Source organism: Bacillus cereus group sp. MYBKT14-1 (assembly GCF_051915185.1).
Taxonomy (GTDB): Bacteria; Bacillota; Bacilli; order Bacillales; family Bacillaceae_G; genus Bacillus_A; species Bacillus_A cereus.
The window spans coordinates 629,342-744,684 of record NZ_JBQAEF010000001.1 but is presented as its reverse complement, the minus strand read 5'-3'; the positions used below and the strand labels follow the sequence as shown (position 1 = coordinate 744,684).

Genomic DNA, 115,343 nt, shown 5'->3' with positions numbered 1-115,343 from the left:
ATCCTTGCTCTGCTAATTTTTTAAAGTTTTCTACTGTTTTCGGTGCTTCTTCTGGGAAAAATTCCAAGTCGATTTTTTCACCGTTTTCCATTAATATGTATCCTAAAGTTTTCATACGTATATGTCTCCTTTCAACTATCTCAGCACTATATTACCACATTCATGACTAGAAACAAAAAGAATCCGACAATCTAGATACTTCTTTTTTGAAATGTGGAAAAAGCTAGGTGACAAATAAGAAATATATACTATAATAACTTTGTTGCCCGAAAATTTTAGAAAGAGAAAGGGAGCGATTTTTCGTGAAAACGAAATTACTAGCTCTGCTATTAGCTGTAACGGTATTTATGATGCCAACAGCTTCGTTTGCAGACATCATCGAGGGAGAATCAATTGTTACATTAGGAGAGAACTTATCTGAACAACAAAAACAAGATCTGTTAAAAGAAATGAAAGCACCGAAAGATGCTACAATTATTACTGTATCTAATGCGGAAGAACATAAATTTCTAGAAGGCATTGTTCCAAAAGCACAAATTGGTACGAGAGCAATTTCTTCTTCTATGATTACATACACAAAACCAGGATCTGGTCTTATTGTACGATCAAAGAACATTAACTGGGTAACAGATGCAATGTACACTAACGCTTTAATTACAGCAGGTGTAAAAGATGCAGAAATTCAAATTACTGCACCTTTTAAAGTTTCAGGAACTGCAGCTTTAACTGGATTAATGAAAGCATACGAAACTGCGTCCAATAAACAAATTCCTGAAGAAGTTAAAAAAGTAGCGAATGAAGAAATGGTACAAACAGCCCAGCTTGGTGATAAAATTGGTGAAGAAAAAGCAGTTCAACTTGTTGCAAAAATTAAAGAAGAAATTGCAAAAGAACAGCCAAAAACAACAGAAGATTTACGTTCATTAATTAAAAAAATTGCTGATCAACTCGGCATTACATTGACAGATGAACAGTTAGATAACTTAGTATCGTTATTTGATAAAATGAAAAATCTTAATATCGATTGGAATCAAGTTGGTAGTCAATTAAACAAAGCAAAAGAACACGTTTCTGCCTTCTTAGGTTCTGAAGAAGGACAAAGTTTTCTAGATAAAGTGAAAGATTTCTTCTCAAGTATCATTGATTTTGTTAAATCTTTATTCAAGTAAAAAAGAAGCCCGCCAGTGACGGGCTTCTTTTTTATACAAGTAATGGTAATTTCATAACAGCCTCTTCAACCGAACGCACTATATGATTTGCTTTCTCCTTTACATATGGATGGGCATGATGAAGAGTAAATGAATGCGGGGTTACTTCAAACATAGAAATATCATTGAAAGAATCTCCAATACAAGCAACTTCATTTGCTTCAATTTGCAAATGGTCCATTAGTCGCTTTAGAGCACTCCCCTTACTCACGCCTCTTGGCATAATATCAACATAGCGTTTACCTGATATAAAAACTTCCGCTTCGCCTTGAAACGTATCTCGTAGCTCTTGATCTAACGTCACAATTTTCTCTTCTTCTCCAAAAACAAACAATTTTGCAGGGTGTACAGTCTTACCAAACTCTTCTTCTAACGCTTCAATTTCAGCGATATGCACGCCCATATACGCTTCAAAATTATGGTGATGTTCATTCTTCCTTTTTGTATATCGCTGCTCATTTGCACAAACAATATCCGCTAGTCCTTTTTTATGTATATATCGATATATTTCCTGGGCAACCACATTTTCAAAACTCGATTCATGAAATAAATTTCCATCCGGAAGCAACATTGTCGCTCCATTTAAGCCAGTTGTATAATATGGGAATGAAAACCTTTTTACAACTTCATCAATTCTGTGTGTAAAGCGGCCAGAGGCAAAACAAATATTTGTCCCTTTCTCAGCTAACCAACACAGCGCACGTTCATCTTCTTTTTGCATATGATTCACATCGTAAACGAGCGTGTCATCTAAATCACTTACAAATAATTTAATCATGTCCTCTTCCCCTTCCATACACAATATCTACTCTAAGTGTACACAAAAAATGTTTGATTTTTGTTAAAAAATAATAAATTTTCGCTAAAAAAAATAAACGGGTGTATAATCCCGTTTATTTTTGTCTTTTTACATTTTGAGGTCTTACAATACTTGGTCGTACTTTTAAACTAGACATCGTTGGACGGAGTAAAATTTTTGTTAATGCGCCCCAATCAAATGGTAAAAACGGCCATAAATAAGGTGTTTGTAAACTTTTTATAGACGTTAAAAATAAAATTAATATCGTCATACCAATTACAAATCCCATCTCATGGAAGAGGCCTGTTAAAATAATAACAAACAATTTCCCAACCTTATTCCCTAATCCTAATTCATAACTCGGTGTTGCATATGCACCAATCATCGAAACTGCTACATATAAAATTACTTCTGGCACAAACAAACCTACATCAATTGCAATTTGACCAATTAATATAGCGGAAATCAACCCTGCTGCAGACGATAACGGCGTTGGAGTATGAATGGCTGCCATCCTTAAAAACTCAAGTCCGACCTCTGCCATTAACACCTGTAATAAAATTGGTAAATGCGTCATCTTAGTCGGTCCAATAAAAGCAAGATTTGCTGGCAAAAGAGTTGGATCAAATACAAACACTAACCAAAATGGTAATAAAAATAACGAGAATATAACACCTAAAAAGCGCACCCAGCGTAAAAATGTACCGACAGCTGGATTTTGTCTAAACTCTTCCGCGTGCTGTAAATGATGAAAATATGTTGTCGGTGTAATCATAGCACTTGGCGATGTGTCAACAAGTACTAACACATGTCCTTCTAGTAGATGATTTGCTGCTACATCTGGCCTTTCTGTATATCGAATAAGTGGAAATGGGTTATAGCTTTGCTTTACAACAAATTCTTCTACTGTTTTATCCGCCATCGTAATTCCATCTACATCGATGTTATTTAATTCTTGTTTTATAATCTTTACTAAATCTGGATTTGCAACATCTTGAACGTATGTAATGCAAATATCCGTTTGTGATCTATCTCCTACTCGAACCATTTCATTTCGAAGACGTGGATCTCGAATTCTTCTACGGATTAATGCTGTATTTACAACGATATTTTCAACAAATCCATCCCTTGCACCGCGTACTACCTTTTCGGTATCTGGTTCTGTCGGCGTTCGCCCTGGATAACTACGAACATCGATTGCAAACGCTTCCGTTTCACCTTCCACAAATATCACGATGAGTCCTGATAATACTTGGAGCATTACCTCATCCATCGTTTTCACTTTACTTACTTGTTGATGGATTAAGCGATTCTCTAAAAGCTTCACTGTATCTTCTTCTACATCCCTTATCTCATTTGTATCCACCGCTTCTTCTAAAATAGGGATAATATAATTTGTATCACAAAGTCCGTTTACAAATAACACACCAATTTCTTTATTCAAAATTTGAAATTTACGAATGCCAACATCGTATGTAACGCCTAGCCCAACTGTCTGCTTTAAATAATTTTCATTGTCACTTATGAAAGTTGATATAGGGATATCCACTTTTTTAGGCTTCGTCATAAAAACCACTCCTTTCCAAAATTAATTGAATTGCTTTCTTCGTAATAGGTGATCCCCTCTCCCATTCATCATTTCCACACATCTTACCAATGTCACCGACTCCAACGATGACAGGAACATTCAAGTCATCTAAACAATAAATTGTATCTCCGCTAATTCTGCCAATTTCGCCATCTGGAAGTCCAAATTTATCAACACCGTATTCGGTTAAATTCCCGTTCCGATCTACACTTACATCTACACGTGCCCATTCCCAATGATGCGTATTAGACGCTACTGCTAAAATACCGAGCACATCAATTTGTTTATGGGCAGCCACATATTTTAAAGCCTTTTCACCAGATCCTTCTCCAATAAATCCACTGTCATCAAACATGACAAATACAGGGTCATATGGCGTTTGCATAATAAGCTCAACAACTTTTTTCCCTGTCAATTTGGTTGGATTACTTTGTGATGCTGAAATACACCTTCCCCCAAATTCCTTCGTTAAAAGCTCAATTGTCCGCTTTGCATATTCATCTCCATCTGTGACCAAAACAACCCTTCGTCTCATTTGATTTATCCTTTCGGTTTACATATAAGTGCTATAAAAAACGAAAACAATATCGCTGCGGAAATGCCCGCAGACGTTAAACTAAACATGCCAATACCAATTCCTAAATATCCATGTTTTTCTGCTGCATGCATTGCTCCGTGCAATAGTGAATGTCCAAAACTTGTAATAGGGACTGTTGCTCCAGCACCTGCAAACTTTATTAGTTTATCGTACAATCCAAATCCATCTAAAATTGCTCCGATGACTACAAAAGTTGCCATTAAATGAGCTGGTGTTAACTTTACGAAATCTAACAATAGTTGCCCAATTAAACAAATAACTCCACCTACAAGAAATGCATATATAAAATCCACAATTCACTCTCCTTTAACTCTCTCAAATACGACACCATGTGCAATTGTTGGAATCGTTTCCTTCTGTTGCATCATCATCGGGCTTAATAATGCACCAGTCGCAACGACAAAAATTCGTTGTAAATTCCCTTTTTGCATCTCGTGTAATAAATGACCATATGTGACAACTGCTGAACAAGCGCAACCACTACCACCTGCAAACACTTCTTCTTGACTTGATTCATAAATCATCAATCCACAATCATTGTATATATGCCCAAGATCATAACCTTCCTCAAGTAAAAGTTGTTTCGCAATCGGCGTCCCAACAGCTGATAAATCACCCGTAACAATCAAATCATAATCATCGGCACTTCTTCTTAAATCTTCAAAATGTTGTTGAATTGTATGAGCTGCTGCTGGAGCCATCGCTGCCCCCATATCCAAAGGATTTGTAATTCCTAAATCTTGCACTTTTCCAATTGTAGCCGACGTAATTTTAATTGCACTTTTTTCATTGCTAATTAATATAGATCCTGCACCAGTCACAGTTGAATTTGCTGTCCCTGGCTTTTGTCCACCGTACTCTGTTGGATAGCGAAATTGTCTTTCAGCCGTTGCATTATGACTACTTACTGTAGCTAAGACACGATTTGCAAATCCACCGTCTATAAAAGCTGAGCCAACTGCTAAAGTCTCCATAGACGTCGCACAAGCGCTAAACATTCCTAAAAAAGGAATGCCCCACTTACGCGCAACATAATTTGCTGTCACTGTTTGATTTAATAAATCTCCCGCTAAAAAGAAATCAATTTGCGATGTTTTTATATTCCCTTTTTGCACTGCTTGTTGAATTGAGTCTGACATTAATCTTCGTTCGGCAAGCTCCCAATTTTCTTCTCCACAATGCAAGTCACCATATGAAATATCAAATTTTTTCCCAAGAGGGCCCTCAGCTTCTTTCGGACCGACAGCAGTACCCGTTGCATTCACATATATATCATTTTGAAATACCCACGTTTGTTTTCCGGTCAACCTCATACTAGCCCTCCTTTAAGACATAAAAATTTTAAAGGTATACCTTATTAACCCAATGATATATGCACCAACAACCCCAAATACAATCACACTTCCTGCCAGTTTAAACATATTTGTAGCAATCCCTAGAACAACTCCTTCGCTCTTATGTTCTAAGGCAGCGCTCGCCATAGAATTTGCAAATCCTGTTACCGGTACCGCTGATCCTGCTCCAGCAAATTGACCGATTTTATCATATACACCACACCCTGTTAAAATCGCGGATAATAAAACAAGGGTTGCAACAGTTGGGTTTCCTGCCTCTTGTTCACTGAAGTGAAAATAATGTATATAAAATTTCATCAATACTTCTCCAACTGTGCAAATGAGTCCACCTACAAGAAATGCTTTGATACAATTTAGTAAATAGTTTGGCTTTGGATGATACTCCTTCACTTTATTTACGTAATCATCCTTCAATTTCTGACTTGTCATTTATATACTGCCTCCTACTTTACGAAATAAATCCAGTGAAACAACGAGCCTATTACTTTCCCAAGTACAAGAGCAACGAGTAAAACAATAATCTTCCCCTCTACCCCTACTCGTTTCGCTAAAATAGGTAGAACATTTAACACCTCTGTTAATGCCGCAGCAAGCATTCCAATGAACGTGCCACAAAATATCCCTAATATAACGAGCCAATATTGCGACGTTTGAAATGTAATGTTTTTCAAACTGCACCAAGCCCCTGTTAAAGTACCTGCAATGACTGCCCACTCAAAATATTGAATATGCTTTCCACTTCTCGTTAATTGGGCTAAACGGGGGATTATACCAAGTACAGCTAAAAATGCGACATATCCGCTACCTACCGCAATCCCTCCAGCTAAACCAATTAAAATAACAAATCCAGACTCAATCATCGGCAAGTTGTTTCATATTATCCTTGTTTTCATTAACGATTACATATTGATCAAGTGACTGTTGGTATTGAAACATCTCAACTTCTAACGGACTCGGCTCTTCATTAATTCGCTTTTGAAATACATGATTAAAAAATAAAACCATCCCTAAGCCAAGACCTAAAGAATAAGGAATTTGAAATAAAAGTGGTTGTGCATTAAATTCTCCAGTAATCATGTAATATAACCGTTGATGTACTTGTTGCATACTTACATCTTCATGGAAATAAATGATCGCAAGGGCCGCTCCAATGAACAGTAACAGCCATACAAGCCCGAAAAAAATTGGGTGTGTCTTCTTTTTTTCGTATATAATTTCAACAAGAGTTTGTCCAGAACCGAGTAAATTAATTTGTACATGAGATGCTTTCTGTTGAATAATCTCAATTACTTTCATAACATCAATTACAACATGCGTCTTATCATGCGCTGTTATTTTGTAAACTATCTCATTTTGTAACAACTCAACTACGGAAGAATCTCCGGCAAGTTGAGCAACATCGCCCAGCTTTACTTCATAAGTAGGAGAAACTTTTAAACGATTGCGCATTTTAATATAAATCGTTTGTTCCAACTTTCATTCACCCCTTCACTCTTCCTCGTAGTTGTAGTATGGTTATTGAATTTTTTTCTAATACAATTTTTTCATAAAAAAACATCTGCACCATTTCGGTACAGATGTTTTTTACTTATGCCTTTTTCTTAAATAAGTTTGCAATACTTAATGCAAGCCCTCCCCAAATGACTACTATTCCAATAACCATCATCATAATCGCTGATCCACTCATTATGAAACACCTCGATCTTTCCATTCTTTTTCAAGCTTGGCAGAATCCGAATGTATTTGTGCATTCCATTTCTTTAGACTAATAATTAGCGCAACGATAAGGAAGGCTGCTGCTATCGACCAACCATACGTTACAACAAACTCAGTCGGATAATCTCCATAATTCTTTTTAATATTTTGGATTGTACCATCAATTAGCATATACCCTAACATAAGCGGAGTAATAACGAGTAAACTCACTCTCCAAAACGTTCCTAATTTAATATCAGATACAAAGTTTGCATGATTTTGATAAACTGGTAAACGGCGTAAAATGAGCCCTATCGTAACTACTTCCGCAAGTGCAATTGTAATTAATCCGAAATTATTAGCGAAATAGTCGACAACATCTAAGAACATAAGTCCACCACGTGTTGCAAAAACAAGAGAAACTAACACGAGAAGGGTTCCCATAATTCCAATAGTTTTTTCCCGACTTAAACTGAATTTTTCAGATACAGCGGCAAAGCATACTTCCGCGAGTGAAATAAGTGATGTAATTCCAGCAACCGTTAACGATAAGAAAAATAAAACACCAAACAACGGTGACATCGGCAATTCATTAATAATTTGGGGAAATACTACGAACGCAAGCCCAACGCCAGCACTTGCTACTTTATCAACCGGTACTCCCATATTATTTGCCATAAATCCAAGAGCTGCAAAGACCCCAATACCTGCTAATAATTCAAATCCTGAGTTTGCAAATCCAGTAATAAAGGCATTATTTGTTGTATCCGAGTTTTTCGGTAAATAACTAGAATACGTAATCATAATTCCAAATGCTAAAGATAAACTAAAGAATATTTGACCGTAAGCAGCAAGCCATACTTTCCCATCAAAAATACGACTCCAATCTGGTTTAAAGAATGCATCTAGTCCTTGCATAGCACCTTCCATCGTCACTGCACGAACAACGATAATAAGGAACATAACAACTAATAAAGGAATAAATATACGGTTAACAACTTCGATTCCTTTTTTAACTCCTTTAAATGCAACGCCAAGCACAATAATCCAAACGAGAGCTAACGGAATTAATACTTCTGGTACAAGTCCTCCAAATTGTCCTGGCTTATCTGCAACATGTAAGTACTCTTTAAATAAAAATGATTGCGTGTCTTTTCCCCATGCTCCAGTAATTGCAAAGTATGTATACGATATAGACCAAGCAATAATCACTGCATAATATGTTGAAACAATAAATGTTACGCACATTTGCCACCATCCAATAAATTCTGCACGCGGGCTAATACGGAAAAATGTAAGTGGTGCTGAGCCACGATGACGATGACCAAGGGCAAACTCAAACGCTAACAATGAAATACCAGTCGTTAATAATGCAAATAAATACGGTAAAAAGAATGCTCCTCCTCCATTTTCATACGCTGTATAAGGAAAACGCCATATGTTTCCTAATCCAACGGCAGATCCGACCGCTGCGAAAATAAATCCAGCTCTCGTTCCCCATTGTTGCCTCGTTTCCATGTTTCCTTCCCCCTTTATGACAAGTTCATACTTGGATTATATTTTAAATTGACTAAATTATCAATAAATTCTGTTAATTTTTTCGAAAATTAACATCTCTCTCCTATTAACGGCATAAAAAAATCGAATAGACAATTATTCGTCTATTCGATCTTTCATCTGTTTTAATATTTTCTTTTCAAGTCTTGAAACTTGTACTTGCGAAATGCCTATGCGCTCGGCTACTTCTGACTGTGTTTGATCTTTATAGTAACGCAAGTATACAATTAAGCGCTCTCGTTCATCTAGTTCTCTAATCGCTTCTTTTAAAGCAATTTTATCGAACCATTTCGTTTCAGATTGATCTGCAATTTGATCTAAAATAGTGATTGGATCTCCATCGTTTTCATATACAGTTTCATGTATAGATGAAGGGGCCCGGCTCGCTTCTTGTGCTAGAACAACTTCCTCTGGCGTTAGTTCTAGTGCCTCTGCCACTTCATTAATCGTTGGAGCCCTTCCGAATTCTTTCGAAAGCTCATCTCTCATCTTTCGAATTTTGTTTCCTGTTTCTTTTAAAGACCTACTAACTTTCACTGATCCATCATCGCGTAAGAAACGTTGTATTTCACCAATAATCATTGGAACTGCATATGTTGAAAATTTCACGTCGAAAGATAAATCAAATTTATCTACCGATTTCAAGAGCCCAATACATCCAATTTGAAATAGGTCGTCTGGTTCGTATCCTCGATTAAGAAACCGCTGTACAACCGACCAAACGAGGCGCATATTACTTTGAACGATTGTATCTCTCGCTTGTTGATCTCCATCTTGACTTTTTTGAATTAACGCTTTTAGCTCGTGGTCCTTTAACTGAGGTTTCTTCTTCTCATTTTTGACCTCTATGTCCATAGGCTATTCTCCTTAATTGCATAGAGCGTTACTATTTGATAAGTATTTTGTCAAATGGATTGTTGTCCCGAAAGATTCGTTTGAAATAACTTCTACTTCATCCATAAAATTTTCCATGATAGTAAATCCCATTCCGGAACGCTCTAATTCAGGTTTAGTTGTAAAAAGGGGTTGTCTCGCTTCATCTAAGTTAAAGATTCCAATCCCTTCATCTCGAATCGTGAGTTTCACCATTGCTTCTTCCAAAATTACAGAAATATAAACAATACCTTCTGCATTTCCTTCGTATCCATGAATAATTGCATTTGTAACCGCTTCTGACACAACTGTTTTAATCTCCGTTAATTCTTCCATCGTTGGATCTAGTTGTGCAATGAAAGCCGCCACTGTAACGCGAGCGAATGATTCATTTTGACTTAATGCTGAAAATTGAAGGTTCATTTCATTTCTCATCTATGCCACCCCCAACGTCGCGAGCGCGTGCGCTTCACTTTCTTCTAAGCGAACGATTTTGAATAAGCCCGACATTTCAAATAAACGCTTAACAGGCGGTGAAATTGCACAAACAACCATTTCTCCACCTAATCCCTTTACGTGTTTATATCGGCCTAATATAACACCTAGACCAGAACTATCCATAAACGATAAGTTCTCTAGGCTCAAAACAATATGATGAACACCATGTGTCTCAATCATATCTGTTACTTTCGTTCGCAACTCTTCAGCCGTATGATGATCTAATTCACCCTCTAGTCTCACACATAGGACGTCACGTTTTACTTCTAATTGCATGGAAAGACTCACACGATTTCCTCCTTATGCTCAAACTTTACTTATTCACATACATAAAGATTTTCGTGATACAAAATAAGAATCCTTCCTGCTGACAAAAGAAGAACTATTTCGTCATAAAGTGAAACCTTTCAGCATTATTCACTTACATACGAATAGAAAAGCGGCAAAATATTTGCCGCTATTTTGATGTTGAAAACATCCCAAAACTTCTTTTAAATAACTCCCACCAGCTCGCTGCAGCAACATCTTCTTTTGCTACAATTGTTTGTTTTAATAAAACATCTTTATCTTTTTTAATAACAAGTGTACCAAGCGCGTCACCTTTTTTAATCGGTGCTTTTACTTTCTTTTCAGCAATTACTTCTTGTTTTACCTTGTCCATATTCTCGCCCTTCTTCATAAGAAGAGAAACATTATCTGACGCAACTAAATCTACTTTTTCTTTTTTCCCTTTTCCTACTTGAACTGTCTTAATTTTTTCGCCGCGCGTATACAATTTCTTTGTCATATATTGTCCAAATGCATAGTCAAGAAGCTTCGTCACTTGGTTGTTCCGTTCTTTTGATGTTGGTGCTCCCATGACAACTGAAATGACACGCATGCCATTTTTTTCAGCCGATGCTGTTAAACAATATTTCGCTTCTGTCGTAAAACCTGTTTTTACTCCATCTACGCCAGGATAAAAACGTACTAGTTTATTCGTATTAACGAGCCAAAACTTTTTATCCGTATCTTCACGTAAATAATCTTCGTACTTACCTGTGTATTTACGAATAAGTGGATACTTCATCAATTCTCTCGCCATTATAGCCATATCATTTGCTGTCGAATAATGGTCTTTGGCCGGAAGACCTGTTGGGTTTTGAAAATGTGTATTTTTCAGCCCTAAATCTTTCGCCTTTTTGTTCATCATATTTACAAATCCTTCTTCTGAACCTGCGATGTGCTCGGCTACTGCAACAGATGCGTCATTTCCAGATGCAATTGCAATACCCTTTAACATCTCATTTACAGTCATCTCTTCCCCAGGTTCTAAAAAGATTTGCGATCCACCCATTGAAGCTGCATGTTCACTCGCTCTAACTTTATCGGTCAGTTTTAGTTTTCCTTTTTCAACTTGTTCCATAATTAAAAGCATTGTCATAATCTTTGTCATACTAGCAGGTGGTAATTTTTCATTTGGGTTTTTATCAAATAAAACTTTACCTGTATCTTGCTCAATTACGATTGCTGACGACGCTTGTTCCGCTAACTTCGGCGTTGTTTCTTCTGTTTTCTCCTGCTTCGTTTTTTCAGATTGCGCAAAACTCACTGAAGTTCCAGAAAGCAATAACATGAAACAAACAAGTATTCCAAAAACTCGCTTCATGACTAACCCTCCATTCTATATCAGACCTATTTTTTCCAATTCCCCTTTTTTTAATACCAATTTTTTCTATTATTTTCAGTTGACAAATACATTCGTCCCCTATATTGTATTAAGTGTATTACACATAGTAGTACACTTAATACATATGAGGAAGGAGACATTGCTCTTGCATATTCAACTTGACCCAAGAAGCAACACTCCGATATGGGAACAAATTGTTCAAAATATAAAAGAACTCGTATTGAAAAACATGTTGGCTCCAAGTGATAAACTTCCTTCTGTACGCGAACTCGCTTCTTTACTCGTTATAAATCCAAATACAGTGAGTAAAGCGTATCAAGAGTTAGAGCGACAAGGAATTATTGAAACGTTACGAGGAAAAGGAACATTTGTATCCCAATCGATTACCCCAACATTAGACGAAAGGAAAATCGCTATGGTTGAAAAGCAATTTCATCAATTACTATTAGAAGCCTCTTATCTTGGTGTTACAAAAGATAAAATTCATGATTGGATAGATTCATACTATAAAGAGATTGGAGGAAATACAGATGCTGAAAGTGACAAGCCTGAAGAAAACAATTGATAATCAAACGATTTTAGACGATGTTTCTTTCACATTGCAAAGAGGGAGTATCATCGGATTACTTGGAAGAAACGGCGCGGGAAAAACAACTTTATTACGAACGATGGTCGGCATTTTAGACCCAGACGAGGGAACTGTTACATATGAGGATATCGACATCCATAAAAATCCTGAAACGAAACAAAAAATCGTATATGTTCCGGATTCTACTAACATACTGAACGGTTATACAGTAAAAGAAATCGTAAAGTTTTATAAAGAAGTTTATACCGCATTTGATGAAACACATTTCTATGAACTATTAGAACGTTTTAACTTACCAAACAAACGAATTCGTAGCTATTCAAAAGGCATGAAAGCACTGCTCGCCATCATTTTAGCTGTTTCTACAAAAGCAGAATATATTATTTTAGATGAACCGACAAATGGACTTGATCCTATCGTAAAAAGGAAAATTTTACAGTTTCTCGTTGGAGAAGTTGCAGAAAAAGAGATTACCATTTTCATATCTACCCATCATTTAGATGAAGTGGAACAAATTGCAGATACAATCATTATATTAAAAGGCCATACTATCTCGTCTATTACATCACTAGACGATGCAAAATCACGATTTGCAAAAATACAAGTAGCTTACGAGCGTTCATTACCTCAAAAACTAGAAAACTTAAGCAATATTAAAATATTAAATCAAACGGGAAAAGTATATACAATCTTAATTGAGGGAAATGTGGCTACAACACTCGAGAAGTTTTATAAAGAACAACCACTGCTCATTGAAGAATTAACAATGTCACTTGAAGATGTCTTCGTTACGACACTGGAGGAGGATGGGTATGTTTCATAAGGCGTTGTGGATGTGGAATTGGAAGCGTGGGAAATATGCTGCGTTACTATTCTTCTTTAGTTCGCTTTATCTTCTATCTCTCGGATACTATAGAAGTGCTCAGATGGAACTCGATAAATATTACGAATTACAAGAAAAAGGGGAACAGTATTATTATTTTTATACCTTTTCTGCACGAGATGGTAATAATTTTTGGTTAACTGTTCTTATCATTGCTTTAGCCTGCTTATTGATAGGATGGGAACGTAGCAACCAATCTAATACACTACTTATGACGATGCCATTTAAAAGAAAACATGTTTTCTTATCTAAATGGGCTTTCGGTTCCTTCTGTATTGTGAGCTCGTTACTTATAAATTGGATTATTATGTATGTTATTTATAGAACAACTATCCATTTTGATTATCAATCATTTAGTCCACTTCACCGATACTTTCTTTATGCGATAGTTTCTTATGCTGCAGTCTATACAGCTGCTCTATGTATCGGTACTTTTACTGGAAGTATTGTTTCACAGGTCATTTTTTGCATTCCATGGCTACTAATGGGCCTTACATTTATTCCACTAGTGTACACTTTTACACTAAACCATTTAGAGGCTACCGATACTAAAAATAATAAATTAGATCAACAACTATATGAAATCAATCAAAAAACAAATATAGTTGTACCAATATATCGCTTTTCTATTGATTATAACTATCAGCCAGATTCTCGGAAGAGGGACAACGATCCAACTACTTTAAGAAATCCAGCATCTCACGTATATTATTCAGCCAAATCAATGTTAGTCCCTATTTTCTATACAATATTTTATTTACTACTTGGGACATATTTATATGTGCGTTCACCAAATGAAAATAGTCAAAGGATATTTATTTTCCAAAAACATTTAAAAATATGTATATGGGGGACAACCATTTACTTTTCATTACTAGGTGGCTATAAAATCAATCAATTTTATTTCTTACCTAACTACTATATCAGTTTGTTTCTCGCTGGAATCATTACTTATGTTGTATTATCACGCCTAACAAATTATAAAGTTTTTTAAAGGAGAGATCCTATGTTTCAAAAAGCACTATGGCTAAGAACGTATCAACAAAGTAAATATGTTGTATGGTTATTTTGGCTCGTCAGCTTCTATAGTTTGTCATATAAATACTATATGACTTCTATTCAACAGCAACACTTTCTAAATGACAATAAAAAATGGAACTATGTATATCATTATCACTTTGATTTAACACTTTTAGATCCTATCATGCTGTTAGGTAGCATACTGACCATTCTAGCTTGTACGTTAATTGGATGGGAAAGACAAAATAACGCTAGCGACTTGTTATGGTCTATGCCCTTTAAACGTTCACACCTTTATATAACAAAGTGGTTGTTTGGAATCTGTAATATCGCCGCTGTTGTCATTTTAAACTGGGGGCTATTTGCTATTATGAAAAGGTTGACTTTTCATAATAAATATCAAGTATTTTCACCGTTTCATAGTTACTTTATATATATGTTAATTGTATTAATCGCTATTTATACACTTGCCTTATGTATAGGAACAATCGCTGGAAATGTGATATCGCAAGGATTTCTTACTGCAGCTATATTAATCTTCCCAGCGTTACTTCCATCTCTAATATCAGGAGTCATTGCTGTTCACTCGAGTGCCGACTTTCATGAGAACAATGGCATTATACATGATGTTATGGAAAACATACGTATTTCTAGTCCAGCAGAAGATTTTACTATTAACTTTAATTATGATCCACAAAGCGCTTATACTGATCAAAATGGAGTACGTCATAACGAACCAAACTTTACAAAGATTCCGCCGGCAAAAACATTGATTGCACCTATTGCACATATACTTATTTTATTACCACTCGGTATTTATTTATATGCCCGTTCAATCAATGAGCGAAATGGTAACTATCTATTATATCCAAAGTTACAAAAGTTAGTAATGGCATGCGCTATTTTCTTTGGTGGGATCGTTGGAGGTTTAATACTAAGTCGCGCGCACTCATTGTCCAGCTTTTACATCGGATTTTTAATAACTAGTTTCATTACGTATTTCTTCCTACCTAAAATATTAAAATGGAAAGTCTCTTGGAATTTCAAATAAAATAACCTCCTCTCGATGAGGAGGTTATTTCACATTCTCTCTCCTATCCCCATACACCATCTCTTCTTTCATCCCAAATCCATCACCATTTTGCACAATTTGCTCTGTCGGGGCAACTACACTTTCGGCAATTTTCCATTCCCCACGCTCTTTTACGAATACTTGTAGAAAATAGTTCATGCCATCTAATTGATATGCATTTTCTTTTTTCACATTATAGTGAATCGCAATGTAGTACACTTGAATGTTTTCTTTCCCTATTTTTGATACGTATTGCGATAGTCTCGGTATATAAAGTGCTCCTTTCTGAAAAGATAGTTGCTTCGCTTTAACAAGCGATGAACTTGTTACATTACGTAATGTGTCCCGATTACGAATATTATCGCTATGGTGGAATAATACTGCGTTTTGCATAGAACGAACCCATAATTTCGAATATAAGACTGTATTATCATTTTCAATGTACTTCACTTCTTTTCGCACTACTTGGATAGGCGTATCTGCGTACGTGAATGTTTGAAAACAGAAAAAACCACCAAATAAAATGGTAAGTGCAGCAATATATTTCATAATCTTTCCTCCGATCTTTTAATTAAAGTATCGGAGTTTCAAAATATTTTTATTCAAAAGAAAAAGGATAGGAATGCTTTCGCTTCCTATCCTCATTTATTATAATACGCGGCCAAATAGTTCTAAGACCATTTCTATTTCTTGGTCGCTCCAACCTTTAAATCTCTCTTTATAATATTCTTTACGCACAGCTTCAAGTTTTTCAGTTACTTCTCTTCCGTGCTCTGTAATTTCTAAGTACACGATTCGACGATCTGAATTAGAACGTTTTCTTTCTACTAATCCTTTTCGTACGAGACGATCTGTAACAGCTGTAATATGACTGGAGGTTACGTTTACTTCACTCGCAATTTGCGAAGCCATCTGTGGACTGTTTAAAAATAACGCACGTAATACAGAAAATTCATTATATGGCATATGTTCTGCAAAACGTGTATTAATATCATTTTGTAATAAACGTATCATTTTTCGAAATGATGCAGATAAATCTAAAATCAGCGTTTCTCTTTTTTCGTTCAATAGCCTCGTCCCTTTTTTATCATATTTACACATATTATAATCTATAAATACCTATGTTGTATATGCTTTCTTTCCTCAACATTCTCATTTATGTAACTTTTTTCATATAAATTTCTTTTTTGTTCACACATATACATATAAAAAGGATGGTGATGGAAAATGCAGGGTGGAATGAATCCTTATTTACACAACGTACGCACTGCTAATACTGGTAAAGAAGCTACTATTACTGTACAAGGAGAAGGTGTTGTAAAAGCAAAACCGAATGTTGTTATATTAACACTCGGCATTCGAACAGATGATAAAAATGTAAAACAGGCTCAAGAAGAAAATGCAGTGCAATCCAAACAATTGCTGGATGCACTTAAACAGCTTGGTATTGCCGATAAAGATATAGAGACGATTTCTTATACAATTACTCCTCAATACGAATATGTAAATGATAAAGCATTGCTGCAAGGATACCGCGTGGAGCATTTGTATGAAATTACCGTTTTAAATGTACAAAAAGCTGGGGAAGTATATGATATAGCCGTTTCAAATGGTGCAAATGTAGCAAAAGGTTTACGTTTCCGAGTATCTCATCCAAATAAATATTATGAGCAAGCTCTCATTCAAGCTCTGCACCAAGCAGTAGAAAAAGCTCGTGCTATTGCGAGTACATATAATTTAAATATTAATCCTGTTCCCCTCTCATTCGTTGAAGAATCTGCCCAATTACCAAGGGAGGTTACGTCTTATGCTACTTTACATGCGCAAGCAGCTCCACCCATTCAATCGGGAGAGTTAGAAATTATTTCAACAATACGGGCAATTTTTACGTATTTATAAATAATTTCATTTATAAGTAAACGTTATCATTTTCCTTGTTGTAAAAACATGATGTTCTGATATAATAAAGGACGGTGAGCTCTTACGAAAGAGATATCACGGGTGGGAGAGGGATATGAAAAAGAAGGTTTAACATGAAAGGAATACTTGAAAGAACATTTAAATTAGGTTTACACGAAACATCACCAAAACAAGAAGTTTTAGCTGGAGTTACGTCATTTTTCACGATCGTATATATTATGATTGTAAATGCATCAATTTTATCCGATGCTGGCATTCCTCTTGAAGCTGGAATTTTAGCAACTGTTTTCAGTTCATTTGTCGGATGTCTACTCATGGCATTTTGGGCAAATGCACCTGCTATTCTTGTCCCTGGTATGGGTGTAAATGCATTCTTCACGTACACAGCTGTGCATACGCTTGGACTAACTTGGCAAGAAGCATTGGCTGCTGTCTTTATCTCTGGTATTATTTTTGCAATTGCCGCTTTTACACCAATCGCTCGCGTGCTATCAGTATCAATTCCAAAGTCATTAAAGGAAGCAATTACTGTCGGCATCGGATTATTTTTAGCGTTTATCGGATTGCAAAAAGGTGGCTTAGTCGTTTCGAACCCAAATACTGCTGTTGCAATGGGTAAATTAAGTAACCCTGTCGTTCTTGCGACCGTGCTTACTCTTATCGTTGCACTTGTACTATTTATTCGTAACGTACGTGGAAACTTTTTATGGACGATTGCAATAGGAACTGGTATTGCATGGCTATTTGGCCTTGTTGATACAAGTCAAATCGGAAATAGTTCATTCTCATTCGCTAATTACGGCGATGTGTTTGGAGCTATGTCATTTGGCAAACTTTCTTCCTTACCGTTTTGGATTGCAACATTCTCCTTAAGCATGGTGCTTATTTTTGAGAACATGGGACTTCTGCACGGTTTATTAGAAGATGACCGTAAATTCCCACGTGCTTACCAAGCCAATGCAATTTCAGCAATGACATGTGGTCTATTTGGCACAAGCCCTACCGTATCAACAGTAGAGAGTGCCGCAGGTATTACTGCAGGCGGAAAGACAGGTCTGACGTCTATCGTTACGGGGTTGTTATTCTTTGCATCATTGTTTGCACTTCCGTTTGTCAAACTAATTCCTGATAGTGCCATTGCACCAATCTTAATTATTATTGGCGGCCTGATGATTACAAGCATTCAGCAAATTCCTCTGAACGATTTTTCAGAAGGATTTCCAGCGTTCTTAATTATCGTCATGATCCCGCTCACATATAGTATCGCTGATGGCATTGCGTTCGGATTTATTGCTTACCCTATCTTAAAAGTTGCTCTTGGAAAGCGTAAAGAAGTCGCACCATCTATGTATATCATTACATGCTTATTCTTAGCTATGTTTGTATTACATGCTATTGGTTGAAAAAAAACACCGAGGAAATCCTCGGTGTTTTTTTACTTAAACCATCCTTTTTTATAAAACCAGGCCATCATTCCGCCGCCAATTAATGCCATTAGAAGAAGACAAATAAAATAACTATATTGTCCACCAAGCTCTGGCATATGCGTAAAGTTCATTCCATATACTCCCGCAATAAATGTTAATGGCATGAAAATAGTCGAGAATACAGTTAATGTTTTCATAATGTTATTCATATGATGTGAGTTTAATGAAAAATAACTATCCCGAATATCCGCCGTTAACTCTCGACTTGCCTCAATCATTTCCGTAAGTTTAAGTAAATGATCATGTATATCTTTAAAATAAATCTCATGATCACTTATACCGTAAAAACGAGTGGAATTCAAAATACGATACAATAAATCACGCATTGGAATAATTGTACGTCTTAACTTAGATAAATCTGCCCTAATATCAAATACTTCTTCTAGTACGGCTCCTGCTGTCTCACCTGTTAAATTATCATCAATCGCATTTAAATGATCTTCAATGTAATATACAGGTGCGAAATAATCATCTACAATTTGATCAGTGATCGTATGTGCTACATGTAAAGGTCCTTTCTTAATCCGCCTCTTCTCACCAAGTGTTTTCCATACTCTTTCAATTGCATTATTATGAGAAAAATGGAAAGAAACAATATAGCGATCACTAACAAACAAATCAATTTCATGTGGTTCTAGCCCATCTTCTCCAAACGCGTGAAGAACTAAAAAGTTATATCCATCATAAAAATCAACTTTTGGCCTCTGTACGTATTCTAGACAGTCTTCAATTGCAAGGGGATGGAACTTAAAATGGTCTTGCAGAATATATGTATACTCTTCTTTCGTTGGCTTATATAAATCTAGCCAATACCATACAATATGGTCTTTCTTTGTTTCTTCTAGAGAAACATCATATAATACTTCATCTGTTTTTGTTACTGCACAAATTCTAATCATAATTTCACCCATTATTATTATAAACAAAAAATAGTAAAAAAAGCCAAGGAGAAATCTCCTCAGCTTTTTTTATTACTTCGTTACGATACCGTGTACTAAAGTTGGTGCATCTACGTGTTCTTTAGAGATCTTCATGTTCTCATAAATTTTCGCTTTTACATCTTCAACATTTTCGCGGTTTGCGTAAATTGTAACGAGAGATTCACCTTGCTTCACGCTATCGCCTACTTTTTTGCGCAGCATTAGACCAACTGCTAAATCAATTTCAGACTCTTTCGTTGCACGTCCTGCTCCTAAAAGCATTGCTGCTGTTCCGATTTCGTCTGCAACGATTTCTGATACATATCCGTCTTCTTTCGCTTCCACTTCAATTTTAAATTGTGCTTGTGGCAATTTAGAAGGGTCATCAACAACAGATGCGTCACCGCCTTGCGCTGATAAGAACGTTTTAAATGATTCTAGCGCTTTTCCGTTGTTCATTACTTCAATTAGCTTTTCACGTGCATCTTCTAAAGATGAAGCTTGTCCAGCAAGGTACACCATTTGACTTCCAAGTGTTAAACATAGCTCTTCTAAATCTTTCGGCCCTTTACCTTGTAATGTATCAATTGCTTCTTGAACTTCTAATGCGTTACCGATAGCTTCACCGAGTGGTTGACTCATATCAGAAATAACTGCCATCGTATTACGACCAACGTTATTACCGATACGTACCATTGCTTCTGCTAAACGTTTTGCATCTTCATCCGTTTTCATAAATGCACCTGCTCCAGTTTTTACATCAAGAACAATTGCATCTGCACCAGCAGCAATTTTTTTACTCATAATCGAACTTGCAATAAGCGGAATTGAGTTTACTGTTGCTGTTACATCACGAAGTGCATATAGCTTTTTATCAGCAGGTGTTAAGTTACCACTTTGGCCGATAACAGCGATTTTGTTTTCATTTACAAGACGCATGAATTCATCGTTTTCAATTTCCACATGGAATCCTGGAACTGCTTCTAATTTATCAATTGTACCACCAGTATGTCCTAAACCGCGTCCAGACATTTTCGCTACTGGTACATCTAAAGCAGCTACTAATGGACCTAATACAAGTGTCGTTGTATCACCAACACCACCTGTTGAATGCTTATCTACTTTTACACCTTCAATAGCCGATAAGTCGATTGTATCACCGCTATTTACCATTGCCATCGTTAAATCAGCACGCTCTTGATCGTTCATATCTTGGAAGAAAATTGCCATTGCAAGTGAACTTACTTGATAATCAGGAATATCACCATTCGTATATCCTTCAACAATAAAGTTAATTTCTTCTGTCGTTAATGCATGTCCGTCACGTTTTTTTGCAATTAGGTCCACCATTCTCATTGTGAAGTCACCCCTTCATTTGTTTTACGATTGCTTTTACTAATGCTAAGAAGTTAGCTTTAACACGTTCTGTCGTTTCAATTACTTCATCGTGGTGAAGTGGTTGATCTAAAATACCAGCTGCCATATTTGAAATACAAGAAATACCCAATACTTTCATACCAGCGTGACGCGCTACAATTACTTCAGGTACTGTTGACATACCAACTGCATCTCCGCCAAGTGTACGAAGCATACGAATTTCAGCAGGTGTTTCATATACAGGACCTGTCATTCCTACGTATACACCTTCTTGTACTTTAATATTTAAGTCTGCTGCAACTTGTTTCGCCATTTCGCGAAGTTCTACTGTATATGATGTAGACATATCAGGGAAACGTACGCCCATTTCAGAATCATTCGGTCCGATTAATGGATTCGTACCCATGAAGTTAATGTGGTCTGAAATTAACATAAGATCGCCTGGCTCAAATGATGTATTTACACCACCAGCTGCGTTTGTTACAACTACTGTTTCTACACCTAGTTCTTTCATAACACGAACTGGGAATGTTACTTTTTGCATGTCGTATCCTTCATAGAAGTGGAAACGTCCTTGCATTGCTACTACTGTTACACCTTGAAGTGTACCAAATACTAGTTGACCTGCATGGCCTTCTACAGTTGATACTGGGAATTCAGGGATTTCACTGTAAGGTACTGTTACTGCATTCTCAATTTCGTCTGCTAATACACCTAGTCCTGATCCAAGGATTAGTCCTACTTGTGGTGTCTCTTGAAATTTCTCTTTTAAGTATGAAGCTGATTTTGTAATAAGTTCACGATTCATTTGTTTATCCCCCTATTTCTTTAGCTCGTTTAAGAAGCTTGTTCCGTATTCTGGCATTTTCACACCGAAGTTTTCTGCTACTGTTGCACCAATATCAGCAAATGTTTGACGAAGTGGTAACTCTTGTCCGCCTTCTTTCATGCTTGGGCTATATGCTAATAATGGTACATATTCACGTGTATGGTCAGTACCAGGGTGAATTGGATCATTACCGTGGTCTGCTGTAATTAATAATAGATCATCTTCTTTTAGTTTTGCGAATACTTCTGGAAGACGTGCATCATATTCTTGCAGAGCTTCTCCGTATCCTTGTGGATCACGGCGGTGGCCGAATAATGCATCAAAGTCAACTAAGTTTAAGAAGCTAAGACCTGTAAAGTCCATATTTAATGTATCTACAAGCTTATCCATTCCATCCATGTTAGACTTCGTACGAAGTGATTCAGTTACCCCTTCACCATCATAAATATCAGAGATTTTACCAATAGCAATTACATCGTAGTCACTATCTTTTAATTCGTTCATTACTGTACGGCCGAATGGTTTTAATGCATAGTCATGACGATTTGGTGTACGTGTAAAGTTTCCAGGTTCACCAACGAATGGACGAGCAATAACACGACCTACCATGTATTTCTCATCTAATGTTAATTCACGTGCAATTTTACAGATTTTATATAACTCATCAAGTGGCACTACTTCTTCGTGTGCTGCAATTTGCAATACGCTATCAGCAGAAGTATAAACGATTAAAGAGCCTGTTTCCATTTGCTCTTGACCAAGTTCATCAAGAATCTCAGTTCCAGAAGCTGGCTTATTACCGATAATTTTACGGCCTGTTTTTTCTTCTAATTCATCAAGTAATTCTTTCGGGAATCCTTCTGGGAACACTTGGAATGGTGTATCAATGTAAAGGCCCATGATTTCCCAGTGACCTGTCATTGTATCTTTACCAGTAGATTTCTCTTGCATTTTTGTGTAATATCCAAGTGGTTTCTCTACTTTAGAGATACCTTTCATTTCTCGAATGTTACCAAGACCTAATTTCACCATGTTAGGCATTTGTAACCCATTCATATGTTCAGCAATGTGACCAATTGTGTCAGATCCTAGATCACCAAATTGCTCAGCATCTGGTGCTTCACCGATTCCCACAGAGTCCATTACGACTAGGAATATACGTTTATATTTATTCATAACTGCGACCTCCTATAAGTTCAGTTCTACTTCTTGTAGTATGTTCAAAACGCTATAAAGTGAAACTGTTATCCAAAAGAATTCTCATTGTCAAACAGTACTTCTTTAAATCATTTTCTAACCTATTTCGTTTACTTGAAACGATTCAAAAACATTTCTAGTTTTTTCTAAGTCAGATGTCAGACATCTGATACTGATATCATAACATGTTTACGCTTTCTTTTTAATACATTTTCGTAGAATTTCTCATTTTCTTCACACTTCTATTGTAATCCATTCTGCAACGAAGTGCTAATTTTTTTATGATTTATTTCTTCATATTAAAAATAAAAAGTAGCTCTAAAGAGCTACTTTTTATTTTACTTCTATTGTTTCTTCTTTATGTTCATGCAATTCGCCTTTTCTTACATGTACTTTCACTTTGTAAGCACCGTTCTCTTTGAAAGTATGTTTCGTTTCATACTCTCCTTTATTCCCTTCTTTCGCTGGAATAAATTCGTGTTTTTCAACACCATCTTTCCAAATCTCTAGTCGTACTTCAGCACCAGTTAATGCTTCTTCTTTTTGCTTTAAATGAACTTTCATTGTAGATTCAGCATTTGCCTTTATGTCTCCAGCCATAAGATGGATCATTGTGTCACTTTTATGATCTCCATGTCCTGCACTGTGATCACTATTTTCTTTTTTCGCATCTTCTACTTTCGCATTTCCTACAGCAACTTTCACTTCTGGCATAACGTGCATTTCACGTGCATTTGTGTGAGCAATAATATGGTATACTCCATCCGTTTCGAATGTTTTCTCTACTGCATAAACACCTTTTCCTTTATGCTTACCATCTAACATCTCGTGCTTTTCGTCGCCATCTTTCCAAATTTCAAACTTTACATCATCGGCATCCGTTACTTTTTCTTTCCCTTGTGTAACAAGTGCTTGTACTTCTGTTTTTTCACCTGGTTTAATTTCTTTCGGATTTGTTTGGACTGCTACTTTTACAGCTTCAAGTTTCTGTTCTTTTTTCGGTTCTTCTTTGTTTGTATTACAGCCAGCCAACGCTAGCATCGCGATAAATAAAGTTATAATCAGTTTTTTCATCATCATTTCCTCCTTTATACTTTATTTAGTATAGAGGAAATACATTGTAATATTCCAGTCTTCTGCTGAAAACAATATACGAAATGTTTGTGAAGTTTCTGTGAAACGGTCTTCCCCTCTTAATCTATGAAAAAAAGAGCATAGTAACTATGCTCTCGGATGAAACTGTTTATATACATCTTTTAATCTAGTTTTTGAAACGTGCGTATAGATTTGCGTAGTTGAAATATCTGCATGTCCAAGCATTTCTTGTACAGCACGTAAATCTGCTCCATTTTCTAATAAGTGCGTAGCAAACGAGTGACGCAACGTATGAGGTGTAAGTTCTTTTTCAATATTTGCCTCTTTCGCTAATCGTTTTAATATTTTCCAAAATCCTTGTCTTGATAATCGATTACCATGATGGTTTAAAAAGAGTGCATCTACTACTTTTTTCCCCATTAATTCTCTTCTTCCTTTTTCAATATACTTTTGAATCGCTTCCGTTGCTAAACTTCCTAGTGGAATAATTCTTTCTTTATTCCCTTTCCCTATGCAACGAACAAATCCCATCGTTAAATGTACATCTTCTAAATTGAGTGCAATCAATTCTGAAACACGAAGTCCTGTCGCATACAGTAACTCTAGCATCGCCTTATCACGAATACCAAAAGCACTTGTCATTTTTGGTGTTTGAAGTAACGCCTCTACTTCATCAACTGATAATACCTTTGGTAATTTCCGTTCCCCTTGTGGCGTTTCAATATGTACGGATGGATCGTGTTCTACCGCTCGTTCACGAAGTAAAAATTGGTGGAACGAACGAATTGATGCGATATGACGCGCCAATGTTTTCGAAGATTTTCCGTTCTCTTTTAAATACTGCAAAAAGTTAACAATGTGTAAACGGGTCACTTCATGAAAAGTTTTCGTCTGTTCCACATTTTGCAAATACTTTACGTAGCTTTTTAAATCCCGTTCATAAGATACTACTGTATTCTTTGCTAATCCTTTTTCGACAACCATATAATGAATAAAATCTTTTAATTGATCTTCCACTCTACACTACTCCCCATTTTCATAGAAAAACATCATTCTATTTACGAAAGCATCCTTTGCCGGTTCTTCATTCCCTGATACTTTTTCTACAGTCTCTTCTTTAGGTTTTTCATAACGATGATAGCTTTCATATTCTTCATTTATCCATAGTATAGCGAAATAAAACAAAATCGTACAACTTGTAAATAATAAAAATACTTTTATTCCATCAAAAGTTAATTTTAAAGCTCGGCGCATTGTAAATTCCTCCAAAATATAAGTTATTACAACATATGCCAAGCTTTCACCAATTTATACCTTATTCAAATAAAAAACCTCTTCCTAGATAAATAGGAAAAGGTTATTTTTCATCCGTTTCATTTTCTTGACAATTTTTACAAATCCCATGGAATGTTAAACGATGATCTTTCACCTTAAAGCTCCAGTCTCGTTCTACTTTCCTTTCCACTTCACCAAGTAAATCTTCTTGTATTTCTTGTACAGCACCACATTGTGTACAAATCAAATGATGGTGGAAACGCTGCGCACCTTCTTGGCGTAAGTCATAGCGTGAAACACCGTCTCCGAAGTTAATCTTATCGACAACTTTTAACTCAGATAATAGTTCTAAAGTTCGATAGACGGTTGCTAATCCGATCTCTGGCGACTTTTCTTTTACAAGGAGGTAAACATCTTCTGCGCTTAAATGATCTTCTTCATTTTCTAGCAGCACACGAACTGTTGCTTCACGTTGCGGTGTTAATTTGTAGCTCGCTGCATGTAATTGCTTCTTAATTCGTTCAATTCTTTCTTCCATTCGGTACTACTCCCTCCTCGCCACTCTTACACCATTATATCAGAAGAAGGGCTTCTGTCAAAAGAAAAAACAATAAAAACAAATTGATAATTATTCTCAAAAAGTATTTATTTTTTATTAATAGCCTCAACGACTTCTTTCATTAAAACTGGTGATGCGTAAGCCTCCACACTAGAAGCAAGTGCTAACACCACTCCAATTACGAGAAAGAAGCATGTATAACGGATTAATAATGGTAATAGTGGCTCGGTTATTTTTCTAATAAATTGATGCCTAATCATCCGTAAAGAAAAACTTGCAGCAATGGTTGTCATAACGAGAAAGACTGGAATGATAATTAAATTTTGTGGCAAAACAGATACAAATGCTAATAATAGTCCATTCCATCCATGCTGACTTACTAAAAAACCAACTGTAAATCCAACGACAACTCCTTTTACAAATAATAAAATAAAAATAAGTGGTAATCCAATAATTGAAATTCCTAAAATCCAAATAAATCCGATGTATTTTAATTGCGAAAAGTAACTTTCTCGAAACATTTCGCCCGCAATGGCAAATTCTCCTTTAGAGACTTGTCCAAAAAAACGTTGTAAATAAAATGATAAATCTTGTTTTTGATTGATTTGTAAACTATTCACGAGAATGGCTCCGAATATTACTCCCATCAATAATAAAACAGCGTTAAATATATATAATGAAGAGTTTTCCTGTATGTGAGACATTACACGGTCTTGCCAATTTTTTCGCCACATTTTTCTTCCCTCCGTTCACACTCTTATTAAAAATGTATGAAAGAAAGAAAAAAGTATGACGAATTAACATTGAAATTCCGCTCTACTTTGCTAAACTAAAAAGTAGAGAATAGGAGGGATTTCTCTTGAAACCATTATTATTAGATTTTCCAACATTATTTCAAACTGAACGCTTGCAAGTTCGTAAACCATTTCCAGGTGATGGTGCAGAAGTATATGAAGCAATCCAAGCTTCTCTAGAAGACTTAGTACCGTGGATACCAATTAACGCTGAAACAGAAGAGAGTGCTGAAGAAATTGTTCGCGAAGCTCACGGACAGTTTTTACTTCGTGAAACACTTGATTTTCACTTATACGATAAAGTATCTGGTACATTCATCGGAGCAATTACACTAAAGCCTGAAAACTGGGATATTCCAAAGTTTTCACTTCACTTCTGGCTACATAGTGCCTATACAAAACAAGGCTATATGACCGAAGCTGTTAAAGGTGCAATTCAGTTCGCCTTTGATAAACTAGGCGCTAGAAGAATTGAAATTCGTACTGATGCAACAAATATAAATGCATGTAGCTTAGCAGAACGTCTAGAATTCATTCTAGAAGGGACAATGGAAAATGATTTCCTAGCACCAGATGGTAGCTTACGTGATGCACGTGTATATGCAAAAATCAATTAAAAAACACTCGCCTTTGGCGAGTGTTTATTTTTGTAGTTGTAAATATTGTACTGCAAACATCGTCTTCGCATCATGAATACGAAGATCTTTCATAAGAGTAATCGCTTCTTCTAACGATACTTCCATTAATTCCACAAACTCATCTTCATCTAACTCAGCTTTATTTTCTTTTCTTGTCAAACCTGTCGCTTTATATACATATAAAATTTCATCTGCGAATCCTGGAGATGTATAGAAAGAAGTAATGAGCTCCATATTTTCACATACATATCCTGTTTCCTCTTCTAATTCACGAACTGCTGTTACCTCAGGTTTTTCACCAGGTTCTAACTTGCCAGCCGGAATTTCTATAATCGCCTTTTCAAGTGCTTTACGATACTGCTCAACAAGCACAATTTTCCCCTCATCAGTAATAGCAATAATAGCAACTGCACCAGGGTGATTTACAATTTCACGTTTACTCATTGCTCCATTTGGTAATACTACATCATCAACACGAACTTTTATAACTCTACCATCAAAAATTGGCTCAGTTTTTACTGTTCTCTCTGCAAGATTACTCATACTACTTCATCTCCCTGTTCTATTTCCTATTCTTTCCTCATACATTTTACCACATTGAAAGGAGCGTGATAGAAATGAAAGTTTATATTTTACCAAATCGCGTCACTTTAGTCGGAAAAGCATGGCAAATTCGCCATAAGCTAAAGCAATATAGCAAAGAGTATACAACTGTACAAGAGTGGATTACAGCAAATAAAGTGAAACATTAATCATGCTTTTACGGGCAGTTAATGCGAAGCGGAAAGTAAACGTTTGTCAACCTCTTTTCCCTCTCGTACAATAAAGGTAAGGAGGTTGACCTATGAAAAAACGTCAATTAGGAAACTCAGATTTGTTTGTTACAGAAATGGGCCTTGGCTGTATGTCTCTCGGTACATCTGAAACAGAAGCTATGCATATTATCGATGAAGCGATCGATTTAGGAATTAATTTTTTTGATACAGCAGATTTATATGATTACGGATTAAATGAAGAATTTGTTGGAAAAGCCTTGAAGGGAAGAAGAGACCAAATTGTACTTACAACGAAGGTTGGAAATCGTTGGACAGAAGAAAAAAATGGCTGGTCTTGGGATCCTTCTAAAGCTTACATAAAGACTGAAGTAAAGGAAAGTTTACGTAGACTTCAAACTGATTATATTGACCTTTACCAACTTCATGGCGGAACAATTGAAGATCCAATAGATGAAACAATTGAAGCTTTTGAAGAATTGAAAAAGGAAGGTATTATTCGCCATTACGGTATTTCTTCTATACGCCCAAATGTCGTTCGTGAATATGCAAAACGCTCAAACATCGTTAGTGTACTAATGGAATATAACCTTTTAAATCGTCGTCCAGAAGAATGGTTCCCCCTTCTAAATGAACACCAAATTAGCGTCATTGCCCGCGGGCCACTTGCAAAAGGAATTTTAACTGACAATAATGCAAGAAAGATAGAAAGAGTAAAGGAAAAGGATTATCTCTCTTATTCTTACGATGAATTACATGCAACTCTAGCAAGTGTAAAAGAAATGATTGGAGAACGCTCTTTAACAGGAACAGCTATTCAATATTGCTTACATAATAAGACTGTTGCAGCTGTTATACCTGGTGCAAGCTCTCTTCAACAATTACAGGAAAATATACGAGCTAGTCAACAGTTACCTTTAACGAAAGAAGAATATATACAACTTCAAAAGATTGTTAAATATGACACATATGCTTTGCATCGTTAAAAATATCGAATTACCGATAAAACAGAAAACTGTCTCCAGTATTAGGAGACAGTCTTTTTTATAACGTATCATATTTATCAGGATTCGTTCCTACATGTAAATCACGATTCAACGTGTTAATTTGACGTATCTCTTCTTCAGTTAGTGCAAAATCAGAAATAGTAAAGTTTTCTTTAATACGAGATGGTGTAACAGATTTAGGAATTGTAACAATCCCGCTTTGAATATCCCACCTTAATATAACTTGTGCAGGTGTTTTTTCATATTTGTTAGCAATAGCCTGAATGATTGGATGCTGGAATACTTCTCCGCCCCTCATTAACGGACTCCATGCTTCCATTTGAATTTGCTCATCTTGACAATAATTTCGCAACTCAAATTGCGTCAACATCGGATGAAGTTCCACTTGGTTTACCATCGGCTTCACTTTGCAATTTGGTAATAATAGTTCTAAATGATGTTTATGAAAATTAGAAACACCAATCGCACGCACTTTACCTTCTTCATACAATTTCTCTAAAGCTCGGTACGTATCAACATACTTCCCTCTTACCGGCCAATGTATTAAATATAAATCTACATAGTCCATTTGTAATTTTTTCAAACTCTTTTCAAACGCCTCGAGTGTCTCCTCATATCCTTGATCGTCGTTCCATACTTTTGTTGTAATAAATATATCTTCTCTTGGAATTCCTGATTCACGTATCGCCTCTCCGACACCGCTTTCATTTTCATATACAGTTGCTGTATCAATCGAACGGTATCCAACTTCTAACGCTGTTTTTACTGCTTGCTTTACTTCGTCTCCTTCTTTCGCTTTATATACGCCTAGACCAATCATCGGCATTTTCACGCCATTATGAAGTGTAGTTGTTGGAATATGCACAGTCGTCTCCCTTTCATTGTTACATTTTTTATAAGCCACAATTTTATTTCAACAAGATTCATCCCAAAAGTCAAAACATACGTACAGTTTACATAACACTTTTATATAGCTAAAAAATAGCGTGAACTCATTCATTCACGTTATTTTTTCTCCATTCTTTCGCTTTTTCATCCACATTGCGCACAAACTCATTTTTTCCTTCCGTATATAACGCGCCATCATATGTATACTTTTCGGCTAATTCTTTCTTTAAGGTTGCATATGCCTCTGCTTCTTCACAATGAGCCATCATATAATCACGAAATGCTAAATGCCTTACTATCTCTGGATTTCCTTTTTCAAACACGTGTAAATGATACGAGCGTTTTTCTTCAGTTCCATGAATAAAATATCGGCGTCTTGAAATACCATTTTCCCCTTTTACGATGTAACCAAGCTCTATAAATCGTTCATTCCACCCATCTACTCTTTCGATATTTTCTACTTCCATGATCATATCAATAATAGGTTTAGCTGCCAGTCCGGGAACTGACGTACTTCCAATATGATAAATTTTTACCGTTTCTGGCATCGCTGATTTTAATCTTTTAGCCTCCATTTGAAATTTTTCACTCCAATGGTTTTCATGTGGAACAACGACAATTTTTCTCATTCTAACTCCCCTTTTCTTACAAGCTCGTCAAAAAATGATCAGTGGTATTTCACTGATCATTTTTTTATTATTTAAAGTCTTTCCAAGTAAGGTTACTTTCACTTAGCAGTTCTTCAAATGATTTATTCTTTTCACGTTCTTTTTGTTCTTGGCGCTTTCTTTCCAGTTCAGCTGCCTCTTTTTCCTCTTCCCTCACTTGCAACTCTTTCTTCTTACTCTTTAATTGTTGCATGAGTGAATCATTTAATTGATCGCCTAATGTAAGTGTTTCTTTCTTTGGTTGATTCACTTGTGATTGTCTTTGCATTTGTCTTTGTTTCTTTTTCTTCATGCTACTCACCTTTTACTTTTTTCTCCATTATAGTAGATACACAATGAAATCGACAATAAAAAAGGGTCTTTACTCTATTATTCACTTTTTGTAAATATGTTAATTTTTCGAAAAGACTAAATTTTTATGTAGCTATAATCCTATGAATCTATTAAAATTATGTCGTATGATGTCAGATTATAAAAAAGGAGAATTATATTATGTGGAAAAAAATTATTCCTGCCGTTGCTGTTTTAAGCACCATTACTTTTTCAAGCGTATTTGCCGCTCCCCCATCTCAGAATCCAGCTGAACAAAACCGCTACATAGACGTACAAATGCTTGGTATTAATGATCTCCATGGACAACTAGATACTGTTAAAAAAATCAATAATAAAGAAGCTGGTGGCGCTGATTACTTAGCTACTTATTTAAAAGAACATAAAAACCAAAACCCTAATACACTTCTCGTACATGCTGGTGATATCGTCGGAGCTAGTCCACCAGTTTCAGCATTATTACAAGATGAACCGACGATTGAATTTTTAAATGACTTAAAATTTGATGTCGGTACAATCGGGAACCATGAATTTGATGAAGGCATTGATGAAATGAAACGCCTCATTTACGGTGGATATCATGAAAAAACAGGAAATTTCAAAGGGGCTAACTTCCCCTATGTAGCTGCTAATTTCTATAACAAATCAACTGGCCGCTTATTTTTACCACCATTTACCGTAAAAATGGTAGATGGTGTTCCTGTAGGATTCATTGGGGTTGTTACAACTGATACACCAAATGTCGTTATGCCTACGATGCTTAACAATGTACAAATTACTGATGAAGTAGAAGCAATTAATAAATCAACACAACAATTAAAACGCCTCGGCGTTAAATCTATCGTCGTTCTTGCTCATGTCGGTGGAACAACCGATGAGTCTGGGGTAACAAATGGCGATCTTACTCGAATTGCAAATGAAACAGACCCAGAAGTTGATGTTATTTTCGGTGGACATAGTCATACGTATGTAAATGGTACAGTAAATAATAAACTAATTGTCCAAGCAAATTCATACGGAATGGCTTTCTCAGACGTCGATGTAACAATTGATCGTAAAACAAAGGATATTGTAAAGAAAAAAGCTGAAGTTATTACAACGTATCATGAAGGTGTAGAACCTGATAAACAAGTAAAGAAAAAACTAGATCAATATAAAGAAAAAATCGCACCACTTGTAAATGAAGTGGTCGGAAAATCTACAGCACCTATCGACCGTAAACAAAATGATGCTGGTGAGTCCACTCTTGGAAATTTAGTTGCCGATGCTCAGCGTCAAACGATGCAAACTCAAATCTCCCTCATGAATCCTGGTGGCATTCGTAATGACTTAGATGCTGGTGATATTACGTGGGGTGAGTTATACGGCATTCAACCTTTTGGAAATCAATTGATTAAAGTAGATTTAACAGGTCAAGACATTCGCGATATTTTAAATCAGCAATGGCAAAAAGGAACAACAAGAATGCTTCAAATTTCAGGTATTCAATATACGTGGGATGCAAATAAACCAAACGGTGAAAAAGTTACAAATATACGTTTAACAAACGGAGAAGAATTATCTCCATCTACAACGTATAGCGTAGTTGCAAATGCCTTCTTAGCTTCTGGTGGTGATGGATTCGTATCATTTAAAAATGGTAAAAATGCAGAAACTGGGCCAAACGACTTTGAAGCGTTAGTCAATTACGTAAAACAATTAAAAGAACCAATTCAGCCAGTTATTGATGGAAGAATTCAAAAAGTAAATTAAGTGTTTCTCTAATAATAAATTTCATTTTTCACGTATAAAGGATTTGTACTGATCCTCTATTTTATACGTAATATACATCATAAAAAGGATACTCGTTCTTCTAATGAACATAGTATCCTTTTCTTTAGTTATCAAAATGTGATGTTTTGTCAACTTCATATTGCTGTAAAAATTGTTGCAACGCCTCTTCTACAAGTTTAGATTTTTGAATTCCTTTCGATTCTGATATAAGGTCCAATCTTGCTAATATTTCTGTATTAATAGAAAAGGTTCGTCTCTTTTTCTCTGTACTTTTACTCACAATTGGTGCAATTACTTCTTCTCTTTTTCTTAATAACTCATAAATGCTTTGTAATTGCTCATAAATTAATAATTGATAATCTGTTTTCTCATATTGAAGGGCGGTCGCTTCTTGGAGTTGTAAGTGACGTGGTTCTTCTCCATCTCCTACAAAAATACGTTTCTTCTGCTCTCCATCATATTCGTATCCAATCAATCTTAATTTCTTCGATAATGTATACGGGCTTATTTCAAGACGTTTTGCTATAATAGCGATGGATTCACGTCTATTTAAACCATCTATAATTTCTCCAATCGTCACAATTTCCCTCCTCCCGTGTTGAAATGACACTAGTATGGTATGTTACAATGATTTTCTAACAGTATATGCAAAATGAATAGCCTGTGCGATTCATACGATTTCACAAAAGGAGGTTTTCAATATGCTTTTTCGTAGCTACACCCCTCAGTTCTATAACGAAAACAAACAACTCATTCCTAATAGTATCGCTACGATAGAAAGCGTTATGATTAATAATCGAAAACAAACTCTCCTTATGCGTGGACAAAACGTAGAGCAACCTATTTTATTATGCTGTCACGGCGGACCTGGGATGGCACAAATCGGATTTATTCGCCATTTTCAAAAAGAATTAGAGAAGCAATTTATTGTTATTAATTGGGATCAGCGCGGGGCTGGTAAATCCTTTTCAATGAAAGATTTCGGAGCAAATTTCACAATCGAACAATTCGTTTCCGATGCAAAAGAAGTGATTCAATATGTACTTAAAAAGTTCAACAAACAAAAACTATTTCTCGCTGGTCATTCTTGGGGAAGTATTATTGGGCTTAACATAGCACATCAATATCCAAAGTATATCGAGGCTTACATCGGTATTGGGCAAATTGTACATATGAAACAAAATGAAGAATTGCTATATCAACATTTAATTCATTCTGCAAAAAAACATGATCATAAAAAAGCATTAGCTTCCCTTTTAAAATTAGGCAAACCACCATTTTTAGATACGAGACGTCTCATTATTCAAAGAAAGTGGCTTGGCACATTTGGAGGCGCAATCCAAAACGGATCTTCCTTTTCTTTCATACGAAAAGGTTTCTTTTCTCCCGAATATACGCTATTAGATTGGTTCAAGTTTCTCGCAGGAAATTTAAAATCCGGCATTTTATGGGAAGAAATGCTGACAATCGATTTCTTTTCTTCTATCTCAAGTTTATCTATTCCAGTTTATTTTTGTTCTGGTCGCTATGATTATCAAACTCCTTATGCACTCGTTCAGGAATATTGCGATATTATTGAAGCGCCTATAAAAAAGATGATTTGGTTCCCAAATTCAGCACATTCTCCTGATTTAGAAGAACCTGAATTATTCGCTAATTCTTTACAATCAATTAAACAAGAGCTAGCTTTTCAGCATTAGTAACAAAAGGCTCTTTTACATTTCATAGAAAACATTTTATAATAATATGTCGCAAGTATGTATAAACATAGCAAAATGTTTCATATTTACTTGTCTTAACAGAATAAAAATTTAGGGAGATTACATTTATTATGAACGCTGTACTCGTCGCAGTAGCAATTATGCTATTGCTTAGTTTGTTACGTGTCCAGGTCATTGTCGCCATCATTGTTGGAGCTTTAACAGGCGGACTTATCGGCGGACTCGGTATTTCAGAAACGATTAACACTTTTACAACTGGTCTTGGAAACAGTGCTCCAATCGCTTTAAGTTATGCAATGCTTGGTGGTTTCGCTATTTCCCTTTCCAAAACAGGACTTCCAGATGCTATGATTCAAACTGCATTAAAATGGATTGGCAATGAACAAGACACGAAAAAACAAGTTTATTCTAAAATACTTATTTTATTCATTATTTTAACGATGGCTTGTTTCTCACAAAATGTGATTCCTGTTCACATTGCTTTCATCCCCATCTTAATTCCAGCACTTTTAAAAGTATTAAATGAGCTGAGAGTGGATCGCAGACTTGTCACATGTATTATTACATTTGGATTGATTACTCCTTATATGTGGATCCCTGCAGGGTTCGGAAAAATTTATCATGACGTATTGCAAACCAACGCTGCGCAAAGCGGCCTTACATTTGATGTCACACTTATTCCAAAAGCAATGACTATTCCAGCAATCGGTATGATTATTGGATTATGTGTAGCGGTATTCATTACGTACCGAAAACCTCGTACGTATGAAACAGAACAAATTCATACTACCGAAAATGAAATCGTTCCCTATACAAAACGTAGCATTACTTTCGGGTTATTATCTATCATTGCTACATTAACTGTTCAATTAACAACAGAATCAATGATTTTCGGTGCTTTAGCAGGTATTATCGTCTTATCAGTTAGTGGCAGTCTACCACTTAAAGAAGCAGATGCGATATTAACAAGCGGAATGCGTATGATGTCCTTTATTGGCTTTGTTATGATTGCTGCCGCTGGATTCGGCGCTGTTCTTCGAAAAACAGGACATGTTGAATCTCTAGTGCAAACGAGTGCACATATAATCGGAAATAACAAACCACTCGCTGCATTTCTTATGCTCGTTATTGGACTTCTCGTTACGATGGGAATTGGTTCATCCTTTTCAACCATCCCTATCTTAACAACCATTTTTGTACCTCTTTGCATTCAGCTTGGATTTAGTCCAATGGCCACAATTGCAATTATCGGTACAGCCGGAGCACTAGGTGACGCAGGATCTCCAGCATCGGATAGTACCCTTGGACCAACATCCGGTTTAAATGCTGATGGTCAGCACCATCATATATGGGATACATGTGTACCCACTTTTCTACATTACAATATACCGTTACTTATATTTGGCTTTATTGCCGCAATTACATTATAAAAAGGTGCGTATAAAACGCACCTTTTACTTTTTTATTTTTCCTTTTAATTGTTGAAAAGCTACTTTTCCGTTATCTTTGACATAGCTTTCAATTGTCGGTAGTGATGAACCTATCCATTCACACTCTATACTCCCATTCGGTCCAACAATTTTTAATTTATCTGGTATATGTATATTTAGAAATCTCGCTGACCGAATTAACTCAATAGCAATCTGATCACTTGAGGCTACAATTCCATCTATATACGGATTGTTTTGCAATAATGTAATAAATTGTTTATTTGTATACCCTTGTACACATTCTTCTCGATAAGAGATTCCTTCATCCCAAACAGCGTCTAAAAACCCTGCTATATGATCTTCCATTTCTTCACTTTCTTCACTTTCTTCTCCCTCACCGAAATATGCAAGAAAGTGACACCCTTTCTCTTTTAATAAAGAAACAGCTCTCTGTCCACTTTCATAATAATTTCCATGTGATTGTTGCTCATCGATCACAACAAACGGAAATGGAATTTCTCCTACACTTTTAAAAACTGCTCTCGTCAAAATAACACCTGCAATGTTATTTTGCTTCAGCATATGTATGTATCTATCTTTATTCTCTATATTACAAATAATGATTTGATAGCCTTCTTTATATGCTATTTCCTCAATACAATGTAGCAAAGTGATGTTTGATTGGTTACATAAATTATCTACAAGTAATGCAATTATCGTTGAACTCTCTTTAAATAGTGGCTTCGCTGCACTGTTTGGCCTATAACGTAATTCTTCAATTGCTTCCTTTACTTGTTTTACTGTGTCCTCATGAACGTATCCTTTTTCATTAATAACTCGTGAAACGGTTGCGACTGAAACACCTGCCAATTTTGCAACATCACGTATAGTTGCCACATCGTCACCCCTTAATATGGTAATAGATTACAATTTTACGGTAACCTAAATTACACTATCCGTCAAGATTAATAACTCATATTTCTGAAAATTGTTACATCATTTCACTAAACGATACTCCAACTGAATTTCATGTAAAATTGGGATATTATCATATCCCATACGTGGAATTTCTTTCTTTATTTTTCGTGCCTCCTCTACCGCATTCACATATAAATTAGTCATTACAAAATTACGTTTTTGGTAAAATCGTAACGCATTCATATTATCATTTGTTGTAATAAGCCAAACCTGTCTGCACCGTTCTTCTTCTGCAACTTGTAATACACAATCCACAAGTTTCGTCCCTATTCCTTTTCTTTCTTCAAAGCTATCTAGCGATACAATTTCGCATATATTTCCGGTCACTTCATACGTTATAATTCCGATTATTCTGTCATCTGAGAGCGCAACAAATCCTGGCAACTCTTCTAACTGATGTCCCTTACCACGTGAAACCATCAATGAACTTCCCCAGTTCTCACACATGAACATTCGGATTGTTTCTTTCATCGCTGGCGTAATTTTTTGTATATGCAGCATTTCCTATTTCTCCCCTTTTATATCATTGTGATACAATATAAGTGTATCACATGTAACGGTATTTGGAGGATGAGGTAAAGTATGAAACGTTTTTTTGCAGCATTGTTTACTATACTAGGTGCAATAACTGCCCTTGGGATTTTCTTTACAAATAAAGTGATGTACTTAAAGAAAAAAACAGAGGAAGAAGTACTCGAAAGAGAAACGAAAAAACATTTTCGTATAGAGGATTTTGATGCTCTTCATAAAGAAGAAATTCATATCCCTTCACAATTCGGATACGACCTTCACGGATATTACATTCCTGCCGGTCATTCCACCAATAAGTTTATGGTTTTTTGCCACGGTGTAACTGTAAATAAAATAAACTCTGTAAAATATGCAAACTTATTCTTAAAAAGGGGATATAACGTCCTCATTTACGATCATCGTCGTCATGGTAAAACTGGCGGAAAAACAACAAGCTATGGATACTATGAAAAACATGATTTAAAATCCGTAGTTGACTGGCTAAAAAACCGTTTTGGCACCAATATTACACTTGGTATTCATGGTGAATCTATGGGAGCTGCAACACTTCTTCAATACGCAGGACTTGTAGAAGATGGTGCTGATTTCTATATTGCAGATTGTCCTTTCTCTGATTTTCAAGGACAATTACAGCACCGTTTAAAGGTTGAATTCCATTTACCAAAATGGCCTTTATTACCTTTAGCAAACGCATTTTTGAAAGTTCGTGACGGTTATACAATTCGTGAAGTTTCACCAATCGACTGTATAAAAAACATTAACAATCCCGTTCTCTTTATTCATAGTAAAGATGACGACTATATTTTAGCTGATATGACAAAAGCGTTATATGAAGCGAAAGAAAATAATAAGCAGCTTTATATTGCAGAACACGGTGCACACGCTTGCTCTTATAACGAAAATAAAGAAGAGTACGAAGCAGCCGTCGATCAATTTTTAAACACATATGTGAAAGAAACAAAAAACAGGCTTGCATAAGCCTGTTTTTTATTGCGCTAAAACGTCTGTAACTTGTTCCATATTTTCAGAAATCCATTGCATTGCATCATCTAACGTTGGGAATTCTGTCGTTTGAAATGTTACTTCATCTTGAAGTAACCAAACATCCTTTGCCTCTTGCCCTACACCTGCAATGGACCAATGTAACAAACTATATGGGTGATTATCATTCAAAAATGATGCCCACGTGCGCTCATTTGCAATGTTTCGTAATGTATGTAATTGTTTATCCATCTCTCGTCACCTTACTCTAGTCAGTTATGAAAACTATTATAACACTCTCTTCTTTCTCAAACAAAGTGCTCTTTTTATATTGTCAAGCACTTCCCTTGATTATATGATGAAATTAAGCGTTTGGGAAGGAGGGATAACGTTGGCAAAAGTACAAATTAAAGTAAATGATAATGGCTCTTTTCGCGTTACAGGGGACGTGGAATTAGTCGACTCACAAGGGAATGTATTCCCAGCAAAACCGGCATTTTCTTTATGCCGTTGTGGTTTATCAAAAAATATGCCTTATTGCGACGCTTCGCATAAAGGTAAATTCGAGTCTGTTGTTAGAGCACCAGAGGCAGAATAATTTTACATGTGACATGCACATTTTTTTGTGCATGTTTTTTCTTTTTAGCAACTCCGTTATATCCCTTCTCCTTACAACATTTCTAATACTTTTATTTCCATTCCAGCCTGCATATATTTTCACACAATTCTTCACATTCGAATATTTTTTACTAGCCTTTTATTTTTTTTGTGCTATAATTTGAGCAAACAGCATCCTTCGGGGTCGGGTGAAATTCCCAACCGGCGGTGATGAAGTGAAAACTTCTAAGTCCGTGACCCGTTTTCAACTCGAAAACGGTGGATCTAGTGAAACTCTAGGGCCGACAGTATAGTCTGGATGGGAGAAGGATATGTTTCTAGTTTTTTATATAGTGAATACACTTTTATTTCAGTATGCATATTTTTAAAGATTCATTTTGATTCTTTATATATGTTTAATTTTCTATACTTATTTTTTATACTGAAATAAAAAGAGACAACTAGCGTTTAAAAATTCGATATTTTGCTAGGTTTTTTCCTTATGCAGAAATATCAATTATCGTTAGGTTTCTTTCCTATGCTTTCGTATTCAAACTATATTTCTAGAAATCACGTCTCCCAAACCCCAAGGATATTAAATCCTTGGGGTTTTTTGATTTTTTTAGGAGAGGTGAAGAAAATGACAGATCAAGAATATATGAGGATTGCCCTGCAGTTAGCAGAAGGGACATCAGGACAAACAAGTCCAAATCCTATGGTTGGTGCTGTTGTTGTAAAAGATGGAAACATCGTTGGTATGGGGGCTCATTTACGAGCTGGTGAAGAACACGCAGAAGTTCATGCCCTTCAAATGGCTGGTCAGAACGCCAAAGACGCTACCGTTTATGTAACACTGGAACCGTGTAGCCACTTTGGAAAAACACCACCTTGTTGTGAATTGCTCATCGAAAAAGGAGTTAAGCGTGTTGTAATTGCTACTCTCGATTGTAATCCGCTCGTTTCTGGTAACGGAAAAAGAAGATTAGAGGAAGCTAGAATTGAAGTAACGACCGGTGTTCTTGAAGCAGAAGCAGTTTTATTAAATCGCTACTTTTTTCACTACATGAAAACGAAGCGCCCTTTTGTAACAATCAAAACAGCGATGAGCTTAGATGGAAAAACAGCAACTGTAACTGGTGAAAGTAAGTGGATTACAGGTGAAGAAGCACGTGCTGATGTTCACCAATATCGCCATACACATGATGCAATTCTTGTTGGAGTGAATACAGTTATAGCTGATAATCCTCATTTAACAACAAGAATTACAAATGGTGGGAAACATCCTATTCGCGTTGTTTTAGATACCCATTTACGAACGCCACCATCTTCTCATGTTATAACAGATGGTTTAGCACCGACATGGATTATTGTCGGTAAGGATGTAAAGGAAGAGAAGATATCTTCTTATGAATCTAAAAATATAGCTATATTCCAAATGGAAACGAAACATATAGAAATCGAGGACCTTCTTTCCTTTCTTGGAGAGAAACAAATTCTTTCTCTATTCGTTGAAGGTGGCCAATCGATTCATGCAAGTTTCTTAAAAACAAACAATTTTAATGAAATTGTAACCTATATAAGCCCGAAATTAATTGGTGGGAAAGATGCTCCTACTTTATTTGGAGGAAATGGTTTTTCAAAATTACAAAATGCGCTTTCCTTGAAAATTCAAGAGATGAAACAAATTGGTGATGATATAAAAATCGTTGCGAATGCCCGAAACGAGGTGACGAAATGTTTACAGGAATTGTAGAAGAATTAGGAACGATAGCAAACATGCAACAAAGCGGAGAAGCGATGAAATTAACGATTCATGCAAAGAAAATTTTATTAGATGTTCACTTAGGTGATAGTATCGCGGTTAACGGTATTTGCTTAACTGTAACAAGCTTTACAACTACTTCATTTACAGTTGATGCAATGCCTGAAACGATGCAGTCGACATCACTTCGCATGCTTAAACCGCACTCTAAAGTAAATTTAGAGCGAGCAATGGCTGCAAATGGACGATTCGGTGGACATTTCGTTTCAGGACATATTGATGGCATCGGAACGATTTTAAATAAAAAACAACATTACAATGCCGTCTATTACAAAATAGCAATTTCTGATGAACTGCTGCGCTATTGTTTGCAGAAAGGGTCCATTGCTGTTGATGGAACGAGTTTAACGATATTTGATATAGACGAATCTTCCATAACGATTTCACTCATCCCGCACACAGTAAGCGAATCTGTCATTGGAGAAAAAAATGCCGGAGATATCGTAAACATTGAGTGTGACATGATTGGTAAATATATCGAACGCTTTATTACTAAACCTACAAAACGAGTAGGTTCAATGACTGAAAGCTTTTTACAAGAAAACGGATTTCTATAAGGGGGAAGCACAATGTTTCATCGTATTGAAGAAGCTCTAGAAGATTTAAAACAAGGTAAAGTCGTTATCGTATGTGATGATGAAAACCGAGAAAATGAAGGCGATTTTATTGCTTTAGCAGAGTACATTACACCAGAAACAATTAATTTTATGATTACACATGGCCGTGGTCTCGTTTGTGTACCGATTACAGCAGGGTACGCAGAACGTCTACAATTAGAACCAATGGTATCTCATAATACAGATTCACATCATACTGCGTTTACAGTGAGCATTGACCATGTTTCTACAACAACAGGGATTAGCGCTCACGAACGTGCAACTACGATACAAGAATTGTTAAACCCCGCATCAAAAGGCGCTGATTTCAATCGACCTGGACATATCTTTCCATTAATTGCGAAAGAAGGCGGTGTCCTGCGTCGTGCAGGTCATACAGAAGCTGCTGTTGATTTAGCGAAGCTATGCGGTGCCGAACCAGCTGGAGTTATTTGCGAGATTATAAATGAGGACGGCACGATGGCACGTGTACCTGATTTAATAGAATGCGCAAAACAATTTGATATAAAAATGATTACAATAGAAGATTTAATTGCTTACCGCCGCCATCATGAAACACTTGTGACGAGAGAGGTGGAAATTACATTACCTACAGATTTCGGTACTTTCCACGCAATTGGCTATTCTAACTCATTAGATACGAAAGAACATATCGCACTTGTAAAAGGTGATATTTCAATAGGTGAACCGGTACTTGTGCGTGTTCATTCTGAATGCTTAACAGGAGATGTATTCGGTTCACATCGCTGCGATTGCGGACCACAACTCCATGCAGCACTTGCTCAAATTGAGCGTGAAGGAAAAGGTGTTCTTCTTTATATGAGACAAGAAGGAAGAGGCATTGGGCTTCTTAATAAGCTTCGTGCTTATAAATTACAAGAAGAAGGATTCGATACTGTAGAAGCAAATGAAAAACTCGGCTTCCCTGCTGATCTTCGTGATTACGGTATCGGAGCACAAATATTAAAAGATTTAGGTTTACAAAGTTTACGATTATTAACGAATAACCCAAGAAAAATTGCTGGCTTACAAGGTTACGATTTAGAAGTAGTCGAGCGTGTACCGTTGCAAATGCCAGCAAAAGAAGAGAATAAATCGTATTTACAAACGAAAGTAAACAAATTAGGACACTTACTAAACTTATAATTAAAGGAGAGATTTATTATGGTATTCGAAGGTCATTTAGTTGGTACAGGATTAAAAGTTGGAGTTGTTGTTGGACGTTTTAACGAATTTATTACAAGTAAGTTACTTGGCGGCGCTTTAGACGGATTAAAGCGTCACGGTGTAGAAGAAAATGATATTGATGTTGCTTGGGTTCCTGGTGCATTTGAAATTCCTTTAATCGCTAAAAAGATGGCTAGTAGCGGAAAGTATGATGCTGTTATTACATTAGGTACTGTAATCCGAGGTGCTACAACTCACTACGATTACGTTTGTAATGAAGTAGCAAAAGGTGTTGCGTCTTTATCACTACAAATGGACATCCCAGTTATTTTCGGCGTATTAACGACAGAAACAATTGAACAAGCGATTGAACGCGCAGGTACGAAAGCTGGTAATAAAGGATATGAATCAGCTGTTGCTGCAATTGAAATGGCTCACTTATCAAAACAATGGGTATAAAAAAAGAGGCTACGGCCTCTTTTTATTTTTTCACCTTTTTTTGTACATCTTTTATTAATTCATTCATCGTTTTTCCTTCTGTTTTTATATGAAGAGCTTGTGCTGTTCTCCATACATTCTCTCTTTTTTTCGCTTCTTCTATAATAGTAATTTCTTTTCTAACTTCCTTTAAATCTTTTCCTTCCGTTTTCAATCCAAAATGTTCAGCTTTCGTTCGAAAGTGTTGTTCGATTCTTTGTTGCATCTCTTTTTGTTCAGGATTTTCAGCAGCCTTAACTGGATCAGAACTTATTGCTTTTATTAAAATTAAACAAGTCATAATCGCTAATATGTATTTGTACATGTAAAATCCTCCAACCCAATATAAATTACATATTTACTATGTACAACTAGGGCTTGGAAAATTCGTTCACAAAAATTCTTTTTTTCGTTCAAAAACCAATAGTAACAGGCGTTCACAACTATTTATTACATTTTATTTACAAAAAAAGCAAACCCTTTTACAAGTTTGCTTTTTCATCTATCTTATAATGCACACTCTTCAATCTCAAATCCTAAATCTGCAATCATACCCCAGTCTGCAGTCGGCTCTTGTCCAGCTGTCGTTAAGTAGTCCCCGACAAAAATAGAATTTGCTGCAAATAAACCGATTGGCTGTACAGAACGTAAATTGATTTCACGTCCTCCTGAAATACGAATTTCTTTTGTTGGGTTTACAAAACGCATCATTGCCAGTACTTTTAAACATTCTACTGGAGTTAACTCTTTTTGTCCTTCAAGAGGTGTCCCCTTTACAGCAACAAGGAAATTACAAGGGATAGAATCTGCATCTATACGTTGTAATTCAAATGCAATTTCAGCACGCTCTTCAATTGTTTCTCCCATGCCAAAAATCGCTCCCGAGCATGGGGAAATGCCCGCTTGTTTTGCTTTTTGAACTGTATCAACACGATCATCATACGTATGAGTTGAACAAATACTATCGTAATTATTTGCATGTGTATTTAAGTTGTGGTTATAACGATGCACGCCTGCTTCCGCTAAACGTCCTGCTTGATCTTCATTTAAGAAACCTAAACAACAACAAATCTTCAAGTCTGTCGTTTCACGAATTTCCTTAACTGCTCCAATTACGTGATTTACCTCTTTATCCGTCGGACGACGACCAGACGCTACAATACAATATGTACCTGCTTTACGGCGTATTGCTTCATGTGCCCCTTCTACAATCTTCTCCTGCGTTAACCATGCATATTTATCAATCGGTGCTTCTGAAATAATAGACTGTGAGCAATATCCACAATCTTCAGGACATAATCCAGATTTCGTATTAATAATCATATTCAATTTTACTTTCTTACCAAAGTGATGATGGCGAATAATGTAAGCCGCATTCATAATTTCTAAAACTTCGGTATCATCAGCTTCTAATATCGCTATTGCATCTTCTTTCGTAATCATCTTCTCTTCCACTACGTCGTATGCAAGTTTTTTCCAATCCCTTTTTGTTTGTACTTGTTTCATTTCATCTCTTCCCCTCTTTTGTTATATGTATAAATAAAGCATGATACGTTGCCATTATCCCTTCATTTCCCGTGAAGTCTCTTTCGTATATGCGTAGCATCGCACGAAAGAGTGAGGGACTTTGACAATATGATCCTTCATTGCTATTAGTTGCTCCTACTTTTCGAATAGAATGCAGAAACTCCTTAACTTCTGTAAAACTCTCTATGTAACATGTTTCAGAAACATGCACATCCCCTGTTTCTATCTTACATATATGAAGCAACTGATCTTTTGAATAAAAACGTTGACCAATCGATGTTTCATTTTTTATATTTCTTTCTTCTTTCGCACGTTGGAACGAAGCATGCAATTCTTGAAACGTTTCATGTCCAAACGTTGAAAAGAGTAATATCCCATCTATAGACAAATGTTGAAATAAATTTCTTAACACTTGTTGTAAATTATTTAACCATTGAAATGTAGCATTTGAAATAATGACATCATATGATTCTTCTAATCGTAATCGCTCAATATCTTCACAGTGAAACGTTACATTTTTTACATTTTGTCTAGTTTGCGCAATCGCAATCATACTTTCAGCAAAATCAACTGCTGTAATATGTGCTTTCGGAAATAACTTTGATAATTGCTCTGTTACATACCCCGTCCCGCATCCCAGTTCTAAAATACGTATTGATGCCGTTTCACTATATCGTTCCTTTAAGATTGAAAGTAATGAATGTGCCATCTTTTTTTGTACATTTGCATATCGATCGTAAGATACGGCTGCCCCATTAAACCGTTTTTGTAGTAACGTTTTGTTGATCATGTCGTATCCCCTCTACAAATTGAATTATCTCATTTGCGCAATATTCAAAATTCGTCACACATAATGCATGCCCTGCTTCACTTACTACTTTCAGCTCGCTGCTGCTATTTTCCGTCATACTACGTGCCGCAGACAATGGGCATATTACATCCTGTTCTCCGTGAATAAGTAGTATAGGTACTTTAATTTCTTTTAGTTCTTCTCTCATATCTGTTTCTATTAAATAATCCAAACCTAGTTGTAAAGACTGAATAGAATCACCTTTAAAACGGTCTACAATGTCTTCAAAGTTTTTATTCTCTTTTAGCTCATCTTTCGTAAACATATTTTCATAAAACCGCTTGAGCGTATCTTCTTTCCTTCTCGCCAAATTCCTTTTCAGCCGTTCTACATGCAAAGCATTCCATCCGTTACTGTAATCGCTCGTATTTGTAAATTTAGCAGTACCACCAATTAATACGATGCCTTTTGCCTGAATCTTTTTATAAGCTTCAACTGCTGCTAACGCTCCTAGTGACCATCCAACCAATATTACGTTGTCATTATGCGCTACATCTATAATTCGTTCCGCAAATTCACTTCGTTCTTTCACATTACGCCAATCTATGCATTGAACAGAATATCCTTTAAAATACGGAAGTACTAAATCCCAAATATTCTCTTCCATTCCCCATCCGGGGATAAAAATAATCTTTAGCTCATTCATACGAAAAGCTCCTCTTCTTTCGCAATGTGGATAATTCGGTCAATAGCCCATTTTAAATCAGCTATTGTATGTTGCGATGTAACTGCAAAGCGAATTCGAGAACTATGAACCGGCACAGTTGGCGGACGAATTGCAATAGCCGCAATCCCTGCCTCTTGCAACCTTTTACTAAACCGTAAAGCATGTTCATTTGAACCGACTACAATCGGTACAATATGAGTTGAACTATTCCCAATATCAAAACCAGCATCCCTTAATTTAGTTCTGAAGTATTCTCCGTTTGCTATAAGGTTCTCTCTTCTTTCGTTATCTTCTTTTACAATTTCAATTGCTTTTTGCACCGCTCCTAACGTACTTGGTGGTAAAGCTGTAGTAAAAATAAAGCTTCTCATCATATTTTGTAAATACTCTATATAAATTTCATCACCTGTCAAATACGCACCATAACACCCTAAAGCCTTGCTAAACGTCCCCATATGTATATCAATTTTTTGAGCAAGATTTTTTTCTATATGAGATAACCCAGCTCCGCCGATTCCATATATTCCACTCGCATGTGCTTCATCAACTATAATGATTGCCCCGTATTTCTCTTTCAGCTGTACTAAATCTCTCAAATACGCAGTATCACCATCCATACTAAAAACGGTATCTGTTACGATTAATTTCCTTTTTTCAGGCGAAGCCATTTTCAACAACTTCTCTAAATGATCCAAATCATTATGACGATACCTTTTATGCTCTGCCCCGCTTAATATGATCCCATCAACAATACTTGCGTGATTTAACTTATCACTAAAAACAATATCGTGCCGAGAGGCTAAAGAAGATATGGCACCTATATTTGCCGTATACCCACTATTTACAATTAAAGCTCTTTCAGTACCTTTCCAGTCACATATGCTTCTCTCAACCTCTTCATATAATGGATGATTTCCTACAACGAGACGAGAGGCAGTCGCTCCAGTTCCATATCTTTTTGTACAGGCAATAGCAACTTCTTTTAACCTTTCATCTCCAGCTAACCCTAAATAATTATTTGACGCTAAATTTAACATCCTTTTTTTATCTCGAATAAGCCAAGTCTCTTCTGCCTTCTCTGTTACATGCAAATCACGATACTGCCCTTGCTCATGTAATTGTTGTAATTTAGATTGAAGGTGCGCCCGCCACGTTTGATTCATTTTGGATAAACTCCTCTAATTTTGAAATCATAATATGTTTTTTTGCAGATTCTAATACTTCTTCTTTCGTAAACTCACCTGCAAAGAATGGCAATAATCCTAAAACTGGTACCCCGCTCAGCTCTTCAATCATCTCTTTATTTTCTTGCACTCTTTCCATTTCACATTCTTTGCAACCTGATAAAATGACACCCGCTACGGTTAAACCATGCGCCTTTGCGTAAGCAATCGTTAACACTGTATGATTTACTGTTCCTAATGTAGGACGAGCTACTACAATAAGAGGCAACTGTAATTCTTTTGCAAAATCAATTACTAAAGCATCTTCTGTATATGGGACAGCAAGCCCACCTGCTCCTTCTACAAATAAGCTATTAAACTCTTTTAATAGTTCATTATAGTAATCAGTAATTTCTTTTAACTTTACTACTCTTCCAGCTCTTTTCATGGCAAGTCTCGGAGCAAGTGGTTCTTCAATAGAATAAGGGCAAATTTCATTTTCTGGTGTCCGTACACCTGATAATGCTTTTAACCTTGCCGCATCTCCCTCAGGGTTTGATGCAACATGCCCACTTTGTAACGGTTTATATACCCCTACGTTATATCCTAATTCTCTAAATACACCTGCTATAGCACCTGCAACTACTGTTTTTCCAACTTCAGTATCAGTTGCTGTTATGAAAAAACCACTCATTATTCTCCCTCCGTAACATCTGAGATTGCCTTATATAAAATGCGTAACATATCATCAATCTCTTCAAAAGTAGAAGCAAGTGGTGGCATAAATACAATCGTGTTACCTAGCGGTCGTAAAATCATACCCAGCTCTCTTGAGCGTTTACATACTTGAACACCGACTCTTTCTGTCCAGTCAAACGCTTCTTTCGTTTCCTTATTCTTCACAAGCTCAATACCAACCATTAATCCGCACTGACGAATATCACCTACATGTTTATACGCAAAGAGCTTTTCTAATTGCGCTGTCACATAATCCGTTTTACGTGCCACTTCTTCTATTAAATTTGTTTTTTCATATAGTTCTAGATTCGCGATTGCTACGGCACACCCTAACGGATTACCTGTGTAGCTATGTCCATGGAAAAATGTTTTTTGTTCTTCATATTCTCCTAAGAAGGCATTATATATTTCATCTGTCGTTACCGTAACTGCAATTGGTAAATATCCACCTGTTAAACCTTTCCCAGCAGTTAAAATGTCTGGCGTCACATTTTCATGTTCACACGCAAACATTTTCCCTGTACGCCCAAATCCAGTCGCTACCTCATCTGTAATAAATAATACATTGTACTTTGTACATAAATCGCGCAGTCCTTTTAAATATCCTTTTGGCATTGTAATCATTCCGCCAGCACCTTGCATTAATGGCTCTACAATGATGGCAGCTACTTCTTCATGCTTTTCTTTCAACAATTCTTCCATTTCTTCTAAATGGATTTTTACAATTTCCTCCTTATTATTTCCGTAAGGAGAACGATATGTATATGGATACGGCATTTTAATCGCATCAAACAAGAGCGAACTATACACTTGGTGAAACAAGTCTATTGCTCCTACTGAAACAGCTCCAATTGTATCACCGTGATATGCTTCTTTTAATGTAACGAATCTTTGTTTCTTTGGTTTCCCTTTATGCTGCCAATATTGGAAAGCCATCTTAATTGCAATTTCAACAGCGGTAGAACCTGAATCAGAATAGAATACCTTCTTCAATCCATCTGGTACAACCTCAATAATTTTTTCTGCTAATAAAATAGATGGAACGTTAGCAAGTCCTAACATAGTAGAATGAGCAATTTTATTTAATTGCTCACGAATTGCTTCATCTAATTCCGGTACTTGATGTCCGTGAACATTTAACCATATAGATGAAACACCATCCCAATATTCATTACCATTTACATCGTATAGTTTTCTTCCCTCTCCACGTTCAATAATGACAGGATCTTCTTCTAAATAATCTTTCATTTGTGTAAATGGGTGCCATACGTAAGCTTTATTTTTCTCTGCTAATTCTTCATATGTATAAGATGATTTTTCAATCGTTCTACTATTTATTGTCACAATTGTCACCCCTAATGTTAACTTGTTTATAAATATAGTTAACATTAAATCCGAATGACTGTCAATTATTTTAAAATCAAATAGTTCTTAAAAAAGAACAACTTATCCTACGATAAGTTGTTCTACTTTCCATGCTGTATCTTTCCAATTTCTAAAATAATTTCTTCATCTTTTTTCCCCTCTGTATCAATTCCAAGTTGCTTAGCGTGCTCAATTAATAAATCATGACGCTTCTCAAACCTAGCGGTATTTACTTCTTTCGTAACCTCTTCTTTTGTTTTCCCCTCAGTAGAAACTCCTAGTTTTTCTGCTGCTTTTTCCATTGATTTCTTCTCTTCTATTTCTTTTACTTTCTTCACTTCTGACTGTTGTATTTGCTTTTGTTTCAACTGCTCTGATTCAGCCGCCAAAGCTGTGTAAATTCCAGCACTTCCTCCAATAACTAATAAAGTGGTAAAAAGAATTATTTTTTTCTTCACTCTTTCCTCCCCCTTTCAAATTCATTATAACGTACATTTTTACAGCGTTAAAAACAATTATCCTTTATTTCCCTAAAAAAACATTTAATATTTTTATTGACATGTAAGATGAAAATATGATAAAAATTTAACTAACATCATATGAATCGGCGTTGATAGGATTTAGTAGTATTTCGATTTCTGATTTCAGAGAGCTGGTGGTCGGTGCGAACCAGTACAGAGCGAATTATGAATTACCCCCTGGAGCTTCTTTTACGAAACGTGAGGAGTAGTGAAAGACGGTTATAGACCGTTATGTCTAAAGAGTGGTGAAACGACACTGTTTCACAATTTAGGGTGGTACCGCGAATTTTTCGTCCCTGCATATATTGCAGGGGCGTTTTTTATTTTATAAGCGCATATCATATGACCCTTTATTTTGTGATACATTCATTTCACAAGCTAGGGTGGTACCGCGATTTCTTCGTCCCTGCATAATTATATGCAGGGACGTTTTTTTATCCAATCATTTCCGTATCATATAGAAGGACCAACAATTACCGGTAATTTGTCACAAAATTCTAAATTTTAGAAGGAAATATACAATATTGGCGAATTTTATATAAAAAAGAGCTATTTTACATTACTTAGGAGGGGAAAACAATGGTTTCAAAAATTGAGTCTGTTCTTTTAACAATTTTTATCTTTTTCTGTATTGGTTTTAGTGTTATTCAATTAGAAGTTTCACCACACATCCCAATTTTATTTGGTATCGTTCTTTTATTAGCATTTGGATTCCTGAAGAAAATCTCTTGGTCTACTATGGAGAAAGGGATGATCAGTAGTATTTCAGCTGGTATTCCATCTATATTTATTTTCTTACTTGTAGGCGTATTAATTAGCGTTTGGATCGCAGCTGGAACTATTCCGACTTTAATGGTATACGGCTTCCAACTTGTATCTCCAAAAATTTTCGTTCCAACTGTTTTTGTTGTTTGTGCAATTGTTGGAACGAGTATCGGTAGTGCTTTTACAACTGCTGCAACTGTAGGACTTGCCTTTATGGGAATGGGTACTGCCCTTGGATACGATCCAGCTCTTATTGCTGGTGCAATTATTTCTGGTGCATTCTTCGGAGATAAAATGTCTCCTTTATCTGATACAACAAACTTAGCGCCTGCTGTAACGGGTGTAGATTTATTTGAACATATTCGTAACATGCTTTGGACAACAGTGCCAGCTTTCATTATTGCTTTTATCGCATTTTTCATTTTAGGAAGCGGATCTGGTGGAAACGTTGATTTCTCAGCATTTATTAACACACTAGAAAAAAATGCAACGATTTCTATCGTTACACTGATTCCTATTTTATTACTGTTCCTATTCGCATTTAAAAAGGTACCCGCAGTTCCAACATTACTTGCAGGAATTGTGGTAGGAATTATTATTCTCTTTATTTTTAAACCTAGCACTTCTTTAGCTGATTTAATTAAAATTATGCAAGACGGTTACGTTTCTAAAACTGGTATCAAAGATATTGATAGCTTATTATCTCGCGGTGGCCTGCAAAGTATGATGATGTCAATTGCTCTTATTTTCCTAGCTCTTTGTATGGGAGGATTATTACAAGGAATGGGTATTATAGCGCAGCTGATGAATATTATCTCTAGCTTCGTAAAAACTAGTACACGCTTAATTATTTCTACTGCTTCAACTGCAATTGGTGTAAACTTCTTACTTGGTGAGCAGTACTTATCCATCGTTTTAACAGGACAAGCATTTGCTAATAAATACGATGAAGTCGGTTTAGAACGTCGTAATTTATCACGAGTATTAGAAGATGCTGGTACAGTAATTAATCCACTCGTACCATGGGGTGTAAGTGGCGTATTCTTAACAAACGTTCTTAGCGTTCCAACATTCGATTACCTGCCATACGCAATCTTCTGTTTAGCATGTCCAGTCGTAACCATTATCGTCGGCTTTACTGGATTCGGTCTTTCATGGAAAAAAGAAAAAGCAGTACCAGTTTCATAATATAACAAAAAGGATTACCAAATCGGTAATCCTTTTTATATTTCTTGACTATCTATTCGCTTTCTTTCTTCTAAATAACAGAAGTAATCCCGCTCCAACAAACGCAAGACCAGCTCCAATTGTAGAAGCAATACTTGCACCTGTTTTCGGTAAATCACGTTCATCTTTTTCAGCTTCTTTATTTTCACTTACAGTTGTTGTTGTTTCTTTTGTATTTTGATCATCTGTTGTAGTTTGTCCAGATCCAGTATTGTTTCCATCTTGCTTTGGTTCATTTCCATTATTACCTTCTTCTGTTGGTGGTATTGAGTTTTCTCCATTACCTGTTGGCGGTGTCGTCGGATTTTCTCCATCACCTTTCGGCGGTGTCGTTGGATTTCCTTCACCAGTTTCTTTATCATCATTCTTCTTCGTTATATCAATTGCATATTTAGCAAATTCATTTTCAGATGGTCCAACATATGAAATCTTTCCATCTTTCTTTATATACTTTTGTGCATTTGGTGAAGAATCAAATGTTGTATTTAATTTATCTGCAACAATTGGTTTAAACGCCCAGTTTTGATCAGCTGCTGGATCAATATCTTTTATTTTTTGCATATACTTCACAATAATTTGACGTGTTTCATCTTGTGATTGGTATACAACTTCCCCTTTACTTACACCTGGGAACGTTTGGCTACTTCCACGATAGTTATTTGTAGCGACGATGAACTCTTGCTTGTCAGCTACTGGCTTCCCTTCATATGTCATATTTACAATACGATTAGCATTTGCATTTACAACTTTTCCATCTTTATCGTATTTCGCCGGTTGTGTTACATCAATTTCGTATTTTAAGCCATCTAAAATATCGAAGTTATATGTAGGATAGCCTATATTTACTAACGGCTGTTCTTCTGTTTTCTTTGGATCAATTTGATTAAACTGACCTGCAGACATTTCAAGCCATTCTTTCACTTGTGCCCCATTTACTTTTACAGCATATAACGTATTTGGATACACGTATAAATCTGCAACGTTTTTAATTGCTAACGTTCCAGCTGGAATATCCGTATAATATGTAGCACCGTTTCGGCCACCTGCTTTAAATGGTGCTCCTGCAGATAAAACTGGAATATCTTTAATCTTTTCGTATTCTGGTTTTTTAAGTTCTTGTTCTACATACCATTTTTGCGCATTTGTCACAATTTGTACGGAAGGATCATCTTGTACTAATGAAAAATAACTATTAATTGGTGCTTTCGTTTTACCTACATGTGTATTTACATATTCGATTGTCTTTTCATGTTCATCTTTAATTTCATTAACTAATTTTTGATCAGATTCTACTAACGGATTACCTTTACTATCAGCAATCGGACGAAGTTGCGGCTTAGACTGATCTTTTTGCACTTCCCATTTTCCGTTTACCTTTTTCAATTGCATATCAATAATACCTAAGTTACTACCAAAAACACCGGGCATTACAACTGGAACACCATTAAATACATCCTTCACTTCAGTATGTGAATGTCCCATTAATACTGCATTTACGCCAGGAACTTCTGTCGCTAAATAAAACGATGAATTTTCCATTCCTTCGTTGTATCCACTCTTATCAACACCTGAATGCGCTAGTGCAACTATAATATCCGCACCTTGCGCCTTCATTTCCGGAACTAATTTTTTCGCTGTTTGCACAATATCTTTTGCTTTTACTTTTCCTTCTAAATTCGCTTTATCCCAATTCATAATTTGTGGTGGAACAAATCCCATTACACCAATTTTCACTATTTGTTTTTGGCCTGCTTCATCCACTACTTCTTTCTCTAAAATATGATATGATCTATCAAAGTAATGCTCGTCATTCTCATCATTACCATCATGGTCATCTCTGTAGACATTCGAGTTAATAACCGGAATTTTTGTTTTACTAGTCACTTCCTTTAAATAATCTAAACCGTAGTTAAATTCATGATTCCCAAGAGAGATGACGTCATACTTCATTAAATTCATTACACGATATAATGGATGTGTATAACTAGGATCCACACGATTCTTCGGATCTTTTATTTTATTCGCTACATAATCTCCAAGCGGTGTCCCTTGTAATGCATCCCCATCATCAAATAGGACAGAGTTTTTCACTTCTTCACGTGCTTTATTAACGAGTGTGGCCGTTTGTACAAGACCTACTTTATTATCTGTTTTCGTTTGATAATAATCGTAATTCATTAAGTTAACGTGAATATCTGATGTTTCTAGAATTCGTAAGTTAACTGTACTCTCCCCAGCGTTCTCATCTGCATGAGCTGTTGCTGGCATTACTTGCGGTGCCATTACACCAATCGCAAGAGTTGCTCCAGCTAGCATTTTTTTTGACTTTTTCACAAAAAATCCCCCTTATACAATTACCAGAAATAATGAAATGAATCCCTATCTGTCTCTAACCACATACCTTTTTTCTTCTATTAGAGACACAATTTTCATTTCACCCTGCGCTAACGAGTAGTCCCCTTAAACGCCCGATTGATGAAGACTATTAATTAAAAGGAAATAAAGCTCCCACTAATTAAAGTTTCACCTTATCTGACATTATCATATATAAAGTTCTTTCCTATCGTCAATATTTTTTGACAAACTTCAACAAATTTTCTGTAAAGTTATTATAAACTTTTCATAAACATATAATATGCCCTTACATTGCTAATACTGCTGAATATGATACAATTACCAATTACAAGGAGGATGAATTTATGAAAAAAGTCATCTTAACAATTGTTTGTCTCCTCCTTCTGATCATTTCTTATTCTTATTTTGAAAAGAACGACGAGACAAAACAAAATGAATCCGAAGAAAAAACAGAAAAAACATCTACTCCAAGTTGGATTGATAAGCAAACAAACGATTCCTTTTATCATCTCGTACTAGGTGATTCGCTCGCCAAAGGATATGGATCAACACAAGGTGGATTTGCTGAATTAGCCTCTAAACAAATAGAAGCACAAATTCATAAACCAATTACGGTAGAAAACCTCGGGATAAACGGTCTTACAACAGATCGTCTCGCTAAAAAAGTTCAATCAGAAGATGTAAAGCAAAAAATTAGAGCAGCAAATATCATTACAATTAATATTGGGGGAAATAATTTATTTCGCTTAAATCGTGATGTTGGTGTTATAGATGGTATAAAAATGTTAAATAAAGAAAAAGCTCATTTTGAAGCGGATGTAAAAAGTATTGTAAAGACAGTTCGAGATCAAAATCCGGACGCTTTACTCATTCTCTCAGAACTCTATAACCCGTTACAACTCGATGACTCCATCGCAAGTTATGCAGATATGTTTTTAGACGGCTGGAATGAATCCGTTTATTCCATTGCAAAAGTGAATCAACCATCTATCGTTTTACCAATTCGCAAATTAATATCGAATGATAAAAAAGAGTTATTATTTGACCAAGTACATCCAAATGATAACGGCTATGCAATTATTGCCAATACATTTACAAAGCAAGTGTTATCCTACAAATATTAAAGCGACCATGAAACAATTCTATTTTTATAACATGTCTTTTTTGTTACAATGATAGTGGAAGGGGGCCTTTATATGGAATCACGCGAGTGGGAACGTATTGTTGATCATCTTCTTTCGCTAGTGCCTCTTTTTTATCGCAAATTTATGCTTCCTGGAGAATTTTCTTCTCAAAGACATATGCCGCCATCACATACACAAGTATTACTACTTTTGCATGAAAACGGTACATTAGCAGTTTCCGAAATCGGCAAGCGGCTAGCGATTTCACGGCCTAACATGACACCTCTATTAAACAAACTTATTCAAGAAGAACTAATAGAGCGTCATTATAGCGAAAAAGATCGACGGGTCATTTTAATTTCTCTAACAGCTGAAGGGAAATTATTAGTAAATCAGTATCAGCAATTCATTTTAGACAAACTAAAAGAAAATTTTCAAACATTATCTGAGGAAGAGCGCGAAAAGCTCATTCATTCTCTTCAAACCATTCAAAATTTAATTTTGAAAACAAACGTATAAAGCTGCTTCTAAATAGAAGCAGCTTTATGATTCGTAATAGTTACCATAGTATACATTGGAATATGGCCATGTTGTTAAATATGGTTTTTTTTCCTGTGTAGGCTGTTGTGTTGGTAATTGTGGTATTTGTGATAATTGCTGTAATTGTTGTTGCCGATATAATTCGTATTGTCTACTCGTATCATAAACCGGATAATAATTTACATATGGATATACTTGAGGTACGCAATAATAATACATTATCCTCTCCTCCTTTTTCTTAAACATATTCAAAGGAGAAAATGGATGTGACATTGTTTATAATTGTACAAGTGGTTCTCTCACTCGTTTCTTCCTTTTCTTCAAGCGTAACTTACGGTTCTTTTCGTATAAATAATGCACAACGAAATACGAAATGAGACCAAACACAACTCCTAAAATCGTCATTCCAATTAATACATACACTTCACTTTGTAATAAGCTCTTTAATATCGTAAAAATGTGACTTGAAAACAAGTCCGATATCGTAAATGGTTCATGATGAATTTTCTGTACATGAAATGGATAAATCATTTTTCCTAGCGCATACGCAAGCGGAAATAAAAATACTGGGAGAAACGATATTTTCCCAATAATATTGCCAATAACTGCCGCCGGAAAAGATCCCTTTGCTAACCTGACGATTGGATAAAATATTACATATACGAGCGATGCCGTATAAATGACTAACATTTCTAAGCCGAATCCTATAGCAAACCCTAACGATACTTTCTTTGCGCCTTCTGGCGATCGAAGCAACTTATAATATTGAAACTTTAATATTCTCCACATCCGCTGAAAAAACGAATATGTTTTCTTAGTTGTTTTCACCCTCATCATCTCTTTAACTATATTTTTATATGTAGTATGTCCTTACACACTCTGAAAAACAAATTTAGTTTTCTCTTTTATTATAAATGATATCGAAATGGTTAACTAAATATACATATGACATTTTAATATAAAAAAACCTCCCTTTTAGGAAGGCTCTTCTACATTTTTAAATAAACTCACTAATAACGCTTTTTGAGCATGCAATCGATTACCAGCTTGCTCAAAGACAATAGACTGCGGTCCATCTATAATTTCTCCTGTTACTTCTTCTTCACGATGGGCAGGTAAACAGTGTAAGAAACGATATGTTTGCTTCGCATGCTTAGCAAGTTCGTTATTGATTTGGTATGGCTGAAATAAAGTATATTTCTCTTCTTCGCCCTCTTGCCCCATGCTCATCCAAACGTCAGTATAAATGAAATCAGCTTCATTCACTGCTAATTCAGGATCATGCAAAACTTCAATTTCAGCTCCTGTTTCCTTGGCAATCGCTAACGCTTTTTTTACAATCTCTTCATTCGGTTCATATCCTACAGGCGTTGCAACAGTCATATGCATTCCGACTTTTGCACTCGCTAGCAACAATGAATGACATACATTATTTCCGTCACCTACGTAAGCCAATTTTATTCCTTTAAATGTATTTGTTTCTTCATATATCGTCATGAGGTCTGCCAATGCTTGACAAGGATGATGATCATCCGTTAAACCGTTAATAACAGGAATACTTGATTCTTTTGCAAGCTCTTCTACATCCGCGTGCGAGAATGTACGTATCATAATCCCGTCAATATACTGCGATAATACTTTCGCAGTATCTGAAACAGTTTCTCCTCTTCCCATTTGCATCTCTTTTCCACTTAAAAACATACCATGTCCCCCGAGTTGTACCATTCCCGCTTCAAAAGATACACGAGTACGAGTTGAATGCTTATCAAAAATAAGCCCTAATATTTTGCCTTGTAATAAAGGCTCTTGCTTATTCTTTTTTAAATATATAGCGAACTCAATTAAAGAAATAATTTCTTCTTTCGTTAATTCTTCTAGTGTTAAAAGATCTTTCGTATTTAATTTCGGTACTTGTACAGTTGACATGAAACTTCCCCCTTATATGATTGATACGTTTTTTGTACAAACTACTTTTTTTATTATATATACTGCCTGTTCTAACTCTTCATTCGTGACAATGAGTGGCGGTAATAGTCTTATAACATTAGGGCCTGCTTGTAATACGAGAAGCCCTTCGTTTTCTAGTTGTTCTATAAAACTTGCAACTTCATGCTTACACTCAATCCCAATCATAAGCCCCTTACCACGTATATTTTGAATACATTCGACATGCTGTAATTCCTCTTGCAACTTCTCTAATACGTACTCGCCCTTTTCTTGTACTTCTTTTAAAAACGATAGTTTTTTACTCACTTGCAATACTTCTTTCGCTGCAGCCATCGCGATGTAATTCCCGCCAAAAGTTGAACCGTGTGATCCTGCAGTAAACGACGTTCCGAGCTCTTTCCGGCCAATCATCGCTCCGACAGGAACCCCATTCCCAAGTGCCTTTGCAACGGTAACGATATCAGGCTCTATTCGCACTTGTTCATAAGCGAATAGTGTTCCAGTTCTTCCTATCCCCGTTTGTACTTCGTCTATAATAAATAAGGAACCGAACTTATTACATAATGTTTCAATCTCTTTCAAAAAAGATAGATCGGCAGGTATTACTCCTCCCTCTCCTTGAACAACTTCTACCATTACCGCCGCAACTTCTTCATTCATTACTTCCTCTAATGCTTTAATATCATTAAAAGGGATATGTAAAAAAGATGGAAGTAATGGACCAAATCCTTCTTTTACCTTATCTTGGCCTGTTGCACTCATCGTTCCAAATGTTCTACCGTGAAAAGACTGCTGGCATGTTACGACGAGAGATTTTCCAGTATGCTTACGTGCTAACTTTAAAGCCGCTTCATTTGCCTCTGCCCCACTATTACAGAAAAACACATAATCTAATGCTCTATTTTCTGTTAATAATGACGCAACTTCTTCTTGTAAGCTGTTTGTAAACAGGTTAGATATATGCCATATATCATCAAGTTGATCTTGTACACCTTTGAGAACAGTAGGGTGACAATGTCCTAAATTACATACGCCAATTCCTGATGTGAAATCTAAATATTCCTTACCGTTATTATCAATAACTTTCGTTCCAGTTCCCTTTACAAACTCAATAGTTCTTCTGCCATACGTTTGAAAAAGATGACTCGTCATGCAATACTCACGCCTTTCGTTACCGTCGTTCCAATACACTCTCCCGTAACCTCAGTAAAATCTTTTGTACCATTCACAATACTTATCTTTTGCACTCCCATTTTTAATGATGCTAGTGCCGCCTGTACTTTCGGAATCATCCCACCTGTAATAACACCTGTTTCTATAAAAGTAGCAATTTCAGATTCATCCGTTTCCTTTACCAAATTCCCTTCATGTAATATTCCATCTACATCCGTAATAAAAATCAGCTCTTTTGCCCCTAACGCGGCCGCAATCCCAGCTGCAGCATTGTCCGCATTTATGTTATAAATTTCATTACCATTTACCCCGATTGGAGCAATAACAGGAATATACCCCATATTTATTAATCCTTTTAATAAGGCTGTTTCTACATAACTTACTTCTCCCACATATCCTATCTCCTCGCTGACAGGTTGAACTTGAAGTAAATTGCCGTCACACCCTGAACAACCTACAGCAAGTAAATTATGCTTTTGTAAATTCATTACGAATTTTTTATTCGTACTTCCGCATAGCACCATTTGAACAACATCCATAACTTCTTTTGGTGTTATCCGTAATCCATCTCTTTTTTCTACGTTGATGTTACAATCTTTTAATTTGGCATCAATTTCTGGTCCACCACCATGAACAATCACTACTTTATACTTCTGTTGCAATTTCTTTATACATTCAAAAAACACATCATTTAATTGATTCAACATACTACCGCCGCATTTCACTACAATATAATCGCTCATCTTCTCTCTCCTTATGTACGATAACAAGCATTTATTTTCACATATTCATAGCTTAAGTCACAGCCCCAAGCTGATCCTGTCTCTTCACCTAAGTGTAAGTACACATTAATGACTATTTCATCTTCTTGTAATCTCTCTTTCATTTCTTCTTCAGAAAATATTTGAGGCTCACTATTTTTTAATACCGATATAGATTGAAGAGTAATGTCAATTGTGTTCGGATTAATAACTACTTCACTTTGTCCAATACTGCTAATAATTCGCCCCCAGTTTGGGTCTTCACCATGTATTGCTGTTTTCACAAGACTCGAACCGACTATTTGCTTTGCAATTTTTTTTGCCTCTTCATTCGTTTGAGCTCCTAGCACATTGACTTCTATTAACTTCGTAGCGCCTTCACCATCTTGCGCAATTTTTTTTGCTAAATCTTCACATACCTTCTGTAAAGTACATACGAAAGTTTCCCAATCTGTATGTTCCATATTTATCGGTCTTGTTTCTGATAATCCACTTGCCATAACGATGACCATATCATTCGTAGAAGTATCTCCATCTACCGTAATTTGATTAAATGTATGATTCGTAATTTGGGATAATGCTGTTTGCAATACGTCATGCTCTATATGAGCATCTGTCGTAATAAAACTAAGCATCGTTGCCATATTCGGATGAATCATCCCTGAACCCTTTGCAACACCCGCAATCGCCACTTTCTTCCCATCAATAATCATTTCATAGCAAGTTTCTTTCGTGATAAGATCCGTCGTTAAAATTGCTTCAGAAAAAGAATACGCTCCACTTTCTTCCTTCGTCGGTATAAGAGTTGCAATCCCCTTTCGGATTATATCCATCGGCAGTGGAACACCAATTACACCTGTTGAAGCTACTGCAACGTAATTTTCTTTCACTCCAAAATGTTCCGCCCCTAACGCGCGCATCTCGTATGCGTCTTGTAATCCTTGCATTCCAGTACAAGCATTTGCATTTCCACTATTAACGATAATTGCTTGTAACTTCCCTTCTGCCGTTATACTATCCTTCGTTACTTGCAAAGGGGCTGCTTGTATTTGATTCGTTGTATACACAGCGGCACATGATGCTGGTACGTCACAAACGATTGCCCCTAAATCCTTTTTCTCCTTTTTCAGACCATTTACAGTACCAATTGCCGAAAAGCCTTTAGGCGTTACAATTGAACCATTTTCTAATTTTGTAATAGACGCTACTTTAATCATCATGTCCCCCTTATAGATAAAGCGGCATATGTTGTAAACCTGTTGTCTCTTCTAGTCCCGCTATTATGTTTGCATTTTGAATCGCTTGCCCAGCCGCGCCTTTCATCATATTGTCTATAACAGAAACGACCGTAACTCTTTCAGTTCTTTCATCGTAAGCTATGCCAATATCACAATAATTTGAGCCTCTCACTTCTTTTGGACTTGGAAATTTCCCTTGCGTACAAATTCGGATGAAAGGCGATTGTTCATACGTTTCTTCATACAATTTTTGAAGTTGCTTTATTTCCATCTTTTGTTTTACTTTTGCATAAAGTGTAATCATAATTCCTCGTGATATCGGTATTAAATGTGTGCTAAATGTAATTGGCTGTGATCCATTATTCCATTCTGTAAGCATTTGCTCAATCTCTGGAATGTGCTGATGCTCATTCACTTTATAAATGTGCAAGTTATCATATAGCTCAGGAAAGTGAGTCATTGTTGTTGGTGTTTTACCTGCTCCTGATACCCCTGATTTCGCATCAATAATAATCGAATCTTCTTCAATCATGCTACTACGTATTAACGGCGCTATCGCTAGCAATGTGGCTGTAGCAAAACATCCTGGGTTTGCAATTAAATTTGCTTTTTGAATCTCAGTCCTTTTCCATTCACTTAACCCATACACTGCTTTTCTAAGAATTTCTTCTTTCGCTGCTGGCCTTTTATACCACAGTTCATATGACGAAGGATCTATCATACGAAAGTCTCCAGATAGGTCAATTACTTTTAAACCTTCTGCTACTAACTTGGGCGTTAACTCCGCCGATACTCCTGCTGGGGTTGCTAGAAATACGATTTCTGCTTCTTTCCCTATTGTCTTCACATCAATTTCTTGTAACGTATGAACGAGAACATTTCGAAGATGCGGATATACATTTGTTATACACTCACCAACTTGCGAAAAAGAATGAAGAGATGCTATCGAAAAATATGGATGTTGTTCTAATAAACGAATTAATTCAATGCCCCCATATCCAGTGGCTCCAATAATTGCGACTTTCATAAGTTCCTCCTCAAATCGATTCTTTAAATTAAGTATGATTATAATATTGTATATTTATAGAGTCAATTAAATATTTATAAATTTTTAAATCTAAAAAAACTTAATTTTATTAGAAAAACAATATACTCAACCGAATTTTTATACAAAAATAGTGCATAGTAGTTTTTTTATTTCACTTCAAGTACAATAAAACAATACATACGTACATACAGGCGGGAAAAAATATGAACGAAAAATTAATTGAGAAAATGATTATAAAAAGTTTTCAGCAATATCAATGCAGTCCAATATCAAAAGAAGATCAGGAAATGCTAGTGAAACATATTCAAACGGTGACTCATTCAAATATTGAAATTGATTTATACGAGGAGATTGAGGATATTGTTTATGATTATGTGACTGGAAAACAATAAAAAATAGGAGATTTCCATGTGGAAATCTCCTATTTTTTACTTAATGATTTACCTGCTACACGTTCAAATAAACCTGGGAATAAAGCATAAAGTTTGGGACCAATTCCCATCCACTTCGGTAAGTTTACTTCACGTTTTTTCGTGTGCATCGACTTTACGATTTGTTCTGCTACGTATGTTGGTTTTAACATGTAACGTCCCATATTCTTTACATATGTACCAGATTGATCCGCTATTTCAAAAAAGTTTGTATCTATCGGACCTGGATTAATTGCTGTAACATAAATATCTGTATTCGCTAATTCCATGCGTAAACTATTCGTAAATCCTAATACAGCATGTTTCGTTGCTGCATACGCACTTGATTTCGGAGTTGCAATTTTTCCGGCAAGTGAAGCAATATTAATAATATGTCCTTCGTTCTTGTTTACCATATAAGGTAGTACCGCTTTCGTACATGCTACTAATCCAAATACATTTACTTGGAACATATCTTTTACTTCACCCATTGACGCATCTTCAAACGTTTTAAAAATACCAAATCCCGCATTGTTTACTAATATATCAATACGTCCCACTTCTTGTAATACCTTTGAAAAAACAGACTGTACTTCCATCTCTTCACTTACATCTAATACATAATAATAGCAAGGCGTATTATAAGTTTCTTTAATTTTGTCTACTAACACTTGTAGTTTCTCTTCTGTTCGAGCCATTAATACTGGCGTCGCTCCCTGTGCTGCAACTTGCATTGCAACTTGCTCACCAATCCCACTAGAAGCACCTGTAATGACGATTACTTTATTTTGTAAACGTCCTGTCATTGCTGTCACCTACTTTGCATAATAAATCAATTGTTGCGATGACTCATCAATCATCACTTGTTGATTATATGCTAAATAGTCCAATTGTCCAACCGTTTCTGAAATAGTAAGTGGTAATTGTTCTTTATATAATACCGGAAATAGTTTTACACATACTTCAAATGCTGTCATTGGTTTTTCCTTTAATAACTCAAGCACTTTAAAAGCACGTGTTTCTTGCTTTTGTAATCTCGTTTCAATAAGTTGTTTCACATTTAGAACATCTTCCCCATGCCCTGATAAAATGCGTGAAATATTCATTTCGCTTAAACGCTGTAATGTTTGATTATATTGTAGTAATGGGCGTGCCCGCTCTGTTTGCCCTTCATATGGCGGTTCTAGTATTGGATTCGAAGAAATATGACTAATGAGAGCATCTCCACCAATTAATATTCCATCAGATTCTCTATATAAAGAAATATGAGTAGAAGCATGACCTGGTGTTTCAAGTACTGTAAATCCAGGCAAAGAATCAATACGATCTCCTTCTCTCACAGTATGCGTTAACGATCTATTACAAGAATATTTAAGTGTCCTCGTCGTCAATAACGACTCGTCTTTCAAAAATGCTGCTGGCACACCAAACTGTAAGGCCGTCTCTCTAAAAAATTCATGATACCGCTTTAAAAATTCTGGATTTTGTGTAATCCAAGGCTCATTCCAAGGATGTCCAATAATATTCGTCTTCTCAGAAAATATATTTAAAAGTCCACAATGATCTGCATGATGATGCGTAATGACTACTGTTTCAATATCTTCTATCGTATGTCCTAATGCACCTAATTGACTTTCTAACGCATTCCTTGCCTCTTCTGTATTCGTCCCTGTATCAATTAATGTTAATGTCTCCCCCTCAACTAAAAACACATTCACAGTTTCCACTGCAAATGGTACAGGAATCTCCATTCGGTGAATCGCCGTCATGCTTAGCCCCCCTGTCTCTTTCCGGTTCAAAAATGAATACTTCTTCAGTTTACAACTTCTATATATATTTGTCATTATTTTCAGATAAAAAGAGGTGTTTCCTATAAAAAAACGAATGTATGTACATTTATAAGAATTTCTAACCAAAATTAAAGGAGGAACATCATGTCTATTCAAAACATTTCCTTTCTCGGTGCAGGCTCTATTGCCGAAGCTATTATTGGTGGCTTGTTACATGCAAATGTCGTTAAAGGTGAACAAATTACTGTAAGTAATCGTTCTAACGAGACAAGATTACAAGAGCTACATAAAAAATACGGTGTCAAAGGTACTCATAATAAAAAAGAATTACTTACTGATGCAAATATTCTTTTTCTAGCAATGAAACCAAAGGATGTTGCAGAGGCGCTTACCCCTTTTAAAGAATACATAAATAATAACGTGCTTATTATTTCATTACTAGCAGGTGTTTCTACTGACTCAATTAGAAAACTACTTCAAAAAGACGTTCCAATTATTCGTGCAATGCCAAATACATCCGCAGCCATTTTAAAATCAGCTACCGCTATCTCCCCTTCAAAACATGCAACAGCGGAGCATATTCGCACTGCAACATCTTTATTTGAAACGATTGGTCTCGTCTCTGTTGTAGAGGAAGAAGATATGCATGCTGTCACTGCATTATCCGGAAGTGGACCTGCTTATATTTATTACGTAGTGGAAGCTATGGAAGAAGCTGCAAAAAAAATCGGTTTAAAAGAAGATGTTGCAAAATCACTTATTCTTCAAACGATGATTGGTGCTGCTGAAATGCTAAAAGCAAGTGACAAACACCCTTCTATTTTGAGAAAGGAAATTACTTCTCCTGGTGGAACTACCGAAGCAGGTATTGAAGTATTACAAGAACATAAATTTCAACAAGCACTTATTTCTTGTATTACACAGGCAACGAAACGATCACATAATCTTGGAAAAACATTAGAACAACTAACAAAAGAAAAATAGAAAAAGGAGCTCAAGTTTATTTGAGCTCCTTTTTCTATAATTACACTTAGTTATTGTTCTTCCCAAAAATCTCTTCTTGCAGGCGACGACCAGTCGGCGTTGCTGCAAGTCCACCTTCTGCTGTTTCACGAAGTGCTACTGGCATCGTTTGTCCGATTCTAAACATTGCCTCAATTACTTCATCACATGGAATTGTACTCGTTACACCAGCTAATGCTAAATCTGCTGAAATCATCGCATTCGCAGCTCCTGCTGCATTACGTTTTACACAAGGTACTTCTACAAGTCCTGCAACAGGATCACACACTAAACCAAGCATGTTCTTTAATGAAATTGCCATCGCTGTAGCTGCTTGATCTTGTGTTCCACCAGCCATCTCAACTGCGGCTGCAGCCGCCATTCCACTTGCTGAACCAACTTCAGCTTGGCATCCTCCCGCTGCACCAGAAATACAAGCGTTATTCGCAACAACCATACCGAAAGCTCCTGCTGTAAATAAGAATTCAATCATTTCTTCACGTGTAGGCTGCAATTTTTCTCTTAGTGCAAATAGTACACCTGGCACTGTTCCAGCAGAACCTGCTGTTGGTGTTGCACAAATAATTCCCATCGCTGCGTTTACTTCATTTGTTGCAACAGCTTTGCTTACTGCATCCAAAATCGTATCTCCAGATAAGCCTTTTCCGCTCTTCATATACGCTTGAACTTTTACAGCATCTCCACCAGTTAAACCAGTTGGTGATTTCACGCCGCGAATACCACGTTCTACTGCTTGCTCCATCACGACTAAGTTCTTTTCCATACCAGCAATTACTTCTTCACGTGAAATACTTCTTGTTTCCATTTCACATTGAATCATAATTTCTGCGATTTTTACATTTTGTTCTTTAGCTTGCGCCACTAGTTCCGCTGCGTTCCGAAACATGGTGTGTCCCCCCTGCAATTATTCCATAATAGTTACTTGACAAATATTTTGTTGCGCTTTTATTTCTTCAATTACTTCATCTGCTAATAATTCATCTGTTTCAATGACCATAAGCGCTCTTCTTCCTTTTTCTTTACGAGAAACACTCATTGTGCTAATGTTAATCTCATGTTTCGCAAGGATTGAAGCTACCGCTGCAATAGCACCGAAGCGATCGTTATTTACAATAAGTAGTGCTGGGCTCGTGCCTGATAATTGAAGATCGAATCCGTTTAATTCTACAACTTCAATTTTACCGCCACCAATTGAGCAAGCAACAACTTCAATTTCATCTTCACCTTTATACAAACGAATTCTCGCTGTATTTGGGTGAGGTGCATTGGCATCTTCTTCAATGAATTCCACTTCAATTTCGCGCTCTTTTGCTATTTCTAGCGCCTCTGGAATACGTAAGTCATCTGTTTCAAATCCTAATATTCCACCGATTAGTGCTACATCCGTACCATGCCCTCGATACGTCTTTGCAAATGATCCATATAACGAAATGCTTACTCTTTCTGGTTCATGACGAAACAGCTGGCGAGCAACTTGCCCCATTCTTGCCGCGCCTGCTGTATGTGAACTTGATGGTCCAATCATAACTGGACCGATAATATCAAATACTGAGCGATACTTCATCATAACTCCCCCTAAACCTCTATGCAAAAATTTATTCTACTATTCTATTAAGCTGCTACATCTGTCGCTTTTCCAGTTGTACCACGAATTTGTTCTGCTGTACGAATTGGATAGTTTTTGAATAAAAGTAATCCAATATAACCTGAAATAATACCAGTTATCATAATACATAAGAATCTTAGCATTATTTTCATTTAAAAATGATACAAGATAATCCAGAATAAAGTCTGGTAGCAATCCAAAGTTTAACACAGAAGCCATTGCAAGCATAGCATAAACAAGTGATATAACCATTGCTAATGCAACTAAATTTGCACCCGCTATTCCGCCTAGACTACCTGCTGATGTTCTGAACTCTTTTAAAGAGTGGTGTACCAATTAAATCTCCACCACCTTATTAATAAAAAGCTTCTACTAAGGAACTCGCAATAGCTACACTTGCTAATCATATCGTTTAGCTAAAAAGTGAAAAAGACTTATGACAAATAATAGTAATATCTTTCCTATTATAATTCTCGTGTTACTCTCTCATGATTTAGTCAACTTCACTTGTTACGATAATGACTAAAATACATGCGACTTATCATAAATTATAATCTGCCCTCATTATAGCTTGTTTTTTATAAAACGCTTACTTTTGTTGAATTTTAAAAGTTCTGAATAAAAGTCCATTTCTGCTATTTGTATCACTTGTATGTCATCTGACTTATATAACAGTTTTTCTAAATAATCATTATTTCGTATTTTTATCCTATATATTCAAAGCATCCTAATTTTCTGTATCATCCAAGTATAAGTATAAAATAATAACAGTTTTATTTTTAAATTTTTTTAGACATAAAAAAATGGTAACCCGCCGTTACCATTTTTTACAAAATTATTATTTTTCTACTGGGAATGATTTCAAATCTGTCGCTATTTCTGTATTAGAAAACAACTCTCTAGCCTCTTTCAATAATTCCTTATATGTATCTCCTTGATAGCGAGAACTAATGTGAGTTAATATTAGTCGCTTCGCATTTGCCTGAAGTGCAATGCTCGCAGCTTGCTTAGATGTAGAATGAAAATAATCATACGCTTGTTGCTCATCTTCTGCTGCGAAAGTCGCTTCATGGACAAGTACATCTGCATCTTGCGCAAGCTCCCTACTCGCTTCGCAATATCGCGTATCACCTAAGATAGTAATAATTCTTCCTTTTTGAGGTGGGCCGATAAACTCATTTCCATTTAATATCGTGCCATCCTCTAATTCAACTACTTCACCATCTTTTAAACGTTTAAAGATTGGACCTGGTTTCACACCCATCTCAAGCAACTTATCAACTAAAAGAGCACCTTGTATATCTTTCTCTACAATACGATATCCAAAGCATTCTATACCGTGTGACAATCTTTTCGTTTCTACATAAAATTCATTATCTTCAAATACGGTACCTTCTTCTGTTATCTCCACAACTTCAAGTGGATATTTCACATGTGTCGTACTTACCGATAATGCCACTTCAATAAATTGTTTAATTCCTTTCGGTCCATACACCGTTAAAGGCGTAGTTCCTCCTTGAAATGAACGGCTACCTAATAAACCAGGCAATCCAAAAATATGATCGCCATGTAAATGCGTAATAAATATTTTTTCAATGCGGCGCGGACGTACAGATGTATGTAATATTTGATGTTGCGTGGCCTCGCCACAATCAAATAACCAAGTTTGTCCTCGTTCTTCTAACAATTGTAAAGCAATTGCTGAAACGTTCCTTCCTTTTGAAGGAACACCTGCACCAGTTCCTAAAAATACAAATTCCACTTTCTTTCCTCCAGCTCTAAATATACTCTATCTCTCATCTTACGGAATGTTATTTCAAATGGCAAATTGAATTTACATAACCAAACATCTAGACAACTATATAACACGAACGTTATACTCAAAAAATTTAGCTATCGTTCGTGTTTTGTGTTAAAATAATTATACTACATTTTAAGGGAGCGTTTTATTATGAAAGAAGTATTTCGTTTACAAACTGATTTTTCATCTTCATTTGATCGCTGGGTAAGTTCTTTCGTGTCTGATCACCCAGCACAATTAGAATGGACAACTTTAAAGGAATTAATCCATGAATATACAACATCACATACAAATGATACGTTACCAGCATATATTTCTTCAGCTTTAACATATTACGCCCAACGTGTTTCAACTACAAACAGTTCAGAGATTGTTATTTTTGAAAATCCTACAATCTCGTAATCTATAATAAAAAAGCACTGTAACCAGTGCTTTTTTATTTATACTTATTTAACAAATGATCATATTCCGTCCAAAAGTCTGTATACATACTTTGATCAAACTCATCTAAAATTATCTTTTCACTTGATTTATTGAATAATTCTTTTGCTCGTAGCGCAAAAGAAACAATTTGTTTTCTATTTTTGATTCTCAATATTTATAATAAAATTTTTTGGTACCATTACAAATTCCCCTTTTATAAAAATATTTATTTTCCATATTATTCATAATCAATATCATACATTTCATCCCACATATCTATTATAAATCCGTTTAATATTTTAAAAAACACAGATAAAAAGATATTGACACTACAATTTTACAGTGCTAACATTCAACATGTAATTGAATATGGTCTCTGTTAGGTGAGGCTCCTGTATAGAGAAACGCTGCTGCCCAAAAATGTCGAGAGACGCCAATGGGTCAACAGGAAAGGTCGGAATGAAGGCCTTTTTTAATGTAGCTGGTTTCAGTACCTATGCTATACAGTGCTAAAACTCAACGAGGGAGAGGTGCATGTATTTTGTCATACACAAAAACTGTTTTTATTTATGTCTACTAACAGTCTTTGTTGTGGACTCTTTTAACTGCGAATTCAGACCTTTACTCGTTTTGAGTAAAGGTCTTTTTACGTCTATATGCACCTTACTATGAAACAAACATAGCATATTCAGAAACTACTAAATTGTACGGAGGTGAGGAACAGTTGGCAATTGATGATTCGGCCCAGATACCCATACGTTTTACATTCATATTTCATCATGTAGGTAGGAAAGAAACTGTTCCTCACCATTTCAAATAGTTAGGTAACAGATTGTTTCCTCCTTCATGACAGAGGAGGAACTACCGATGTTTAATTTACAAAGACAAGAAACAAAGCATGCTTATGAGCAAGATAGCATGAAAACAAATAACGAATTATTAGTGGAGGTTGCAACACAAGATGTAAGCTCTGCATTAAAACTTTTAGAAACAACACAAGATGGATTATCTAAACAAGAAGCGTCTCGTAGACTTTCTTTATATGGTCCGAACGAAATAGCTCATAATAAAATGGCACCATGGTACATTCAATTTCTGTCGGCATTTAAAAATCCATTTATTTTCGTTTTATTAGCTCTTGGAGCACTCTCCTTTTTCACGGATGATATGCAAGGAACAATTGTCGTATCTGCAATGGTACTACTTAGTGCAACAATTCGGTTTTCCCAAGAATTTCGTTCTCAAAAAGCTGCTGATAATTTAAAAGCTATGGTTCGAACAACTGCAAGCGTATTTAGAATAAATGGATTTGTACATGAAACAAAAAATGTAACGAATTTAAATCGAAATTACACAACAGAAATTCCAATTGAGGAACTTGTACCTGGCGATATCATTTCCCTTTCAGCCGGTGATATCGTTCCAGCTGATGTGCGTATTGTATCCGCTAAAGATTTATTTGTTAATCAATCTTCTTTAACAGGGGAAGCACTTCCTGTAGAAAAATACGAACACTGCTACCATACAGAAAATAAGCATATCTTACCGACAAACATGAAAAAAATTACAATCCACTCGATATGGAAAACCTTTGTTTCATGGGAACAAATATTGTAAGTGGTAGCGCAAAAGCTGTTGTCATCTCAACAAGTACCGATACGTATTTCGGCTCTTTAGCCAATAAGGTAATTGGAAAGCGTGTAGAAACAAGCTTTGATAAAGGTGTAAACAAAGTAAGCTGGCTCTTAATTACATTCATGCTTATTATAGCAATCGGGATTTATATTCCATTCTCACCACTTGGTGCAGCCGTTGGTTTACAAGCATTGCCACTTAACTATTTCCCTTGGTTAGTAGGAATACTATTAGGCTACGCTTTTTTAACACAATTCCTGAAAAAGCTTTATATTAAAAAGTTTCATAGCTGGTTGTAAAAATAAGAATGAGTGGGTATCCCCCGCTCATTCTAAAAAACATAACACATATTATATATGGAGGTGACCATGATGGTATGGTACGACATTGTATTCAGGTTAGTTATAGCAATTATTGTAGGAGCTTGCATTGGAATAGAAAGACAATGGAGACACCGAATGGCTGGGTTACGGACAAATGCTCTCGTATCACTTGGTGCCTGTATAATAGGAAAGGTGTCATGATTTTACTACTTCATGACACCTTCTACATAAACTTATTTTCTAACTTTTGTTGAAACGACTTCTCTTGCTTACGTAGTAGTTGACTACCTCGTTGTAAAATCGGTGTTCCATACTTATCGTTAATTTGATCAATAACAGCAAGTAGTGGTTCTTTTTTCACATCCTCTTCAAATGAAAATAAATCTAATTGTTTCACCGATTCTGTCTTCCACTCTATTTCAGTAGCTGTAACACCTAGTAAACGAACGGAATCACCATCCCAATGTTGCTTCCATAAACGGGATGCTGCTTGAAAAATATCGCGTTCTTCCCAAATTGCATTTTTCAATTGCTTACTCCGTGTTACTGTTCGCCTATCATGGTATTTAATCATAATTTGAATATTATAGCTGACAAGGGTTCGCTTTTGTAATCTTTTACTCACTGATTTTGATAACCGTTCTAACATATCAAGTAATTCTTTCTCTTCATCCATATCCTTTGAAAAAGTCATCGAGTTACCGACACTTTTATGTTGGCCCATTTGACTCGGATCCACTTCCCTATCATCCGTACCTTTTGCACGCTTTTGTAAATCAATACCGTGCTTGCCAATTTTAGCGCGAATGATATGCTCGTCTCCCTTCGCTAACTGTTCAATTGTATGTATATGAATTTCATTTAATTTTTCAGCTGTTTTTTCTCCAATCCCATGCATTGCTTCAACTGAAAGTGGCCAAATCATTTCTGGAATATCACGTTTTCGAAGTACGGTAATACCGAGAGGTTTTTTCATATCAGAAGCTGTTTTTGCTAGGAAAAGATTTGGAGCGATTCCGATACTACACGGAAGCTGCAACTCTGTTAATAGTGCTTGTTGAATCATCTTTGCTATTTCAAGAGGCGAACCAAGTGCGTAGCAATCTGTAATATCTAAATATCCTTCATCTATTGAGACTGGTTGTATCTTTTCTGTAAAACGAGAAAGGACTTGAAACATTTGAAATGAAGCTTCGCGATATAATGTGAAATTAGGACGCCTTACAACTAATTGCGGGCATAACCTTTTCGCTTCCCAAAGGGGCATCGTCGTACGTATTCCGTATTCTCTCGCCTCATAACTACATGTTATAATAATTCCTTTTCTCTCTTTTTCATTTCCAGCAACCGCTAATGGCTTTCCTTGTAATGATGGATCATGAGCAATTTCAACAGATGCGAAAAAGCAATTCATATCTACATGTAAAATAACACGACCATTTTTCGGATACATTTCTCGCATAGTACTCACTCCCTAATCAGAACGTTCGTTCTTTTATTATATCAAATTTTGCACAATAGTTATAATAATTACTTGTTCTTTTTTATAATCGATATAAATCGAAACTTTAATCAACTCTCACTAATCGGACTTTTACGGGCAGCAGGGTCCCCACCTAACTTCTTTACTTTCGCTGAATTTTGAGGTAGGGGTCTTACTGTCCGGCAAATAGCGGGATAAACTCAACTATACATTCCTTGTAGTTATATTAATCATTGCAATTAATTATTTACTACTTCCGATTTTCAATATGAATACGTTAAGGTTATTCCCTCGTCTAGTACATGTAGCAACAACGTATATACTTCCATAGTTTTTCTTATATTCGCTTATACGTCTTGTCAAAGCAATCGAATCAAAATAAAAAGCGTGTAAATCATAATTGATTTACACGCTTTTTCTATTCCATTACTTCGCTACTTCTTCAATAATTGCAACAACTAATTCTGCTGTTTTTGCTAATTCTTCAACAGGAATCTTCTCGTTTGTTGTATGAATTTCTTCATAACCAACCGCTAAGTTAACTGTTGGGATACCATGTCCTGCAATTACGTTTGCATCACTTCCGCCACCACTTTGGTGAAGAGAAGGTGTACGACCAATTTTTTCAGCTGCACGTTTTGCAACTTCTACAACGTGATCGCCATCAGCAAATTTAAATCCTGGGTACATAACGTTTACTTCAACGTCTGCATGACCGCCCATTTCTTTTGCAGTTGTTTCAAATGCTTCTTTCATTTTCGCAACTTGTGCTTCCATTTTCTCATTAATTAAAGAACGAGCTTCTGCAAAGATTTGTACATGATCGCAAACGATATTCGTTTGTGTACCACCTTCAAAACGTCCAATATTTGCAGTCGTTTCAGAGTCAATGCGACCAAGTGGCATCTTCGCAATTGCTTTCGCTGCGATAGTAATTGCAGATACACCTTTCTCCGGCGCTACACCAGCGTGAGCTGTTTTCCCGCGAATAATTGCGTTCACTTTCGCTTGTGTTGGAGCTGCAACAACGATTTCACCAACTTTTCCATCGCTATCTAATGCGTAGCCATATTTCGCTGTAATACGCTCACGGTCTAATGCTTTTGCACCAACAAGACCTGATTCTTCTCCGACTGTAATAATAAATTCTATTTTACCATGAGGGATATTTTTCTCTTTTAAAACACGGATTGCTTCGAACATTGATGCTAATCCAGCTTTATCATCCGCACCTAAAATTGTTGTACCATCTGATACGATATATCCATCTTTAATAGAAGGCTTAATTCCATTACCAGGAACTACTGTATCCATATGAGAAGTAAAGTAAATTGTATCAACACCATCTTTTGTTGCTGGTAAAGTACAAATTAAGTTACCTGCACCATGACCAGTTACAGCCATTGTGTCATCTTCAAATACTTCTACACCTAAATCTGTAAATTTCTTCGTTAATACTTTGCAGATTTCTGCTTCAAATTTCGTTTCAGAATCTACTTGTACTAATTCCATAAATTCATTTACTAAACGTTCTTGATTAATCATAAGACTGCGCCTCCTGCACTACCATTATGTATGTAACACTATTAATTATAACAGAATTTCGCAAAAGTTTCGAAATACAAGACAAAAAACAGATGGTTTACATGTCTAGATAACCATCTGCTTTCTATTACTCATTTAACAATACCCAGCGCATATGATCTTCCCACACGCCATTTACCATTAACATCTTCCTAGACACGCCTTCATATTGAAAACCTATCTTCGTTACTACTTGTATAGATGCTAAATTACGAGGCATAATCGGAGCTTCTATACGATGTAACTGAAATTCCCCAAAAGCAACTTGAATTGCTTTTCTAAGCGCTTCTGTCGTATACCCTTTGTTTAACTCTGCTTTATCTAATTTATAACTGAGTACACAAGATTGATAAATGCCACGAACGATTAAATTAAATGAAATACACCCAATTATTTTCGTATCATCACCCTTTTTAAAAATCCATAGTCTGATGATTTTCCCTTCTTCGAACTCTTTTCTATCCTTTTGCAACTTTTTCTTTTGATAATCTAGCGTAAAAAAATCATCCGGTCTATACTCTTCCCAAGCTTTTAAAAATTCACGATTTCTGTCGTAATATTGAAGAACTGTTTCAGCATACGACTCATCAATTTCCCTTAAGTATAAACGATCTGTTTCGTATATTTTCATCATCGTATCTCCATTCTTCAGCTTGCCCAACTAAAAATTAACAATATACCCTTTTACTATATTCTCTATACACACTCAAATTTCCTGTTATATTTTGCAATCCCCTCCCGAATTTTGTCCTCACTCTCCCCTTGTCCATAATTTCATTTCTCGTTACAATGAAATTGTACTGATTTGCAAGGAGGTATAACGATGCATAAAAAAGCTCAAAAAGTTATGGTTTATGTGATGCTGATTTCTATGCTTGTAACAACATTACTTGCTGGCGCGAGTATGTTTTGGTAAAAAGGGCGATGTGTTCGTCCTTTTTTTACTTTTTACACATGACAAAATAAACCATCTCGACATCGAGATGGTTTATTTTATATAAAACACAATCGCTACAATACTAAAGGAAAATGACATTACAAGTGCTATTACAAAACTTGTATATTGTTTCTGCTGAAATGCTCCAATAACAAAAGTTAGATTAAGTAATGCCATACATACAATCGCTACAAGATAAGAACATATATTAAAAGTTGCCAATATGAATGTAATAACAAATAGAAATCCCATAAAAAACTGCATATACGAAAGTTTTGGATTCAAGTACATATGAGCAACCCCTTTATCTAATTTTATCTTTCTATATTCTCATTAACGCACGGTTATGTACACATGTCAAGACAACTTATTATAATAGAAAAAGCCAACCTTTTCGTTGGCTTTTTCATATGCAACGGCTCCTTTTTCTTTTGCCAATTGCTGAAATGATTTTTTCGATTTCACAATCCATACTTTCGTTCCAATTGGAATGCGATCAAACAAATATTCCACATCGTTTTTCTTCATTCTTATACACCCTTGTGAAATATACTTTCCAATTGAACTCGGTTGGTTTGTTCCATGTATTCCATATTTACTTCCATCAGTTCCTCTTGCATTAAATCCAATCCACCTTGACCCAAGTGGATTTTTTGGCGACCCACCTGGAATATCCTTCGCAATATAATACGGATCCTTCGCTTTCATTACAACATCAAAAGTTCCTTCTGGAGTTAATTCATTCGTTTTCCCTGTCGCTACTGGAAAAACCTTTTGAATCTTTCCATCGTCAATGTAAGCTAATTTATTCGTTGCTTTATTTACAATAATAAAAGGATCTCCGGCACGTGGATTATCCCCAAGAGGCCAAATCGGCGATAAAGAAAGACATAATATGATAGAGAGAAGATACGGCATAGATAATTCCTACCTTCTATATAAGTTCTTTTATATTATCCTTTCCCTTAAAGCGACTTTTAATGAGTAAATATTGTTCCATTTCATACACAAGTTGAACAAGTTTCGCACGTATCTCAAATTCTTCGCGTGTAGCTGGTAATGGCATGTCTCTAAATAATCCCCTCATTTCTTGAAGCTGCCTTAAGGAAATAACGCCAGTACTCTCAGGGCTAATAGCATTACCAATGTTTTCAACAACATCTGCAATCATATCAGCTTGTTCATATGTCCATGATAAAGAAGCTGCTAGTGGTATCATTCGCTCTAAAATTTCGAATTGTTGCATACGCATATTAAAATAACGATAGTAATAATCATCTTCTCGCATAAATGCATTCTCAAGTTTTTTAAACGATAAATCTCTTGCTTCATTTAACATATTCTCGGTTTCAATGAGTTCTGCCCCACTCCAACTACTTTCTCGATTTCGTAAATACACAACCATTTCAAACAAAATCGTTTTAAAATTGCTCTCTATTTTATCCTGATACTCTTTTAGCTTATTTTCACTACTCGGCATATACATATTTACTAATAACGCCACGCTAATCCCTATCGTTAATATAGCAATTTCATTTCCAACTATAAGCCATGTAATTTGCTTCAATGAATATAGATGCATAACAATAACTGAACTCGTGACAATGCCTTCTTGAATTTTAAGCATTACTGCAGTCGGAATAAATGTAAGTAACAATATGCTAATTGCAAGTGGTGTATAGCCGATCGTTTCAAAAATACAAAACGCGAATACCATTGATAATACACAAGCTAGAAAACGATGTAACGACACTTGAAGCGATTTGCGCTTCGTATTTTGTACACATAAAATAACTAAAATACCTGCTGAACTATAAAATTCCAACCCTAATAACTGAGCAATAAAAACTGCCGCGCCTGTCCCTATTGCTGTTTTTACTGTACGGTATCCAATTTTAAACATATCATTACTCCTATATGTATAAACGTATTTACAGCTAGTATAAAAAAAGGATGACACAATGTCATCCTTTTCTACTTATTATTCACATAACCTTTTCATATTACAATATTTTTTGTAAAAATTGTTGCGCACGTTCACTTTTCGGTGCTGCAAAAAATTCTTCTGGCGCACTATCTTCTACAAGCTTTCCTCCGTCCAAGAAAAGAACACGATCTGCCACTTCTTTTGCAAAGCCCATTTCATGTGTAACGATAGCCATCGTCATTCCTGTCGTAACTAACGATTTCATAACTTCTAACACTTCTTTCACCATCTCTGGATCTAGCGCCGATGTCGGTTCATCAAATAACATAACTTCGGGTTCCATTGCTAACGCTCTTGCAATTGCTACACGTTGCTTTTGTCCTCCCGAAAGACGATTTGGATACGTATCTTTTTTATCTACTAGTCCAACCTTTTCTAAAAGTTTCTCAGCTTTCTTTTCAGCTTCTTGCTTCGTTACCCCTTTTACATTGGTAGGAGCATACGTAATATTTTCTAATACAGTCATATGAGGAAATAAGTGAAAATGTTGAAATACCATACCGACATTTTCACGAACATGCATAACATTCGTTTTCGGATTCGTTACTTCTTCCGTTCCAATCCAAATGTGACCATCCGTTGGTGCTTCTAACATATTCATACAACGTAAAAATGTTGATTTTCCTGATCCAGAAGGTCCTATAATTGCAACTACTTCCCCTTTTTCAATCGTTGTTGTAATTCCTTTTAATACTTCGTTTTTACCAAATGATTTATGAAGGTTTTCAATTTTAATCACTTTTCTTCATTCTCCCTTCAATTGCCTTCCCGACTAATGTAAGAATAATGACTAACATATAATAAATCAGTCCAACAAAAAGTAATGGTTCAAGATATTTAAATGTCTCACCGCCTACGATGTAAGCACGACGCATTAAATCAGTCGCGCCTATTACTGTTACTACAGCCGATTCTTTCGTAAGTGTCGCAAATTCGTTCACAAGCGCTGGTAATATATTTTTTAATGCTTGAGGGAAAATAATATTTCTCATCATTTTTCCGTATGGTACCCCTAAAGCCATTGCTGCTTCTGTTTGTCCTTTATCCACCGCTTGAATACCAGCACGAATTACTTCTGACATGTATGCACCTGAATTCAAGCTAAATGCAAGTACAGCAGCTAAGAATGCTGGTATTTCATAACCAATTATTTGCGGGACACCGAAATAAATAATCATTAATTGCAATACAAGGGGTGTACCACGAAAAATTGATGTATAAAAATCTGCTGCTATATTTAATGCTCGTATTCTAGCAATTTTACAAAGTGCTAATAGCGTTCCTAAAATAAATCCTGCTAAAGCTGATACTGCTACAATTTTCAAAGTAACTTCTAAACCTTTTAGTATATATGGTATCGAAGGCGTAATCGCCGAAAAATCTAAGTTCATTCTTTTCATTCCCCTCACAGAAAAGTGAAAGGCAGCTTATTTTCCGCTGCCAAACCATTTCTTCACTAATTTATCCATTTCTCCATTTTCTTGCATTTTTTTAATTACTTTATTAAATTCAGCTGTTTTATCACTGTTTTTCGGAAGGGCAATTGCTGCTCCAACTTCTTCTGGCGCTTCTTTAATTTCAACTCCTTGTAAATCTTTCATTTTCTCTAAATAATTTTTAGCAACTGTGTCTTCTATAATTGCAGCGTCAAAACGACCAGCTTTAATTTCTTGTACGATTTCTGGTATACGGTCACGTCCCTCAACCTGGAAATCTACTTGTTTTTTAAATTCTGCTACTTTCTCTTCTTGAATAGACCCTGTTTGTACTCCTACTTTTTTCCCTTTTAAATCCTCTACAGATTTAATGTTAGAATTCTTTTTAGAAACGACCATATTTTTCGCAACAAAATAAATATCTGTAAAATCAACATTATTTTTACGCTCTGCAGTTGGCGTCATGCCTGCCATTACGAAATCAACTTTTCCTGAACTAAGAGATGCTAATAAACCACCAAAATCCATATCTTTCACTTTCACTTCATACCCAAGTTCTTTTCCGATATATTTAGCAACATCAACATCAAAGCCGATAATTTCATCGCTCTTTGACGCATCTACATATTCATAAGGTTTATAATCTGCTGAAGTTCCCATTACGAGTACTTTTTTATTTCCTTTTGTTTCTTTCGATTCCCCATTACTACAAGCGCTGAATATACTTACAATTAAAATAAGTGCAAACGATATTGATACTAACTTCTTCATCTTTCTTCCCCCTAATGATGTATATTTAAAAGTTTAATAGAATATTTATTCGATGTTTGTATTGTATCAGCACTTTTATTTTTATGCAATATATAAAATAAAAATAAATAAAAAAAACAATATAAATGCTATTTTTTATGTATAAAATGATGCATAAAATAACACAACTATGCATATTCCATAAATTTTAATAATAAATAAAAAAGGCGGCACATCCACTTGATTGTGGACGTGCCGCCTTTTCTCTTATTTTTTATAGTTCTTCACAATTCTCTTCGAAATATGATTGTAGTTTCGCAATAACTTGCATCGGTTCATGACCTTCAATTTCATGACGCTCTACCATCGTTACAATTTTTCCATCTTTTAATAAAGCAAATGATGGAGAAGAAGGTGGGTACCCTTCGAAATATTCACGCGCTCTTGCTGTCGCTTCTTTATCTTGACCTGCAAACACCGTTACAAGGTGGTTAGGACGTTTATCATAATGTACGGAATGCGCAGCAGCAGGACGAGCAATACCACCTGCACAACCACATACAGAGTTTACCATTACAAGTGTTGTTCCATTTCTTTTAAACGCTTCTTCTACCGCTTCTGGCGTCGTCAATTCTGTATATCCAGCAGAGACAATCTCTTCACGCGCTTGGCGGACAACATCATTCATAAAAAAGTTAAAATTAATCACTCTTTTCCCTCCTCTAAAACTACCTATTTGTATCTTACCAGTTAATGTTTATGAAATACAAGTAAGTTTACTTGTATTTAAGTATAGAAAAGGTGTTAGAGCTCTTGCTCTAACACCTTTTCTTTAATGACCACGATGTTTTTGCTTTGCTTTTTGTACTTTCATTAAACGTCTTCTTTCTTTTTCAGCTTCTCGCTTCTCTTTAGACTGCACTTTCTTTTCTTGTTTATGCAATTCATAAGATAAACTAATCGCCTCTTGCGCCTTAGTAAAACGTTTAATATTTATTTCTTTTGCTGCTTGTCGTATGATACGCTTTATGTTTTTAGGACGCTGTTTTTCTTTAACTTCTACACCACATTTTGCAAAGTGCTGAAAATGCTCTAAAAGTGAACCATTCACAAACATAAGCACTTCTTCATCTGACGGTTCCGCCCCAAAAATATACCTCGCCCCATACAATTTCCCTTGTTCTTTACATGTAATGATTCCAACAAAAAATTGGCCATCGTGATATACTGTCAAATCCATTGACAGCCCCTCCTTTAAAAGATTAGAAATACAGGACATCCCGGAGGGGAAGGTTACTGACATGAAATCATGCGTCTGGACTACCAACCAGAACTGTGTTTTTGTATTTCTTTCACTATGATTATATCTTTTTTTCCATAATCTTCATATATTCAGCAATCATTTTTTTATGCGATCCTACAATATAGTCAGGTAGTTCTGTTACTGAAAAGAATTTAAGCTGAACTGCTTCTTCTTTATTCATAACAAAATCCCCTTCGTATTCATCTGTATAATAGGCGGTTGTTACAGATTGAAATTCATCACCGTTTGCTAATTTTGTAAAGTAGTTCGCTCCAGAAAATACATTGATTAGTCGCAAGTTCTTCACTTTTATTCCTGTCTCTTCATATACTTCACGATAAGCTGTTTCTTCTGGTGATTCACTAAGCTCCATTAGCCCGCCAGGTAGCCCCCATTTTCCGTACGGCTCTGTCCGCTGCTGCAATAAAACATATCCATTTTCATTTATAATGAGTACAACAGCACCAACTAAAATTAAAGGGCGATGACCAACTATTTTTCGTAATTCTTCTACATATCCCAACGTATCGCCTCCTTTTTCGTTGTCCACACTATTGTATCATATGTTCGAAACGACAAAATGCGTATATTTTTCATTTTTTTAACAAAATATTTATTTTATGTGATTCATCTACTGTAGCTAACATAATAGATTCCACTTCTGTACTCTCCTCTAGAAATTCTCTCGCCCAAGCTTCTGTTTTTCCTAATAATGCAAGAACATCTTTCTGTATCCTCCCATCCTTTACTAATACAAAAGAAACTGGAGATTTTTTTCCCGCCACTTTAAGATCAAGCCGCGAAACTGCTTCATATTCTGGATACCGAAATATAGAAACGACACCGTTTGCTTCCCATAATGCTAATTTAATCGTTTGAATATCGCTCACATTTCGCATACGAAGTTCCGAAAACAAATATTCCACGGTAATTCTCGCCTTTTTCAAATTGCTAAAATCAATGGAACCATTATTATAAGAATGATAGGTGCTGGCTCTAAAAAACGTCTCCATCTATCCCATTTCAGCATTAAAACTGAGCTTATAATATGAAGTACAACGAGTATGAACGTTGTAATCATCGAGCCCAGTAACCCTACTTTTTCATCAGACAATGCGTTAGAAATATTCCCACCAAGCAATAACACTAATACAACATCTAAAAAACGAAGTTATGCGATAGACCTTTGTCCCATCGCTTTCGCAACTAATATTAAAAATATGTATGCTATAATAGCCCGAATAACCCATTCACTACTAGAAAGATGCCGTGCTCCTTCAAAAATATGCATATGCATCACTTTGCACTCCTTACCCGTCTCAAACTGCTAACCTGTTTTAGTTTGCAACGTTTATGAGCATATATGTAAAAAAGCTGGTTCGTTTAAAAACGAACCAGCTTTTTTTACTTAACTGAAAACATATATTTTTTATACGTTTTCCGTACCGATAGTATGAGCCCCATCATAATCATATTCGAGAATAAGGAACTTCCCCCATACGATAAGAAAGGTAATGCAATACCTTTTACAGGCATTAATCCAACGATCATACCGATGTTTTGGAATATTTGAACTGTTAATATACCGATCGATCCAGCGCATAATAATGTACCAAATAAATTATCAGCGGAATAACCAATAATAATTGTTCGATATAGTAGTAATAGGAACAAGAAGACAACTAAGGCTGCTACGATAAATCCACCTTCTTCGGCAATTGTAGCGAAAATAAAGTCAGTATGCTTCTCTGGGATATAGACGCTTCCTCCCCCAAACCCTTTACCTTCCATTCCTCCACTACCTACAGCTAAAATCGATTGTTGCGTTTGATAACCTTGATCTGCATTTTCAAATGGATTTAACCAACCTACAATACGCGACTGTTGGTGAGGTTTTAGTAAAGTAACTAAATTATTATAGAAAAAATCTTGATACTTAAAGAAAATAAATATTAAAGCAGATAATATGGTCAACGGAATAACTGTACATAATGCTATCAATTTCTTTTGAATACCTGACATAAATAAAATACATGCAATAGCAGCAGCATATAAGAACACCATACCTGTATCAGGTTGACTATATACAACCGCCATAGGTGGAAGTGACACTAGCATAATTTTACCTACTAGCTTTAAATCTGTTTGGAATGTCCTTGCCATATACTGTGCATTATGTTTTACTGCTATACTCGCTACTACAAGTAGCAATGCAATTTTGAAAAACTCAGACGGCTGAATTTGTCCAAATACTGGGAAAACAAACCATCTTTTTGCACCTAATTTTTCAGGTGTAAAACCTGATGGTGGTAATACTTTCAAAAGAATAAGTGAAGCAAACCCAGCAATATAAAGCGGCCAAGATAATTTTTGTAACTGATCTAAATCAATGCTTGCAACAAGAAGTAACAATACAACCCCAATTATGTAGTTAACACCTTGTTTCATAGCAAAGTTTGCAGCTCCATACTGTCCCGTTTGCTGACTGCTATATATAGCAGCTATACTCGTCACACATAGTGCACACAAAATTAAAATTAATTTTACATCTAAACTTTTTAGAAACTCGGTACTTCTTTTCATGACATCCTCCTGAAACATTGTTACGGCAAAAATAAAAAACCAGGAGTCAACATTCTTCATGTTTTGACGACTGATTACACATTATCTATAAAACACTTATATAGAATAACTCTCTTTTTCATACAATACAATATATTATACTACAGTTTCATCAGTAAGATTTGCCAAAAAAATTATTCTTTTCTTATTTTATATCCATATACCATATATCAGCAATGTATTTTCGTAAATTCCTAATACATAATCGTTTATTGTAAGATTACTGGGAAAGATATTTATACATATAGTAGGATGTAGATGAAGAAATAAGATAATAAAAAGCTCGCATAAGCGAGCTTTTTATTAATATACAGATGTATTATTTTCTGACATGTTTTCTAAAATTTCTTTAACACGCCCTAAGAACTTACCACAAATTAAACCATCAAGTACTCGGTGATCAAGTGATAAACATAAGTTAACCATGTCACGAGCACCGAACATACCATTATCCATAATTACTGGGCGCTTTACAATTGATTCAACTTGTAAAATAGCCGCTTGTGGGTAATTAATAATACCCATAGATTGAACAGAACCGAATGATCCTGTGTTATTAATTGTAAATGTTCCACCTTGCATTTCGTCTGCTTTTAACGATTTCGTACGTACTTTTCCTGCAAGTTCTGTAATTTCACGAGCGATACCTTTAATTGTTTTCTCGTCCGCTTGCTTAATTACTGGTACAAATAGTTCTTCCTCTGTTGCAACAGCGATAGAAAGGTTAATATCTTTCTTCTGAACAATTTTATCGCCAGCCCACATTGAATTAATTTGAGGATACTCTTTTAACGCTTGTGCTACTGCTTTTACGAAGAAAGCAAAGAACGTTAAGTTAAAGCCTTCACGCTTCTTAAAGTCACCTTTGATTGAGTTACGGTATGACACAAGGTTTGTCACATCTACTTCAATCATCATCCAAGCATGTGGTGCTTCATGTTTACTACGTAACATGTTTGCTGCGATTGCTTTACGCACACCTGTTACTGGAATTTCGATATCTCCAGGCATTGTAGGTACAGAAACTGGTTTCGCAGCTTCTACTTTTTGCGCTACTGGTGCTGCTTTTGGTGCTTCTGGGCGAGCTTCTACTACTGCCGCTACAGCTTCCTCTTTCTTCGCTGCACCTGCTTGCGGAATATTTCCAGATTCCACTAGCTTTAAAATATCTTTACGAGTGATACGGCCGTTTGCTCCCGTACCTTCTACTAGATCTAAATCAACGTTATGCTCACCCGCAAGTTTTAACACAGCTGGTGAAAAACGTGGTTTTCCATCAGTTGGTTGTTTTACTTTCGGTGCTTTTTCAGACGTAGCTACTTCTGCCTTTGGTTCTTCTTTCGTTTTTTCTTCAACAGCTGTTGCTGCTACTTCATCTGCGCCTTCTACTTGAATCACACAAACTACTTCACCTACAGCTAACGTATCACCTTCACCAGCGATTAACTCTTTTACAATCCCCGTGAAAGAAGATGGTACTTCAGCATTTACTTTATCAGTCATTACTTCTGCAAGCGGATCATACTTGTTTACGTGATCGCCAACATTAACGAGCCATTTACTAATTGTGCCCTCTGTAACGCTCTCCCCGAGCTGAGGCATTGTAATATTTTCTACAGCCATGTATAGTCCCCCCGATTAAAATTCCGCAAGTTCACGCATTGCTTTTTCAACTTTATCTGGATTTACCATAAAGAATTTTTCCATTGTTGGTGCATATGGCATTGCTGGAACGTCTGGACCTGCAAGACGTGCGATTGGCGCATCTAAATCAAATAGACAGTTTTCAGCAATAATTGCTGCCACTTCACTCATAATGCTTCCTTCTTTATTGTCTTCTGTTACAAGAAGAACTTTACCTGTTTTAGAAGCTGCTTCAATGATTGCTTCTTTATCTAATGGATATACAGTACGTAAATCAAGAATGTGTGCAGAGATGCCATCTTGTGCTAACTTTTCAGCCGCTTGAAGAGCAAAATGAACACATAATCCGTACGTGATAACTGTAATATCATCACCTTCACGTTTTACATCTGCTTTTCCGATTGGTAATACGTAGTCATCCTCCGGCACTTCACCTTTAATTAAACGATATGCACGTTTATGTTCGAAGAATAATACTGGATCTTCATCACGAATGGCTGCTTTTAATAAGCCTTTTGCATCATATGGTGTAGAAGGGATAACGATTTTTAAACCTGGTTGGTTTGCAAACATCGCTTCTACAGATTGTGAATGATACAATGCACCGTGAACACCCCCGCCAAATGGTGCACGAATTGTAACTGGACAAGTCCAATCATTATTAGAACGATAACGAATTTTTGCTGCCTCAGAAACAATTTGGTTTACTGCTGGCATGATGAAATCAGCAAACTGCATTTCAGCGATTGGACGCATACCATACATTGCCGCACCAATTGCTACCCCAGCAATTGCAGATTCTGCAAGCGGTGCATCAAGCGCACGATCTTCACCAAATTGATCATACAAACCGTGTGTCGCTTTAAACACGCCACCTTTTTTACCAACATCTTCTCCTAAAACGAATACTTTCTCATCGCGTTCCATTTCTTCGCGCATTGCTAATGTAATAGCATCAATATAAGACATTACAGCCATGAAACGTTCCCCCCTATTCTGCGTATACGTGCTTCAATGCATCTTCAGGTGCTGCATACGGAGCATTTTCTGCATATTCTGTTGCTTCATTTACGATATGCATAATTTCGTCTAACATTTGTTTTTCCGATTCCTCAGTTAATACACCAGCTTCTTTTAAATAAGCCGCGAATGTTATAATTGAATCTTTTTTCTTTGCTTCTTCTACTTCTTCTTTATCACGATAAACACGATCATCATCGTCACTAGAATGTGCTGTTAAACGATATGATACTGTTTCAATTAAAGTTGGGCCTTCACCACGACGACCGCGATCTGCTGCTTCTTTTACAGCTTTATATACTGCAAGCGGATCGTTTCCGTCTATTGTATATCCAGGCATACCGTAACCAATCGCACGATCTGATACGTTTTTACATGCTAATTGTTTTTCAACTGGAATAGAGATCGCATATTTGTTATTTTCACACATAAAAATAACAGGTAGTTTGTGTACACCAGCAAAGTTTGCCCCTTCATGGAAGTCACCTTGGTTTGAAGAACCTTCTCCAAATGTAACGAACGTTACTAAATCTTTCTTCTCCATTTTTCCAGCTAATGCAATACCAACTGCATGTGGTACTTGCGTTGTTACTGGAGATGAACCTGTAACAATACGATTTTTCTTTTGACCGAAGTGACCAGGCATTTGACGACCACCAGAGTTTGGATCTCCAGCTTTCGCGAAAGCAGACAACATAAGCTCTTTAGCTGTCATACCAAATGCTAGTACAACACCCATATCACGGTAGTATGGTAATGCATAATCTTTCTCTCTATCAAGAGCGAACGCCGCTCCAACTTGTGCAGCCTCTTGTCCTTGACAAGAAATTACGAATGGAATTTTACCAGCACGGTTTAATAACCACATACGTTCGTCGATTTTACGTGCAAGTAACATCGTACGGAACATTTCTAATACTTGCTCATCACTTAAGCCAAGCTCTTCATGGCGCTTTTCTTTTACTTCTGCCATTTTTCATAACCTCCTAAATCCACATTTTTATGCGTGTAACGCTCTTCCATCTACAGCAAGTGCTGCTTCACCAATCGCCTCAGATAATGATGGATGCGGATGAATTGTATGTGCTACTTCCCAAGGTGTTGCATCAAGTACTCTTGCAAGACCCGCTTCAGAAATCATATCTGTTACATGCGGTCCAATCATATGAACACCAAGAATGTCATTTGTCTCTTCATCAACTACAAGTTTTACGAAACCATCTGATTCTCCGTATACAAGTGCTTTTCCGATTGCGCGGAATGAGAACTTACCTACTTTTAACTTATAGCCTTTTTCTTTCGCTTCTTGTTCTGTTAAACCGACAGAAGCAACTTCCGGACTGCTATATACGCATTTTGATACCATAGAGTAATCGATTGGTGTAACTTCTTTCCCTGCAATATGTTCTACTGCAGCAATTCCTTCGTGAGAAGCAACGTGAGCGAGTTGCAGGCCACCGATTACATCTCCAATTGCGTAAATATGCGATTCTTTCGTTTGATAAAACTCATTTGTTTGAATGTATCCTTTTTCCACAACGATATCTGTATTCTCTAAGCCAATATTTTGCGTATTCGCTTGTCTTCCTACAGATACAAGCATTTTTTCTGCTTTAAATTCTTTATTTTCACCGTTGTGTTCAGCTTGGATTGTTACTCCATTATCTTTTACCAATGTTTCTGGTAATACTTTTGCACCAGTTACCACTTTAATACCTTTTTTCTTGAATAGACGTTGCATTTCTTTTGAAACGTCTTGATCTTCTAGTGGTAATATCGTTTTCGCATACTCTAATACTGTAACTTCTACACCGAAGTCAGCAAGCATAGATGCCCACTCAATACCGATTACACCGCCACCAACGATAATAATCGAACTAGGAAGCGTTTCCATTTTTAGAGCATGATCTGAAGACATTACGTACTCTCCGTCTAATTCTAAACCTGGTAATGAATTTGGACGAGAACCTGTTGCAATAAGTACATTTTTTGGAATTAACATTTCATTCTCTTCTCCACTTGCAAGTTCAACTGAAATTGTCCCTGGCATCGGAGAGAAAATAGATGGGCCAAGAATACGGCCAATACCTTCAAACACATCAATTTTACCTTGTTTCATTAAATGTTGAACGCCTTTATGAAGCTGCGTTACTATCTTCTCTTTACGCTCTTGTACTTTCGCAAAGTTTAGTTCTACATTGCTTGCAATAACTCCGAACTCTTCGCTTTTTTTAGCAGTTGCATATACTTCCGCACTACGTAAAAGAGCTTTACTAGGAATACATCCTTTGTGTAAACAAGTACCACCAAGATTTTCTTTTTCGACTAGTGCAGTTTTTAACCCTAGTTGTGATGCACGAATTGCAGCAACATATCCACCAGTACCGCCGCCAACGATGACTAAATCATATTCTTTTGCCATTATCTCAACCCCTAGCTACCGTTTCTTTTTCACGTACAACGTATTCTTTTGGAGCTTCTTCTTCACGTAATACACGAAGTGCTCCTTCTGCTAACGCTTCTAACTCATCTTCGCCTGGATGTACGATAACATCTGCAATCCAGTCCACTCGCTCTTTTATTTCATCGACAAGAATTTTACTGTATGCCAGTCCACCAGTTAATACGATTGCATCGATTTTCCCGTGAAGTACAGCGCTAGCTCCGCCAATCTCTTTTGCAACTTGATATGCCATTGCTTTATAAATAAGAGTTGCTTCAGGATCACCTTTTTCAACCATTTGCTCTACTTTAATCGCATCATTTGTACCGATTAAACTTACAAGTCCACCTTGTCCGACAAGTTTTTTAATCATTTCATCACGGTAATACTCACCAGAGAAACACATTTCTACTAGTTGCCCTACTGGTACTGTACCAGCGCGCTCTGGACTAAATGGTCCTTCTCCGTTTAAACCGTTATTCACATCGATTACTCTTCCTTTTTTATGAGCACCAACTGTAATACCGCCACCCATATGTGTAACTAATAAATTTAAATCCTCGTATTTGTGATTTAACTGTTCAGCTACTTTACGAGCAACTGCTTTTTGATTTAATGCATGGAAGATACTTTTGCGTTCCATACCAGCAATGCCACTTATACGAGCAACCGGTTCCATCTCATCTACAACGACAGGATCTACAATGAATGCAGGAATGTTTAATCCAGAAGCAATTTCATATGCTAAAATGCCTCCAAGGTTTGAAGCGTGATGACCGCTAAAGCCATTTTTCAAATCTTCTAACATCGCATCGTTTACTGTATACGTACCGCCTTCGATTGGACGAAGTAATCCACCACGCCCACAAACAGCGTTTAATTTTGAAATGTTAATACCATGAGAATGTAGAACTTCTAAAATCGTTTCTTTTCGAAACTCATATTGGTCGATAATTCTCTTATATTTTCCAATCTGTTCTACGTCATGACGAATCGTTTCTTCTAGAACGGGTCTTTCATTATCAAAAACACCAATTTTTGTGGATGTACTACCTGGGTTAATAACAAGAATTCGATTTACAGACAATGTTGCTACCTCCACTAATAAATTCAAAAGGAAGTGGAAACCTCATAAGAGGTAACCACACCTTTTGTAAAAGTTATATATGAATGATTAGCGACGGCTAATAATATCGTGACCGTTGCGTAAGTAAGTGCTACGAGAATTCTTCAAGCTTGCAATGCGCTCTTCAGCTAGACGATCTGCCGCTACATAAGTTGCTATGCCATCGCGTTTTGAAATTTCGATTACTTTTGCAATCGTGTCATAAATAGACTCAACACGTTTTAGTGCACGTTCTCTATTGTATCCATATAATTCGTCTGCTACGTTAATTACGCCACCTGCATTAATTACATAATCTGGTGCGTATACAATACCCATTTCATGAATGATGTCACCATGACGATCTTCTTTTAATTGGTTATTTGCAGAACCTGCGATTACTTTTGCTTTAAGTTGTGGAATAGTTTCATCATTAACTGTTGCGCCTAGTGCACATGGTGCGTAAATATCGCATTCAACACCGTAAATTTCATTTGGTTCAACTGCTGATGCACCGAATTCTTCTACAGCACGTTGTACAGCTTCTTTATTAATATCTGTAACGATTAATTTTGCTCCTTCAGCGTGTAAATGTTTGCATAGGTGATATGCTACGTTACCAACGCCTTGAACAGCAATTACTTTTCCTTCTAAATTGTCAGTACCGAAAGCTTCTTTTGCAGCTGCTTTCATACCACGGTAAACACCGTATGCAGTTACCGGAGATGGGTTACCAGAAGAACCGAATGATGGTGAGATACCTGTTACAAAGTCAGTTTCTTCATGGATAATATCCATATCATCTACTGTTGTACCAACATCTTCAGCTGTAATGTAACGTCCGTTTAGTCCTTGGATATAACGTCCTAGTGCACGGAACATTGCTTCGCTCTTATCTTTACGAGGATCACCGATAATTACTGTTTTCGCACCACCTAAGTTTAAACCAGCTGCTGCGTTTTTGTATGTCATCCCTTTTGCAAGACGCAATGCATCTTCAATCGCCGCTTCTTCAGAATCATATGTCCACATTCTTGTTCCACCAAGAGCCGGTCCAAGTGTTGTATCATGAATTGCAATAATTGCTTTTAAACCAGATTCTTTATCTTGACAAAATACTACTTGCTCATAATCATATTTTTCTAAGTATTCGAAGATTTCTAATGTCATTGTCGTTTCCCCCTAATGTTTTACCCTTTTTGGTTTATTTTGAAGCAGTCGCAACTGCCAATGCTAATGAATATACTTTTGTTTCTGCTGAATCAGCACGAGATGTTAAAACAATCGGTGCTTTTGCGCCAGCAATCATTGCTCCTACTTTTGCATCCGCAAAGTATACGAGTGATTTATATAGCACATTTCCAGCTTCAATCGTTGGGACGAGTAAAATATCTGCCTTACCTGCTACATCACTTACTATGCCTTTATGCTCTGCTGCAATTTGTGATACTGCATTATCTAAAGCAAGTGGTCCATCAACGATACAATCTTTAATTTGTCCGCGGCGATTCATTTGTGTTAACATCGCTGCATCAATTGTCGCCTGCATCGCTGGATTCACAACTTCTACTGCTGCAATTGGTGCCACTTTTGGCAAGTCGATCCCTATTGCCCGGGCAACTTCTACAGTATTTTGTATAATAGCAGCTTTTTGTGTTACATCAGGCGCGATGTTCATCGCTGCATCTGTAACGAAAATAAGACAATCGTAATTTGGAACTTCAAATGCTGCTACATGTGAAAGTACGCTACCTTTACGTAGGCCCCACTCTTTGTTTAACACAGCCTTCAAAATATTCGCTGTTGGGATGTTCCCCTTCATAAGCACGTCTGCTTCACCATTTCTCACAGCTTTAACAGAAAGTTCTGCAGCCTCTGCACTAGAAATTGCTGCAATCACTTCAACATGTTCTGAAGTTTGTAAACCATGTTCTTGTAGCATCCCCATTATTTTTTCTTGATTTCCATATAGACGAAATTGAGCTAACTGTAATTTAATTGCTTTCGCTACAGCTTCAATTACTTCATGATCTTCAGCTACTGCTACAGCTACAGTTTTTTTAGGCTGCCCTGCTGCTTGATCAATTAAGTATTCTAACTTCATATTTTGTAATCAACCCTTTCCGTCGTCCCTCGTCTATTTATAAAGCAAATACCGTGCCAACTTTTAAAAGTGGTCTTACCAATAATGAAAACGCATTCAAAATGCAGTAAAATCAATACTTTGGAAAATAACAAAAGATTCTGTCTTATTTTGTCACTTTTTGTATACCATGCAATAAATTGCACGGTACGCAATTTATTGCATGCTATTTTTTGCATGGTCATACTTTTCTAGCTTGTAATATAAATTTCGAACGGAAATTCCTAACGCTTTTGCAGTTTGCGTTTTATTCCCATCAAATCTCTCCAAATATTCATGAATAATATTCCCTTCAAACTCTGTCACTAAATGTTCAAGTGGCTTTTCTTCTAATTCAGGTAATAAATGAGATTGCTTTGACTCCACCTGCTCTTCGTTATGTAATGGCGGTAAATGGTGTACATCAATATAGGTCTCGTTATAATTCATAAAGATAATAGCTCTTCCCAGAATATTTTCAAGTTCCCTCACATTCCCTGGCCATTCGTATGATTGTAAATATAAAATGGCTGAATCAGTGAGCCCTTCTACATTACGACCGTAATCTTGATTAATTTTTTGAATCAATCTGTCCGCAATTGTCGGTATATCTCCTTTACGTTGACGAAGAGATGGAATTTGAATTGGGATTTTATTTAATCGATAATATAAATCCTCCCTAAACTTCCCTTCTAAAATAGCCTTTTCTAAATTCACATGCGTCGCTGCAATTACTCGAACATTAATAGGTATCGCTTTCGTTCCACCAACTTTTACAATTTCTTTTTCCTGCAGTACACGAAGGAGTTTCGCTTGTGTATTTGCAGACAACTCCCCTATTTCATCTAAAAAAATACTACCGTTATTTGCTTCCTCAAAGAACCCACGTTTCCCGCCTCTTTTCGCTCCAGAAAACGCCCCTTCCTCATAACCAAATAATTCACTTTCTAACAACGTCTCCGAAATGGCCGCACAGTTTACACGGACGAACTTATTGTATTTTCGATTACTTCCATTATGGATTGCATGTGCAAACAATTCTTTACCAGTCCCAGATTCACCGCGTAACAGTACTGTTGCTGGTGTATTTGCTCCTAGCTTCGCCTGTTCGATGGCTGCCGTTGTTTCATCTGAATTCCCGACAATATCATCAAATGAATATTTCGCTTCTAATGTGCGAATAATTTGCCTTGCTCTATTCAATTCATTTGTTAACTTTTGAATTTCCGACACGTCACGGATAACGCCGACGCTTCCTTTCAATATTCCATCCACAATGACTGGTGCCACGTTTACAATTACATCGCGCTTTTTTTGCCCAATCTTCATATGTATTCCGCGCACCGCACGACGCGTTCGAAGTACTTTCATATGCATACTTTCGCCTTCTACAATATCAGTTGTAGCAGGCTTCCCAATAATATCTTCTTCTGTTAAACCCGTTAATTTCGTATATGCCGGGTTAATGACTAAACCTCTTCCTTTTTCATCCACAACCGAAATTGCTTCTTCAGATGAGTTAATAATTGCCTCTAATAGTGTTTGAATTTCCTTTAAATCTGTAACTTCTTCCGCTAAATCTACAACTTCTGTTATATCTTTAAAAATTGCAAATGCCCCTTGTACCTCTCCGCCCTCTTTTAATATCGGTATACGCGTTGTAATAATTTTCTTTCCATTCTCTAATGTTAGTTCATAATTTACTTCTATTTGTTTCGTACGTATAATGCGAAGTAATTTACTAGTTGGAATGACTTCTAAAATATATTTTCCTATCGCCTCTTCTTTTTTATATCCGATAATACGCTCTGCACTTTTATTAAAAAGACGAACTTGTCCCTCTCGATCAATTACGATCATGCCGTCATGTGTAGAATTTAAAATTAATTCTCCTTGTTGCGTTTGTTCCTCTAATCGCCCAATTAGCCCTTCCTTCTCATGCGCTAATCCTGTAACAATTTTTGCGATATCACCTGGTATAAGAAGAGTGTCTTTTTTCTTTTTTTCCAATAAAACCTTATGCATATCATCTTCACCTGTCATATCAAATATTACATCGATATGCATAGAAAGAAATGGAGTTACATTCTCTCCAATTGCAATCCCGTATTCCTTAGCAATTTGCAATCCTTTTGCCAACGGATTTATATCAATAATCCCTATAATTTGAAATATATTCGAACTTTGTAACAGATTCAGCAGTGCGCTCCCGCCTTCACCTGCACCAACAATTAATACTTTTTGTTTCATATATTCCACTTCCTCTCGAAGTAACTCTGCAAATTTTTTCACACCCTTATCTTACTCGTTCAGCACCCTCTTGACAAACCCCCTTTCCGTATAACATCATTAAAATATACGAAATAATCTGAAAAGGAGCGTTATGTATGCAGCGTTACGTTGCTCTACTATTAGCACTCATCCCTATTTCATTAGCTGTGTTTGGTATAAAGTTAATGAGAGATACTGTATTCGGGATTCTATTTCCACCAATCTCTATACTGTGGTTACAATTTTTAATCGGCGCTCTCTGCTTCGGGCTCGGGTTTTATATCTTCGGTGGCTTCGTCTTGCACCGAGACCGTAAACGAAATAAAGTACAAGCTCGCTTTAGAAGATAGGAATGCCCCACTATTTATAAATAAAAAAATGAGACCGTTACACGCGGTCTCATTTTTTTATTGGCATTAACGTTCTTGCCGTTTCAGGGTAATCAGTAATAATCGCCGATATATTCATATCAAAATATTTACGCATAAGCGTTTCTTCATTAATTGTATAAGGGCGAACCTCTACACCACTTTCCATCGTTAGTTCGGCAATAGCATCTTGAAGGTAACGATAATTCGGATGTACTGCTGTAGCCCCCATTTTTTTCGCGTATGCCCACGGACTATGCAAACCTTCGCGATATAAAATTGCTGTTTGAATATCAGGAGCCATCATATGGCACCGTTTCATACTGTAGTGATTAAACGAAGAAAATACAACGCGATCCTCTAGACTAAATTTCCGTACAAGCGTTATAACTTCTTCCTCTAAACCTCTGTATGGAATTTTATTATTTTTAAGTTCAATATTAAGTAGCAAACTCGTTTGTTCAAGCCATTCTAATACCTCTTCTAAAAGTGGTATTTTACAAAAACCTACTTTATCACCAAATTTATAACTTGCATCTAACTTGCATAAGTCCTCATATACATAATTCCGAACCGCGCCTTTTCCATTTGTTGTCCGGTCCACCGTTTCATCATGAATGACGACAACTTTTCCATCTTTCGTTAATTGAACATCAAGTTCAATTCCATCCGCTCTAAAAGACTCAGCCGCTTCAAATGAAATCATTGTATTTTCTGGGTACGTTCCAGCCGCACCACGATGTGCAAATATAAGAGTCATCCTCACTCCCCCAATCTTATGCTATACTATACGAAAAAGGAGGTACTTCTATGAGACCATTACAAATCTCTCCAGATACTGCAGTCCGCTTATCAAAAGCACTAGGTGTTCCACTTGAACAACTCATGCATATGCCGCAGCACATTTTAATTCAAAAGCTAGTTGAATTAGAAAAACAAAATAAAGACGAAGAATAATACAGTCCTGTTTTGCAGGACTTTTTATTATTTTCTATTATATCACGGATGCCTTTCCTACTAAAATCCTTTAACAGATGTACTACGATGTGATTTAGCCGTTCCTTCATCATTTAATAATGAATCACATCTTTTCTTTTTTTGTTACACGTCATAAAGAAAGCAGACTATTTATTTATAAGTCCCCATTGCGTCCTAAAAACACGATCATAAAAAAACTAGAAGCCCTTTATATTATTTTTTATTGAACGTGCGGAGCATCCCCTGATTCGTATAGTTCTTTCGCTTTTTCCTCCCCGAATGTAGTTAAAATATAATGTTGCTCTTCTAACGCATCCATTGCTCTAGTTGCTTTACAAACGCTATCTTCTTGAGCATCCGAGAAATAATTGTGATCTTCTACAATTTTACTAAAATCTTTTTTCGCCCATCTATCAGCAATTGCTAAAAGTTCATTTTTCTTCGTAAAGCTACTCTTATTTATAATTTCTTTTAATTTTTTAGCATTACTTTGAATCATTGGGATAGAGCCCGATTTTCGTTCTGCCACCACTTTTTGATGAGTCATGCGATGCATCGCTGTAATGACTTCGCTTTCAGTAGAATTTTCAGTAACATACACATCAACAAAGACCCCATCCACCTCTCTACCTACTATTGTTTGGTCTTCTTTTTTATCTATTTGAGCGCTCACTTCTTTATCTACTGGATTATCTGCAAGTTCTAACATTCCAAATGTAACTGCAATAGCAAGAACTCCCATAGCTGCTACTATTCCTAGCCAAGTTGAAATCTTATTTTCCATTCCCCTTCTCCCTATCTATATCTATTTTATTACCTTATAAAAAAACTCACTTACATGTAATATTACTAAAAATAGGTTTTATTTCCCATGATATCAAATAATCTCTTTTTCTCAACAAAATAAAAAGACCAACGAATTATAACATTCATTGGTCTTTCATTAAAAAGTTTATTGGCTTTAAAATTAACATCGAGCATAGCGTTCCAGCATACATCGGTTTTACTAAAACGAAAACCCATTGCTACTTCTACTCTCAACTAGCTTTATGTTCAAGTCTCAGCTTATCCGCAACCATTGCGATGAACTCAGAATTCGTAGGTTTTGCTTTTGACATGGATACTGTATAACCGAATAAGGACGAAATAGAATCAATATTCCCACGGCTCCAAGCTACTTCAATTGCGTGACGAATTGCGCGCTCCACACGGCTTGCTGTGGTATTATATTTCTTTGCGATATCTGGATACAATACTTTCGTAATCGATCCTAATAATTCGATATCATTGTATACCATGGAGATTGCTTCTCGTAAATACATATATCCTTTAATATGAGCGGGTACACCAATTTCATGAATGATACTCGTAATACTCGCATCTAAGTTTTTCGGTTTTCCATCTACTGTTGTTGCTGATCGGAATGATGGTAGTGGACGCTTAATCATAGCATTTGCTTTACCACTCACTTGACGAATATGACTCGTTAAATTCTCCATATCAAATGGTTTTAATATGAAATATGAGGCACCTAAGTCAACTGCTTTTTTCGTCACATCTTCTTGGCCAAATGCTGTCAACATAATTACGCTAGGCTGTTTTAACCTTTCAATATGTCGCATTTTCTCCAATACAGCTAAACCATCTAAGTGTGGCATAATAATGTCTAAAACGAGTACATCAGGTTGCTTATCTGTTAATAAGTTTAAACACTCTTGACCATTATAAGCAGTACCGATTACTTCCATATCATCTTGAGCGGCTACATAGCTCTCTAACATTGATACTAGTTCTTTATTATCATCCACAAGACATACTTTAATTTTCTCCACAGCTTTTCCTCCCTTACCGAATCGATTCTCCGACATGTGTATCCTTCTAGGCTACATGAATTGTTCGACAATTGTGTGAAAATTCCCTTTTAAAGTTTCTTACTTTCCGATAAAATCACAAAAAAATATGTTTATCGTTCATTTATTCCCTTTCGCAACACATTCCATCATAGAAATACAACGAAACGTTCAACCCTTTCCTTTTATTTTACAACAAAAAACACCTCTTGCGGAGCTTTTACAAAATTTCAACGAATTTTTCAACAGAAAAAGCGAGCTAATAATATATATTAGCTCGCTTTTTTCTCTTGATCATAAATATTAATTCCAGCTTGATGTAACATCCATTCAATATGAACACCATATCCTGATGTTGGATCATTTACAAATACATGTGTAACAGCACCAATTACTTTTCCATTTTGTACAATTGGACTTCCGCTCATTCCTTGTACGATACCGCCCGTTTTCGCTAATAGACGTTTATCTGTTACTTTTATTACCATACCCTTTGTGGCTGGGAATTTTTGCTGCACTGTACTAACGACTTCAATATCAAACGCTTCTACTTTATCTTGATCAATAACTGTTAATATTTTTGCCGGTCCTTCTTTTACTTGATGAGATAATGCGATAGGCATTGCTTTATCCATTATACCGTTTTTCATATTCGTATTTAATTTTCCAAAAATACCATATGGACTATTAATTGTAATATTGCCAATCACTTCACGGTCTGGTGAGAATCTTGCTAATTTCTCCCCTGGATTCCCATGACTACCTCTTTCAATTGATGTAACTGTCGAGCGCATAATTTGTCCATCTTCGACTTGAATCGGCTTTTTCGTATCATTATCAGAAATAACATGACCAAGTGCCCCATATTTCATAGAATCTGGATGAACAAATGTCATCGTTCCAATTCCAGCTGCCGAATCACGGATATACAAGCCAATTCGATAAGACGATTCACCGTTGTCTTTTTGTGGAGTTAGCTTCGTACGAATATATTTTCCATCTCTTAACAATACAAGATTAAGCGGTTCACCTGTTTCTCCACTATTATGAATAAACGGTGCTACATCACTCATTCTTTCAATTGTTTTACCATTAATTTCAGTAATCATATCTCCAATTTGTACACCTGCTGTTTCACCAGGAGATATTTTACCTTTTTCAGTTTGAATTAAATGATGGCCTACAACAAGTACACCTTTTGTATTTAATTTCACACCAATTGATTGTCCACCTGGAATCACTTTAAAATCTTTTAACACTTTCACATTTACTTTTTTTACTGGAAAACCAGCAAGCTGAAATACCATATCAGCTTCACCATTTTGATGAGAATTTACCATAAGTCCTTGTTTTTGTTCATTCGAACTCACTGTAAATACATGACGATTTGTGGATGAAGCTTTGAAAACTGGTAATGATGATATTTCTGATTGTTGTCCTTCAAAAACAACAAGTTGTTTCGGTGATGAAATAAACGTTCGAAGCGGTTTAAAACATCCAATAAAAACTAAAGAAACAAGGAGACAAAGACCTATTATTTTTCGAAATTTTTCTAATTTCAACTTGTTCACTCTCCTCGCTCCTACCCCACATTCAGCCTCTTGGCTTCACTTTTTAATCTCTCCTTGCAGTGCTTTATTTATAACCGGAAGAATTAAGAAATCGTCATTTGAGAAAAAAAGCTATCCATTACTGGATAGCCTCTGCTGTCTGTTTAAAATGATGCGCTTGCGTAAGTAATTCTTTCGCATGCTCTGTCGTTAAATCTGTGATTTCCACACCAGAAATCATTCGAGCTATTTCTGTTACTTTATCCTCCATAGTTAAAACAGTAACCGATGTAATTGTCCGATCATTCGCTACTTGTTTTCGAATAAATAAATGTGAATCTGCCATTGAAGCTACTTGAGGTAAGTGCGTAATACAAAGTACTTGCGAGTTTACTGATACTCGATAAATTTTTTCCGCAATAGCCTGTGCGACCCGGCCACTTACACCCGTATCCACTTCATCAAAAATAACAGATGCAACCCCTTGATGCTTAGAAAAAATGCTTTTTAAAGCTAAAATGATACGAGATAACTCTCCGCCAGATGCAACCTTTGAAAGTGGTTTTAGCGGCTCTCCTGGGTTCGTTGAAATATAAAATTCCACATGATCGTAACCATCCGCCGTAAGTCTTACCGGCGCACCTTCCACAAGGGGCTCTTCTACATTTCCTTCTCTCTTCATAATTCTCACTTCAAATTTCGTTTTTTCCATATATAATTCTTTTAATTCCTGATGAATTGCATTTGTAAGGTGTTCTGCAAGCTCATGACGCATATTACTTAACAACGTTGCTTCTTTCAGAATAACACTTTCTAATTCCTTCAACTGTTTCTTCGTCGTTTCAATATGAACGTCTTTATTTTCAATCGTAAAAATTTCCTGTTCAATTTTATCAGCATACGCTAAAATCTCTTCTACAGTATTTCCATATTTTCTCTTTAGCATACGAATTTCATTCAAACGTGTTTCGATTTCATCTAAACGATTTGGATCATATTCCATCATATCGAGCTTTTCTCTCAGTTGATAGGCAACCTCTTCTAATAAGTAATAGCTATTTGCAATTGAATCATGATTCTCCTGATACACTTCATCTAAATGTGTAATACTTTCCATTTGCCCCATTGCACTTCTTACATTATCTAACCCTTGTCCGTCGGCACTTAACGAACGATATGCATCACCTAACGCTTTATAAATCTTTTCAAAATTAGAAATTTGCAATCGTTCCTCAGTTAATTCATTTTCTTCATCCATCTTTAAATCCGCCTTGCGAATTTCTTCATGCTGAAATTGAATTAAATCTAAGCGATGTGCCATTTGTTGCTCATTTTCACTTAACGATTTCAATTGTTTTTTTAATTTTTCATAGTCAGCGTATACGTTTTGATATATGTCTAATTGTTTAACGATTCGATCCCCATCAAAGTGATCAAGCATAAACAGATGTCGTTCTTCATTCATTAAATCTTGCGTTTCGTGCTGTCCATGAATATCAACAAGTGTTTTCCCAATTTCTTTTAATATGCTAAGTGTAACAAGCTTCCCATTTACACGACATACACTCTTCCCGTTCGCAGCAATATCACGCTTTAAAATAATCATGCCATCTTCTATTTCTATATCTAACTCTTCTGCCTTTTCAATACATGGATGCTTCTCATCTTCAACATAAAATAGCCCTTCAATCTCAGCCTTCTCTGTTCCATATCGAACAAATTCTGCTGATCCACGGCCACCTACAAGTAAACTAATTGCATCAATAATAATCGATTTTCCGGCCCCTGTTTCACCGCTTAAAACCGTTAAACCTTTTTGAAAAGAAATATTTAATGCTTCAATAATAGCAAAGTTTCTAATCGATAATTCCGATAACAATGCCCCATTCACCTCGTTATAAAATAATCCCTTACTAAAGGATTTTCTCAGTTCTTCATTCAAATAATCATGCTATATATTTGTATGTATATACTCTTCTAACCCGCTTCATTGTACCAAACATTTGTTTTACGGGTCAATCCATCTATTTTCTAACTTTATGCAAACAAAATATTATATTACAATTGAAAATTCATATTTTTAACCAATAAAAATATCTTGTTCACTTTCCACTTTACGATGGAAAGCAAACAAGATTTTTTGTTACAACATATTTAAGAAACGATCAGAGACAACACCTGTATCGTCAGGTGTACGGCAAATAATTAAGCAAGTATCATCACCACAGATGGTTCCGATGATCTCATCCCACTCTAAATGATCAATAAGTGCTCCAAGTGAATGAGCGTTACCAGGCAATGTTTTTAGCACAAGCATATGTCCTGCCGTGTCTAATTTTACAAATGAATCCACTAGATTTCGTTTTAATTTTTGTAACGGGTTAAATCGTTGATCTGCTGGCAAGCTATATTTATAGCGCCCATCATGTAATGGCACCTTCACTAAGTGCAGTTCTTTAATATCGCGCGATACTGTTGCTTGCGTTACATTAAATCCCTCATTACGTAAAATATCAACTAATTCATCTTGTGTTTCAATTTCTTTGTTTGCAATAATTTCCCTGATTTTAATATGGCGCTGACCTTTATTCATACATTTGCACCTCACACTATCTCTTACCATAGTTTAAACATTGGTATACTTCACTTATTTATGTTAACTTATAATTCGTTTCTTGTACACAATTGTTTTTACAATCATTATACAATTACAGCAAAAAGAGGAACAACATATGTTATTCCCCTTTCCCTTTTTGTTTTAGAACTTCATGCGCTTCTGTAACAACTTGCTCTATAGAAATCGGAGAATGATTTTCGCCATTCTCACGTTCACCATGCCATTTCAGATGAATTAAAAATTCAATATTACCATCCCCACCCGTAATTGGTGAGAATGTTAAACCTTCCACATCATAGCCTTCTTTTAAAGCAAACTCGACAATCATTTCTACAACAGCTTCATGTACTTTTCTATCGCGAACGATACCTTTTTTCCCAACTTGCTCTCTTCCAGCTTCAAACTGCGGTTTAATTAACGCTGCTACATCTCCGTTAGGCATAAGCATTGTTTTTAAAACTGGCAGTATAAGCTTTAATGATATAAATGAAACATCAATACTTGCAAATTGAGGTAAACCACGTTCTAAGTCTGCTGGTGTCACGTAACGGAAGTTTGTTCGTTCCATTACAACAACACGCTCATCTTGACGTAATTTCCACGCTAGTTGATTGTATCCTACATCTAATGCATAAGATAATTTCGCTCCATTTTGAAGCGCGCAATCTGTAAAGCCACCAGTTGATGAACCAATATCTATCATAACTTTATCTTGTAAATCAAGATGAAATGTCTCTAATGCCTTTTCAAGTTTATAACCACCACGACTTACATACGGCATAACTTGTCCCTTCACCGTAATCTCAGTATCTTGCGAGATTTTCTCTCCTGGCTTATCAAGTCTCATCTCATTCGCATATACGAGTCCGGCCATAATGGCGCGCTTTGCTTTCTCACGCGTTTCTATAAGTCCTCGCTCTACTAATAGTACATCTACTCTTTCTTTTTTTACGCTCATTTGTTACGCCCTTTTTTGTTTTGATGGAATCATTGTATGAATACGGTCTACAACAGCATCTGTCGTTAAACCAATTTCTTCTAATAATTTTGTTACACTTCCGTGCTCTATGAAGCGGTCTGGAATACCCATTCGTTCAACCAATGCACTATGGTAACCATTTTCAGATGCAAATTCAACTACTCCTGTTCCAAAACCACCGATTAAACAAGCTTCTTCAATCGTTAAAATCGGTATATTCTTTCCTAGAAGATCATGTAAATATGCTTCATCCATTGGTTTAATAAAGCGAGCATTCACTACTTTCACTGAAACCCCAGCTTTTTCAAGACGCTCAGCTGCTTCCATTGCCATTGGTATTGTCGTACCAAACGTTAAAATAGCTGCTTGTGTACCCTCTTTTAACGTCTCCCACGTACCGATTGGAATCGCCTTTAATTCTTCATCCATATGAACGCCAAGTCCATTACCGCGCGCATAACGCAATGCGATTGGTCCATCTTCATATTGCATCGCCGTATAAACTAAATGTTGACCTTCATTTTCATCTTTCGGCATCATAAGCACCATATTCGGCAAGTGACGTAAGAATGAGATATCAAATACGCCTTGATGCGTTTCACCATCTGCTCCTACTAATCCCGAACGATCTATTCCGATGAAAACATTTAAATTTTGGCGGCATATATCATGAACAACTTGGTCATATGCTCTTTGTAAAAATGTTGAATAAATCGCTAAGAATGGCTTCATTCCTTGCGTTGCCATACCTGCTGCCATTGTTGTAGCATGCTGTTCTGCGATACCTACATCAATCATACGATCTGGGAATTCTTTTTGGAATTTCTCAAGTTTTGATCCAACAGGCATTGCAGGTGTAATTGCTACGATACGCTCATCTGCTCTCGCTAGCTTAAGTACTGTTTCACTAACGACAGCACTCCATGCTGGTGCAACTTCTTTCGGCTTAACGAAGTCACCTGATTCAATTTTATAAGGTCCTGTTCCATGCCAAGTTCCAATAACGTCACTCTCAGCCGGTTTATAACCTTTTCCTTTTTTCGTAATAACGTGAACGAGTACTGGGCCTTTTGTTTTCTTTGCATATTGCAACGTTTCGAATAACTTTTCATAATCATGCCCATCGACTGGACCTAAATATGTAAAGCCTAACTCTTCGAAAAAGACACCAGATACTAGTAAATATTTAAGACTATCTTTTATTTTCTCTGCTGTCGCAGCCACTTTCCCGCCAACTGCTGGAATTTTCTTTAATATATACTCTAATTCATCTTTTACCCAGTGATATTTTCCTGCGGTACGTAAACGACCGAGCACATTATGAAGCGCACCAACGTTTGGTGCAATTGACATTTCATTATCATTCAAAATAACAATCATATCTGTTTTTTCATGTCCAATATGGTTCAATGCCTCTAAAGCCATTCCGCCTGTTAAAGCACCATCTCCAATAATTGGTATAACATATTCTTTCGTTTTCTTTAAATCACGTGCCAGAGCCATTCCCATTGCAGCCGATAACGAAGTCGAGCTATGACCAGTTTCCCATACATCGTGCTCACTCTCACAACGTTTCGGGAAACCACATAGACCTTGATATTGCCTTAATGTGCCAAACTCTTTCGCGCGTCCAGTTAAAATTTTATGTACATAGGATTGATGTCCTACATCCCATAAAAATTTATCTTGCGGGCTATCAAATAATTTGTGCAGAGCAATTGTGAGTTCTACTACACCTAAATTAGGTGCAATATGTCCACCTGTTTGAGAGAGCTCTTCAATTAAAAACTTACGAATATCCTCACTCAATCCCTCTAGTTCACTGATAGACATATCTTTCAAAAAACTAGGGTTTTGAATTTGCGTTAGATCCACATGGATCACTCACTTTCATTTCATAATCTGTCAACATGTCAAATATTATAAAAAACATTTACACAAAACAAGAAATTCTCTTTTCTATTTTTCGTCTTGTCCCGCTATTAACCAGTCTATTGCGCCTTAATCCTATTATAAACCATATTTCTTTAGGCGATGAAAAAAATAGCCGCTAACACGAAGTGATAACGGCAATGTAATCTACATATATTTTTGCCAATAACAAGAAAAGAAAAACCTTTTCCTACATTTATATCATAAAATGATGAATGACTCAACAAATGAAAACGCTGTTATATTAGTTATTACGTTTTGCAATCAAATCGCAAATAGATAGTAAATATTCATCTTGTAATTGCAAGGAGCTAATCGCACCTTTTGCTTCTGCAATTGTTTCTTCTAAAATATCCTTTGCTCTATCTACAGTAAACAACGTCGTATATGTGCTCTTTTCATTAGAAAGATCACTACCAATCGGTTTTCCAATCTCTTCTTCAGTTCCTTCGACATCTAAAATATCATCTCGAATTTGGAAAGCTAGACCGATATATTTGGCAAACGTAAGCAACTTTTCTTCTTGCTCTTCTGTCGCATCAGAAAGTATCGCACCCGCAAGTACAGCAAATTCAAGTAGTTTTCCGGTCTTATGTTTATGGATGTACTCCAATTCATCAATCGTAAGGCGTTTCCCTTCCGCTTCCATATCTGCCACTTGTCCGCCAACCATTCCTTCTGGTCCTGCTGCTTTTGCGAGTTCAAGTACAAGTCTTACTTTTTTTTCAGCAGAAATTTCTTTTTGCTCATATGCCATAATAACTTGAAAAGCGTATGTCAATAAGCCATCTCCTGCTAAAACTGCCATCGCTTCACCAAATACTTTGTGATTTGTGGGCTTTCCTCTTCTTAAATCATCATCATCCATACAAGGTAAATCATCATGAACTAACGAATATGTATGAATCATTTCAAGAGCACAAGCTGCACCTACTCCAAGATTTCTTTCTTTCCCAAACGCTTGTAATGTTGCAAACAAAAGTAACGGGCGGAGACGTTTTCCACCCGCTTCCAAAGAATATGCCATCGCTTCACGAAGTACATTTGGACATTGTAATCCATTTGCATAGCTTACAAGTTTTTCTTCTACGAAAGTTTTACTTTCTTTCAAAAAAGTATCAAAAGCAATCGTCACTATGCTTCATCTCCTAAAGCAGTAAACGGTTCAAGCGCTCCATCTTCCCCAAGAATAACTGCCATTTGTTCTTGTACATTCTTCAGCTTCTCATCACAAAGCTTAGATAATTCCATACCTTCTTTAAAATAAGAAATCGCTTCTTCTAAAGGTACGTCACCTTGTTCTAGCTTAGAAACAAGATGCTCAAGTTGCGAAATTGCCTCTTCAAAGCTTAATTTATTTTCCATTATTCAATTCACGCTCCTCTATGCCTGATACGCTACAATCTAGTATTCCATCTTGTAATTGAACTGAAACAGCATCTCCAAGGCTTACATCTTTCACACTTTTTAACACTTGCTTCTCTTCATCATATACAAGCCCGTACCCTCTCATCATTACTTTAAGCGGACTTAACGCTTCAAGTTTTTGAGCAGCTCTTACAAAGGCAAATTCTTTCGTTTGAAGTAACGTTTGCATTTCACGTTGTAATTGCTTTTGCAACGTTTCCACAGCTACCTTCGTTTGCATAATTTTTTGAGATGGGTGGTGCTTCTCTAAATAAAATGAAAGTTGCTTTAACTGATTCACCTTTTTATCAATATAGCGCTCTTTCGCTAAAACAAGCTGTTCTAGCGCTCTATCTAATTGCTCTTCCTTTTGCTCATATACTTGTCTTGGATAACGGAACGCATACGATTTTTGCAACACTTGTAGTTTTTCTTCTTTTTTATGTACTAACTCTCTCATTGCTCTTTGCAATCTCAGAGTTCTTTGTAATACCTTTTCTTGTAACTCTATAATGTTAGGTGCTGCCAACTCAGCTGCTGCGGTCGGTGTTGGCGCGCGTAAATCTGCAACAAAATCTGCAATTGTAAAATCTGTTTCATGGCCTACTGCCGAAATAATAGGAATTTCACTCTGAAAGATTGCTCTTGCAACCATTTCCTCATTGAAAGCCCATAATTCCTCAATAGAACCTCCACCACGACCAACGATTAGTACATCTATCTCTCCCATTTCATTCGCTGTACGAATCGCTTGTACAATCGAGGGAGCCGCTGACTCCCCTTGTACAAGTACCGGAAATACAATAACATTCCCAATTGGATAACGACGTTTAATCGTTGTTATAATATCACGAATCGCTGCTCCTGTTGGCGACGTAATCACACCTATTGTTTTAGCGTAAGGAGGAATCGCTTTTTTATAAACTTGAGAAAAAAGTCCTTCCTCTTCTAAACGAACTTTTAACTGTTCGTACGCTAAATGTAAATTTCCGACTCCGTCAGGCTGCATGTCTTGAATATAAATTTGATAAGAACCACTCGCCTCGTAAACAGAGATTTTTCCTTTCACGAGTACCTTCATCCCATTTTCAGGTTTGAATTTAATATTACGATTATGGCCCGCAAACATAACCGCTGCGATTCTTGCATTTTCATCTTTCAATGTAAAATACATGTGGCCACGGCTATGATTTTTAAAGTTGGAAATTTCACCTTTTAACCAAACAGACTGCAAATGCGGATCATATTCTATTTTTGTTTTTATATAGCGTGTTAACGCTGTAACGGTTAAATATTGCTTCTCCATTTCTCTCTCCTCATAGCCGACTCAAATTATTTACAAACGACACCTGCACGTTTGGCAGATTCAACAGTATTATGAAGAAGCATTGTGATTGTCATTGGACCAACACCCTTTGGCACAGGTGTAATGTAACCCGCAACATCTAACACGTTGTCAAAGTCAACATCACCACAAAGTTTTCCTGTTTCTAAACGGTTAACACCAACGTCAATTACAACCGCCCCTTCTTTAATATAATCCGCTGTTATCATTTTAGGTCGTCCAACAGCTACGATTAAAATATCAGCTAACTTCGATAACTCTTTCATATTTTGCGTCTTAGAATGACAATATGTGACAGTGGCATTTTCATTTAAAAACAATTGCCCCACTGGTTTACCGACAATATTACTTCTTCCAATTACTACTACATGTTTTCCAGAAATATCAAGATTTGTTTCTTTTACTAATTCTACAATACCATGCGGTGTACATGGAAGGAATGTATCTTGTCCCGTCATCATACGTCCCACGCTGATTGGGTGAAATCCGTCTACATCCTTTTCTGGTGAAATTCTTTCAATGATAGCTTTTTCTTCAATATGTTTTGGTAAAGGTAATTGCACTAATATGCCATTAATACGGTCATCGCCATTTAAGCGATCGATTTCAGCAAGCAAACGTTCCTCAGTAATTGTTTCAGGAAGTTCAATTAGCTCTGAGTAAATCCCTACTTGTTCACAGCCTTTTTCTTTTCCTTTCACATAAGAACGAGATGCTGGATCTTCTCCAACTAAAATAACTGCTAATCCTGGTACAATACCTTGCTCTTTCAACTTCACAACTTCTTCTGTTAATTGTGCTCGTTTTTTCTCCGCAACTTCATTTCCTTTGATGATTACTGCTACCATTTTAAGATTCCCCCTTAAAGAATTTACAGTGTATCTTTTATATTAGATAAAACGCCGTTAATAAAACGACGAGATTCCTCATCCCCAAATGTTTTAGCAATTTCAATTGCTTCGTTAATTGTTACGTTGTGTGGAATTTCTTCCATGTATTTCATTTCATACACAGCTACACGTAAAATACTGCGATCAACAATACTAATACGCTCAAGCTTCCACTTTTTTAAATTTTGACGAATCGCTTCATCGATTGCTTCTTTATTTTCTACAAAACCTACTACAAGTGACTCTAGAAACTCATTTGTTTCTTCGCCTTCATCTAGCGTGTTTTCCACTGCTACTTTCGGTTCTAATTCACCTGTAATATCCATTTGGTATAATGCTTGCATTGCTCTTTCTCTAGCCGTCCTACGTTTCATTGTAACTCTCCTTTATGCTTCAAGTCTTTCCTTATACTTTGTTATATTATTATAATTTATAAGCCGTCAATTCACTTACTCTTACAGTTTTCATTGATTTTCCAACCTTATAATACAATGATAATAACACAATTTATCGTTTCACACACGGGTTACAAGGCTGAAAAATAATAAAAAGATTAACTTCAAGTTCCATATCTTATCACAATGTACGTTTTTTGGAAAAACGACACATTTTCTTGTTTATTTCTTATTTTTTGAAATAGTATAATAATTAGAGGGTTGTAATTTGTGAAGAAATGAAACGATAAAAAAGATGCCTATGTTACTAGGCACCTTTTCATTCTTACACTGGTTCGATTTCTGTTTTTTGTGTTTCGAATGTTACGCCAACGATGTGAACATTCACTTCTTTTGGCTCAAGTCCTGTCATTGTAAAGAGTGCTTGGCGAATATTGTCTTGAATCTTTTGTGCAACAACTGGAATTGCTACACCAAAATACATTACAACATAAAGGTCAACGATAATATCTTCGTTTGCTAATTCAACCTTTACACCTTTACCATGATTTTTCTTACCTAACTTCTCAACAACATCTGTAGCAAAATTACCGCGCATTGCCGCTACACCTTCTACTTCAGCAGCTGCAATACCTGCAATTACTTCAATTACTTCTGGTGCAATTTCTACTTTACCAAGAGTTGTATCTTGACCCATATCTAACATATGTTCAGCCATGAAAAAAACCTCCTTTAATGTATCACTGCGTCACAAGTTCATGCTCTTCCAAAAATTTCGTATTAAACTCACCTTTTACAAAATCAGGATGATCTAGCAATTGCAAATGGAACGGGATTGTTGTATGTACGCCTTCAATGACAAATTCACTAAGTGCGCGCTTCATTTTTGCAATTGCCTCTTCACGTGTTTTTCCGTGAACAATTAATTTAGCAACCATCGAATCATAGAAAGGTGGGATTGAATATCCCGGATATACAGCTGAATCGACGCGAATACCAAATCCTCCTGGTGGTAAGTACATTTCTACTTTACCTGGAGATGGCATAAATTTTTTGGCAGGGTTTTCCGCATTAATTCGACATTCAATTGCCCAACCATTAAATTGTACTTCTTCTTGCTGTAACGATAACTTTTCTCCTGAAGCAACAAGAATTTGTTCTTTAATTAAGTCCATTCCTGTTACCATTTCAGTAACCGGATGCTCAACCTGAATTCTCGTATTCATCTCCATGAAGTAAAAGGTTTTCGTTTTATATTCATAAATAAACTCAACCGTACCAGCACCTGTATAATCAACCGCTACCGCCGCTTTAACTGCCGCTTCACCCATCTGCTTGCGAATCTCTTCATCAAGTGCAGGTGATGGACTTTCTTCTAATAGTTTTTGCAAACGGCGCTGAATTGTACAATCACGCTCTCCTAAATGAATGGCATTTCCATGTGTATCTGCCATTATTTGAATCTCAACATGGCGGAAATCTTCAACGTACTTTTCTAAGTATACACCAGGGTTCCCAAAAGCGGTACTAGCTTCTTGCTGTGTAATTTGAATTCCTTTTATAAGCTCTTCTTCATGGCGTGCAACACGAATACCTTTTCCACCGCCACCTGCAGTCGCTTTAATAATAACTGGATATCCAATTTGATTAGCAAGCTCAATCGCTTCTTCGGTATTTTTAATAATCCCTTGTGAACCTGGTACAATCGGAACCCCTGCTTCTTTCATTGTATCACGAGCAACGTCTTTTGTGCCCATCTTTGAAATAGCTTCTGGACTTGGACCGATAAAAATCAAGTTACATTCACGGCATAACTCTGCGAAATCTGCATTCTCTGCTAAAAATCCGTATCCCGGATGAATAGCATCGCAGCCTGTTAACTTCGCAACGCTAATAATGTTTGTCAAATTTAAATAGCTTTCTTTCGAAATCGTTGGTCCTACACAATACGCCTCGTCTGCAATCTGTACGTGAAGTGACTCTTTATCTGCTTCTGAATAAATTGCAACTGTTTCAATATCCATTTCTTTACAAGCACGAATAATTCGTACAGCAATTTCCCCACGATTGGCTATTAATACTTTTTTTATCATCACAAAGACTCCCTTATTACGCTTTTACAAGAAATAGCGGTTGTCCATATTCAACAAGCTGTCCGTTATTAACAAGAATTTCAACAATTTCGCCCTCTACATCAGCATCAATTTCGTTAAATAACTTCATAGCTTCGACAATACATACGATAGAATCTTTCGATACTCTATCCCCAACACTTACATATGGAGGTGTATCAGGCGAAGAAGAAGAATAGAATGTACCTACCATCGGTGATGTGATTTTATGTAGGTTTTCATTTTGAACAACCTTCTTCTCTTCTTGTTTTGGCACTTCTGCTTGCGCTGCTGCTACTGTCGTTTCAACTTCAACAGGCGCTACTGGTTGCATAGCTTGTTTTGCTGCAGGTGCTTGCACAGCAACAACTTCATTACCACGCTTTTTCATTTTGATTGTTGTACCGTCTTTTTTGTATTCAAATTCATCAATATTAGAGCTATCAATTAATTTAATTAATTCACGAACTTCTTGAATTTTAAACATGTAAAATCCACTCCCATACTCTTGTTTGTCCCGTTTTTACAGATTCTCGTCACGAAAACTAGATTGACTGTAAAAATACGATGTACTCTATTAGAAAATATATTTCATTAACTAATAGAAATATTTACTATTTCCATCTTACGATAAATTTTTTAAACATTCCAATTTATATTTCTTTATAATAAATCGAAATTCCTGTAAAAATATTATTCCAATAAAAATTTAATACCTAGTAATAATACCAAGTTTCACATGAAATTGGCAAGACCACTTCTTAAAAAACATTCACTACTTTTGCAAAACGTTACAAAGCAAACATGCCATTCCCTCCTCACTCTTCACCACACCTATAGTCAATAACATATTTTTACCAAATATTATTTTTTTGTTTACACGCCGTTCATCATTCCTTCATATAAGAATAGTATGTTCAAAGTGTAGAAAATATATTGTGTTGAGGTGTGGAAATATGATATGGCTCATTCTCTTTTTACCTGCCGTAATCGTTTGGGCATGCGTTCTTTTCATCCACGTCAAATCCGGAAAAAGTAATCATCAGTACCATGAACCATTAATCTTTTACTCACAACGTGTTTCTCCATTCCGAGTTGAACATAGTAAAAATAATTACAAAGACGACATAGAAAAAAGCTATCGAAAATGATAGCTTTTTTCTATTCACACATTTACTTGCATACTCTATTTTACTATTTGCATACCCTTTGCTTAGTAAAAGATAATAATCCGCAGGGAAATCCCTACGGATTAAAGTTTCACTTATTTCGCTGGTGGATCAAATTTCACACCTACATCTTTTGATCCGCCTTCACTTCTTACAAGTTGAATAATTTTATTTGCTTCTTTCTGTGAATGTTTTGCCGCTTTAACCGTTACTCTAATATCAGTGCCATCAGCTCTTACAAGAGCATCTGGATATCCTCCTTGAGATTTAATTACTGTCTCAAGTAATTCTTGCTTCGTTTCCATTGTCGTAATGGCATCAAAATTTTCTTTCGCTTTATTCTTTTCTGTTGCTGAAGCTTTTGTTGAACTCATCACTTCTTGTAATTTTGCTTTTTGTTCACTACGCTGATCTTCCATTTGCATACGTAAAGCTGTGAAATTCTCATCACTTGATTGAACTGATACATTGCCCTCTTTTTTACTTGTTTCTTTTTTTGCATTTTCTTTTTTGTCTGTTTCTTTATTTGTTGTTTCCTTGCTTGTATTTTCTTTTTTCGGAGTTTCTTTAGGCGCTTCGTTTGTTACTGCTTTATCAGTACCTTGTTTTTCTTGTCCAATCTTTTCACCTGTTGCCGGCGATGCTGTATTCATTTTGTCAGGAGTTGTCACGTAATACACAGATAGTACAACAACTAAACTTAACATCGTTAATAACCAAACTGTTTGTTTTTTTAACACTTTATTTCCTCCCTATCAATTTTTCGGTGAAACTGAAACGCGATGGGCCGGTACATCTAGCAGCCTTATCACAGCTTCTTTTACCATTGCTTTAACTTGTATATTATCCACTCCCTTTGCTACGACAAGAACACCACGTACTTTCGGCTTCTCTGTTCGTAAAACAACAGGAGTTTCTTTATCCCCTTCACGTATAATGACAGTCTTTTCATCAAGAGACTCGTCCTCTACTTCTCTCTTACCGCCTGTTTTATCTGTTTCACCTGTTGTTTGTGAGCGTTTCACTGTATTTTTTTCTAAAATTTTTTCTTCAGATGAATCTAAATTCACTTTAATCGTTACGTCTTTTACTCCTGCTATTTCTTCTAAAGCAGTTTTTAATTCTTGTTCATACGCTTTTTCATATTTTTCTACATTTGACATATTATCATTATTTTTTTGTCCAAAAGTTGGTACATCTTTTTCCTGGTTTTGAGTTTTTTGTTCTTTAAATACAGGTACTTCTTCTTTTTTACTTGAAAAAAAACTACTAGAAAACATAAGCAAAATTCCAAGTATGAGTAGGACAAGTAAGAACTTAGGTGTTACCTTTTTACCCTTCTCATTACTTTCTTTTTCATCTCCATTCAATAAGTTTCGAAAAAATGAGAACTTCGAATTTTTATCTTTATTGTCCATTTACTCTACCTGTCCTCCCTTCCATTTGAACTTGGATTTGTTTATTCTCTAGTTGCCACCTGCTTGAAAAGAAGTCTTTCATTTCTACATTCGTTTCCTCTACTTTTTCCGGTGGTTCTTTCGTGTTAATTTCAACTGGTTTTACTGTTTCGATTGCATCATTTTTACTACGTTCTTTTTCTTTTAACGTCACAACAACAGATTGAATATCTTTCGCTGACTTTACTTCCGCTGTGCTTTCCGCTGCGACTATTTGTATTTCAGAGACAGTCATACCATACTGTTTCTCAAACTCTTTTCCTACTTCTTTTTTCATTTTGGTAGCCATCTCTTCTAAACTATATGCACGTGTTAGAGCTTGTATTTCTTTTTTCTTCGAATCTATTGAATTTTTTACAGATCCTTCTGCTACGTACTTTTCTTCATTAAAATTTGCAATTACTTCATTTACATCTGTCTGCAATAGTTTAAAAAGAGGTGTTAAAATTAATACGACTAACAAAAGACTTACAACGAATTTAACGTATTTTTGCAAATTCGAATTTGGAAGAATAAGATGAAGCATTGTTGCTAAGAGCAAAAAAACGATAATATTTCTGATCCACTCTGTAACAAATTGCATACTCTTCACCTCCTACCGCATCATAAGTGTAATATTCCCCGCAGCAATAATAATTGTAATACTTAAAAAGAACATAAATGATACGATAGCTAAGCAAGCAAATACGTAAATGATGCTTCGTCCAATAATGTCTAAGCATTGAATAATTGCTCCGCCGCCAACCGGTTGCAATACTGCTGCTGCGAATTTATAAATAAATGCGATACAGAAAATTTGAATCGCCGGAAAAGCAACAATTAAACATAAAATGACGAGTCCAATAATTCCGACTGTGTTTTTCAATAATCCTGATGCGCTAATAACAGTATCTGCCGCTTCTGTAAACATCCTTCCGACTACTGGAATGAAGTTCCCTGTTACAAATTTAGCAGTTTTCACAGCTATTCCATCAGCGACGGCTGTTGCTGTTCCTTGTACAGATAATACTCCTAAAAAAATCGTTAAGAAAATACCGATAATCCCAACGCTAACGTTTTGCAGAAGCTTGGACAATTTCGTCACTTTATATTGATCACTCATTGTACTTACAATACTTAATATCGTTGCCAGTAATAAAAGCGGTAGAACGATATAATTCATAAGAAGCCCGCTTGTATTCATTAAGAAAATGATAATCGGATGAAAGAAAGATACAGATACAACCCCGCCACCAGTCGCTATAAGCGCCAATAAAATTGGCAATAGCGCTAATATGAAATCTACCATTGTTTGTATCGTTTCTCTTGCATATGTCATAACGACATAAAAACTATTTAAAGCAAAAATAATAAGTACCATATATACAACAGCATCAGCAATTTTGCTTACACTACTTTTTGAAAAAGCGGATTGCAGTGATTGCAACAATGCACTAAAGATTGTGAGCATAATGAGTGTGCCAAGCAGTTTTCCATTAGCTGCAAGCTCATGAAATAAATATTTTAATAACCCTATCATCCACTCTTTTAGAGAGAATTCTTTTTCTCCCTTTACAAACTCCATAAAACTCCCTTTTTGACTCTCTGGCAAATAGCCTCCATATTTTGTAACAAGCCCGTCCCAAAATTGCTTCACATCTTCAATTCCGAGCTTATCCAATTGTTGATCAACGACGTTTGTTTCTACAGGAGAAGCTTGTACAACAACCGGTAAAGAAAAGAAAAGGAAGCAAGCAAATAGCAGCTTAGCTCCAAACCTCCTCAACATTCACTCCCCCTTATCCCGTCGGTAAAAATCCGAGAATAGTTTCAATTACAACCGTCAAAATAGGAATTGCCATAACGAGAATTAAGATTTTCCCAGCAAGTTCAATTTTCGAAGCGATGGCACCTTGACCAGCATCTTTTGTAATTTGAGCTCCAAACTCGGCAATATAAGCAATTCCAATAATCTTTAGTAACGTTTCCACGTAGACGTTACTAACTTTCGCTTCACTCGCTACTCTCTCAATCATTTGTAAAATAGAATGAATTTGATCGATTAAAATAAGAAACATCACGCTACCTACGAACACAATAAATAAAGATGTAATACTAGATTTATGCTGGTTCAAAACAGCAGCTAAAAACGTAGCAACGAGGCCTAATCCGACAATTTGTATAATTTCGATTCGAACCGCCTCCTTTACTGGAAGAGAAAGACACTTTTAATCTTGTCGAATAGCGTATTAATTAAAAATGCAACATGAAATAAAATGACGACAAAACCGACAAGGATAACCCAATTTGCAATATCCTCACGCTTCAATTCTT

127 protein-coding genes, 3 pseudogenes, 2 riboswitches and 1 other annotated feature (2 of these 133 running past the window's edge) are annotated in these 115,343 nt (G+C 36.2%); of the genes and pseudogenes, 31 read left to right on the top strand and 99 right to left on the bottom strand.

The features are described 5' to 3' along the window. Positions 1–115 carry the beginning of a peptidylprolyl isomerase gene (locus ACTFO4_RS04100; protein ID WP_000853782.1) on the bottom strand. The gene continues 323 nt to the left of window position 1, outside the view, so only the first 115 of its 438 coding nucleotides appear in the window; it begins with the start codon at positions 113–115; its stop codon lies beyond the left edge, outside the window. Between the two features lie 187 nt (positions 116–302). Between ACTFO4_RS04100 and ACTFO4_RS04095 the strand changes: the two genes are divergently transcribed. Continuing rightward, positions 303–1,169, top strand: coding sequence for a DUF1002 domain-containing protein (locus tag ACTFO4_RS04095; RefSeq protein ID WP_000850515.1), 867 nt, complete (start codon positions 303–305; stop codon positions 1,167–1,169). 31 nt (positions 1,170–1,200) lie between these two features. Here the strand turns inward: ACTFO4_RS04095 and ACTFO4_RS04090 are convergent, their stop codons facing one another. The 14 genes from ACTFO4_RS04090 to dacF form a co-directional block, all read right to left on the bottom strand. Next, on the bottom strand, positions 1,201–2,004 hold the full coding sequence (locus ACTFO4_RS04090) for a Cof-type HAD-IIB family hydrolase (protein ID WP_002026273.1): 804 nt from the start codon (positions 2,002–2,004) through the stop codon (positions 1,201–1,203). A 97-nt stretch (positions 2,005–2,101) separates the two neighbouring features. After that, positions 2,102–3,574 carry a spore germination protein SpoVAF gene (gene spoVAF, locus ACTFO4_RS04085; RefSeq protein ID WP_000165595.1) on the bottom strand — a complete coding sequence of 491 codons (1,473 nt, stop codon included), beginning with the start codon at positions 3,572–3,574 and terminating at the stop codon, positions 2,102–2,104. After that, positions 3,561–4,130: a stage V sporulation protein AE gene (locus ACTFO4_RS04080; protein ID WP_031312229.1), complete on the bottom strand. Its 570-nt coding sequence runs from the start codon at positions 4,128–4,130 to the stop codon at positions 3,561–3,563. Before ACTFO4_RS04080 ends, spoVAF begins: the two co-directional genes overlap by 14 nt. 5 nt (positions 4,131–4,135) lie before the next feature. Further along, positions 4,136–4,486: a stage V sporulation protein AE gene (spoVAE, locus tag ACTFO4_RS04075; protein WP_000345916.1), complete on the bottom strand. Its 351-nt coding sequence runs from the start codon at positions 4,484–4,486 to the stop codon at positions 4,136–4,138. Positions 4,487–4,489: 3 nt separating this feature from the next. Continuing rightward, positions 4,490–5,506 carry a stage V sporulation protein AD gene (gene spoVAD / locus ACTFO4_RS04070; RefSeq protein ID WP_001241166.1) on the bottom strand — a complete coding sequence of 339 codons (1,017 nt, stop codon included), beginning with the start codon at positions 5,504–5,506 and terminating at the stop codon, positions 4,490–4,492. A gap of 12 nt (positions 5,507–5,518) precedes the next feature. Then, complete coding sequence (gene spoVAC, locus ACTFO4_RS04065) at positions 5,519–5,977, bottom strand: stage V sporulation protein AC (RefSeq protein WP_017673595.1); 459 nt, start codon at positions 5,975–5,977, stop codon at positions 5,519–5,521. A gap of 14 nt (positions 5,978–5,991) precedes the next feature. Next, a complete protein-coding gene (spoVAB, locus tag ACTFO4_RS04060) occupies positions 5,992–6,408 on the bottom strand; it encodes a stage V sporulation protein SpoVAB (protein ID WP_000572936.1) in 417 nt (138 codons plus the stop codon). Then, positions 6,401–7,021 carry a stage V sporulation protein AA gene (locus ACTFO4_RS04055; protein WP_000438369.1) on the bottom strand — a complete coding sequence of 207 codons (621 nt, stop codon included), beginning with the start codon at positions 7,019–7,021 and terminating at the stop codon, positions 6,401–6,403. The genes spoVAB and ACTFO4_RS04055 overlap by 8 nt, the downstream gene beginning before the upstream one ends. 115 nt (positions 7,022–7,136) lie before the next feature. Then, entirely contained in the window at positions 7,137–7,235 is a 99-nt protein-coding gene (locus ACTFO4_RS04050; protein ID WP_000016826.1) for a methionine/alanine import family NSS transporter small subunit, read from the bottom strand. Further along, positions 7,235–8,761 (bottom strand): sodium-dependent transporter, encoded by a 1,527-nt coding sequence (locus ACTFO4_RS04045; protein ID WP_000450089.1) that lies wholly within the window; start codon positions 8,759–8,761, stop codon positions 7,235–7,237. The genes ACTFO4_RS04050 and ACTFO4_RS04045 overlap by 1 nt, the downstream gene beginning before the upstream one ends. Positions 8,762–8,896: 135 nt before the next feature. Then, positions 8,897–9,655, bottom strand: coding sequence for an RNA polymerase sporulation sigma factor SigF (sigF, locus tag ACTFO4_RS04040; protein ID WP_000350729.1), 759 nt, complete (start codon positions 9,653–9,655; stop codon positions 8,897–8,899). Positions 9,656–9,667: 12 nt separating this feature from the next. Beyond that, positions 9,668–10,108: an anti-sigma F factor gene (spoIIAB, locus tag ACTFO4_RS04035; RefSeq protein ID WP_001243398.1), complete on the bottom strand. Its 441-nt coding sequence runs from the start codon at positions 10,106–10,108 to the stop codon at positions 9,668–9,670. Beyond that, entirely contained in the window at positions 10,109–10,459 is a 351-nt protein-coding gene (spoIIAA, locus tag ACTFO4_RS04030; protein WP_000059135.1) for an anti-sigma F factor antagonist, read from the bottom strand. Positions 10,460–10,628: 169 nt separating this feature from the next. Beyond that, positions 10,629–11,819: a serine-type D-Ala-D-Ala carboxypeptidase DacF gene (gene dacF / locus ACTFO4_RS04025; RefSeq protein ID WP_000831998.1), complete on the bottom strand. Its 1,191-nt coding sequence runs from the start codon at positions 11,817–11,819 to the stop codon at positions 10,629–10,631. Between the two features lie 166 nt (positions 11,820–11,985). On the opposite strand from dacF, the gene ACTFO4_RS04020 reads away from it, so the two are divergent. Genes ACTFO4_RS04020 through ACTFO4_RS04005 form a run of 4 tightly spaced genes read left to right on the top strand, consistent with a single transcriptional unit; the run spans position 11,986 to position 15,383 of the window. Then, the gene (locus tag ACTFO4_RS04020) at positions 11,986–12,405 is read left to right on the top strand and encodes a GntR family transcriptional regulator (RefSeq protein WP_017673592.1); all 420 of its coding nucleotides are present in this window, start codon (positions 11,986–11,988) and stop codon (positions 12,403–12,405) included. After that, a complete protein-coding gene (locus tag ACTFO4_RS04015; protein WP_017673591.1) occupies positions 12,371–13,252 on the top strand; it encodes an ABC transporter ATP-binding protein in 882 nt (293 codons plus the stop codon). Before ACTFO4_RS04020 ends, ACTFO4_RS04015 begins: the two co-directional genes overlap by 35 nt. Continuing rightward, positions 13,242–14,306 carry an ABC transporter permease gene (locus ACTFO4_RS04010; RefSeq protein WP_440013100.1) on the top strand — a complete coding sequence of 355 codons (1,065 nt, stop codon included), beginning with the start codon at positions 13,242–13,244 and terminating at the stop codon, positions 14,304–14,306. The genes ACTFO4_RS04015 and ACTFO4_RS04010 overlap by 11 nt, the downstream gene beginning before the upstream one ends. Positions 14,307–14,318: 12 nt before the next feature. Continuing rightward, a complete protein-coding gene (locus ACTFO4_RS04005; protein ID WP_000486538.1) occupies positions 14,319–15,383 on the top strand; it encodes an ABC transporter permease subunit in 1,065 nt (354 codons plus the stop codon). 24 nt (positions 15,384–15,407) lie between these two features. Here ACTFO4_RS04005 and ACTFO4_RS04000 read toward each other — a convergent pair whose 3' ends face one another. Both ACTFO4_RS04000 and ACTFO4_RS03995 read right to left on the bottom strand, forming a co-directional pair. Continuing rightward, positions 15,408–15,953, bottom strand: coding sequence for a hypothetical protein (locus ACTFO4_RS04000; RefSeq protein ID WP_000873775.1), 546 nt, complete (start codon positions 15,951–15,953; stop codon positions 15,408–15,410). A 99-nt stretch (positions 15,954–16,052) separates the two neighbouring features. Then, the gene (locus ACTFO4_RS03995) at positions 16,053–16,472 is read right to left on the bottom strand and encodes a MarR family winged helix-turn-helix transcriptional regulator (RefSeq protein WP_001003307.1); all 420 of its coding nucleotides are present in this window, start codon (positions 16,470–16,472) and stop codon (positions 16,053–16,055) included. 159 nt (positions 16,473–16,631) lie between these two features. Between ACTFO4_RS03995 and ACTFO4_RS03990 the strand changes: the two genes are divergently transcribed. Both ACTFO4_RS03990 and ACTFO4_RS03985 read left to right on the top strand, forming a co-directional pair. Then, a complete protein-coding gene (locus ACTFO4_RS03990) occupies positions 16,632–17,303 on the top strand; it encodes an SIMPL domain-containing protein (protein ID WP_001161449.1) in 672 nt (223 codons plus the stop codon). A gap of 134 nt (positions 17,304–17,437) precedes the next feature. Next, positions 17,438–18,727, top strand: a complete 1,290-nt coding sequence (locus ACTFO4_RS03985) for an NCS2 family permease (RefSeq protein WP_000676248.1) — start codon at positions 17,438–17,440, stop codon at positions 18,725–18,727. A 32-nt stretch (positions 18,728–18,759) separates the two neighbouring features. Here the strand turns inward: ACTFO4_RS03985 and corA are convergent, their stop codons facing one another. The 9 genes from corA to spoIIM all read right to left on the bottom strand — a co-directional run bounded on the left by corA (position 18,760) and on the right by spoIIM (position 26,767). Beyond that, complete coding sequence (gene corA, locus ACTFO4_RS03980) at positions 18,760–19,722, bottom strand: magnesium/cobalt transporter CorA (protein WP_002026281.1); 963 nt, start codon at positions 19,720–19,722, stop codon at positions 18,760–18,762. A gap of 60 nt (positions 19,723–19,782) precedes the next feature. Then, the gene (locus ACTFO4_RS03975) at positions 19,783–21,087 is read right to left on the bottom strand and encodes a pyrimidine-nucleoside phosphorylase (RefSeq protein WP_001243069.1); all 1,305 of its coding nucleotides are present in this window, start codon (positions 21,085–21,087) and stop codon (positions 19,783–19,785) included. A 7-nt stretch (positions 21,088–21,094) separates the two neighbouring features. Beyond that, a complete protein-coding gene (locus ACTFO4_RS03970) occupies positions 21,095–21,916 on the bottom strand; it encodes a purine-nucleoside phosphorylase (RefSeq protein ID WP_001078446.1) in 822 nt (273 codons plus the stop codon). Between the two features lie 12 nt (positions 21,917–21,928). Next, entirely contained in the window at positions 21,929–23,113 is a 1,185-nt protein-coding gene (deoB, locus tag ACTFO4_RS03965) for a phosphopentomutase (protein ID WP_001046079.1), read from the bottom strand. Between the two features lie 354 nt (positions 23,114–23,467). Further along, complete coding sequence (locus ACTFO4_RS03960; protein ID WP_416809616.1) at positions 23,468–24,208, bottom strand: FixH family protein; 741 nt, start codon at positions 24,206–24,208, stop codon at positions 23,468–23,470. 147 nt (positions 24,209–24,355) lie between these two features. Continuing rightward, the gene (gene xerD, locus ACTFO4_RS03955) at positions 24,356–25,246 is read right to left on the bottom strand and encodes a site-specific tyrosine recombinase XerD (protein ID WP_000390088.1); all 891 of its coding nucleotides are present in this window, start codon (positions 25,244–25,246) and stop codon (positions 24,356–24,358) included. Positions 25,247–25,252: 6 nt separating this feature from the next. Beyond that, positions 25,253–25,483, bottom strand: coding sequence for a YqzK family protein (locus ACTFO4_RS03950; protein ID WP_001250432.1), 231 nt, complete (start codon positions 25,481–25,483; stop codon positions 25,253–25,255). A gap of 103 nt (positions 25,484–25,586) precedes the next feature. Beyond that, positions 25,587–26,042 (bottom strand): ferric iron uptake transcriptional regulator, encoded by a 456-nt coding sequence (gene fur, locus ACTFO4_RS03945; protein WP_000392657.1) that lies wholly within the window; start codon positions 26,040–26,042, stop codon positions 25,587–25,589. A 107-nt stretch (positions 26,043–26,149) separates the two neighbouring features. Next, complete coding sequence (gene spoIIM / locus ACTFO4_RS03940; RefSeq protein WP_013142149.1) at positions 26,150–26,767, bottom strand: stage II sporulation protein M; 618 nt, start codon at positions 26,765–26,767, stop codon at positions 26,150–26,152. Between the two features lie 155 nt (positions 26,768–26,922). Here spoIIM and ACTFO4_RS03935 point away from each other — a divergent pair, with 155 nt between their 5' ends. After that, entirely contained in the window at positions 26,923–27,474 is a 552-nt protein-coding gene (locus tag ACTFO4_RS03935) for a GNAT family N-acetyltransferase (RefSeq protein WP_000803479.1), read from the top strand. A gap of 24 nt (positions 27,475–27,498) precedes the next feature. On the opposite strand, the gene ACTFO4_RS03930 is transcribed toward ACTFO4_RS03935, so the two are convergent. Continuing rightward, positions 27,499–28,038, bottom strand: coding sequence for an NUDIX hydrolase (locus ACTFO4_RS03930; protein ID WP_000067042.1), 540 nt, complete (start codon positions 28,036–28,038; stop codon positions 27,499–27,501). 74 nt (positions 28,039–28,112) lie between these two features. On the opposite strand from ACTFO4_RS03930, the gene mciZ reads away from it, so the two are divergent. Together mciZ and ACTFO4_RS03920 are read left to right on the top strand one after the other, a co-directional pair. Next, positions 28,113–28,247 carry a Z-ring formation inhibitor MciZ gene (gene mciZ, locus ACTFO4_RS03925; RefSeq protein WP_000870302.1) on the top strand — a complete coding sequence of 45 codons (135 nt, stop codon included), beginning with the start codon at positions 28,113–28,115 and terminating at the stop codon, positions 28,245–28,247. A gap of 92 nt (positions 28,248–28,339) precedes the next feature. Then, positions 28,340–29,254, top strand: coding sequence for an aldo/keto reductase (locus ACTFO4_RS03920; protein WP_000747210.1), 915 nt, complete (start codon positions 28,340–28,342; stop codon positions 29,252–29,254). Positions 29,255–29,312: 58 nt separating this feature from the next. On the opposite strand, the gene ACTFO4_RS03915 is transcribed toward ACTFO4_RS03920, so the two are convergent. The 3 genes from ACTFO4_RS03915 to ACTFO4_RS03905 form a co-directional block, all read right to left on the bottom strand. Further along, positions 29,313–30,140, bottom strand: coding sequence for an aldo/keto reductase (locus ACTFO4_RS03915; RefSeq protein ID WP_000547993.1), 828 nt, complete (start codon positions 30,138–30,140; stop codon positions 29,313–29,315). A gap of 127 nt (positions 30,141–30,267) precedes the next feature. Next, positions 30,268–30,792 carry a GrpB family protein gene (locus ACTFO4_RS03910; RefSeq protein ID WP_001227190.1) on the bottom strand — a complete coding sequence of 175 codons (525 nt, stop codon included), beginning with the start codon at positions 30,790–30,792 and terminating at the stop codon, positions 30,268–30,270. A gap of 67 nt (positions 30,793–30,859) precedes the next feature. Further along, a complete protein-coding gene (locus ACTFO4_RS03905; protein WP_000727561.1) occupies positions 30,860–31,123 on the bottom strand; it encodes a YqkE family protein in 264 nt (87 codons plus the stop codon). 200 nt (positions 31,124–31,323) lie between these two features. On the opposite strand from ACTFO4_RS03905, the gene ACTFO4_RS03900 reads away from it, so the two are divergent. Next, on the top strand, positions 31,324–32,913 hold the full coding sequence (locus ACTFO4_RS03900; RefSeq protein ID WP_061457688.1) for a bifunctional metallophosphatase/5'-nucleotidase: 1,590 nt from the start codon (positions 31,324–31,326) through the stop codon (positions 32,911–32,913). 124 nt (positions 32,914–33,037) lie between these two features. On the opposite strand, the gene ACTFO4_RS03895 is transcribed toward ACTFO4_RS03900, so the two are convergent. Next, positions 33,038–33,514, bottom strand: coding sequence for a ribbon-helix-helix domain-containing protein (locus tag ACTFO4_RS03895; protein ID WP_000151931.1), 477 nt, complete (start codon positions 33,512–33,514; stop codon positions 33,038–33,040). A 121-nt stretch (positions 33,515–33,635) separates the two neighbouring features. On the opposite strand from ACTFO4_RS03895, the gene ACTFO4_RS03890 reads away from it, so the two are divergent. Beyond that, positions 33,636–34,634: an alpha/beta fold hydrolase gene (locus tag ACTFO4_RS03890; protein WP_000898969.1), complete on the top strand. Its 999-nt coding sequence runs from the start codon at positions 33,636–33,638 to the stop codon at positions 34,632–34,634. Between the two features lie 131 nt (positions 34,635–34,765). Continuing rightward, positions 34,766–36,085, top strand: coding sequence for a Na+/H+ antiporter family protein (locus ACTFO4_RS03885; RefSeq protein ID WP_000994817.1), 1,320 nt, complete (start codon positions 34,766–34,768; stop codon positions 36,083–36,085). Between the two features lie 24 nt (positions 36,086–36,109). Here the strand turns inward: ACTFO4_RS03885 and ACTFO4_RS03880 are convergent, their stop codons facing one another. Next, positions 36,110–36,982, bottom strand: a complete 873-nt coding sequence (locus tag ACTFO4_RS03880) for a LacI family DNA-binding transcriptional regulator (protein ID WP_440013105.1) — start codon at positions 36,980–36,982, stop codon at positions 36,110–36,112. 99 nt (positions 36,983–37,081) lie between these two features. Continuing rightward, positions 37,082–37,564 (bottom strand): GNAT family N-acetyltransferase, encoded by a 483-nt coding sequence (locus ACTFO4_RS03875; RefSeq protein WP_000902435.1) that lies wholly within the window; start codon positions 37,562–37,564, stop codon positions 37,082–37,084. An 81-nt stretch (positions 37,565–37,645) separates the two neighbouring features. Between ACTFO4_RS03875 and ACTFO4_RS03870 the strand changes: the two genes are divergently transcribed. Next, entirely contained in the window at positions 37,646–38,572 is a 927-nt protein-coding gene (locus ACTFO4_RS03870) for an alpha/beta hydrolase (RefSeq protein ID WP_000819235.1), read from the top strand. A 9-nt stretch (positions 38,573–38,581) separates the two neighbouring features. Here the strand turns inward: ACTFO4_RS03870 and ACTFO4_RS03865 are convergent, their stop codons facing one another. Next, positions 38,582–38,827 (bottom strand): DUF2552 family protein, encoded by a 246-nt coding sequence (locus ACTFO4_RS03865; RefSeq protein ID WP_000360793.1) that lies wholly within the window; start codon positions 38,825–38,827, stop codon positions 38,582–38,584. Positions 38,828–38,966: 139 nt separating this feature from the next. Between ACTFO4_RS03865 and ACTFO4_RS03860 the strand changes: the two genes are divergently transcribed. The 5 genes from ACTFO4_RS03860 to ribH all read left to right on the top strand — a co-directional run bounded on the left by ACTFO4_RS03860 (position 38,967) and on the right by ribH (position 43,237). After that, on the top strand, positions 38,967–39,173 hold the full coding sequence (locus ACTFO4_RS03860) for a CDGSH iron-sulfur domain-containing protein (RefSeq protein ID WP_001151582.1): 207 nt from the start codon (positions 38,967–38,969) through the stop codon (positions 39,171–39,173). Positions 39,174–39,363: 190 nt separating this feature from the next. Continuing rightward, positions 39,364–39,507: riboswitch (FMN riboswitch) on the top strand. 305 nt (positions 39,508–39,812) lie between these two features. Next, positions 39,813–40,925, top strand: a complete 1,113-nt coding sequence (gene ribD, locus ACTFO4_RS03855; protein ID WP_098770889.1) for a bifunctional diaminohydroxyphosphoribosylaminopyrimidine deaminase/5-amino-6-(5-phosphoribosylamino)uracil reductase RibD — start codon at positions 39,813–39,815, stop codon at positions 40,923–40,925. After that, on the top strand, positions 40,907–41,551 hold the full coding sequence (ribE, locus tag ACTFO4_RS03850) for a riboflavin synthase subunit alpha (protein ID WP_061457691.1): 645 nt from the start codon (positions 40,907–40,909) through the stop codon (positions 41,549–41,551). The genes ribD and ribE overlap by 19 nt, the downstream gene beginning before the upstream one ends. Positions 41,552–41,563: 12 nt before the next feature. Further along, a complete protein-coding gene (ribBA, locus tag ACTFO4_RS03845; RefSeq protein ID WP_000468981.1) occupies positions 41,564–42,757 on the top strand; it encodes a bifunctional 3,4-dihydroxy-2-butanone 4-phosphate synthase/GTP cyclohydrolase II in 1,194 nt (397 codons plus the stop codon). A gap of 18 nt (positions 42,758–42,775) precedes the next feature. Next, complete coding sequence (ribH, locus tag ACTFO4_RS03840; RefSeq protein WP_017673584.1) at positions 42,776–43,237, top strand: 6,7-dimethyl-8-ribityllumazine synthase; 462 nt, start codon at positions 42,776–42,778, stop codon at positions 43,235–43,237. A gap of 22 nt (positions 43,238–43,259) precedes the next feature. Here the strand turns inward: ribH and ACTFO4_RS03835 are convergent, their stop codons facing one another. From ACTFO4_RS03835 to ACTFO4_RS03800, 8 genes are all read right to left on the bottom strand, one after another. Further along, complete coding sequence (locus ACTFO4_RS03835) at positions 43,260–43,580, bottom strand: hypothetical protein (RefSeq protein WP_000280032.1); 321 nt, start codon at positions 43,578–43,580, stop codon at positions 43,260–43,262. Between the two features lie 182 nt (positions 43,581–43,762). After that, positions 43,763–44,761 carry a biotin synthase gene (gene bioB / locus ACTFO4_RS03830; RefSeq protein WP_000815856.1) on the bottom strand — a complete coding sequence of 333 codons (999 nt, stop codon included), beginning with the start codon at positions 44,759–44,761 and terminating at the stop codon, positions 43,763–43,765. Position 44,762: 1 nt separating this feature from the next. Next, entirely contained in the window at positions 44,763–45,572 is an 810-nt protein-coding gene (gene bioC / locus ACTFO4_RS03825; RefSeq protein WP_000608911.1) for a malonyl-ACP O-methyltransferase BioC, read from the bottom strand. After that, positions 45,538–46,278: an alpha/beta fold hydrolase gene (locus ACTFO4_RS03820; RefSeq protein ID WP_001004172.1), complete on the bottom strand. Its 741-nt coding sequence runs from the start codon at positions 46,276–46,278 to the stop codon at positions 45,538–45,540. Before ACTFO4_RS03820 ends, bioC begins: the two co-directional genes overlap by 35 nt. Further along, positions 46,275–47,462 carry an 8-amino-7-oxononanoate synthase gene (gene bioF, locus ACTFO4_RS03815; protein ID WP_103621527.1) on the bottom strand — a complete coding sequence of 396 codons (1,188 nt, stop codon included), beginning with the start codon at positions 47,460–47,462 and terminating at the stop codon, positions 46,275–46,277. Before bioF ends, ACTFO4_RS03820 begins: the two co-directional genes overlap by 4 nt. After that, the gene (bioD, locus tag ACTFO4_RS03810; RefSeq protein ID WP_440013109.1) at positions 47,428–48,156 is read right to left on the bottom strand and encodes a dethiobiotin synthase; all 729 of its coding nucleotides are present in this window, start codon (positions 48,154–48,156) and stop codon (positions 47,428–47,430) included. The genes bioF and bioD overlap by 35 nt, the downstream gene beginning before the upstream one ends. After that, positions 48,156–49,589, bottom strand: coding sequence for an adenosylmethionine--8-amino-7-oxononanoate transaminase (gene bioA, locus ACTFO4_RS03805; protein ID WP_048655595.1), 1,434 nt, complete (start codon positions 49,587–49,589; stop codon positions 48,156–48,158). The genes bioD and bioA overlap by 1 nt, the downstream gene beginning before the upstream one ends. Before the next feature lie 77 nt (positions 49,590–49,666). Further along, positions 49,667–50,023, bottom strand: a complete 357-nt coding sequence (locus ACTFO4_RS03800; protein ID WP_440013111.1) for a hypothetical protein — start codon at positions 50,021–50,023, stop codon at positions 49,667–49,669. Positions 50,024–50,166: 143 nt separating this feature from the next. After that, positions 50,167–50,387, top strand: a binding site (T-box leader). A gap of 278 nt (positions 50,388–50,665) precedes the next feature. Between ACTFO4_RS03800 and nhaC the strand changes: the two genes are divergently transcribed. Then, positions 50,666–52,039, top strand: a complete 1,374-nt coding sequence (gene nhaC, locus ACTFO4_RS03795) for a Na+/H+ antiporter NhaC (RefSeq protein WP_000253730.1) — start codon at positions 50,666–50,668, stop codon at positions 52,037–52,039. Between the two features lie 48 nt (positions 52,040–52,087). Here the strand turns inward: nhaC and cpdB are convergent, their stop codons facing one another. Continuing rightward, complete coding sequence (gene cpdB, locus ACTFO4_RS03790) at positions 52,088–54,412, bottom strand: bifunctional 2',3'-cyclic-nucleotide 2'-phosphodiesterase/3'-nucleotidase (protein WP_440013114.1); 2,325 nt, start codon at positions 54,410–54,412, stop codon at positions 52,088–52,090. Positions 54,413–54,777: 365 nt separating this feature from the next. Between cpdB and ACTFO4_RS03785 the strand changes: the two genes are divergently transcribed. Beyond that, positions 54,778–55,557, top strand: a complete 780-nt coding sequence (locus ACTFO4_RS03785) for a GDSL-type esterase/lipase family protein (RefSeq protein ID WP_098770883.1) — start codon at positions 54,778–54,780, stop codon at positions 55,555–55,557. Positions 55,558–55,629: 72 nt separating this feature from the next. Beyond that, on the top strand, positions 55,630–56,076 hold the full coding sequence (locus ACTFO4_RS03780; RefSeq protein WP_000445819.1) for a MarR family winged helix-turn-helix transcriptional regulator: 447 nt from the start codon (positions 55,630–55,632) through the stop codon (positions 56,074–56,076). A gap of 24 nt (positions 56,077–56,100) precedes the next feature. On the opposite strand, the gene ACTFO4_RS03775 is transcribed toward ACTFO4_RS03780, so the two are convergent. The 7 genes from ACTFO4_RS03775 to argC form a co-directional block, all read right to left on the bottom strand. Then, the gene (locus ACTFO4_RS03775; RefSeq protein ID WP_103621525.1) at positions 56,101–56,316 is read right to left on the bottom strand and encodes a hypothetical protein; all 216 of its coding nucleotides are present in this window, start codon (positions 56,314–56,316) and stop codon (positions 56,101–56,103) included. 57 nt (positions 56,317–56,373) lie between these two features. Continuing rightward, positions 56,374–56,934: a DUF2062 domain-containing protein gene (locus tag ACTFO4_RS03770; RefSeq protein WP_002005691.1), complete on the bottom strand. Its 561-nt coding sequence runs from the start codon at positions 56,932–56,934 to the stop codon at positions 56,374–56,376. Between the two features lie 138 nt (positions 56,935–57,072). Further along, on the bottom strand, positions 57,073–58,023 hold the full coding sequence (gene argF / locus ACTFO4_RS03765; protein ID WP_000108863.1) for an ornithine carbamoyltransferase: 951 nt from the start codon (positions 58,021–58,023) through the stop codon (positions 57,073–57,075). Positions 58,024–58,035: 12 nt separating this feature from the next. After that, the gene (locus ACTFO4_RS03760; protein WP_000200548.1) at positions 58,036–59,196 is read right to left on the bottom strand and encodes an acetylornithine transaminase; all 1,161 of its coding nucleotides are present in this window, start codon (positions 59,194–59,196) and stop codon (positions 58,036–58,038) included. Further along, the gene (gene argB / locus ACTFO4_RS03755; RefSeq protein WP_001286796.1) at positions 59,193–59,960 is read right to left on the bottom strand and encodes an acetylglutamate kinase; all 768 of its coding nucleotides are present in this window, start codon (positions 59,958–59,960) and stop codon (positions 59,193–59,195) included. The genes ACTFO4_RS03760 and argB overlap by 4 nt, the downstream gene beginning before the upstream one ends. An 11-nt stretch (positions 59,961–59,971) precedes the next feature. After that, a complete protein-coding gene (argJ, locus tag ACTFO4_RS03750) occupies positions 59,972–61,195 on the bottom strand; it encodes a bifunctional glutamate N-acetyltransferase/amino-acid acetyltransferase ArgJ (RefSeq protein ID WP_440013118.1) in 1,224 nt (407 codons plus the stop codon). 10 nt (positions 61,196–61,205) lie between these two features. Next, positions 61,206–62,243 (bottom strand): N-acetyl-gamma-glutamyl-phosphate reductase, encoded by a 1,038-nt coding sequence (gene argC / locus ACTFO4_RS03745; RefSeq protein ID WP_440013119.1) that lies wholly within the window; start codon positions 62,241–62,243, stop codon positions 61,206–61,208. 224 nt (positions 62,244–62,467) lie between these two features. Between argC and ACTFO4_RS03740 the strand changes: the two genes are divergently transcribed. Continuing rightward, entirely contained in the window at positions 62,468–62,656 is a 189-nt protein-coding gene (locus ACTFO4_RS03740; RefSeq protein WP_001003222.1) for a YqzH family protein, read from the top strand. Positions 62,657–62,685: 29 nt separating this feature from the next. On the opposite strand, the gene ACTFO4_RS03735 is transcribed toward ACTFO4_RS03740, so the two are convergent. Together ACTFO4_RS03735 and ACTFO4_RS03730 are read right to left on the bottom strand one after the other, a co-directional pair. After that, entirely contained in the window at positions 62,686–63,480 is a 795-nt protein-coding gene (locus ACTFO4_RS03735) for an SDR family NAD(P)-dependent oxidoreductase (RefSeq protein WP_000147797.1), read from the bottom strand. Between the two features lie 9 nt (positions 63,481–63,489). Next, positions 63,490–64,443: an MBL fold metallo-hydrolase gene (locus tag ACTFO4_RS03730; RefSeq protein WP_000125119.1), complete on the bottom strand. Its 954-nt coding sequence runs from the start codon at positions 64,441–64,443 to the stop codon at positions 63,490–63,492. A 165-nt stretch (positions 64,444–64,608) separates the two neighbouring features. Here ACTFO4_RS03730 and proI point away from each other — a divergent pair, with 165 nt between their 5' ends. Continuing rightward, positions 64,609–65,448, top strand: a complete 840-nt coding sequence (proI, locus tag ACTFO4_RS03725) for a pyrroline-5-carboxylate reductase ProI (protein WP_000027249.1) — start codon at positions 64,609–64,611, stop codon at positions 65,446–65,448. Between the two features lie 46 nt (positions 65,449–65,494). On the opposite strand, the gene sdaAA is transcribed toward proI, so the two are convergent. The 3 genes from sdaAA to rnz form a co-directional block, all read right to left on the bottom strand. Further along, positions 65,495–66,373, bottom strand: coding sequence for an L-serine ammonia-lyase, iron-sulfur-dependent, subunit alpha (gene sdaAA / locus ACTFO4_RS03720; protein ID WP_000489461.1), 879 nt, complete (start codon positions 66,371–66,373; stop codon positions 65,495–65,497). An 18-nt stretch (positions 66,374–66,391) separates the two neighbouring features. Then, positions 66,392–67,051: an L-serine ammonia-lyase, iron-sulfur-dependent subunit beta gene (gene sdaAB, locus ACTFO4_RS03715; RefSeq protein ID WP_000877445.1), complete on the bottom strand. Its 660-nt coding sequence runs from the start codon at positions 67,049–67,051 to the stop codon at positions 66,392–66,394. Positions 67,052–67,931: 880 nt separating this feature from the next. Then, complete coding sequence (rnz, locus tag ACTFO4_RS03710) at positions 67,932–68,855, bottom strand: ribonuclease Z (RefSeq protein ID WP_000397455.1); 924 nt, start codon at positions 68,853–68,855, stop codon at positions 67,932–67,934. A 189-nt stretch (positions 68,856–69,044) separates the two neighbouring features. Between rnz and ACTFO4_RS03705 the strand changes: the two genes are divergently transcribed. The 3 genes and pseudogenes from ACTFO4_RS03705 to ACTFO4_RS03695 form a co-directional block, all read left to right on the top strand. Further along, positions 69,045–69,296 (top strand): DUF3932 family protein, encoded by a 252-nt coding sequence (locus ACTFO4_RS03705; RefSeq protein WP_000665709.1) that lies wholly within the window; start codon positions 69,045–69,047, stop codon positions 69,294–69,296. A gap of 389 nt (positions 69,297–69,685) precedes the next feature. Beyond that, a riboswitch (M-box (ykoK) riboswitch) is annotated at positions 69,686–69,853 on the top strand. 331 nt (positions 69,854–70,184) lie between these two features. After that, positions 70,185–71,089 (top strand): annotated as a pseudogene (locus ACTFO4_RS03700) (P-type ATPase); the annotation flags it as partial. Positions 71,090–71,323: 234 nt separating this feature from the next. Further along, a pseudogene (locus ACTFO4_RS03695) lies at positions 71,324–71,458 on the top strand (MgtC/SapB family protein); the annotation flags it as partial. A 40-nt stretch (positions 71,459–71,498) separates the two neighbouring features. Here ACTFO4_RS03695 and ACTFO4_RS03690 read toward each other — a convergent pair. The 3 genes from ACTFO4_RS03690 to ACTFO4_RS03680 form a co-directional block, all read right to left on the bottom strand. Beyond that, a complete protein-coding gene (locus ACTFO4_RS03690) occupies positions 71,499–72,737 on the bottom strand; it encodes a DNA polymerase IV (RefSeq protein WP_440013121.1) in 1,239 nt (412 codons plus the stop codon). 447 nt (positions 72,738–73,184) lie between these two features. Next, entirely contained in the window at positions 73,185–74,303 is a 1,119-nt protein-coding gene (locus ACTFO4_RS03685) for a tripeptidase T (RefSeq protein ID WP_000609803.1), read from the bottom strand. A gap of 127 nt (positions 74,304–74,430) precedes the next feature. Beyond that, positions 74,431–74,976: a GNAT family N-acetyltransferase gene (locus tag ACTFO4_RS03680; RefSeq protein ID WP_001987197.1), complete on the bottom strand. Its 546-nt coding sequence runs from the start codon at positions 74,974–74,976 to the stop codon at positions 74,431–74,433. A 189-nt stretch (positions 74,977–75,165) separates the two neighbouring features. Between ACTFO4_RS03680 and prli42 the strand changes: the two genes are divergently transcribed. Continuing rightward, positions 75,166–75,258, top strand: a complete 93-nt coding sequence (gene prli42 / locus ACTFO4_RS03675; RefSeq protein ID WP_000549040.1) for a stressosome-associated protein Prli42 — start codon at positions 75,166–75,168, stop codon at positions 75,256–75,258. A gap of 72 nt (positions 75,259–75,330) precedes the next feature. On the opposite strand, the gene ACTFO4_RS03670 is transcribed toward prli42, so the two are convergent. The 19 genes and pseudogenes from ACTFO4_RS03670 to ACTFO4_RS03580 form a co-directional block, all read right to left on the bottom strand. After that, complete coding sequence (locus ACTFO4_RS03670; protein WP_000281167.1) at positions 75,331–75,570, bottom strand: DUF3894 domain-containing protein; 240 nt, start codon at positions 75,568–75,570, stop codon at positions 75,331–75,333. A 66-nt stretch (positions 75,571–75,636) separates the two neighbouring features. Next, the gene (locus ACTFO4_RS03665) at positions 75,637–76,197 is read right to left on the bottom strand and encodes a L,D-transpeptidase (RefSeq protein ID WP_001146566.1); all 561 of its coding nucleotides are present in this window, start codon (positions 76,195–76,197) and stop codon (positions 75,637–75,639) included. A 16-nt stretch (positions 76,198–76,213) separates the two neighbouring features. Then, positions 76,214–77,182 (bottom strand): aromatic acid exporter family protein, encoded by a 969-nt coding sequence (locus ACTFO4_RS03660; protein ID WP_000472673.1) that lies wholly within the window; start codon positions 77,180–77,182, stop codon positions 76,214–76,216. Between the two features lie 100 nt (positions 77,183–77,282). After that, on the bottom strand, positions 77,283–78,005 hold the full coding sequence (locus ACTFO4_RS03655; protein WP_000590206.1) for an amino acid ABC transporter ATP-binding protein: 723 nt from the start codon (positions 78,003–78,005) through the stop codon (positions 77,283–77,285). Next, positions 77,998–78,657, bottom strand: coding sequence for an amino acid ABC transporter permease (locus ACTFO4_RS03650; RefSeq protein ID WP_001046916.1), 660 nt, complete (start codon positions 78,655–78,657; stop codon positions 77,998–78,000). The genes ACTFO4_RS03655 and ACTFO4_RS03650 overlap by 8 nt, the downstream gene beginning before the upstream one ends. A 36-nt stretch (positions 78,658–78,693) precedes the next feature. Beyond that, complete coding sequence (locus tag ACTFO4_RS03645) at positions 78,694–79,473, bottom strand: transporter substrate-binding domain-containing protein (protein ID WP_061457697.1); 780 nt, start codon at positions 79,471–79,473, stop codon at positions 78,694–78,696. A gap of 253 nt (positions 79,474–79,726) precedes the next feature. Beyond that, complete coding sequence (locus tag ACTFO4_RS03640) at positions 79,727–80,140, bottom strand: BrxA/BrxB family bacilliredoxin (protein ID WP_001979317.1); 414 nt, start codon at positions 80,138–80,140, stop codon at positions 79,727–79,729. Between the two features lie 144 nt (positions 80,141–80,284). Then, positions 80,285–80,692: a YjdF family protein gene (locus ACTFO4_RS03635; RefSeq protein ID WP_000366599.1), complete on the bottom strand. Its 408-nt coding sequence runs from the start codon at positions 80,690–80,692 to the stop codon at positions 80,285–80,287. Positions 80,693–80,813: 121 nt separating this feature from the next. Continuing rightward, complete coding sequence (locus ACTFO4_RS03630) at positions 80,814–81,278, bottom strand: NUDIX hydrolase (protein ID WP_000542536.1); 465 nt, start codon at positions 81,276–81,278, stop codon at positions 80,814–80,816. A gap of 70 nt (positions 81,279–81,348) precedes the next feature. Continuing rightward, positions 81,349–82,052, bottom strand: a pseudogene (locus ACTFO4_RS03625) (DUF421 domain-containing protein). 107 nt (positions 82,053–82,159) lie between these two features. Beyond that, positions 82,160–83,338: an FtsW/RodA/SpoVE family cell cycle protein gene (locus ACTFO4_RS03620; RefSeq protein ID WP_000831181.1), complete on the bottom strand. Its 1,179-nt coding sequence runs from the start codon at positions 83,336–83,338 to the stop codon at positions 82,160–82,162. Between the two features lie 342 nt (positions 83,339–83,680). Then, positions 83,681–85,000, bottom strand: coding sequence for a dihydrolipoamide acetyltransferase family protein (locus tag ACTFO4_RS03615; protein WP_000257660.1), 1,320 nt, complete (start codon positions 84,998–85,000; stop codon positions 83,681–83,683). Between the two features lie 15 nt (positions 85,001–85,015). Beyond that, positions 85,016–85,999: a 3-methyl-2-oxobutanoate dehydrogenase subunit beta gene (gene bfmBAB / locus ACTFO4_RS03610; protein WP_000290071.1), complete on the bottom strand. Its 984-nt coding sequence runs from the start codon at positions 85,997–85,999 to the stop codon at positions 85,016–85,018. Between the two features lie 13 nt (positions 86,000–86,012). Next, positions 86,013–87,014, bottom strand: a complete 1,002-nt coding sequence (gene bfmBAA / locus ACTFO4_RS03605) for a 3-methyl-2-oxobutanoate dehydrogenase subunit alpha (RefSeq protein WP_000852551.1) — start codon at positions 87,012–87,014, stop codon at positions 86,013–86,015. Between the two features lie 27 nt (positions 87,015–87,041). Then, complete coding sequence (lpdA, locus tag ACTFO4_RS03600; protein WP_001051289.1) at positions 87,042–88,463, bottom strand: dihydrolipoyl dehydrogenase; 1,422 nt, start codon at positions 88,461–88,463, stop codon at positions 87,042–87,044. A gap of 4 nt (positions 88,464–88,467) precedes the next feature. After that, positions 88,468–89,571, bottom strand: coding sequence for a butyrate kinase (gene buk, locus ACTFO4_RS03595; RefSeq protein ID WP_000115781.1), 1,104 nt, complete (start codon positions 89,569–89,571; stop codon positions 88,468–88,470). 87 nt (positions 89,572–89,658) lie between these two features. After that, entirely contained in the window at positions 89,659–90,759 is a 1,101-nt protein-coding gene (locus tag ACTFO4_RS03590) for a leucine dehydrogenase (protein WP_000171355.1), read from the bottom strand. Positions 90,760–90,793: 34 nt separating this feature from the next. Beyond that, positions 90,794–91,693 (bottom strand): phosphate butyryltransferase, encoded by a 900-nt coding sequence (yqiS, locus tag ACTFO4_RS03585; RefSeq protein ID WP_440013124.1) that lies wholly within the window; start codon positions 91,691–91,693, stop codon positions 90,794–90,796. A gap of 195 nt (positions 91,694–91,888) precedes the next feature. Further along, complete coding sequence (locus ACTFO4_RS03580) at positions 91,889–93,961, bottom strand: sigma-54 interaction domain-containing protein (RefSeq protein ID WP_061457711.1); 2,073 nt, start codon at positions 93,959–93,961, stop codon at positions 91,889–91,891. A 137-nt stretch (positions 93,962–94,098) separates the two neighbouring features. Between ACTFO4_RS03580 and ACTFO4_RS03575 the strand changes: the two genes are divergently transcribed. Then, complete coding sequence (locus tag ACTFO4_RS03575; protein ID WP_001190211.1) at positions 94,099–94,332, top strand: DUF2627 domain-containing protein; 234 nt, start codon at positions 94,099–94,101, stop codon at positions 94,330–94,332. Positions 94,333–94,381: 49 nt separating this feature from the next. Here ACTFO4_RS03575 and ACTFO4_RS03570 read toward each other — a convergent pair whose 3' ends face one another. Beyond that, positions 94,382–95,110, bottom strand: a complete 729-nt coding sequence (locus tag ACTFO4_RS03570; protein ID WP_061457699.1) for a glycerophosphodiester phosphodiesterase — start codon at positions 95,108–95,110, stop codon at positions 94,382–94,384. A gap of 50 nt (positions 95,111–95,160) precedes the next feature. Here ACTFO4_RS03570 and ACTFO4_RS03565 point away from each other — a divergent pair, with 50 nt between their 5' ends. Further along, positions 95,161–95,307, top strand: a complete 147-nt coding sequence (locus ACTFO4_RS03565) for a YycC family protein (RefSeq protein ID WP_001247671.1) — start codon at positions 95,161–95,163, stop codon at positions 95,305–95,307. A gap of 241 nt (positions 95,308–95,548) precedes the next feature. Here the strand turns inward: ACTFO4_RS03565 and ACTFO4_RS03560 are convergent, their stop codons facing one another. The 15 genes from ACTFO4_RS03560 to accB form a co-directional block, all read right to left on the bottom strand. Further along, entirely contained in the window at positions 95,549–96,112 is a 564-nt protein-coding gene (locus ACTFO4_RS03560) for a PRK06770 family protein (RefSeq protein WP_061457700.1), read from the bottom strand. Positions 96,113–96,365: 253 nt separating this feature from the next. Beyond that, the gene (gene spo0A, locus ACTFO4_RS03555; RefSeq protein ID WP_011110369.1) at positions 96,366–97,160 is read right to left on the bottom strand and encodes a sporulation transcription factor Spo0A; all 795 of its coding nucleotides are present in this window, start codon (positions 97,158–97,160) and stop codon (positions 96,366–96,368) included. A 290-nt stretch (positions 97,161–97,450) separates the two neighbouring features. Next, positions 97,451–98,749, bottom strand: a complete 1,299-nt coding sequence (gene spoIVB / locus ACTFO4_RS03550) for a SpoIVB peptidase (RefSeq protein WP_002000940.1) — start codon at positions 98,747–98,749, stop codon at positions 97,451–97,453. 118 nt (positions 98,750–98,867) lie between these two features. Continuing rightward, a complete protein-coding gene (gene recN, locus ACTFO4_RS03545) occupies positions 98,868–100,607 on the bottom strand; it encodes a DNA repair protein RecN (RefSeq protein WP_000947768.1) in 1,740 nt (579 codons plus the stop codon). A 264-nt stretch (positions 100,608–100,871) separates the two neighbouring features. After that, entirely contained in the window at positions 100,872–101,321 is a 450-nt protein-coding gene (gene argR, locus ACTFO4_RS03540; RefSeq protein WP_001032580.1) for an arginine repressor ArgR, read from the bottom strand. Positions 101,322–101,463: 142 nt separating this feature from the next. Beyond that, positions 101,464–102,303 (bottom strand): TlyA family rRNA (cytidine-2'-O)-methyltransferase, encoded by an 840-nt coding sequence (locus ACTFO4_RS03535; RefSeq protein ID WP_000111875.1) that lies wholly within the window; start codon positions 102,301–102,303, stop codon positions 101,464–101,466. Between the two features lie 3 nt (positions 102,304–102,306). Next, positions 102,307–104,199, bottom strand: coding sequence for a 1-deoxy-D-xylulose-5-phosphate synthase (dxs, locus tag ACTFO4_RS03530; RefSeq protein WP_000366452.1), 1,893 nt, complete (start codon positions 104,197–104,199; stop codon positions 102,307–102,309). A gap of 301 nt (positions 104,200–104,500) precedes the next feature. Then, positions 104,501–105,391: a (2E,6E)-farnesyl diphosphate synthase gene (ispA, locus tag ACTFO4_RS03525; RefSeq protein WP_000150380.1), complete on the bottom strand. Its 891-nt coding sequence runs from the start codon at positions 105,389–105,391 to the stop codon at positions 104,501–104,503. Then, entirely contained in the window at positions 105,391–105,621 is a 231-nt protein-coding gene (gene xseB, locus ACTFO4_RS03520) for an exodeoxyribonuclease VII small subunit (RefSeq protein WP_440013127.1), read from the bottom strand. The genes ispA and xseB overlap by 1 nt, the downstream gene beginning before the upstream one ends. After that, on the bottom strand, positions 105,611–106,969 hold the full coding sequence (gene xseA / locus ACTFO4_RS03515; RefSeq protein WP_000415251.1) for an exodeoxyribonuclease VII large subunit: 1,359 nt from the start codon (positions 106,967–106,969) through the stop codon (positions 105,611–105,613). Before xseA ends, xseB begins: the two co-directional genes overlap by 11 nt. Positions 106,970–106,995: 26 nt before the next feature. Next, entirely contained in the window at positions 106,996–107,856 is an 861-nt protein-coding gene (gene folD / locus ACTFO4_RS03510) for a bifunctional methylenetetrahydrofolate dehydrogenase/methenyltetrahydrofolate cyclohydrolase FolD (protein ID WP_000226732.1), read from the bottom strand. Positions 107,857–107,879: 23 nt separating this feature from the next. Beyond that, positions 107,880–108,272 carry a N utilization substance protein NusB gene (nusB, locus tag ACTFO4_RS03505; protein WP_000830247.1) on the bottom strand — a complete coding sequence of 131 codons (393 nt, stop codon included), beginning with the start codon at positions 108,270–108,272 and terminating at the stop codon, positions 107,880–107,882. 346 nt (positions 108,273–108,618) lie between these two features. Next, a complete protein-coding gene (locus ACTFO4_RS03500) occupies positions 108,619–109,011 on the bottom strand; it encodes an Asp23/Gls24 family envelope stress response protein (protein ID WP_000807630.1) in 393 nt (130 codons plus the stop codon). Between the two features lie 22 nt (positions 109,012–109,033). Next, positions 109,034–110,386: an acetyl-CoA carboxylase biotin carboxylase subunit gene (accC, locus tag ACTFO4_RS03495; RefSeq protein WP_000592871.1), complete on the bottom strand. Its 1,353-nt coding sequence runs from the start codon at positions 110,384–110,386 to the stop codon at positions 109,034–109,036. Between the two features lie 16 nt (positions 110,387–110,402). Next, positions 110,403–110,891, bottom strand: coding sequence for an acetyl-CoA carboxylase biotin carboxyl carrier protein (gene accB / locus ACTFO4_RS03490; protein ID WP_000472866.1), 489 nt, complete (start codon positions 110,889–110,891; stop codon positions 110,403–110,405). Between the two features lie 469 nt (positions 110,892–111,360). Between accB and ACTFO4_RS03485 the strand changes: the two genes are divergently transcribed. Beyond that, positions 111,361–111,555, top strand: coding sequence for a hypothetical protein (locus ACTFO4_RS03485; RefSeq protein WP_002179810.1), 195 nt, complete (start codon positions 111,361–111,363; stop codon positions 111,553–111,555). Positions 111,556–111,668: 113 nt separating this feature from the next. Here ACTFO4_RS03485 and ACTFO4_RS03480 read toward each other — a convergent pair whose 3' ends face one another. The 6 genes in view from ACTFO4_RS03480 to spoIIIAC are tightly spaced (at most 23 nt apart) and all read right to left on the bottom strand, a layout consistent with a single transcriptional unit that may run on beyond the window. Then, entirely contained in the window at positions 111,669–112,313 is a 645-nt protein-coding gene (locus ACTFO4_RS03480) for a SpoIIIAH-like family protein (protein WP_000914710.1), read from the bottom strand. Positions 112,314–112,328: 15 nt separating this feature from the next. Beyond that, complete coding sequence (gene spoIIIAG, locus ACTFO4_RS03475; protein ID WP_000368873.1) at positions 112,329–112,991, bottom strand: stage III sporulation protein AG; 663 nt, start codon at positions 112,989–112,991, stop codon at positions 112,329–112,331. Beyond that, positions 112,981–113,613 carry a stage III sporulation protein AF gene (spoIIIAF, locus tag ACTFO4_RS03470; RefSeq protein ID WP_098585267.1) on the bottom strand — a complete coding sequence of 211 codons (633 nt, stop codon included), beginning with the start codon at positions 113,611–113,613 and terminating at the stop codon, positions 112,981–112,983. Before spoIIIAF ends, spoIIIAG begins: the two co-directional genes overlap by 11 nt. 12 nt (positions 113,614–113,625) lie before the next feature. Then, positions 113,626–114,798, bottom strand: coding sequence for a stage III sporulation protein AE (spoIIIAE, locus tag ACTFO4_RS03465; RefSeq protein ID WP_000946110.1), 1,173 nt, complete (start codon positions 114,796–114,798; stop codon positions 113,626–113,628). A gap of 10 nt (positions 114,799–114,808) precedes the next feature. After that, positions 114,809–115,192 carry a stage III sporulation protein AD gene (spoIIIAD, locus tag ACTFO4_RS03460; protein ID WP_077393170.1) on the bottom strand — a complete coding sequence of 128 codons (384 nt, stop codon included), beginning with the start codon at positions 115,190–115,192 and terminating at the stop codon, positions 114,809–114,811. Positions 115,193–115,215: 23 nt separating this feature from the next. Further along, a protein-coding gene (gene spoIIIAC, locus ACTFO4_RS03455) for a stage III sporulation protein AC (protein WP_000020914.1) crosses the window boundary here: on the bottom strand, positions 115,216–115,343 show its 3' portion. 76 nt of this gene lie beyond the right edge of the window; the window shows 128 of its 204 coding nt (coding positions 77–204); its start codon lies off the right edge, out of view; its stop codon occupies positions 115,216–115,218.

Excerpts from the sequence above, each read along its gene's own strand:
- ACTFO4_RS04090 (WP_002026273.1), bottom strand. The coding sequence starts at position 2,004 with ATGGAAGGGGAAGAGGACATGATTAAATTATTTGTAAGTGATTTAGAT.
- spoVAF (WP_000165595.1), bottom strand. The coding sequence starts at position 3,574 with ATGACGAAGCCTAAAAAAGTGGATATCCCTATATCAACTTTCATAAGT.
- ACTFO4_RS04080 (WP_031312229.1), bottom strand. The coding sequence starts at position 4,130 with ATGAGACGAAGGGTTGTTTTGGTCACAGATGGAGATGAATATGCAAAG.
- spoVAD (WP_001241166.1), bottom strand. The coding sequence starts at position 5,506 with ATGAGGTTGACCGGAAAACAAACGTGGGTATTTCAAAATGATATATAT.
- spoVAC (WP_017673595.1), bottom strand. The coding sequence starts at position 5,977 with ATGACAAGTCAGAAATTGAAGGATGATTACGTAAATAAAGTGAAGGAG.
- spoVAB (WP_000572936.1), bottom strand. The coding sequence starts at position 6,408 with ATGATTGAGTCTGGATTTGTTATTTTAATTGGTTTAGCTGGAGGGATT.
- ACTFO4_RS04050 (WP_000016826.1), bottom strand. The coding sequence starts at position 7,235 with ATGAGTGGATCAGCGATTATGATGATGGTTATTGGAATAGTAGTCATT.
- ACTFO4_RS04045 (WP_000450089.1), bottom strand. The coding sequence starts at position 8,761 with ATGGAAACGAGGCAACAATGGGGAACGAGAGCTGGATTTATTTTCGCA.
- sigF (WP_000350729.1), bottom strand. The coding sequence starts at position 9,655 with ATGGACATAGAGGTCAAAAATGAGAAGAAGAAACCTCAGTTAAAGGAC.
- spoIIAB (WP_001243398.1), bottom strand. The coding sequence starts at position 10,108 with ATGAGAAATGAAATGAACCTTCAATTTTCAGCATTAAGTCAAAATGAA.
- dacF (WP_000831998.1), bottom strand. The coding sequence starts at position 11,819 with ATGAAGCGAGTTTTTGGAATACTTGTTTGTTTCATGTTATTGCTTTCT.
- ACTFO4_RS04015 (WP_017673591.1), top strand. The coding sequence starts at position 12,371 with ATGCTGAAAGTGACAAGCCTGAAGAAAACAATTGATAATCAAACGATT.
- ACTFO4_RS04010 (WP_440013100.1), top strand. The coding sequence starts at position 13,242 with ATGTTTCATAAGGCGTTGTGGATGTGGAATTGGAAGCGTGGGAAATAT.
- ACTFO4_RS04005 (WP_000486538.1), top strand. The coding sequence starts at position 14,319 with ATGTTTCAAAAAGCACTATGGCTAAGAACGTATCAACAAAGTAAATAT.
- ACTFO4_RS04000 (WP_000873775.1), bottom strand. The coding sequence starts at position 15,953 with ATGAAATATATTGCTGCACTTACCATTTTATTTGGTGGTTTTTTCTGT.
- ACTFO4_RS03990 (WP_001161449.1), top strand. The coding sequence starts at position 16,632 with ATGCAGGGTGGAATGAATCCTTATTTACACAACGTACGCACTGCTAAT.
- ACTFO4_RS03985 (WP_000676248.1), top strand. The coding sequence starts at position 17,438 with ATGAAAGGAATACTTGAAAGAACATTTAAATTAGGTTTACACGAAACA.
- corA (WP_002026281.1), bottom strand. The coding sequence starts at position 19,722 with ATGGGTGAAATTATGATTAGAATTTGTGCAGTAACAAAAACAGATGAA.
- ACTFO4_RS03975 (WP_001243069.1), bottom strand. The coding sequence starts at position 21,087 with ATGAGAATGGTGGACCTAATTGCAAAAAAACGTGACGGACATGCATTA.
- ACTFO4_RS03970 (WP_001078446.1), bottom strand. The coding sequence starts at position 21,916 with ATGAATCGTGAACTTATTACAAAATCAGCTTCATACTTAAAAGAGAAA.
- deoB (WP_001046079.1), bottom strand. The coding sequence starts at position 23,113 with ATGAATAAATATAAACGTATATTCCTAGTCGTAATGGACTCTGTGGGA.
- ACTFO4_RS03960 (WP_416809616.1), bottom strand. The coding sequence starts at position 24,208 with ATGAAAAAACTGATTATAACTTTATTTATCGCGATGCTAGCGTTGGCT.
- ACTFO4_RS03950 (WP_001250432.1), bottom strand. The coding sequence starts at position 25,483 with ATGCGCCGAGCTTTAAAATTAACTTTTGATGGAATAAAAGTATTTTTA.
- fur (WP_000392657.1), bottom strand. The coding sequence starts at position 26,042 with ATGGAAGAAAGAATTGAACGAATTAAGAAGCAATTACATGCAGCGAGC.
- spoIIM (WP_013142149.1), bottom strand. The coding sequence starts at position 26,767 with ATGTCTCACATACAGGAAAACTCTTCATTATATATATTTAACGCTGTT.
- ACTFO4_RS03930 (WP_000067042.1), bottom strand. The coding sequence starts at position 28,038 with ATGAGTAATCTTGCAGAGAGAACAGTAAAAACTGAGCCAATTTTTGAT.
- mciZ (WP_000870302.1), top strand. The coding sequence starts at position 28,113 with ATGAAAGTTTATATTTTACCAAATCGCGTCACTTTAGTCGGAAAAGCA.
- ACTFO4_RS03920 (WP_000747210.1), top strand. The coding sequence starts at position 28,340 with ATGAAAAAACGTCAATTAGGAAACTCAGATTTGTTTGTTACAGAAATG.
- ACTFO4_RS03910 (WP_001227190.1), bottom strand. The coding sequence starts at position 30,792 with ATGAGAAAAATTGTCGTTGTTCCACATGAAAACCATTGGAGTGAAAAA.
- ACTFO4_RS03905 (WP_000727561.1), bottom strand. The coding sequence starts at position 31,123 with ATGAAGAAAAAGAAACAAAGACAAATGCAAAGACAATCACAAGTGAAT.
- ACTFO4_RS03900 (WP_061457688.1), top strand. The coding sequence starts at position 31,324 with ATGTGGAAAAAAATTATTCCTGCCGTTGCTGTTTTAAGCACCATTACT.
- ACTFO4_RS03890 (WP_000898969.1), top strand. The coding sequence starts at position 33,636 with ATGCTTTTTCGTAGCTACACCCCTCAGTTCTATAACGAAAACAAACAA.
- ACTFO4_RS03885 (WP_000994817.1), top strand. The coding sequence starts at position 34,766 with ATGAACGCTGTACTCGTCGCAGTAGCAATTATGCTATTGCTTAGTTTG.
- ACTFO4_RS03875 (WP_000902435.1), bottom strand. The coding sequence starts at position 37,564 with ATGCTGCATATACAAAAAATTACGCCAGCGATGAAAGAAACAATCCGA.
- ACTFO4_RS03870 (WP_000819235.1), top strand. The coding sequence starts at position 37,646 with ATGAAACGTTTTTTTGCAGCATTGTTTACTATACTAGGTGCAATAACT.
- ACTFO4_RS03865 (WP_000360793.1), bottom strand. The coding sequence starts at position 38,827 with ATGGATAAACAATTACATACATTACGAAACATTGCAAATGAGCGCACG.
- ribD (WP_098770889.1), top strand. The coding sequence starts at position 39,813 with ATGACAGATCAAGAATATATGAGGATTGCCCTGCAGTTAGCAGAAGGG.
- ribE (WP_061457691.1), top strand. The coding sequence starts at position 40,907 with ATGTTTACAGGAATTGTAGAAGAATTAGGAACGATAGCAAACATGCAA.
- ribBA (WP_000468981.1), top strand. The coding sequence starts at position 41,564 with ATGTTTCATCGTATTGAAGAAGCTCTAGAAGATTTAAAACAAGGTAAA.
- ribH (WP_017673584.1), top strand. The coding sequence starts at position 42,776 with ATGGTATTCGAAGGTCATTTAGTTGGTACAGGATTAAAAGTTGGAGTT.
- ACTFO4_RS03835 (WP_000280032.1), bottom strand. The coding sequence starts at position 43,580 with ATGTACAAATACATATTAGCGATTATGACTTGTTTAATTTTAATAAAA.
- bioB (WP_000815856.1), bottom strand. The coding sequence starts at position 44,761 with ATGAAACAAGTACAAACAAAAAGGGATTGGAAAAAACTTGCATACGAC.
- bioC (WP_000608911.1), bottom strand. The coding sequence starts at position 45,572 with ATGATCAACAAAACGTTACTACAAAAACGGTTTAATGGGGCAGCCGTA.
- ACTFO4_RS03820 (WP_001004172.1), bottom strand. The coding sequence starts at position 46,278 with ATGAATGAGCTAAAGATTATTTTTATCCCCGGATGGGGAATGGAAGAG.
- bioF (WP_103621527.1), bottom strand. The coding sequence starts at position 47,462 with ATGAATCAAACGTGGCGGGCGCACCTTCAATCTAAATTACAACAATTA.
- bioD (WP_440013109.1), bottom strand. The coding sequence starts at position 48,156 with ATGAGTGGTTTTTTCATAACAGCAACTGATACTGAAGTTGGAAAAACA.
- bioA (WP_048655595.1), bottom strand. The coding sequence starts at position 49,589 with ATGTTAACTATATTTATAAACAAGTTAACATTAGGGGTGACAATTGTG.
- nhaC (WP_000253730.1), top strand. The coding sequence starts at position 50,666 with ATGGTTTCAAAAATTGAGTCTGTTCTTTTAACAATTTTTATCTTTTTC.
- ACTFO4_RS03785 (WP_098770883.1), top strand. The coding sequence starts at position 54,778 with ATGAAAAAAGTCATCTTAACAATTGTTTGTCTCCTCCTTCTGATCATT.
- ACTFO4_RS03780 (WP_000445819.1), top strand. The coding sequence starts at position 55,630 with ATGGAATCACGCGAGTGGGAACGTATTGTTGATCATCTTCTTTCGCTA.
- ACTFO4_RS03775 (WP_103621525.1), bottom strand. The coding sequence starts at position 56,316 with ATGTATTATTATTGCGTACCTCAAGTATATCCATATGTAAATTATTAT.
- ACTFO4_RS03770 (WP_002005691.1), bottom strand. The coding sequence starts at position 56,934 with ATGATGAGGGTGAAAACAACTAAGAAAACATATTCGTTTTTTCAGCGG.
- argF (WP_000108863.1), bottom strand. The coding sequence starts at position 58,023 with ATGTCAACTGTACAAGTACCGAAATTAAATACGAAAGATCTTTTAACA.
- ACTFO4_RS03760 (WP_000200548.1), bottom strand. The coding sequence starts at position 59,196 with ATGACGAGTCATCTTTTTCAAACGTATGGCAGAAGAACTATTGAGTTT.
- argB (WP_001286796.1), bottom strand. The coding sequence starts at position 59,960 with ATGAGCGATTATATTGTAGTGAAATGCGGCGGTAGTATGTTGAATCAA.
- argJ (WP_440013118.1), bottom strand. The coding sequence starts at position 61,195 with ATGATTAAAGTAGCGTCTATTACAAAATTAGAAAATGGTTCAATTGTA.
- argC (WP_440013119.1), bottom strand. The coding sequence starts at position 62,243 with ATGAAAGTCGCAATTATTGGAGCCACTGGATATGGGGGCATTGAATTA.
- ACTFO4_RS03740 (WP_001003222.1), top strand. The coding sequence starts at position 62,468 with ATGAACGAAAAATTAATTGAGAAAATGATTATAAAAAGTTTTCAGCAA.
- ACTFO4_RS03735 (WP_000147797.1), bottom strand. The coding sequence starts at position 63,480 with ATGACAGGACGTTTACAAAATAAAGTAATCGTCATTACAGGTGCTTCT.
- ACTFO4_RS03730 (WP_000125119.1), bottom strand. The coding sequence starts at position 64,443 with ATGACGGCGATTCACCGAATGGAGATTCCTGTACCATTTGCAGTGGAA.
- proI (WP_000027249.1), top strand. The coding sequence starts at position 64,609 with ATGTCTATTCAAAACATTTCCTTTCTCGGTGCAGGCTCTATTGCCGAA.
- sdaAA (WP_000489461.1), bottom strand. The coding sequence starts at position 66,373 with ATGTTTCGGAACGCAGCGGAACTAGTGGCGCAAGCTAAAGAACAAAAT.
- sdaAB (WP_000877445.1), bottom strand. The coding sequence starts at position 67,051 with ATGAAGTATCGCTCAGTATTTGATATTATCGGTCCAGTTATGATTGGA.
- ACTFO4_RS03705 (WP_000665709.1), top strand. The coding sequence starts at position 69,045 with ATGAAAGAAGTATTTCGTTTACAAACTGATTTTTCATCTTCATTTGAT.
- ACTFO4_RS03690 (WP_440013121.1), bottom strand. The coding sequence starts at position 72,737 with ATGCGAGAAATGTATCCGAAAAATGGTCGTGTTATTTTACATGTAGAT.
- ACTFO4_RS03685 (WP_000609803.1), bottom strand. The coding sequence starts at position 74,303 with ATGATTAATCAAGAACGTTTAGTAAATGAATTTATGGAATTAGTACAA.
- ACTFO4_RS03680 (WP_001987197.1), bottom strand. The coding sequence starts at position 74,976 with ATGATGAAAATATACGAAACAGATCGTTTATACTTAAGGGAAATTGAT.
- prli42 (WP_000549040.1), top strand. The coding sequence starts at position 75,166 with ATGCATAAAAAAGCTCAAAAAGTTATGGTTTATGTGATGCTGATTTCT.
- ACTFO4_RS03670 (WP_000281167.1), bottom strand. The coding sequence starts at position 75,570 with ATGTACTTGAATCCAAAACTTTCGTATATGCAGTTTTTTATGGGATTT.
- ACTFO4_RS03665 (WP_001146566.1), bottom strand. The coding sequence starts at position 76,197 with ATGCCGTATCTTCTCTCTATCATATTATGTCTTTCTTTATCGCCGATT.
- ACTFO4_RS03660 (WP_000472673.1), bottom strand. The coding sequence starts at position 77,182 with ATGTTTAAAATTGGATACCGTACAGTAAAAACAGCAATAGGGACAGGC.
- ACTFO4_RS03650 (WP_001046916.1), bottom strand. The coding sequence starts at position 78,657 with ATGAACTTAGATTTTTCGGCGATTACGCCTTCGATACCATATATACTA.
- ACTFO4_RS03645 (WP_061457697.1), bottom strand. The coding sequence starts at position 79,473 with ATGAAGAAGTTAGTATCAATATCGTTTGCACTTATTTTAATTGTAAGT.
- ACTFO4_RS03640 (WP_001979317.1), bottom strand. The coding sequence starts at position 80,140 with ATGAATGATGTTGTCCGCCAAGCGCGTGAAGAGATTGTCTCTGCTGGA.
- ACTFO4_RS03635 (WP_000366599.1), bottom strand. The coding sequence starts at position 80,692 with ATGGATTTGACAGTATATCACGATGGCCAATTTTTTGTTGGAATCATT.
- ACTFO4_RS03620 (WP_000831181.1), bottom strand. The coding sequence starts at position 83,338 with ATGAAAAGAAGTACCGAGTTTCTAAAAAGTTTAGATGTAAAATTAATT.
- ACTFO4_RS03615 (WP_000257660.1), bottom strand. The coding sequence starts at position 85,000 with ATGGCTGTAGAAAATATTACAATGCCTCAGCTCGGGGAGAGCGTTACA.
- bfmBAB (WP_000290071.1), bottom strand. The coding sequence starts at position 85,999 with ATGGCTGTAATGTCTTATATTGATGCTATTACATTAGCAATGCGCGAA.
- bfmBAA (WP_000852551.1), bottom strand. The coding sequence starts at position 87,014 with ATGGCAGAAGTAAAAGAAAAGCGCCATGAAGAGCTTGGCTTAAGTGAT.
- lpdA (WP_001051289.1), bottom strand. The coding sequence starts at position 88,463 with ATGGCAAAAGAATATGATTTAGTCATCGTTGGCGGCGGTACTGGTGGA.
- ACTFO4_RS03590 (WP_000171355.1), bottom strand. The coding sequence starts at position 90,759 with ATGACATTAGAAATCTTCGAATACTTAGAAAAATATGATTATGAGCAA.
- yqiS (WP_440013124.1), bottom strand. The coding sequence starts at position 91,693 with ATGAAGTTAGAATACTTAATTGATCAAGCAGCAGGGCAGCCTAAAAAA.
- ACTFO4_RS03580 (WP_061457711.1), bottom strand. The coding sequence starts at position 93,961 with ATGAAACAAAAAGTATTAATTGTTGGTGCAGGTGAAGGCGGGAGCGCA.
- ACTFO4_RS03575 (WP_001190211.1), top strand. The coding sequence starts at position 94,099 with ATGCAGCGTTACGTTGCTCTACTATTAGCACTCATCCCTATTTCATTA.
- ACTFO4_RS03570 (WP_061457699.1), bottom strand. The coding sequence starts at position 95,110 with ATGACTCTTATATTTGCACATCGTGGTGCGGCTGGAACGTACCCAGAA.
- ACTFO4_RS03565 (WP_001247671.1), top strand. The coding sequence starts at position 95,161 with ATGAGACCATTACAAATCTCTCCAGATACTGCAGTCCGCTTATCAAAA.
- ACTFO4_RS03560 (WP_061457700.1), bottom strand. The coding sequence starts at position 96,112 with ATGGAAAATAAGATTTCAACTTGGCTAGGAATAGTAGCAGCTATGGGA.
- argR (WP_001032580.1), bottom strand. The coding sequence starts at position 101,321 with ATGAATAAAGGTCAGCGCCATATTAAAATCAGGGAAATTATTGCAAAC.
- ACTFO4_RS03535 (WP_000111875.1), bottom strand. The coding sequence starts at position 102,303 with ATGAGCGTAAAAAAAGAAAGAGTAGATGTACTATTAGTAGAGCGAGGA.
- xseB (WP_440013127.1), bottom strand. The coding sequence starts at position 105,621 with ATGGAAAATAAATTAAGCTTTGAAGAGGCAATTTCGCAACTTGAGCAT.
- xseA (WP_000415251.1), bottom strand. The coding sequence starts at position 106,969 with ATGGAGAAGCAATATTTAACCGTTACAGCGTTAACACGCTATATAAAA.
- folD (WP_000226732.1), bottom strand. The coding sequence starts at position 107,856 with ATGGTAGCAGTAATCATCAAAGGAAATGAAGTTGCGGAGAAAAAACGA.
- nusB (WP_000830247.1), bottom strand. The coding sequence starts at position 108,272 with ATGAAACGTAGGACGGCTAGAGAAAGAGCAATGCAAGCATTATACCAA.
- ACTFO4_RS03500 (WP_000807630.1), bottom strand. The coding sequence starts at position 109,011 with ATGGCTGAACATATGTTAGATATGGGTCAAGATACAACTCTTGGTAAA.
- accC (WP_000592871.1), bottom strand. The coding sequence starts at position 110,386 with ATGATAAAAAAAGTATTAATAGCCAATCGTGGGGAAATTGCTGTACGA.
- accB (WP_000472866.1), bottom strand. The coding sequence starts at position 110,891 with ATGTTTAAAATTCAAGAAGTTCGTGAATTAATTAAATTAATTGATAGC.
- ACTFO4_RS03485 (WP_002179810.1), top strand. The coding sequence starts at position 111,361 with ATGATATGGCTCATTCTCTTTTTACCTGCCGTAATCGTTTGGGCATGC.
- spoIIIAG (WP_000368873.1), bottom strand. The coding sequence starts at position 112,991 with ATGGACAATAAAGATAAAAATTCGAAGTTCTCATTTTTTCGAAACTTA.
- spoIIIAF (WP_098585267.1), bottom strand. The coding sequence starts at position 113,613 with ATGCAATTTGTTACAGAGTGGATCAGAAATATTATCGTTTTTTTGCTC.
- spoIIIAE (WP_000946110.1), bottom strand. The coding sequence starts at position 114,798 with ATGTTGAGGAGGTTTGGAGCTAAGCTGCTATTTGCTTGCTTCCTTTTC.